117 protein-coding genes (1 of these 117 cut by a window edge) are annotated in these 112894 nt (G+C 61.4%); 56 read left to right on the top strand and 61 right to left on the bottom strand.

The features are described from left to right. Nucleotides 1-327: the 3' portion of a hypothetical protein gene (locus FEZ59_RS21280; RefSeq protein ID WP_172933156.1), read on the top strand. 87 nt of this gene lie to the left of the window's left edge; only the last 327 of its 414 coding nucleotides appear in the window; its start codon lies off the left edge, out of view; it ends in the stop codon at nucleotides 325-327. A 15-nt stretch (nucleotides 328-342) separates the two neighbouring features. On the opposite strand, the gene FEZ59_RS21275 is transcribed toward FEZ59_RS21280, so the two are convergent. From FEZ59_RS21275 to FEZ59_RS21265, 3 genes are all read right to left on the bottom strand, one after another. Next, nucleotides 343-1617: an RNA polymerase sigma factor gene (locus FEZ59_RS21275; RefSeq protein WP_172933155.1), complete on the bottom strand. Its 1275-nt coding sequence runs from the start codon at nucleotides 1615-1617 to the stop codon at nucleotides 343-345. A gap of 3 nt (nucleotides 1618-1620) precedes the next feature. Beyond that, nucleotides 1621-2049 carry a YciI family protein gene (locus tag FEZ59_RS21270; protein WP_007735729.1) on the bottom strand — a complete coding sequence of 143 codons (429 nt, stop codon included), beginning with the start codon at nucleotides 2047-2049 and terminating at the stop codon, nucleotides 1621-1623. A 159-nt stretch (nucleotides 2050-2208) separates the two neighbouring features. Further along, nucleotides 2209-2676 (bottom strand): hypothetical protein, encoded by a 468-nt coding sequence (locus FEZ59_RS21265; protein ID WP_242459892.1) that lies wholly within the window; start codon nucleotides 2674-2676, stop codon nucleotides 2209-2211. Between the two features lie 219 nt (nucleotides 2677-2895). Between FEZ59_RS21265 and FEZ59_RS21260 the strand changes: the two genes are divergently transcribed. Then, nucleotides 2896-3867 (top strand): alpha/beta hydrolase, encoded by a 972-nt coding sequence (locus FEZ59_RS21260; protein WP_172933153.1) that lies wholly within the window; start codon nucleotides 2896-2898, stop codon nucleotides 3865-3867. A gap of 9 nt (nucleotides 3868-3876) precedes the next feature. Continuing rightward, on the top strand, nucleotides 3877-4956 hold the full coding sequence (locus FEZ59_RS21255; RefSeq protein WP_242459891.1) for a helix-turn-helix domain-containing protein: 1080 nt from the start codon (nucleotides 3877-3879) through the stop codon (nucleotides 4954-4956). 22 nt (nucleotides 4957-4978) lie between these two features. Here the strand turns inward: FEZ59_RS21255 and FEZ59_RS21250 are convergent, their stop codons facing one another. Then, nucleotides 4979-5878: a LysR family transcriptional regulator gene (locus FEZ59_RS21250; RefSeq protein ID WP_153212904.1), complete on the bottom strand. Its 900-nt coding sequence runs from the start codon at nucleotides 5876-5878 to the stop codon at nucleotides 4979-4981. Nucleotides 5879-6018: 140 nt separating this feature from the next. On the opposite strand from FEZ59_RS21250, the gene FEZ59_RS21245 reads away from it, so the two are divergent. From FEZ59_RS21245 to FEZ59_RS21235, 3 genes are read left to right on the top strand one after another with little or no spacing between them, the layout of a single operon-like run. Continuing rightward, a complete protein-coding gene (locus FEZ59_RS21245; RefSeq protein ID WP_172933152.1) occupies nucleotides 6019-7434 on the top strand; it encodes an FAD-binding oxidoreductase in 1416 nt (471 codons plus the stop codon). Between the two features lie 13 nt (nucleotides 7435-7447). Beyond that, on the top strand, nucleotides 7448-8089 hold the full coding sequence (locus FEZ59_RS21240; RefSeq protein ID WP_172933151.1) for a histidine phosphatase family protein: 642 nt from the start codon (nucleotides 7448-7450) through the stop codon (nucleotides 8087-8089). Continuing rightward, nucleotides 8089-9258, top strand: coding sequence for a winged helix DNA-binding domain-containing protein (locus FEZ59_RS21235; protein WP_172933150.1), 1170 nt, complete (start codon nucleotides 8089-8091; stop codon nucleotides 9256-9258). Before FEZ59_RS21240 ends, FEZ59_RS21235 begins: the two co-directional genes overlap by 1 nt. 48 nt (nucleotides 9259-9306) lie before the next feature. Here FEZ59_RS21235 and FEZ59_RS21230 read toward each other — a convergent pair whose 3' ends face one another. Then, on the bottom strand, nucleotides 9307-10989 hold the full coding sequence (locus FEZ59_RS21230) for a hypothetical protein (protein WP_172933149.1): 1683 nt from the start codon (nucleotides 10987-10989) through the stop codon (nucleotides 9307-9309). Nucleotides 10990-11112: 123 nt separating this feature from the next. Then, on the bottom strand, nucleotides 11113-11772 hold the full coding sequence (locus FEZ59_RS21225; RefSeq protein WP_133727338.1) for a TetR/AcrR family transcriptional regulator: 660 nt from the start codon (nucleotides 11770-11772) through the stop codon (nucleotides 11113-11115). A 162-nt stretch (nucleotides 11773-11934) separates the two neighbouring features. Here FEZ59_RS21225 and FEZ59_RS21220 point away from each other — a divergent pair, with 162 nt between their 5' ends. Together FEZ59_RS21220 and FEZ59_RS21215 are read left to right on the top strand one after the other, a co-directional pair. Next, complete coding sequence (locus tag FEZ59_RS21220) at nucleotides 11935-13410, top strand: aldehyde dehydrogenase family protein (RefSeq protein WP_172933148.1); 1476 nt, start codon at nucleotides 11935-11937, stop codon at nucleotides 13408-13410. Beyond that, nucleotides 13407-14144: an SDR family NAD(P)-dependent oxidoreductase gene (locus FEZ59_RS21215; protein ID WP_172933147.1), complete on the top strand. Its 738-nt coding sequence runs from the start codon at nucleotides 13407-13409 to the stop codon at nucleotides 14142-14144. The genes FEZ59_RS21220 and FEZ59_RS21215 overlap by 4 nt, the downstream gene beginning before the upstream one ends. 82 nt (nucleotides 14145-14226) lie before the next feature. Here the strand turns inward: FEZ59_RS21215 and FEZ59_RS21210 are convergent, their stop codons facing one another. Then, nucleotides 14227-14868, bottom strand: coding sequence for a TetR/AcrR family transcriptional regulator (locus tag FEZ59_RS21210; RefSeq protein ID WP_021333298.1), 642 nt, complete (start codon nucleotides 14866-14868; stop codon nucleotides 14227-14229). Between the two features lie 294 nt (nucleotides 14869-15162). On the opposite strand from FEZ59_RS21210, the gene FEZ59_RS21205 reads away from it, so the two are divergent. Further along, entirely contained in the window at nucleotides 15163-16512 is a 1350-nt protein-coding gene (locus FEZ59_RS21205; RefSeq protein ID WP_172933146.1) for a lipase family protein, read from the top strand. Nucleotides 16513-16529: 17 nt separating this feature from the next. Here FEZ59_RS21205 and FEZ59_RS21200 read toward each other — a convergent pair whose 3' ends face one another. From FEZ59_RS21200 to fepB, 5 genes are read right to left on the bottom strand one after another with little or no spacing between them, the layout of a single operon-like run. Then, nucleotides 16530-17372, bottom strand: coding sequence for an SIP domain-containing protein (locus tag FEZ59_RS21200; protein WP_172933145.1), 843 nt, complete (start codon nucleotides 17370-17372; stop codon nucleotides 16530-16532). Between the two features lie 21 nt (nucleotides 17373-17393). After that, the gene (locus tag FEZ59_RS21195) at nucleotides 17394-18218 is read right to left on the bottom strand and encodes an ABC transporter ATP-binding protein (RefSeq protein ID WP_172933144.1); all 825 of its coding nucleotides are present in this window, start codon (nucleotides 18216-18218) and stop codon (nucleotides 17394-17396) included. A gap of 23 nt (nucleotides 18219-18241) precedes the next feature. Continuing rightward, nucleotides 18242-19291: an iron chelate uptake ABC transporter family permease subunit gene (locus tag FEZ59_RS21190; protein ID WP_202023068.1), complete on the bottom strand. Its 1050-nt coding sequence runs from the start codon at nucleotides 19289-19291 to the stop codon at nucleotides 18242-18244. Between the two features lie 2 nt (nucleotides 19292-19293). Next, nucleotides 19294-20340 carry an iron chelate uptake ABC transporter family permease subunit gene (locus FEZ59_RS21185; protein ID WP_346343241.1) on the bottom strand — a complete coding sequence of 349 codons (1047 nt, stop codon included), beginning with the start codon at nucleotides 20338-20340 and terminating at the stop codon, nucleotides 19294-19296. Between the two features lie 4 nt (nucleotides 20341-20344). Next, nucleotides 20345-21358, bottom strand: coding sequence for a Fe2+-enterobactin ABC transporter substrate-binding protein (gene fepB, locus FEZ59_RS21180; RefSeq protein WP_172933141.1), 1014 nt, complete (start codon nucleotides 21356-21358; stop codon nucleotides 20345-20347). Nucleotides 21359-21461: 103 nt separating this feature from the next. Here fepB and FEZ59_RS21175 point away from each other — a divergent pair, with 103 nt between their 5' ends. Further along, on the top strand, nucleotides 21462-23075 hold the full coding sequence (locus FEZ59_RS21175; RefSeq protein ID WP_172933140.1) for a helix-turn-helix domain-containing protein: 1614 nt from the start codon (nucleotides 21462-21464) through the stop codon (nucleotides 23073-23075). Here the strand turns inward: FEZ59_RS21175 and FEZ59_RS21170 are convergent. Beyond that, the gene (locus FEZ59_RS21170; protein WP_031331446.1) at nucleotides 23063-23440 is read right to left on the bottom strand and encodes a VOC family protein; all 378 of its coding nucleotides are present in this window, start codon (nucleotides 23438-23440) and stop codon (nucleotides 23063-23065) included. The genes FEZ59_RS21175 and FEZ59_RS21170 overlap by 13 nt on opposite strands. Nucleotides 23441-23537: 97 nt before the next feature. On the opposite strand from FEZ59_RS21170, the gene FEZ59_RS21165 reads away from it, so the two are divergent. Continuing rightward, a complete protein-coding gene (locus FEZ59_RS21165) occupies nucleotides 23538-24263 on the top strand; it encodes a TetR/AcrR family transcriptional regulator (RefSeq protein WP_141488161.1) in 726 nt (241 codons plus the stop codon). Between the two features lie 334 nt (nucleotides 24264-24597). Then, on the top strand, nucleotides 24598-24834 hold the full coding sequence (locus FEZ59_RS21160; RefSeq protein ID WP_172933139.1) for a hypothetical protein: 237 nt from the start codon (nucleotides 24598-24600) through the stop codon (nucleotides 24832-24834). Between the two features lie 7 nt (nucleotides 24835-24841). Here the strand turns inward: FEZ59_RS21160 and FEZ59_RS21155 are convergent, their stop codons facing one another. From FEZ59_RS21155 to FEZ59_RS21145, 3 genes are read right to left on the bottom strand one after another with little or no spacing between them, the layout of a single operon-like run. Further along, nucleotides 24842-26497: an AMP-binding protein gene (locus FEZ59_RS21155; protein ID WP_346343240.1), complete on the bottom strand. Its 1656-nt coding sequence runs from the start codon at nucleotides 26495-26497 to the stop codon at nucleotides 24842-24844. Beyond that, entirely contained in the window at nucleotides 26494-26958 is a 465-nt protein-coding gene (locus tag FEZ59_RS21150; RefSeq protein ID WP_019745949.1) for a MaoC/PaaZ C-terminal domain-containing protein, read from the bottom strand. The genes FEZ59_RS21155 and FEZ59_RS21150 overlap by 4 nt, the downstream gene beginning before the upstream one ends. 14 nt (nucleotides 26959-26972) lie before the next feature. After that, complete coding sequence (locus tag FEZ59_RS21145; RefSeq protein ID WP_172933138.1) at nucleotides 26973-28343, bottom strand: MFS transporter; 1371 nt, start codon at nucleotides 28341-28343, stop codon at nucleotides 26973-26975. Nucleotides 28344-28561: 218 nt separating this feature from the next. Here FEZ59_RS21145 and FEZ59_RS21140 point away from each other — a divergent pair, with 218 nt between their 5' ends. Together FEZ59_RS21140 and FEZ59_RS21135 are read left to right on the top strand one after the other, a co-directional pair. Continuing rightward, nucleotides 28562-29260: a TetR/AcrR family transcriptional regulator gene (locus tag FEZ59_RS21140; RefSeq protein WP_232816831.1), complete on the top strand. Its 699-nt coding sequence runs from the start codon at nucleotides 28562-28564 to the stop codon at nucleotides 29258-29260. Nucleotides 29261-29332: 72 nt separating this feature from the next. Further along, complete coding sequence (locus tag FEZ59_RS21135; protein ID WP_021346022.1) at nucleotides 29333-29545, top strand: hypothetical protein; 213 nt, start codon at nucleotides 29333-29335, stop codon at nucleotides 29543-29545. Between the two features lie 8 nt (nucleotides 29546-29553). On the opposite strand, the gene FEZ59_RS21130 is transcribed toward FEZ59_RS21135, so the two are convergent. Next, nucleotides 29554-30081 carry a CinA family protein gene (locus FEZ59_RS21130; protein ID WP_021346028.1) on the bottom strand — a complete coding sequence of 176 codons (528 nt, stop codon included), beginning with the start codon at nucleotides 30079-30081 and terminating at the stop codon, nucleotides 29554-29556. A gap of 77 nt (nucleotides 30082-30158) precedes the next feature. Beyond that, a complete protein-coding gene (locus tag FEZ59_RS21125; RefSeq protein WP_021346024.1) occupies nucleotides 30159-31307 on the bottom strand; it encodes a glutamate--cysteine ligase in 1149 nt (382 codons plus the stop codon). A gap of 160 nt (nucleotides 31308-31467) precedes the next feature. Here FEZ59_RS21125 and FEZ59_RS21120 point away from each other — a divergent pair, with 160 nt between their 5' ends. Then, nucleotides 31468-31773: a hypothetical protein gene (locus tag FEZ59_RS21120; protein ID WP_024487711.1), complete on the top strand. Its 306-nt coding sequence runs from the start codon at nucleotides 31468-31470 to the stop codon at nucleotides 31771-31773. 57 nt (nucleotides 31774-31830) lie between these two features. On the opposite strand, the gene FEZ59_RS21115 is transcribed toward FEZ59_RS21120, so the two are convergent. The 4 genes from FEZ59_RS21115 to FEZ59_RS21100 form a co-directional block, all read right to left on the bottom strand. After that, the gene (locus tag FEZ59_RS21115) at nucleotides 31831-32100 is read right to left on the bottom strand and encodes a Rho termination factor N-terminal domain-containing protein (protein WP_020909642.1); all 270 of its coding nucleotides are present in this window, start codon (nucleotides 32098-32100) and stop codon (nucleotides 31831-31833) included. 46 nt (nucleotides 32101-32146) lie between these two features. Continuing rightward, nucleotides 32147-34315 (bottom strand): catalase, encoded by a 2169-nt coding sequence (locus tag FEZ59_RS21110; protein ID WP_172933137.1) that lies wholly within the window; start codon nucleotides 34313-34315, stop codon nucleotides 32147-32149. Between the two features lie 143 nt (nucleotides 34316-34458). Further along, the gene (locus FEZ59_RS21105; RefSeq protein WP_003943084.1) at nucleotides 34459-34695 is read right to left on the bottom strand and encodes a CsbD family protein; all 237 of its coding nucleotides are present in this window, start codon (nucleotides 34693-34695) and stop codon (nucleotides 34459-34461) included. Between the two features lie 177 nt (nucleotides 34696-34872). After that, the gene (locus tag FEZ59_RS21100; protein ID WP_241896097.1) at nucleotides 34873-35337 is read right to left on the bottom strand and encodes a hypothetical protein; all 465 of its coding nucleotides are present in this window, start codon (nucleotides 35335-35337) and stop codon (nucleotides 34873-34875) included. Between the two features lie 272 nt (nucleotides 35338-35609). On the opposite strand from FEZ59_RS21100, the gene helR reads away from it, so the two are divergent. Beyond that, the gene (gene helR / locus FEZ59_RS21095; protein ID WP_172933136.1) at nucleotides 35610-37832 is read left to right on the top strand and encodes an RNA polymerase recycling motor ATPase HelR; all 2223 of its coding nucleotides are present in this window, start codon (nucleotides 35610-35612) and stop codon (nucleotides 37830-37832) included. On the opposite strand, the gene FEZ59_RS21090 is transcribed toward helR, so the two are convergent. After that, nucleotides 37794-38555, bottom strand: coding sequence for an IclR family transcriptional regulator (locus FEZ59_RS21090; protein WP_020909647.1), 762 nt, complete (start codon nucleotides 38553-38555; stop codon nucleotides 37794-37796). The genes helR and FEZ59_RS21090 overlap by 39 nt on opposite strands. A gap of 69 nt (nucleotides 38556-38624) precedes the next feature. Between FEZ59_RS21090 and FEZ59_RS21085 the strand changes: the two genes are divergently transcribed. The 4 genes from FEZ59_RS21085 (at nucleotide 38625) to FEZ59_RS21070 (ending at nucleotide 42110) form a co-directional block, all read left to right on the top strand. Continuing rightward, nucleotides 38625-39452 carry a fumarylacetoacetate hydrolase family protein gene (locus FEZ59_RS21085; protein ID WP_046380096.1) on the top strand — a complete coding sequence of 276 codons (828 nt, stop codon included), beginning with the start codon at nucleotides 38625-38627 and terminating at the stop codon, nucleotides 39450-39452. Then, nucleotides 39449-40393 carry an acetaldehyde dehydrogenase (acetylating) gene (locus FEZ59_RS21080; RefSeq protein ID WP_020909649.1) on the top strand — a complete coding sequence of 315 codons (945 nt, stop codon included), beginning with the start codon at nucleotides 39449-39451 and terminating at the stop codon, nucleotides 40391-40393. The genes FEZ59_RS21085 and FEZ59_RS21080 overlap by 4 nt, the downstream gene beginning before the upstream one ends. Next, entirely contained in the window at nucleotides 40390-41418 is a 1029-nt protein-coding gene (gene dmpG, locus FEZ59_RS21075) for a 4-hydroxy-2-oxovalerate aldolase (RefSeq protein WP_020971280.1), read from the top strand. The genes FEZ59_RS21080 and dmpG overlap by 4 nt, the downstream gene beginning before the upstream one ends. A 230-nt stretch (nucleotides 41419-41648) precedes the next feature. Next, on the top strand, nucleotides 41649-42110 hold the full coding sequence (locus tag FEZ59_RS21070) for a DUF6389 family protein (RefSeq protein ID WP_172933135.1): 462 nt from the start codon (nucleotides 41649-41651) through the stop codon (nucleotides 42108-42110). Between the two features lie 33 nt (nucleotides 42111-42143). Here FEZ59_RS21070 and FEZ59_RS21065 read toward each other — a convergent pair whose 3' ends face one another. Next, nucleotides 42144-42638: a DinB family protein gene (locus tag FEZ59_RS21065; RefSeq protein ID WP_047889414.1), complete on the bottom strand. Its 495-nt coding sequence runs from the start codon at nucleotides 42636-42638 to the stop codon at nucleotides 42144-42146. A gap of 132 nt (nucleotides 42639-42770) precedes the next feature. Continuing rightward, nucleotides 42771-43265, bottom strand: coding sequence for a hypothetical protein (locus tag FEZ59_RS21060; RefSeq protein ID WP_172933134.1), 495 nt, complete (start codon nucleotides 43263-43265; stop codon nucleotides 42771-42773). 356 nt (nucleotides 43266-43621) lie between these two features. Here FEZ59_RS21060 and FEZ59_RS21055 point away from each other — a divergent pair, with 356 nt between their 5' ends. Next, nucleotides 43622-43993, top strand: coding sequence for an SdpI family protein (locus FEZ59_RS21055; RefSeq protein ID WP_021333274.1), 372 nt, complete (start codon nucleotides 43622-43624; stop codon nucleotides 43991-43993). 19 nt (nucleotides 43994-44012) lie between these two features. Here FEZ59_RS21055 and FEZ59_RS21050 read toward each other — a convergent pair whose 3' ends face one another. From FEZ59_RS21050 to FEZ59_RS21035, 4 genes are all read right to left on the bottom strand, one after another. Continuing rightward, nucleotides 44013-45071 (bottom strand): MerR family transcriptional regulator, encoded by a 1059-nt coding sequence (locus FEZ59_RS21050; protein ID WP_172933133.1) that lies wholly within the window; start codon nucleotides 45069-45071, stop codon nucleotides 44013-44015. 13 nt (nucleotides 45072-45084) lie between these two features. Next, a complete protein-coding gene (locus FEZ59_RS21045; RefSeq protein WP_172933197.1) occupies nucleotides 45085-45750 on the bottom strand; it encodes a HEAT repeat domain-containing protein in 666 nt (221 codons plus the stop codon). A gap of 82 nt (nucleotides 45751-45832) precedes the next feature. Beyond that, nucleotides 45833-46303: a DUF2269 family protein gene (locus FEZ59_RS21040; protein WP_172933132.1), complete on the bottom strand. Its 471-nt coding sequence runs from the start codon at nucleotides 46301-46303 to the stop codon at nucleotides 45833-45835. 34 nt (nucleotides 46304-46337) lie between these two features. After that, entirely contained in the window at nucleotides 46338-47012 is a 675-nt protein-coding gene (locus FEZ59_RS21035) for a DJ-1/PfpI family protein (protein ID WP_172933131.1), read from the bottom strand. 205 nt (nucleotides 47013-47217) lie between these two features. Here FEZ59_RS21035 and FEZ59_RS21030 point away from each other — a divergent pair, with 205 nt between their 5' ends. After that, nucleotides 47218-48162 (top strand): helix-turn-helix domain-containing protein, encoded by a 945-nt coding sequence (locus FEZ59_RS21030; protein ID WP_019745972.1) that lies wholly within the window; start codon nucleotides 47218-47220, stop codon nucleotides 48160-48162. A gap of 5 nt (nucleotides 48163-48167) precedes the next feature. Here the strand turns inward: FEZ59_RS21030 and FEZ59_RS21025 are convergent, their stop codons facing one another. Then, a complete protein-coding gene (locus FEZ59_RS21025; protein ID WP_097386660.1) occupies nucleotides 48168-48839 on the bottom strand; it encodes a DNA alkylation repair protein in 672 nt (223 codons plus the stop codon). A 178-nt stretch (nucleotides 48840-49017) separates the two neighbouring features. Between FEZ59_RS21025 and FEZ59_RS21020 the strand changes: the two genes are divergently transcribed. Then, on the top strand, nucleotides 49018-50364 hold the full coding sequence (locus tag FEZ59_RS21020; protein ID WP_020971302.1) for an APC family permease: 1347 nt from the start codon (nucleotides 49018-49020) through the stop codon (nucleotides 50362-50364). A 25-nt stretch (nucleotides 50365-50389) separates the two neighbouring features. Then, nucleotides 50390-50767 carry a hypothetical protein gene (locus FEZ59_RS21015; RefSeq protein WP_020971303.1) on the top strand — a complete coding sequence of 126 codons (378 nt, stop codon included), beginning with the start codon at nucleotides 50390-50392 and terminating at the stop codon, nucleotides 50765-50767. 49 nt (nucleotides 50768-50816) lie between these two features. On the opposite strand, the gene FEZ59_RS21010 is transcribed toward FEZ59_RS21015, so the two are convergent. The 3 genes from FEZ59_RS21010 to FEZ59_RS21000 form a co-directional block, all read right to left on the bottom strand. Further along, nucleotides 50817-51521: an SDR family oxidoreductase gene (locus tag FEZ59_RS21010; RefSeq protein ID WP_097386658.1), complete on the bottom strand. Its 705-nt coding sequence runs from the start codon at nucleotides 51519-51521 to the stop codon at nucleotides 50817-50819. A gap of 52 nt (nucleotides 51522-51573) precedes the next feature. Then, nucleotides 51574-52455 (bottom strand): MBL fold metallo-hydrolase, encoded by an 882-nt coding sequence (locus FEZ59_RS21005; protein WP_020909662.1) that lies wholly within the window; start codon nucleotides 52453-52455, stop codon nucleotides 51574-51576. Nucleotides 52456-52583: 128 nt separating this feature from the next. Further along, a complete protein-coding gene (locus tag FEZ59_RS21000; RefSeq protein WP_232816829.1) occupies nucleotides 52584-53165 on the bottom strand; it encodes a TetR/AcrR family transcriptional regulator in 582 nt (193 codons plus the stop codon). 77 nt (nucleotides 53166-53242) lie between these two features. On the opposite strand from FEZ59_RS21000, the gene FEZ59_RS20995 reads away from it, so the two are divergent. Beyond that, complete coding sequence (locus FEZ59_RS20995; protein WP_046379593.1) at nucleotides 53243-53926, top strand: SDR family oxidoreductase; 684 nt, start codon at nucleotides 53243-53245, stop codon at nucleotides 53924-53926. A gap of 25 nt (nucleotides 53927-53951) precedes the next feature. Here the strand turns inward: FEZ59_RS20995 and FEZ59_RS20990 are convergent, their stop codons facing one another. Together FEZ59_RS20990 and FEZ59_RS20985 are read right to left on the bottom strand one after the other, a co-directional pair. Continuing rightward, a complete protein-coding gene (locus tag FEZ59_RS20990) occupies nucleotides 53952-54356 on the bottom strand; it encodes a DUF4259 domain-containing protein (RefSeq protein ID WP_046379594.1) in 405 nt (134 codons plus the stop codon). A gap of 109 nt (nucleotides 54357-54465) precedes the next feature. Next, a complete protein-coding gene (locus FEZ59_RS20985; protein WP_172933130.1) occupies nucleotides 54466-55551 on the bottom strand; it encodes a PQQ-dependent sugar dehydrogenase in 1086 nt (361 codons plus the stop codon). Between the two features lie 178 nt (nucleotides 55552-55729). Here FEZ59_RS20985 and FEZ59_RS20980 point away from each other — a divergent pair, with 178 nt between their 5' ends. Continuing rightward, nucleotides 55730-56938 (top strand): MFS transporter, encoded by a 1209-nt coding sequence (locus FEZ59_RS20980; RefSeq protein WP_172933129.1) that lies wholly within the window; start codon nucleotides 55730-55732, stop codon nucleotides 56936-56938. Nucleotides 56939-56965: 27 nt separating this feature from the next. On the opposite strand, the gene FEZ59_RS20975 is transcribed toward FEZ59_RS20980, so the two are convergent. Beyond that, the gene (locus tag FEZ59_RS20975; RefSeq protein ID WP_007735613.1) at nucleotides 56966-57862 is read right to left on the bottom strand and encodes a helix-turn-helix transcriptional regulator; all 897 of its coding nucleotides are present in this window, start codon (nucleotides 57860-57862) and stop codon (nucleotides 56966-56968) included. A gap of 134 nt (nucleotides 57863-57996) precedes the next feature. On the opposite strand from FEZ59_RS20975, the gene FEZ59_RS20970 reads away from it, so the two are divergent. The 3 genes from FEZ59_RS20970 to FEZ59_RS20960 all read left to right on the top strand — a co-directional run bounded on the left by FEZ59_RS20970 (nucleotide 57997) and on the right by FEZ59_RS20960 (nucleotide 61623). Beyond that, the gene (locus FEZ59_RS20970) at nucleotides 57997-59019 is read left to right on the top strand and encodes a zinc-dependent alcohol dehydrogenase family protein (protein WP_070795440.1); all 1023 of its coding nucleotides are present in this window, start codon (nucleotides 57997-57999) and stop codon (nucleotides 59017-59019) included. Between the two features lie 397 nt (nucleotides 59020-59416). Continuing rightward, nucleotides 59417-61252, top strand: a complete 1836-nt coding sequence (locus tag FEZ59_RS20965) for an acyl-CoA dehydrogenase (RefSeq protein WP_172933128.1) — start codon at nucleotides 59417-59419, stop codon at nucleotides 61250-61252. Nucleotides 61253-61314: 62 nt separating this feature from the next. Then, on the top strand, nucleotides 61315-61623 hold the full coding sequence (locus tag FEZ59_RS20960) for a hypothetical protein (RefSeq protein WP_242459890.1): 309 nt from the start codon (nucleotides 61315-61317) through the stop codon (nucleotides 61621-61623). An 18-nt stretch (nucleotides 61624-61641) separates the two neighbouring features. Here FEZ59_RS20960 and FEZ59_RS20955 read toward each other — a convergent pair whose 3' ends face one another. The 3 genes from FEZ59_RS20955 to FEZ59_RS20945 are packed head-to-tail and all read right to left on the bottom strand — an operon-like array spanning nucleotide 61642 to nucleotide 64619. Beyond that, nucleotides 61642-62346, bottom strand: a complete 705-nt coding sequence (locus tag FEZ59_RS20955; RefSeq protein WP_080910248.1) for a hypothetical protein — start codon at nucleotides 62344-62346, stop codon at nucleotides 61642-61644. Continuing rightward, the gene (locus tag FEZ59_RS20950; RefSeq protein ID WP_021333259.1) at nucleotides 62343-63371 is read right to left on the bottom strand and encodes a nitronate monooxygenase; all 1029 of its coding nucleotides are present in this window, start codon (nucleotides 63369-63371) and stop codon (nucleotides 62343-62345) included. Before FEZ59_RS20950 ends, FEZ59_RS20955 begins: the two co-directional genes overlap by 4 nt. Before the next feature lie 45 nt (nucleotides 63372-63416). Further along, nucleotides 63417-64619, bottom strand: coding sequence for a YbfB/YjiJ family MFS transporter (locus tag FEZ59_RS20945; protein ID WP_021333258.1), 1203 nt, complete (start codon nucleotides 64617-64619; stop codon nucleotides 63417-63419). Nucleotides 64620-64714: 95 nt separating this feature from the next. Between FEZ59_RS20945 and FEZ59_RS20940 the strand changes: the two genes are divergently transcribed. From FEZ59_RS20940 to FEZ59_RS20930, 3 genes are all read left to right on the top strand, one after another. Next, on the top strand, nucleotides 64715-65635 hold the full coding sequence (locus FEZ59_RS20940) for a LysR family transcriptional regulator (protein WP_021333257.1): 921 nt from the start codon (nucleotides 64715-64717) through the stop codon (nucleotides 65633-65635). Next, the gene (locus FEZ59_RS20935; protein ID WP_021333256.1) at nucleotides 65632-66318 is read left to right on the top strand and encodes a hypothetical protein; all 687 of its coding nucleotides are present in this window, start codon (nucleotides 65632-65634) and stop codon (nucleotides 66316-66318) included. Before FEZ59_RS20940 ends, FEZ59_RS20935 begins: the two co-directional genes overlap by 4 nt. Nucleotides 66319-66414: 96 nt before the next feature. Continuing rightward, a complete protein-coding gene (locus FEZ59_RS20930; RefSeq protein WP_007735601.1) occupies nucleotides 66415-66852 on the top strand; it encodes an SRPBCC family protein in 438 nt (145 codons plus the stop codon). 18 nt (nucleotides 66853-66870) lie between these two features. Here the strand turns inward: FEZ59_RS20930 and FEZ59_RS20925 are convergent, their stop codons facing one another. Together FEZ59_RS20925 and FEZ59_RS20920 are read right to left on the bottom strand one after the other, a co-directional pair. Next, the gene (locus FEZ59_RS20925; protein ID WP_031331426.1) at nucleotides 66871-67338 is read right to left on the bottom strand and encodes a hypothetical protein; all 468 of its coding nucleotides are present in this window, start codon (nucleotides 67336-67338) and stop codon (nucleotides 66871-66873) included. Between the two features lie 128 nt (nucleotides 67339-67466). Then, nucleotides 67467-68093, bottom strand: coding sequence for a class I SAM-dependent methyltransferase (locus tag FEZ59_RS20920; protein ID WP_172933127.1), 627 nt, complete (start codon nucleotides 68091-68093; stop codon nucleotides 67467-67469). Between the two features lie 108 nt (nucleotides 68094-68201). Here FEZ59_RS20920 and FEZ59_RS20915 point away from each other — a divergent pair, with 108 nt between their 5' ends. After that, nucleotides 68202-68447, top strand: a complete 246-nt coding sequence (locus FEZ59_RS20915) for a DUF3253 domain-containing protein (RefSeq protein WP_021346052.1) — start codon at nucleotides 68202-68204, stop codon at nucleotides 68445-68447. A 42-nt stretch (nucleotides 68448-68489) separates the two neighbouring features. Here FEZ59_RS20915 and FEZ59_RS20910 read toward each other — a convergent pair whose 3' ends face one another. From FEZ59_RS20910 to FEZ59_RS30450, 8 genes are all read right to left on the bottom strand, one after another. Next, on the bottom strand, nucleotides 68490-69401 hold the full coding sequence (locus tag FEZ59_RS20910; protein WP_229756699.1) for an NmrA family NAD(P)-binding protein: 912 nt from the start codon (nucleotides 69399-69401) through the stop codon (nucleotides 68490-68492). 10 nt (nucleotides 69402-69411) lie between these two features. After that, nucleotides 69412-69912, bottom strand: a complete 501-nt coding sequence (locus tag FEZ59_RS20905; RefSeq protein WP_084324714.1) for a hypothetical protein — start codon at nucleotides 69910-69912, stop codon at nucleotides 69412-69414. 121 nt (nucleotides 69913-70033) lie between these two features. Further along, the gene (locus FEZ59_RS20900) at nucleotides 70034-70552 is read right to left on the bottom strand and encodes a MarR family transcriptional regulator (RefSeq protein ID WP_003943230.1); all 519 of its coding nucleotides are present in this window, start codon (nucleotides 70550-70552) and stop codon (nucleotides 70034-70036) included. 206 nt (nucleotides 70553-70758) lie between these two features. Then, nucleotides 70759-72684: a hypothetical protein gene (locus FEZ59_RS20890; RefSeq protein WP_172933126.1), complete on the bottom strand. Its 1926-nt coding sequence runs from the start codon at nucleotides 72682-72684 to the stop codon at nucleotides 70759-70761. Beyond that, nucleotides 72681-73898 (bottom strand): VWA domain-containing protein, encoded by a 1218-nt coding sequence (locus FEZ59_RS20885; RefSeq protein WP_080910234.1) that lies wholly within the window; start codon nucleotides 73896-73898, stop codon nucleotides 72681-72683. Before FEZ59_RS20885 ends, FEZ59_RS20890 begins: the two co-directional genes overlap by 4 nt. Then, complete coding sequence (locus FEZ59_RS20880; RefSeq protein WP_172933125.1) at nucleotides 73895-76147, bottom strand: DUF5682 family protein; 2253 nt, start codon at nucleotides 76145-76147, stop codon at nucleotides 73895-73897. The genes FEZ59_RS20885 and FEZ59_RS20880 overlap by 4 nt, the downstream gene beginning before the upstream one ends. Next, nucleotides 76102-77190, bottom strand: a complete 1089-nt coding sequence (locus FEZ59_RS20875) for an AAA family ATPase (protein ID WP_003943024.1) — start codon at nucleotides 77188-77190, stop codon at nucleotides 76102-76104. Before FEZ59_RS20875 ends, FEZ59_RS20880 begins: the two co-directional genes overlap by 46 nt. Further along, nucleotides 77187-80525 (bottom strand): DUF4132 domain-containing protein, encoded by a 3339-nt coding sequence (locus tag FEZ59_RS30450; RefSeq protein ID WP_172933124.1) that lies wholly within the window; start codon nucleotides 80523-80525, stop codon nucleotides 77187-77189. The genes FEZ59_RS20875 and FEZ59_RS30450 overlap by 4 nt, the downstream gene beginning before the upstream one ends. Before the next feature lie 323 nt (nucleotides 80526-80848). Between FEZ59_RS30450 and FEZ59_RS20865 the strand changes: the two genes are divergently transcribed. Continuing rightward, entirely contained in the window at nucleotides 80849-81265 is a 417-nt protein-coding gene (locus tag FEZ59_RS20865) for a VOC family protein (RefSeq protein WP_020909695.1), read from the top strand. Between the two features lie 22 nt (nucleotides 81266-81287). On the opposite strand, the gene FEZ59_RS20860 is transcribed toward FEZ59_RS20865, so the two are convergent. Together FEZ59_RS20860 and FEZ59_RS20855 are read right to left on the bottom strand one after the other, a co-directional pair. Next, a complete protein-coding gene (locus FEZ59_RS20860) occupies nucleotides 81288-82730 on the bottom strand; it encodes an amidase (RefSeq protein WP_172933123.1) in 1443 nt (480 codons plus the stop codon). 39 nt (nucleotides 82731-82769) lie between these two features. Then, entirely contained in the window at nucleotides 82770-83996 is a 1227-nt protein-coding gene (locus FEZ59_RS20855) for an MFS transporter (RefSeq protein ID WP_172933122.1), read from the bottom strand. Between the two features lie 119 nt (nucleotides 83997-84115). Between FEZ59_RS20855 and FEZ59_RS20850 the strand changes: the two genes are divergently transcribed. Then, nucleotides 84116-85015, top strand: a complete 900-nt coding sequence (locus FEZ59_RS20850) for a LysR family transcriptional regulator (RefSeq protein ID WP_232252950.1) — start codon at nucleotides 84116-84118, stop codon at nucleotides 85013-85015. A gap of 68 nt (nucleotides 85016-85083) precedes the next feature. Then, a complete protein-coding gene (locus FEZ59_RS20845) occupies nucleotides 85084-85572 on the top strand; it encodes a hypothetical protein (protein WP_070796002.1) in 489 nt (162 codons plus the stop codon). 63 nt (nucleotides 85573-85635) lie between these two features. Here FEZ59_RS20845 and FEZ59_RS20840 read toward each other — a convergent pair whose 3' ends face one another. The 3 genes from FEZ59_RS20840 to FEZ59_RS20830 form a co-directional block, all read right to left on the bottom strand. Continuing rightward, nucleotides 85636-86496, bottom strand: coding sequence for an acetylxylan esterase (locus FEZ59_RS20840; RefSeq protein ID WP_070795430.1), 861 nt, complete (start codon nucleotides 86494-86496; stop codon nucleotides 85636-85638). A 184-nt stretch (nucleotides 86497-86680) separates the two neighbouring features. Continuing rightward, complete coding sequence (locus FEZ59_RS20835) at nucleotides 86681-87607, bottom strand: LysR family transcriptional regulator (protein ID WP_172933120.1); 927 nt, start codon at nucleotides 87605-87607, stop codon at nucleotides 86681-86683. Then, the gene (locus tag FEZ59_RS20830) at nucleotides 87604-88494 is read right to left on the bottom strand and encodes a LysR family transcriptional regulator (protein WP_020909702.1); all 891 of its coding nucleotides are present in this window, start codon (nucleotides 88492-88494) and stop codon (nucleotides 87604-87606) included. Before FEZ59_RS20830 ends, FEZ59_RS20835 begins: the two co-directional genes overlap by 4 nt. A 233-nt stretch (nucleotides 88495-88727) precedes the next feature. Here FEZ59_RS20830 and FEZ59_RS20825 point away from each other — a divergent pair, with 233 nt between their 5' ends. The 6 genes from FEZ59_RS20825 (at nucleotide 88728) to FEZ59_RS20800 (ending at nucleotide 94809) form a co-directional block, all read left to right on the top strand. Then, the gene (locus tag FEZ59_RS20825; protein WP_172933119.1) at nucleotides 88728-89600 is read left to right on the top strand and encodes an ABC transporter permease; all 873 of its coding nucleotides are present in this window, start codon (nucleotides 88728-88730) and stop codon (nucleotides 89598-89600) included. 11 nt (nucleotides 89601-89611) lie between these two features. After that, the gene (locus FEZ59_RS20820; protein ID WP_020971337.1) at nucleotides 89612-90385 is read left to right on the top strand and encodes an ABC transporter ATP-binding protein; all 774 of its coding nucleotides are present in this window, start codon (nucleotides 89612-89614) and stop codon (nucleotides 90383-90385) included. A gap of 120 nt (nucleotides 90386-90505) precedes the next feature. Then, nucleotides 90506-91462: an ABC transporter substrate-binding protein gene (locus tag FEZ59_RS20815; RefSeq protein ID WP_031331416.1), complete on the top strand. Its 957-nt coding sequence runs from the start codon at nucleotides 90506-90508 to the stop codon at nucleotides 91460-91462. A gap of 52 nt (nucleotides 91463-91514) precedes the next feature. Beyond that, nucleotides 91515-92612: a hypothetical protein gene (locus FEZ59_RS20810; protein WP_021333241.1), complete on the top strand. Its 1098-nt coding sequence runs from the start codon at nucleotides 91515-91517 to the stop codon at nucleotides 92610-92612. Beyond that, nucleotides 92609-93745 carry a CoA transferase gene (locus FEZ59_RS20805; protein ID WP_021333240.1) on the top strand — a complete coding sequence of 379 codons (1137 nt, stop codon included), beginning with the start codon at nucleotides 92609-92611 and terminating at the stop codon, nucleotides 93743-93745. The genes FEZ59_RS20810 and FEZ59_RS20805 overlap by 4 nt, the downstream gene beginning before the upstream one ends. 80 nt (nucleotides 93746-93825) lie before the next feature. Further along, nucleotides 93826-94809, top strand: coding sequence for a nitronate monooxygenase family protein (locus FEZ59_RS20800; protein ID WP_070384525.1), 984 nt, complete (start codon nucleotides 93826-93828; stop codon nucleotides 94807-94809). A 23-nt stretch (nucleotides 94810-94832) separates the two neighbouring features. Here the strand turns inward: FEZ59_RS20800 and FEZ59_RS20795 are convergent, their stop codons facing one another. Both FEZ59_RS20795 and FEZ59_RS20790 read right to left on the bottom strand, forming a co-directional pair. Beyond that, a complete protein-coding gene (locus FEZ59_RS20795; protein WP_172933118.1) occupies nucleotides 94833-95105 on the bottom strand; it encodes a hypothetical protein in 273 nt (90 codons plus the stop codon). Between the two features lie 120 nt (nucleotides 95106-95225). Next, a complete protein-coding gene (locus FEZ59_RS20790; protein WP_172933117.1) occupies nucleotides 95226-95861 on the bottom strand; it encodes an isochorismatase family protein in 636 nt (211 codons plus the stop codon). Between the two features lie 149 nt (nucleotides 95862-96010). Between FEZ59_RS20790 and FEZ59_RS20785 the strand changes: the two genes are divergently transcribed. Next, complete coding sequence (locus FEZ59_RS20785; RefSeq protein WP_172933116.1) at nucleotides 96011-97024, top strand: helix-turn-helix domain-containing protein; 1014 nt, start codon at nucleotides 96011-96013, stop codon at nucleotides 97022-97024. A 563-nt stretch (nucleotides 97025-97587) separates the two neighbouring features. On the opposite strand, the gene FEZ59_RS20780 is transcribed toward FEZ59_RS20785, so the two are convergent. After that, on the bottom strand, nucleotides 97588-98838 hold the full coding sequence (locus tag FEZ59_RS20780) for an MCE family protein (protein WP_046380107.1): 1251 nt from the start codon (nucleotides 98836-98838) through the stop codon (nucleotides 97588-97590). 81 nt (nucleotides 98839-98919) lie between these two features. Continuing rightward, a complete protein-coding gene (locus FEZ59_RS20775) occupies nucleotides 98920-99933 on the bottom strand; it encodes a diiron oxygenase (RefSeq protein WP_029256690.1) in 1014 nt (337 codons plus the stop codon). Nucleotides 99934-100102: 169 nt separating this feature from the next. On the opposite strand from FEZ59_RS20775, the gene FEZ59_RS20770 reads away from it, so the two are divergent. The 9 genes from FEZ59_RS20770 (at nucleotide 100103) to FEZ59_RS20730 (ending at nucleotide 105982) form a co-directional block, all read left to right on the top strand. Next, on the top strand, nucleotides 100103-100723 hold the full coding sequence (locus FEZ59_RS20770) for a TetR/AcrR family transcriptional regulator (RefSeq protein ID WP_060939402.1): 621 nt from the start codon (nucleotides 100103-100105) through the stop codon (nucleotides 100721-100723). A gap of 226 nt (nucleotides 100724-100949) precedes the next feature. Beyond that, entirely contained in the window at nucleotides 100950-101603 is a 654-nt protein-coding gene (locus FEZ59_RS20765) for a TetR/AcrR family transcriptional regulator (protein WP_046379631.1), read from the top strand. A 78-nt stretch (nucleotides 101604-101681) separates the two neighbouring features. Then, nucleotides 101682-102587 carry a metal-dependent hydrolase gene (locus FEZ59_RS20760; protein ID WP_153212859.1) on the top strand — a complete coding sequence of 302 codons (906 nt, stop codon included), beginning with the start codon at nucleotides 101682-101684 and terminating at the stop codon, nucleotides 102585-102587. Then, entirely contained in the window at nucleotides 102584-103720 is a 1137-nt protein-coding gene (locus FEZ59_RS20755; RefSeq protein ID WP_172933115.1) for a PDR/VanB family oxidoreductase, read from the top strand. The genes FEZ59_RS20760 and FEZ59_RS20755 overlap by 4 nt, the downstream gene beginning before the upstream one ends. Nucleotides 103721-103764: 44 nt before the next feature. Continuing rightward, nucleotides 103765-104163 (top strand): limonene-1,2-epoxide hydrolase family protein, encoded by a 399-nt coding sequence (locus FEZ59_RS20750; protein WP_242459889.1) that lies wholly within the window; start codon nucleotides 103765-103767, stop codon nucleotides 104161-104163. A gap of 194 nt (nucleotides 104164-104357) precedes the next feature. After that, nucleotides 104358-104537: a hypothetical protein gene (locus tag FEZ59_RS20745; RefSeq protein WP_029256695.1), complete on the top strand. Its 180-nt coding sequence runs from the start codon at nucleotides 104358-104360 to the stop codon at nucleotides 104535-104537. 54 nt (nucleotides 104538-104591) lie between these two features. After that, nucleotides 104592-105020: a hypothetical protein gene (locus FEZ59_RS20740; protein WP_139148462.1), complete on the top strand. Its 429-nt coding sequence runs from the start codon at nucleotides 104592-104594 to the stop codon at nucleotides 105018-105020. Nucleotides 105021-105075: 55 nt separating this feature from the next. Then, entirely contained in the window at nucleotides 105076-105588 is a 513-nt protein-coding gene (locus FEZ59_RS20735; protein WP_052741000.1) for a helix-turn-helix transcriptional regulator, read from the top strand. Between the two features lie 121 nt (nucleotides 105589-105709). Beyond that, nucleotides 105710-105982: a hypothetical protein gene (locus FEZ59_RS20730; protein WP_172933113.1), complete on the top strand. Its 273-nt coding sequence runs from the start codon at nucleotides 105710-105712 to the stop codon at nucleotides 105980-105982. Here the strand turns inward: FEZ59_RS20730 and FEZ59_RS20725 are convergent. Next, the gene (locus FEZ59_RS20725; RefSeq protein ID WP_202023083.1) at nucleotides 105970-106257 is read right to left on the bottom strand and encodes a hypothetical protein; all 288 of its coding nucleotides are present in this window, start codon (nucleotides 106255-106257) and stop codon (nucleotides 105970-105972) included. The genes FEZ59_RS20730 and FEZ59_RS20725 overlap by 13 nt on opposite strands. Nucleotides 106258-106693: 436 nt before the next feature. Here FEZ59_RS20725 and FEZ59_RS20720 point away from each other — a divergent pair, with 436 nt between their 5' ends. From FEZ59_RS20720 to FEZ59_RS20710, 3 genes are all read left to right on the top strand, one after another. Then, entirely contained in the window at nucleotides 106694-107659 is a 966-nt protein-coding gene (locus tag FEZ59_RS20720) for a ferritin-like domain-containing protein (protein ID WP_172933112.1), read from the top strand. Nucleotides 107660-108287: 628 nt separating this feature from the next. Continuing rightward, entirely contained in the window at nucleotides 108288-108749 is a 462-nt protein-coding gene (locus FEZ59_RS20715) for an Hsp20/alpha crystallin family protein (protein ID WP_029256700.1), read from the top strand. A gap of 180 nt (nucleotides 108750-108929) precedes the next feature. After that, nucleotides 108930-109280 carry a hypothetical protein gene (locus FEZ59_RS20710; protein WP_172933111.1) on the top strand — a complete coding sequence of 117 codons (351 nt, stop codon included), beginning with the start codon at nucleotides 108930-108932 and terminating at the stop codon, nucleotides 109278-109280. A 301-nt stretch (nucleotides 109281-109581) separates the two neighbouring features. On the opposite strand, the gene FEZ59_RS20705 is transcribed toward FEZ59_RS20710, so the two are convergent. Next, nucleotides 109582-110652, bottom strand: a complete 1071-nt coding sequence (locus tag FEZ59_RS20705; RefSeq protein WP_172933110.1) for a hypothetical protein — start codon at nucleotides 110650-110652, stop codon at nucleotides 109582-109584. A gap of 152 nt (nucleotides 110653-110804) precedes the next feature. Then, nucleotides 110805-112034 (bottom strand): hypothetical protein, encoded by a 1230-nt coding sequence (locus FEZ59_RS20700; protein WP_172933109.1) that lies wholly within the window; start codon nucleotides 112032-112034, stop codon nucleotides 110805-110807. Nucleotides 112035-112261: 227 nt separating this feature from the next. On the opposite strand from FEZ59_RS20700, the gene FEZ59_RS20695 reads away from it, so the two are divergent. Beyond that, the gene (locus FEZ59_RS20695) at nucleotides 112262-112693 is read left to right on the top strand and encodes a hypothetical protein (protein ID WP_172933108.1); all 432 of its coding nucleotides are present in this window, start codon (nucleotides 112262-112264) and stop codon (nucleotides 112691-112693) included. The last annotated feature ends 201 nt before the right edge of the window (nucleotides 112694-112894 follow it).

Genomic DNA, 112894 nt, shown 5'->3' with positions numbered 1-112894 from the left:
GCGCAGGCGGACAAGATTGTCGGAACGGATCCATTACCTGGTAGCCCCGAATGGGAGGCAGAACAGGACACCGACATCCCGGCGCAGCGTCAGATGGCTTGGCAGTTGGCAAGTTTCCGGATCCAGCTCGCCGTAGGCATCGATTCGACGGCAAGCGTCATGAGCCTGCGAAGATTCGGCGCAACATGGGCAACCATCGGCCGCGCTGCCGGAATGACCCGTCAGTCCGCGCATGAACGGTGGGGTCGACGTGTATCGGACATGCTCGATCCTTACGGGGTCGGGATGCCGCCCATGGTGCCGAATGATGATCCGACTCAGCCCTGACTACCAATCGTGTGACTACTGATCCGACAGCAGCGCATCTGCTTTCGCGACCAATACTGCACGCTCACGCTCGTTCCCGGCCAGCCTCGCTGCTTCGAGGAGTTCGGTTCTAGCCTCCTCGGATCGGCCGAGCTGACTGAGCAACTCCCCCCGAACACTGGGAAGCAGGTGGTAGCCGGTCAATTCACCTGAAGCGACAAGCTTGTCGACGAATTCGAGCGCAGGGCCAGGACCGTATGCCATGGATACCGACGCCGCATGATTGAGGTCGACCACGGGCGATGGCGCCAGTTGCGCCAGAGCCTCGTAGAGGATGACTATCTTCTTCCAATCGGTGTCGTCGAAAGTTGCTGCTCGCGCATGACATTCGGCTATCGCTGCCTGCAAACCGTACGGGCCACGTCCACGCCCGACGGCGTCAGCTCGTTCCAGCGCCGCAAGCCCGCGCGAGATCTGTAGGCGGTCCCACCTAGTCCGGTCCTGGTCCGCCAGCAGGATGGGCTCACCTGTCGAGGTTGTCCGAGCGCCGAATCTCGAGGCTGTCAGCTCCATCAACGCGACAAGGCCGTGTACCTCGGATTCCCCGGGGACTAATTCGGCGAGTATTCGCGCGAGCCGCAGAGCTTCAGCACTCAGGTCCGCCCGCATCCACTCGTCCCCCGAGCTGGCTGCATAACCTTCGTTGAACACCAGGTACAGGACTCCGAGGACGGCGCTCAACCTGCTCGAAAACTCTTCTCGTCCTGGAACTTCGAAAACCGCTTTCGAAGCGGTCAACGCCTTCTTCGCACGGACTATCCGCTGCTGAACTGTCGCGGTCGGCGTCAGGAACGCCTTCGCAATTTCTTCGGTGGTCAACCCGCCCACAACCCGAAGAGTCAAGGCCACCTGCGCTTTTCGATTCAACACCGGGTGACAGGCGATGAACATCAGCCGGAGGACGTCGTCGTCGATCCGATCCGGATCCCAGCTGACGTCGTCGAAATGCGAAGCGTCGTTCTCGAGTTCACGCGCAAAGTGGGCGTAGCGCTCGTCCAGCCTCTCACGTCGTCGCCACCCGTCGATTGCTCGACGCGTCGCAACGGAAGTCAGCCAGGCAGCGGGATTTCGGGGAACTCCGGTGGCAGGCCACTGCTCGACAGCTTCGAGCAGAGCCTGCGCTGCCAGGTCTTCGGCGAGATCAAGATCTCCGACGGTGCGAGTCAACGTGGCGACGATCTTCGCGGATTCGATTCGCCAGACCGCGTCGACAGCCTTTCTCGTTTCTTCTCGCACCGCCTCGTCGGTCATGGTTCAGCCTGCGACCGGACGATCGGTACCGAGCTCTTCGCGCCAGCCGGCTTCCTTCTGGATGTACTCGTTGTCCTGATCGAAGTCCGACATCTCGCTCACACGGCGCACCTCGAGCTTGCTTCCCGGCCCGAGCGGGCAGCGCTTCGCCCATTCCAAGGCTTCGTCTTTGGTCGACGTCTGAATGATCCAGAATCCCGAGAACAACTCCTTCGTCTCGCCGTACGGGCCGTCGGAGACCAGCGGCGGATCGGACTCGAAATCGACGATGAATCCCTCCTCCATCGCCAATCCCTCACCCGCCAGCAGCACACCGGCCTTGATCAAGGATTCGTTGTATTGCCCCATCGCGGCGATGATCTCGTCGAAGTCCATGTCCTTGGATGCTTCGATGGCTTCGTCGGTGGAACGCATGATCAGCATGTACTTCATGAGAATCTCCTTCGTTTGTGGACCGCTCATTCGGTCCCTCTGCCTACACGTCGAACGGCAAAGACGCCGATCGACAAACTTCCGAAACTAATTTTCGAAGGACAAATCCGCCGGTCGAATACGTTGCCCACGGTATCGGCAGAAGGGTCGTCTGGCAGCTCAGAAATCGAGAAATCCCGGCACGACTTCAACGGCGAGCCCGGCCGCGTCAGCGCTCCCGTAGAAATACACCGAGCCGTAGCCAAACAGGTATTCCTCGACGAACTCGGGTTGCGGCTCGGCAACCACCGGCCATCCCTCTTCATTGATCTGGAACAGGAAGCGATGCCCGTCCGCCTCGACGGCATCGGCGTAGGACGGTTCATTTTGTATGAGTACCGGTTGCGGCGCGATCAACACCAACGGCATCACTACGTCGTCTGCGGGAAGATTGATCAACGCCGCGCTCCCCAAGCCCTCGTGAGTGCCGGCCGATTCCGCACTTCGTGATGACGGCGGGTGCAGGACTGCCCTGATCCCGATGTCCGGGTATTCGAGGTCGTCGTCGCCGATGGAGAATCCCCGACGGATGAAGACGGAAAGCTCTCGCGCACCGAGCCACGGAGCCGTGTGCGCCCCGAGCGTCAAGAGATACTCATGCGTCTGCAAAATCGGCTGACCAGTGAAAACCTGCGGCGGGCGTCCACCAATCCTGGACCCAACTTCCGAATGGCTCGAACCCACCCCTAGATGTACTCTGTCCACCGGCGTCATCCTAGGGAGATCCGACGGGCGTCGGTAGAAGACTCTCCGATTTCCTACAAACCACTGGTGACGTAGGCCACATTCAGGCTAGATGATGAGTGCATGACAACATTCCCCACTCTCGACCCCGAACTCGCTGCAGCGCTCACCATGCTCCCGAAGGTGGACTTCGCTGACCTCCCCAACGCGCGGGCCACCTACGACGCTCTGATCGGCGCCATGTTGGCCGACCTGTCATTCGACGGAGTCTCGCTTCGTGAACTGTCCGCTCCTGGCCTGGACGGCGATCCGGGGGTCAAGATTCGTTTCTTCACCCCGGACAACACCGCCGGCCCTGTCCCCGTTCTGCTCTGGATCCATGGCGGCGGATTCGCAATCGGCACCGCAGAGTCCAGCGATCCATTTTGTGTCGAGGTAGCGCGCGAACTCGGATTCGCCGTTGCAAACGTGGAGTACCGCCTCGCCCCCGAAACCTCCTTTCCCGGCCCCGTCAACGACTGCTACGCCGCACTCCTCTACATCCATGCCCATGCCGAGGAACTGGGAATCGATCCCAGCCGCATCGCAGTGGGCGGGCAGAGTGCAGGCGGCGGATTGGCCGCGGGCACTGTCCTCAAAGCCCGCGACGAGGGCGTTGTGCCTGTGGCATTCCAATTCCTCGAAATTCCTGAACTCGACGACCGTCTGGCGACGGTCTCGATGACGAACTTCGTCGACACACCGTTGTGGCACCGCCCCAACGCCATCCTGTCGTGGAAGTACTACCTCGGCGAGTCGTATTCAGGTCCCGAAGATCCTGACGTCTCCATTTACGCTGCGCCGTCCCGGGCGACCGACCTCACCGGTCTGCCGCCGACCTACCTGTCCACCATGGAACTCGACCCGCTCCGCGACGAAGGAATCGAATACGCCCTTCGACTGCTGCAAGCGGGAGTCAGCGTCGAATTGCACTCCTTCCCCGGAACCTTTCACGGGTCGGCGCTAGTCGCGACCGCAGCGGTCAGCGAAAGAGGTGCCGCCGAAGCCCTCACTGCGCTCCGGAGAGGGTTGCGTTCGCTGTCGCCTGTCTCGTAGCGTTGCGAGATGCAAGGACTGATGTACCGGCTTGCCGAGCTCGATGCAGACTCGGCAGGCCTGGTACGTGTCATCGATTACTTCGACACGCTCGTGCGGCACGGCTCCGACACTGCATCTCTGCTTCGCGCGAGCGCGCAGTTGGCGGACTGCGTTGTAGGTATCGAGATCGTGGAACACGGTAGAAGCAAGAAGAATTTGCGCCGATGTGACCCACGCGGCCGATGGTCACCCGAACCCCAGTTCCCTCCGAGCATGGCCAGGGACATCGCTGTAGACGACGAGGTTCTCGGGAAGGTATGGATCGAGCGTCCTGGTGCGCACTTGCCGCTCGACGAAATGCTCGTCGACCGAATGGCCCTGACCGCAGCGATAATCCTGCAACCCCGACGCTTGCCTACCGAAGCCGAGCACACTCGAAATCTGTTGTTCCCGATGGATGAACTCGCGGTGCTCACCTCCTGCGCCGGTCTCGGTATCGAACCCCAAACCCCAGTCCGTGTCATGGCAACCAAGGCAGTCTCAGACACGGCCGACGGCACTGCACACCTTGTTATTTCGCAAGATTGCACACCTGGCAAAGCCGTTGGGATAGAAGCTGATGGCGAGTATCTGAATCTCGTGGCGGGTTCGTTCGCACCGACACCCGAGCTGTCCGAGTCAGCACTGTCGTCATCCATTCGCGCCGGAATATCTTTGGCTGCTTCCGCTTCCGAAGTGAATACAATACTCAGCACTGCACGATTCGCTCGCGCACAGGCGTCAGCAACAACACCGATCGTGAACGCTGACGATCTCGGTGCCCTCAACCTCCTGGCACCGGGATCACACATCGATCACTCGCGAATACCGGATCTGGTTCTTGCCGTAGAGATCGGCGATACCAAACAGGGATTAGAACTACTCGAAACCTTGAGGGCATACCTGCAATCCGGAACATTGAGGGCCGCAGCCGATTCCATGCATCTTCATCACAGCAGCGTCGCGCACCGATTGGCAAAGCTGTCCCAGCACGTCGGATTCCACGTCGACACCATCGAGAACCGGGTACGCGCAACGGCCATGATGCTGGTCCTCGATGGCGGATAGGGCCCACCGCGCATCACTTGTGCTACACAGTGGTTGACGATCTTTCGCGTTCGGCGAGCGCAACGAAGGGTGCAAGCGCGGGATTCGGGTTGTCCGGACGGTAGGTCACGGCAACTTCGAGAGTCGGCTGCACGCCGGCGATCTCACACAGGTGAATACCCGGGATTCGGAGCATCCGGGCCCGCCCCTGCGGGATCGGCGCAATTCCCACCCCGTCCGAGACGGCGTGCAAAACCTGCTCGTCGTCAGCCTCGAATCGAACGATATTCGGAGTGCTGTCGGGCCAAAGCTGTTCGAGCGTCCGCGAATACATCCCGGGTGCATTCGCCTCGGGCCAGAATACGACGGGGATGTCCACCAGATCTCCGAGTTCGAGTGTCGTTCGATCCCCGAACGGATGATCCACGGGAACGGCGACCAGGATAGGTTCGGTGTCGAGGACGATCAGGGGAAGTTCACGATCGTCGTCATCGAGCGGCGGTCGCACAACCGCGATGTCGACGGCTCCGGTTCGGACGAGGTCGACAGTCTGCGCCGAAGTGCCCCGGTGCACGACAACTTCGACGCCTGGATAGAGCTTGCGATAAGTGCTGACCAGATCTCCGACGGTGCCACCCGCCCACGAACGGGTGTACGCGATGCGCAGTTCCCCGTCCACACCGCGTGCAGCCAATCGAATTCGTTCGACCGCCCGGTCTGCGCACCCGAGCAAGAAGCGTGCCTCTCGTACCGCTACCCGCCCCGCGTCGGTGAAAGTGAACTGCGGACCTCGGCGATCCACCAGAGGAACGCCGAGTTCGCGCTCGAGAACCTTGATCTGCTGACTGAGTGCAGATTGCGCCACGTGGACGTTCGCGGCGGCGCGAGTGAAGCTGCCGTGATCCGACAGAGCAATCAGATAGCGGGCGCGCTGCAGGTTCATACGGCGATTATAAGAAGAACAGATGGTGGTGTCACTACTTAGTCTTGGACAGCGCATCACCTGAGGTCGGAGGATCGAGTGCAGATTGCTCTACCGCTCGTCTCCCGAAAACTGTCCCCCGAACGATCACAAGGTTGAACATGAGCTCCCGAACACTCGTCGAAGCACGCGAATCTGCAACGGACGCGAGGTTCTTCGACGCGCTCGCAGAGATCGTCGGCGAAGCGCATGTTCTCACCGATCCAGAGCTGATCGAGGGTTACACACGGGACTGGACGGGACGTTGGATCGGTGACGCAATAGCTGTGGTCCGTCCGGCCGACACCGCCGAAGTGTCCGCCGTCGTCACGACCTGCTTCGAGGCCGGGATTCCCATCACCCCACAAGGTGGAAATACCGGACTTGTCGGTGGCGGAATACCATCGGCTGGATCAGTGGTGCTGAGCACCAGGCGTTTGGATTCGATCGAGACCGTCGACCCCATCGGCCGGACAATCGCGGCCGGTGCGGGCGTGACCGTCGCTCGCGCCGACCTGGCGGCCTCCGCACATGGCCTCCGATTCGGAATCGATTTGGCATCAAAGGAATCCGCGACCCTCGGCGGCATCGTCGCAACCAACGCCGGTGGTACCCGCATGGTCCGATACGGAAATACACGGGCACAGATACTCGGGATCGAGGCAGTACTTGCCGATGGTTCCGTACTGAGTAGATGGACTCCACTCGTCAAAGACAATGTCGGATACGACATCCCAGGGCTTCTTGCGGGCAGTGAGGGAACGCTCGCGATTGTCACCAAGGTCCTGATGAAGTTGGTCACCCCGGCGACCGACACCCAGGTCGTGCTCGCGGGTGTGCGCGACGTCGATCAAGCGCTGCAGCTGTGTAATCGAGTGCGCCAGAGCGGGTTGACCGTCGAAGCCGCCGAAATCATGACCGATGACGGCATCTCCCTCGTCTGCGCACACACCGATGCCCGTCGCCCGTTCGGCACACCGTCACCGATGTACACCCTGATCGAGGTGTCATCGCCGCGCGAGACGGAAGAGTCACTCCTCGAAGTTCTCTCCGCCTCTGCCGATCTCATCGAGGACGCGACAGTCGAGCCTGGCCCCGCTCGAAAACTGTGGACTCTGCGAGAAAGCCATACCGAAAGCATCAGCGCTTCATCGACGACTCCGGTGGTCAAACTCGACATCTCCGTCCCCTTGTCCGTGATGGGCATGTTCATCGAGAGCCTCCGCGAAGTACTCACCGAACGATTCGTCCATGTGCGTCCAATGTTGTTCGGACACTTCGCCGACGGGAATATCCATGTGAATCTTCTTGACGCCGAACCGAGCATCGCCCACGAACTGACCGATACGGTCTTCGAACTCGTCTCCGCCCATCACGGAAGTATCAGCGCCGAGCACGGGATCGGTCGCGCGAAGTCACCGTGGATAGCGCTGGGGCGCACGGAAACCGACATCGCCGCCATGAAGCTGATCAAATCGTCCTGGGATCCGCGTGGAATCCTCAATCCTGGAATACTGTTGCCCGAAACGGTCGGGTAACGAAAGGGGTCTCGTGCAGGATCTTTACGTCGTCACTCATCCTCATGCCGAACACACAGCACAGGACATCGTCGGAGGTTGGCACAATTCGGTTCTCACGCCCGCCGGCAGGCGCGATGCAGAGTTGATCGCCGAAGAGTTGAAACGTCGACGCACAGGAACTTCGCGCCCGATCCGCATCACCTCTTCCGACCTCGAACGGTGCGCCGAGACATCCGCGATCATCGCCCGGACGCTCGATGTTCCGGCGACAACAGACTCTCGATTGCGCGAAATCAGCTTCGGAGAAGCCGAAGGGCGCCCGAACTCGTGGCTGACCCAGCGGCAGGTTCCGGCTCCTGACAACAACCGCCTCGATCACCGTGGCCCCGTTGCCGGTGCCGAAACCCGCCGCGACATCGCATCAAGGGTCGGCGAGTGCATTCGCGAACTGATGACCGAACTCGATCACGATCACATCGTCGTAACACACGGATTCGCACACACATTCGTCGTCTCCGCTTGGCTGCAGATCCCCGTCGAAGCCACAGGGTTTGCGACCTTCGCGACCACGCCCGGGGCCATCACACATCTCCAACACGACGACTACTGGCGCAATCGAACTCTCGCGCAACTAGCCGATACGACGCACTTGGCCTGTGGCACGATGGCCTGATGCGCCATGTTTCCGACGACGAACGCCGTGCACGCATAGGAGTACGTCATGCGCTGGCGCCTTCGTTCCGCGTCGATTCTCCGGAAGCTGCAACGCGGGCGATGACGGTACTGCACGCCACCGAATCAGCGACTGTCTATCTGTCTTGCTGGGCGAGGGTTCGGTCATTGGACGCCGCCGACGTCGACAACGCGTTGTACGACCAACGCAGTCTCGTGAAGCAATTGGCAATGCGCCGCACGCTCTTCACCTTTCCCCGAGACTTGCTGCCGGCCGCGTGGTCGAGTGCGTCCGCCCGCGTCGCGAACACCGAGCGCGCACGAATGGCCAAGGATGTCGTCAAGGCCGGAATCGCCGTCGACGGCAGCGACTGGCTCGATCGCGCGCGGGCGGAGGTTCTGACACTGCTCACTGATGCCCCTGAAGGCCTTTCTGCACTCGAGGTCCGTCAGGCAGTACCGATGATCGACGTCAAGGTCGAGGGTTCGGCAGGCGAAATCTGGTCGGCACCCAGGGTTCTCACGCACCTCGGGGCGACCGCAGACATCATGCGCGGCGCCAACACCGCCCGATTCCCCGTCTCACGCCCACTGTGGACTCTCACTCGACACTGGCTCGACGACGCCCCCATCGATCTCGAATCTGCAGACGGATACCGAGAAATAGTCCGACGCTGGCTCCACTCCTTCGGACCGGGGACGGAAGACGACATCGTCTGGTGGCTGGGCTCGACCAAGACGGTCGTCCGGGCAGCCCTCGCCGAACTCGAAGCCGTTGCAGTCTCACTCGACGGTGGCGACACCGGCTGGTTACTACCGGATGACGTCGCCACGGTGTGTGATCCAGGTCCTTGGGCGGCACTCCTACCGGTGCTCGACCCGACGATCATGGGGTGGAAGAACCGTGACTTCTATCTCGGCCCGCACCGCAACCAACTCTTCGACACCCGCGGTAATGCCGGCACCACAGCTTGGGTCGACGGTCGTGTCGTGGGCTGCTGGATCCAAGACGCCGCCGGAGTGGTCCACGTTCGAGTACTCGAATCCGTGTCCGCCGATGCGCAACGGTCGCTCGACGCCGAGGCAGTTCGTCTGACCGAGTGGCTGGGTGGCGTCAAGATCGGCACCGGTTATGTCTCACAGGCCATGAAAAATCTGCCGGTCGTCTAGGAAATCGGCTGAGCGACAACCACTATCGCTCAGCCGCTCCCATCGTTATCACTGCGGAATGGGTGCATCTTCCGGAGGCAGCAAGTGAGTGCATGTCTGCGCACCGGCCGCACGCGCTGCTCGCTCCGCCGGATAGCCACCCGCGAGTTCCTCACGGGGAGTGCTGTCGAGCGCGAGCAGGGTGTCACCCATGACCAGCGTCTGCTGATGCATACGTTCGAAGTCGATCGCGTCGGCGCCGAACGACGGAGCCCACAGCGACCAGGGACCGGAGATTCCTCCGATGGTCGGAATCAGGCGATTATGGAAGCTCGTGCCGAGGCCTCCGAAGCTGCAGAACACGGGAACTCGGGCAGGCTGCGGCCGGTCGAAGCCCCGCAGAACTGCCGTCCGGTCGAGCGGATGAGACTTGACCGCTGCCACCAATGCGGCGACCAGTGACGAACTTTCACTTCCGGCGAACCACGAGTACGGCTCACCGACCCCGGTGAATTCAAGCCTCTGGCCGGGTCCATCTGTGCGATCGACAGGCAGAATCTCCCGCGTACCCATGTGCTCGACAGAGAAGTCGAAGGCGACGGATCCGCTGTCGTATTCCTTGTCCAGCTCCGTCGCGTACCGATCTGTTCCCTCTCGAGACATATGCAGATGTGCACTGGCAAAGACGAACTCGTAGGTACGTGGACGGCATTCGAGTGGCAGACGCGAAAGATACTGTGCGAGTGCCAGAACCGCAGCACTGCCGTTCTCCTGCACCCAGGTTGCGCCGTCGGTGTGGGTGTTGATCACAATTCTTTCCTGGCTCTGCCCGGGAATCGTGGCGATCAGATTTCGAGTGGGAGCCGTGTCGACGTCCGCGAGAACAGAGATCTTCGCCTCGGTTCCGGATTCCGCCAACTGCTTGAGTCGGACAGCTTCGTCGACGCCTGCCCATACCGCGGGCACGGTGAAGTGTGTGCCGGTGTGAGGATCGAAGTAGCCTTGAATCTGTTCTGCAGGAACGTTCCACGCGAGAATGAGCCCGGCCGCACCCGCGAGTCCTGCTGCCAATGGATCCGTTTCGAGCGCCGCAGTGAACGGCCGTTCGTAGTTACCCGCCAGCGGGAAGTCGGGAGTCATGTAATGCGAGAAAGCAGCAAAAGTCGCATACGGCACTGCTGGGCTCTGGACATCGCGAATCACGATGCGACCCTTCGAGTTCTCCGGCGTGATCGCGGTTCCAGGTGGAAGATAGACCAGTGGAGCCGTCCGGCCTTCCTCGCCCGTGGGCAGTGAGTACGGGACCGCGCCTGCTGTCCGTAGTACTTCCGGTGCAGCATCCGGCTGTAATACAGCCAGCTTGCCGGCAGCCACCAGGTCGCGGCCAGGACCATCTGACGCCAACGGTGACGGCTGCCAGCGCTTGATCTGATAGTCGTCCGAATCAATCGCGACGCCAGGTAGTGCACGCATGCTGTCTTCGACCCAGTCGATCATGCTCTCGTGCTCAGCGCTTGCCGTCGATCGGAGGCCGAAGCCTGCAATCTTTGCATTGAGGTCACGCAGATCGTCAGCCGTGGCGAATGATGCCGGATCGATCGACTCGGGACATCCCGCAACAGGACCCGTCGAGCCGAGAGAGCCCACGGAACCGGTTGAACCAGTGAATGGTTCCGCGTTCGCTTGAGCGAGGCTCGAGATTGCGAGCAGTGCGGAAGCCGCGATTGCGGGTATCACGCGACGAAGGATCATGAAGGAATCTCTCTGTTCGAACTATAAAAGTTACAGACGTTTCTTTTATACAGGTTCGTATGACGCAAGTCACGCAGAACTTGTTCGGGACGTGCCCTTCAGGCACTTCTCGGCCAGCCAGGCTCAGTTCGACACGGCGGAAAGCATGGCCTCGATCCACACGCCAGCCTCGGCCGACAGGGCTACGATCGACCCCTTCTCCGGCTCGTCGAGCGCATCGGATGCAAGCTGCCGAATGGCATACACCGCTCCGACATAAGCGCTCAGCGGGACTCGCGGATTGCCCGGCGCTCGCTCACGCTCCGCTTTCAGCACTTCGGACATCCCGACCAGTGCAGCTCTTCGTTGCACGCGCGCGCGTCGCCCGAGAGCATCCATCTCTACTTGAAATGCCCGAGCCACAACGGGATCTGCGTTCAGCGCAGTCAGATAACCCTCGACGATATCAGCGATGGCGTGGCGGTCCCAAGCAAAGGAACCGACCGGAAAGATCCCGCGAATACGAGTGAGCAGAACTTCGATGAACCTGCCGTACGCAGCAAAGACGCACGCATCCTTGTCAGGAAAACATTCATAGAACGCGGCCGGCGAAATTCTTGCCCGCTTGGCGATCTGACGCACACCGACGCCCTGATAACCCGAGTCCGCCATCAGTTCCGTCGTGGCGATCATCAGCCGCTCGCGCTGCGCAGTCAGTACGTCATCCCTGCTCAGTTCATGCCGACCTCGCGGCAGATCCGGCGGCGTAGTGAAGAACACGCCCTCGGTGATCCTCGCCGTCACCACCCCCACCTCTCACCGCCGCATTCTCGAGTTGATCAAAGCGAGAGTAGCCAACGGAAACCAGCGGCGAACGAGAGGCCGGTCCGAGAACCGACCATCGACAAGTGTACGAAACGTACAGTACACTTCGTCAGTCAGTGATTGACCGATCTAGGAGGTTCCATGGAGGGTCAAGCAGTTCGTGAATACGGTGCGTTCATCAACGGAGCGTTCCGAGCCATGGGCACATCCACATTCGAGGCCCGTAACGCCGCTTCCGGCGCTCTACTCGCCACACTGTCTCGGTGCGGGCCCACAGAGATCGACGACGCGGTCGAAGCCGCCAGGCGGGCATTTCCTGCATGGGCGAACCTGACCGCTGAAGAACGATCCGCCAAAATCTTGCAGTTTGCCGCGCTCGTGGAGGATCGGGCCGAAGAGCTTGCCCAGCTCGAATGTATGGATACCGGGCGCCATATCAGGGAGATGCGCGAGGACTATCGAGCCGCCGTCTCACACCTGCGATACTTTGCGTCAATCTCGCTGGCCCACCATGGCTTCGGCCGCGAGTTGGCATCGGGATACCTGGTCGCGAAGCGAGTGCCATTGGGCGTATGTGGACAGATCATTCCCTGGAACGATCCCGTGGTAATGACGGCGTTCAAGATTGCACCTGCTCTCGCTGCGGGAAACACAGTGGTCCTCAAACCTGATGAAAATGCTTGCGTTTCCGTCATGGAGCTGGCCAGGATCGCCGCCGACGTGTTTCCCGCAGGCGTTTTCAATGTCGTCCCTGGCCTTGGCGAGGAAGCCGGCGCAGCCCTGATAGACCATCCGAAGGTCAGCAAACTCGCTTTCACCGGAAGCACCGAAGTCGGCCGACTCGTGGCACACGCCGCAGCCTCACGGCTGATCTCGACCACACTCGAACTCGGCGGCAAGAGTCCCAGCATCGTGTTTCCTGATATCGAGGACATCGATGCAGTGGTCGCCGATGCCACCGCAGGTGTCCTCATGTGCAACGGCCAATCCTGCTTGGCCGGAACACGTCTCTTCATCCACGAGGATATCTATGACACCTTCGTGGAAAAACTCGTCGCAGGATTCCGATCATTGCGAGTCGGGCCGCCACTGAACGAGGACACCGAACTGAGCGGATTGATCCACCAGGAACACGCCGAACGTGTGATCTCCATGATCAAATCCGGGATCGACGAAGGCGCACAACTACTTACAGGTGGAGATCTGGTAGAAGTGCCGGGATTCGAAGCCGGAAACTTCGTCGCGCCGACGATTCTCGAGGTCACCAACTCGATGCGAATCGCACAGGACGAAATATTCGGACCTGTCCTGTGCGTCCTCAGATGGAACAACTACGAGCACGTGATCGCAGAAGCCAATGACACTCCGTACGGTCTCGCTGCTGGGATCTATACCTCCAACCTGAAGAACGCGATGGAAACCGCGGATCGTCTTGATGCGGGCTGCGTCTGGATCAATCAGTACTTCAATCTGGGAGGCGGCATCCCCTTCGGGGGATTCAAGGAAAGCGGTCTGGGGCGAGAGTTCTGCCTCGAGACGCTCAACGAATACACCCAACTCAAATCCATCACTGTCGCCACGTCGACGCCCACGACAAACCAAGGAAGCACAAATTGAAAATCTCGGGAAATACCATCTTCATTGCCGGCGGAACTTCCGGTATCGGCCTCGCACTTGCAGTGGGATTGCAGAACGAGGGGAACAAGGTAATCGTCGGAGGGCGTCGATCCGCTCTGCTGCAAGAGATCTCGGACAAGTACCCGGGCATCAGCACGGTCGTTATCGACGTGGACGACCCGAAATCCATTCGAACGGCGCATGAATCCGTCACCGAGGCATTTCCCGATCTGAACGTCCTCGTGACGATGTCGGGAATCATGTACCCGGAAGACTTGAAGAACCCGGACTTCCTCGACGTCGCCGAGAGAACCGTCACGACAAACCTTCTCGGAACAATTCGCTTGGCCGGCCAGTTCATCCCGCATCTGATGACGAAGCCCAATGCCACCATCATCACCGTCTCATCCGCCGTCGGCTTCGTCCCGCTGCCCGTCACGCCCACGTACAACGCGACAAAGGCGGCGGTTCATCTCTTCACCGAGAGCATGCGCGTACAACTCGCCGATACCTCGATCCAGTGCATCGAACTCATCCCACCAGGAGTCCGCACCACGCTGATGGGTCAGGAGAACTCGGAATCAGCTCTGCCACTTGATGACTACATTGCCGAGACCATCGGCCTACTGAAGGCGCACGACGACGCCACGGAAATCGTGGTCGACGCCGCCAAGCCGCTTCGCAATGCCGAGATCAACGGTGAGTACCAGCTAGTACTGAAGATGCTCAGCTGACACCCGAGTGTTGAGGCACATCGCAGTGCGGGGAGGGCAATTCGCCCTCCCCTTCGCTGCGGATTCTCAACGGAGAACCCGTTTATGCACCACTGCGGAGTCCACGAACTGCGTGATCGATGATCGAGCGCACAGTGTTGTCATCGATACCCGCGTGCCCGACCAACATCCGGTAGATCAACGGCCCGAAGAACAGATCGATCGCTTCCTCGGTGTCGATGTCTTCGCGAAAGTAGCCGGAATCCACACACCGCCGAATCAGTGCGGCGAAACCCCGACGACGTTCGTCGAGGAAGAAAGTGCGGAAGTATGCCGCCGTCGTCGGATCGTTGGCACACGCGCCGACAAGTTCGGCAAAGATCGACCCGAGTGGACCTCGGTAGAACTTTCCGATGTCACCTAGATAGTCGTTCAAATCGGCTTGCGCACTATCGGTCTCGGGAAATGTCAGATGACGAGCCATGAGCACGCCGAATGCTTCAGCAGCGATAGCTTGCCGCGACGGCCAGTGCCGATACAGAGTCACCTTGCTGACACCGGATTGTTCGGAGATCGCATCGATGGTCGCGGCCTTCATTCCACCGGATTTCAGAAGAGCTTCTGCTGATCTAAGGGCCTTCTCGTGAGCCGCCTCACTACGTGCACCGCTCGGAGGAGTCAGCAATCCCGTCTCGGCATCACCCGAGCCCCGAAACACGCCGTCATCGGGAGCGCGCTTACCCATGTCCACTCCTTAGTCCTTCAAGACCTTGCAGCACAGAGCATTTCCCGGCATCGGAGGACCCGGCACAGCCCAAGGCAGCAACTTGTCGCGATAGCTACTAGTCGTATCGTACACATGACGCCCTGGACCGAATCAGCCTGGTTACAACAACGAGCTCAATCTGATTGCGTCCGCGCATGATTCAAAACAACCAGCGCAAGCCTCTCGTTTATTACTCAAAAGTAAGATAGCGTGTGGTCGTCATCACACCAGCCCGTCAAGTACCGAGAGACATACGAAACCGAAGGGTCGATCGTGGCATCGAGGATTCTCTTTCAGGGAGCGGTGGCGCTGACAGCCATTGCACTCACAGGCATCACAGCACCTACTGTCGCCGCGCAACCGTCGGCGGATTCCTTCTATCAGTACGACGGTTCGGCACCGCTGTCGTCGTATCAGCCTGGGGCCGTTCTCAAAACGAGAACCTTGCCCTATCACGTCGTCAACATTCCTACCCCGTTGCAAGCCGTGCAGGTGTTATACCGGTCGACCGACGCTCTCGGCCGGCCGTCTGCGAATGTCACATCGATTCTTCGACCACCCAATGCCCAGCCGGACAAAGTTGTCTCGTTCCAGTCGGCCTACGATTCGCTGAACCCGGAAGACGGTCCGTCACGAGCTGTCGCGGGGGACACCCCGATCGGCAGCCTGACCGCCAGCGGACGGAACGTCGCCTTCGGCGGGACTCTCGCTTCCGGCGAAGCTGCCATGTTCGGTCCCCTACTGGCACTGGGCTACACCGTCGTCATTCCCGACACCGAAGGGCCGAACGCAGACTTCGCGGCGGGACCCGAATACGGAATGATGACTCTCGACTCTCTTCGCGCCGCCCGTAACACTCCCGAGACAGGTATTGCCGACTCAGCCGAGATCGGCCTGATGGGATACTCGGGCGGAGCAATCGCCACCAACTGGGCGTCCATCCTCGCTCCGGACTACGCCCCGGACATCAACGAGGACCTGATCGGCGCCGCCCAGGGTGGACTGTTGGTCAACCCGGCGAACAACCTCCGGTACGCAAACGGAAGCATCGGCTGGGCAGGCGTTGTCGGGATGGCAGTTGTCGGACTTGCCCGTGCCTACGACATAGATTTCGATCCGTATCTCGGCGATCGCGGACGCGAACTCCTACCTCGCATCGAGGATGCCTCGATCGGGAACGTCATCCTGCAGTACCCGGGGGTGACCTGGCAGGACCTTGCCAAACCAGAGTATGCGAACCCCAACTCGGTGCCCGAGTACGTCGACGTCGCCAACAAAATCAACATGGGCAACGCGCCGATACCCACCATCCCTATGTTCATCGCTCAAGCCGCAAACGGAGCCCTCGAGGGCACCCAGCCAGGTGGACCCGGCGTCGGCCCTGGCGACGGAGTCATGGTTGCCGGGGACGTCCGCACACTCGCCACTCGTTATTGCGACGCAGGTTTGTCCATCCAGTACGACCAGTACGACACCATCAGTCACGTTCCCGGTGGCGCGCTTTGGCTCCCCGGCGCCATCACCTGGCTCAACGACCGCTTCAATGGGAATCCGGCGCCGAACAACTGCTCGAACATCGCACCGGGCAATTCACTGGCGCCGGAAGAACACGCGGCGGGTTGAAGGATCCAACCGCCGTTTCAGATCCCGATGGCGAGATCGTCGATATCCGCGAGTGTGCCGCCGCTTTCGAGAATGCTCGTGTAGTTCCGAAGTCGGTTCTGATCTATCTCGGTGGTGCTGACTCCGCGCTTCCAGTAGCCGAAGACAACCACGTCGTCCTTCTCCAGGCCGACAGTCTTACGGAAATGCGCTCGGATGGAGCGCATTTCGTCCCGTTCCCCGGCACCCCACACCGCATAGTCTCCTGGGTTCTCGAGCTCGAGGGCATATTCGGCGAGGCGATCTTCGACATGATGCAATTCGAGGCCGGGGATCACGGGCAGTTCCGCGAAAGCCTCGGCGTCACCGGTGGCGACCCAACCGACACCGGTCACACCCTCGGGCCACTGAAGCAGAATCGAATAGAGGGCAGGTATCGCAGTGTCGTCGGCAAACAGTGCGACGCGGCGACCAGCGATCTCGGGAACGAGGAAGTGCGGGCGAGGGCCGGTGAGCGAGAACGTGTCACCCACACGACGGTCGTCGGCCCACCGCATCATCGGGCTGGTGTGACCGTGCAGCACGACGTCGAAGGTCATCAAACCGCTCGACGCATCGAAGGTGCGCACCGTGTAGACACGAGAGACGTCGCCGTACTGCGGGCCCAACTGGATGCGGAATGCGACGTTGGGACGCAACCAATTCGGGTCGTCCGCCGATGACGTCAGCTGGGCGGTGATGCGCAAGATGCTCTCGGTCGGACGTTCGACGCTTTCGACGACGGCAACCACGTCGTTGAGACCGCGGTCGTGATCTTCGCCGCGTGGCGCCTTTGCCGACGCAGAGGTTTCAGTTTCTTCAGGTCGAGATGCGGTAGTCATTGATATCTCCTGATCGGTGGTTCAGTTGTGGACGGGTAGCTGGCTGGCAGGTCTTCGATCACGCGGAACAACAAGTGGCCGTCCGGTTTCGGGATCTTCGAGGACCAGAGCCTCGAGGTCGAACACTTCACGCAGTAACTCAGGGGTGAAGACGTCCGAGGCACTGCCCTGCATGACGATTTTTCCGGACCGCATGGCAACTACGTGCGTGGCATATCGGGCCGCGAGATTCAGGTCGTGCAGGACCGCAACCAATGTTCGGCCGGACTGGTGTAGTTGGGAACAGAGGTCGAGAACCTCGATCTGGTGGGCGATGTCGAGAAAGGTGGTCGGTTCGTCGAGCAACAACACCGGGGTGCGCTGCGCGAGTGTCATGGCGATCCATACCCGCTGCCGTTGTCCACCGCTCAGTTCGTCCACCAATTGATCTGCTGCATCGCGCATTCCGACCTCGGCAAGCGCTTCGGCGACAACACGCTCGTCTTCGGGTGACCATTGGCGCAGCATGCTCTGGTACGGATATCGGCCGCGAGCCACGAGGTCTGCCACGGTGATCGCTCCGGGTGAGAGCGGAGACTGCGGCAGCAGAGCGATGCGCCGAGCCACTTCCTTGGTGCGGTAGGACCGAATGTCGTTACCGTCGAGCAGAACCCGACCCGATCGCGGCGCGAGCATTCTGCCGAGCCCACGCAACAACGTCGACTTGCCGCACCCGTTCGGTCCGACGACCACGGTGAAACCGCCGTCGGGGATCTCGAGACTCAACTCGTCCACGATGGTTCGATCGGCGTACCGGAGCTCGATCTTCTCGGCGTGTAGCCGCGATACCGGAGTATCTGTAGTCATGAATCTCTTTCGTAGCAAGGTTTTCAGGCCTGACGGGCCAGCAGCCAGATCAGATAGGCACCGCCGAGTAGACTGGTGACAAGACCGACCGGAGTTCGGAGACCGACCTCGACCGCTTGGGCAATCAAGTCGGCGCCCGCCAACAGAACCGCGCCGAGCAGGAAGGAGGTCGCGACAAGAACACCGCTGCGCCGAGCCAACCGTCGTGCGATCTGGGGAGCTGCGAGCGCCACAAAGGCGATGGGACCGGTAGCTGCAGTGGCTGCTCCGGTGAGCGCGACCGCAAGCAGGATGCCGGCGAATCGGTATCGCTCCACGGAGATTCCGAGCGAAGATGCTGCGTCGTCGCCCATTTCCATCATGGTGACGCGCCTGGACACCATGACGAGAGCAGGAACGAGAACACCGACGGCGATCGCAACGCTGATCGCGTGTGGCCAACCGCGCCCGGTCAGCGAACCGGCCGTCCACTGCTGCACCACGGTGGCGTCGTCGATATCCGCGCGTACCACCAGGAACGACATCACGGCGCTCAGCATCGCCCCAACTCCGATGCCGACCAGGACGAGTCGAAGACCGCCGCTGACTCCGTCTTTGCGTGCCAGCGCGTACACGAGCAATGCGGTCAGCATGCCGCCGAGAACAGCAGCGCCCGCGGTCTGGAGTACCCCGCCGCCGAAGAACACGATCTGTACCACCGCCGCCGTCGCAGCGCCGGTGGTGAAACCGATGATGTCCGGCGAGCCGAGAACATTGCGCGAAAGCGTCTGGAAAACCGCGCCGGCCACACCGAGGCTTCCGCCCACCCCGATCGCGGTGATCAGCCGTGGAAGCCGGCGATTCTGGACGGACCGAACCGCCGCTGGGGTGCCTTCGCCGTTCAGAGCGCGCCACACGTCACCCAAGGACAGGTCCAAAGTTCCGTACATCAGCGTGGCAAACGAGAGCGCCGCCAATGCCGCGCTGATTGATATGGCAACGAACAGCACTCGTGGGACTATTCGCCACGACCACGACCCGATTCGAACCACCCAACCGCGAAAGAGCGGTGGGACCGGCTGCGCGGCAATCATGTTCACAGTGACGCCACCCGCCGTGAGCGAACGAGCGCGACAAACAACGGTCCGCCGAGCACAGCCACCGCGATCCCCGTCTGCAGATCTCCCGGCGAGGTGACAACGCGACCGAGAACGTCGGCCAAGAGAAGAAACGCCGGCGCGACGACGAGCACGCACGGCAGAAGAAGACGCAGGTCCGGTCCGACCACGCCGCGCACGATATGCGGCGCAGCCAGCCCCACGAATCCGAGTGGGCCTGCCGCCGCGGTGGCCGCCCCCGCGAGCAGGATGACTGCTACAGCGGATCCGGCCCGGGCGGGACCAGTGCGGGCGCCGAGCCCTTTGGCGACGTCCTCACCAAGAGCAATCGCATTGAGTGGACGAATCAGCAACAACGACAACACGATACCGATCGCGATGAAGGGAAGAACGGTGACGATCACGTCTCCGCCGCGCCCCTGCAACGAACCCACTGCCCAGAATCGGAACTGATTGAAGGCAGCCTCATTGCTGATGAGAACCATGCTGGTGAGCGCCGTGATCGCCGTTGCCACAGCGGCACCGGCGAGCGCCATGCGCGATGGGGTCGCGGCGCTGCGATGCGCAGACCCCAACATGTACACACCCACCGAGGCAACGGCCGCGCCGGCGAGCGCGAACCACAGATAACCGCCGACCGAAGTCACCCCCAGATAGGCAATCGCAATCACGACTGCCGCTGATGCTCCGGCGTTCACACCCAGTAGCCCCGGATCGGCCAGTGGGTTGCGGGTGATCGACTGCATCAGCGCGCCGGCCAGTCCGAGCGCAGCCCCGACCACCAGACCGAGAATTGTTCGGGGCAAGCGTGATCCGATCACAACGAGGTGTTCGTTGTTGCCGGCGTCGTAGGAAAAGATCGCGTCGAGCACGGTGGCGACGGGGATGTTGCGAGAGCCGAGTACCAGCCCACCAACGGACGCCAGCACGATCACGACCACGGAGGCCAGGACCAACAACCCCGCACGCGCGGCTGTCCCGGACCGCAGCGGTGCTTCGGTCCGGGACTGCGAAGAAGCGCTCACGCCGTCATCCACCGAACGTGGACACCAGCGACTCGACTGTCTGCTTGGCACTGAAGTAGTCGAGGCGGAAAGCCGCCGTTCCCATCGCGTAGACCCGATCACCCTTGACAGCAGGTTGATTGGCGAGAAGCGGATCGGCAGCAAGTTGCTTCTCAACATCCTTGGGTCCCATCGAGACGGCAAACAGCGTCTGTGAGCCGTCAAGGGCGGCAGACATGTTCTCGGAGCTGACGATCGCGACGCCGGAGGCGCCCCGCTTGTCCGGGGCGACAAACTGCTCAGCGGGCTCGGCATAGGTAAAGCCGAGCGAGGTCAGCAGATTGCCCTGTGGGCTGTCGGCTCGGAACGTCCAGACACCGTCGGCACCCATGTAGACCAGCGCCGTCACCGGCTGCTCGGGAAGTTTGATCTTCCCGGCCTGCGTCGTCACCCAGCTGTCGTACTCGTCGACGGTCTTGCCTGCCTCGCTCTCGAGTCCGGTGACAGTCCCGAGCTGATCAGCGAGTTCCTCCCAGGAGCTGGCGCCGTAGTCGAGAAGAACGGTGGGTGCGATGTCGCTCAGCTGCGCGTAGGCGTCGAGCGTCGAGTCACCTCCGTTGGCGGACCCGATGATCAGATCGGGTTCGAACGTCTCGATCGCGTCGAGGTTCAGCTCGAGATTTCGGTAGAGAACCTCGACTCCACGATCAGCGGCCACCTCCGACCACTGGGAGAAGAATCCCTGGTCATCGGTCATTCCCGACGGCGTTGTTGCCGCGCTGGCGACGACCGGCGCACCGATTGCTAGCAGCGTGCCGGTCAACGACGGCGAGGTGGACACGATTCGGGTCGGCTTCGAGGTGATCTCGGTACTGCGGTCGCCGTGATCGACGGTGCGCGGCCATCCCTCGGCAGAACCTGAGGTTTTCTGGGTGCCCTCGGTTCCGGTACCGCTATCTGACGAGCTGGAGCAGCCGGCAAGAGCGAGGGCGACGACCGCGGCGAGTATTGCCGCCGTCGGGCGAAGTGATCTGCGCATGAGTATGGCTTTCTGAAGGTACGAGAGTGCGCCGCTGCGAACGCAGACAGCAGAGGTAAAGTTAGCCATACTTAAGTAGCAAGGGTTGTCCAGGAGCGCCAACGTGTTACCACTATCAGAACCGGACGCGATCGGTTTGGGGCCGGTCCGCGCGAGCGCCACCGAGCCCAGCACCGCCCGCTCGCCGCTGTTGTTCTGGGTTCTTGCAGGCAGCGGACGCGTCAGAGTCGAATCGACGGTCCACGAGATACCAGCTGGCGAATCGCTGTGGATCCCGGCGGGTGCGCGATACGCAATGGAGACGGACTCGGATTCCGTCGCGTTTCCCATCCTGCTTCCGCCCTCGAACGGCGTCAGCGCCGGGCCGGCTACCGTGACGCGCCTGCGCGTTCCGCCCGGATGGGAAGACAGACTGATCCACGAGTTCGTTCACAACCTCGGCTATCTGCGCGGCGACGCTGCACACCCGTCGTCCTTGTTCGAGATGATCGCCAGGGCTGACGACGGGGCCACATCGCTGCCGCGATTGCCGCAGTCACGGGAAGCGTTCGAGATCGCGCACAGCCTTTTGCGAACACCTGGCACGGACGACACCGAGGGACAATTCGCGAAGCGTGCCGGGATCAGCATTCGAACGCTCCAGCGGTACTTCGTGGAAGAGACCGGCCTCACCTTCACGCGCTGGCGGCTTCGAGCTCGGATCGCCGCCTCGTTGGAGTACCTGAAGCAGGACCGCGAGATCGGTTGGATTGCAAACGAAGTCGGATTCGAAACAGGAAGCGGGTTCACTCGCGCGTTCCGGGCCCAGATGGGAGAGAGCCCGAGCGACTACCGTCGACGGGCCCTCTCCGGTCCAACCGATCGCAGCGTGGACACCGACAACGATCAAGCATTGGTCCGCATGCTCGCAGAGCCCAGGCAGCCCGGAGAAACTGCGCCGCCGATACCGGCCAACGCGACGTGGCCGCGCGTCAACGGCGCCCACGTCGCAGTGTGGGTTTACCGAGGCCAAGCCCGGGTGGACGTCGCGGACCGCAGCTGGGAACTGCGCACCGGCGAGGCCATGATTCTGCCTGCAGGCGTCCTCAATACCGTCACGGTTCCGACGGGTTCACTGCTGCTACCGCTCGGCTTCCGCTCCTCGAACGGGTCGACCGTATCTGCCGACGCCCTCGAGACCGTGCAGTTCTCCCCCGATGACGAATTGGCATTGCTGCACACTTTCGTCGCCGCCTACACACCCTTGCGCCCGCGTGGCCACGACAGCGCCGCAGCATTCGACATCATCGCCACCGGCCCTCTCGCACAATCGGTTTCGAACGGGTCTGCCGCCGATTCGATTGCCACACGACTGGCAGCGACAATCGCCGCCCGACCGGCCGACCCTCGCACTCTGGACGAGTGGGCGCAAGAGTTCGGTACCGACGCGGCCAGGCTGCGCCGGGAGTTCCGTATCGAGACCGGCACTACGTATCCGCAATGGCGATCGCTTTCACGGATGACCCAGGCACGCACCCAACTCCAACTCGGGGTTGCACCCGGAACGGTGTCGAGGAACCTGGGTTACGCGCACCTGCCCGCATTCAGCCGAGCGTTTCGCACTGCGCACGGGATCTCACCGCAGCGCTTCCAAGCTCAGTCCGTCGAACGCGCCCTCTGGTTACGTTCTGTGCCGCGCGCCGCCGAGCCGAGCACTCGGGTTCTTCACACCCACTGAACGAGCTGCCACACGATGCCGTTGGGATCGACGAACTGGCAGTAGCGCTCGCCCCACGGTTCGGTCTCCGGCTCTGTGACGACGGAGGCACCTTCGGCAGCGATGCGGGCGAACTCGGCGTCGATGTCATCGACCACGAATGCGATGAGCATGCCTTGCCCGGCCGAACCTGCGACGAAGTCCGGCTTGAACGTACCGAGACCGGTGCGCAGGAAGACCACGTTGACCCCGGCATCCGGATGATTCAGAGAAACGAATCCATCGTCGGACATGGCCTCGGTGAAGCCGAAATGGGTTTTCGCGAAGTGGGCCGACGCGTCCGTGTCGGCAACGTTCAAGGACAGAGCAGTGCTGGTGATTTTCATCGTGGCCTCCATGATCATAAACCTTGTGCAGTGCATACAGTATGCACCGTATAAGGTATACCACTGTTAAGGTATTCCCGATTTCTGGAGACGGCTGATGGCACGCGAACTGATCGACCTACTGTGGCGCGATCACCCCCTCGCACCGAAGGGTGGAGCCCGCGGCCCTCGCGCGAAGGTCACCACCTCACAGGCGGTCGACGTCGCTCTCGCCCTCGCGGACATGGAAGGGCTGGACGCGGTGACGGTGCGCCGATTGGCCGCCGAGCTCGGAATCTCGGGCATGGCGGTGTACACCCACGTCGGGTCCCGTGACGATCTCCTGGTGCTCATGGTCGACACCGTGCGCAGCAACAGTCCGCGCCTGTCGTACGGGAACATGACGTGGCGCAAGCGCGTGCGCCGGGTAGCCGAGGAGGAACTTGCCCTCTACTCGGAGCACTGGTGGCTCCTGGACATCACCGATCAGCGCTCCGCGTTGGGTCCGGGAACTATCGCGAAGTACGACCACGAACTACACGCGTTCGACGGCACCGGGCTGAGCGACATCGAGCGGGATTCCGCGCTGACGTTTGTCGCCGACTTCGCCCGGTCCTCGGCGCAAGCACGGCGCCCCGACCCCCGAGCGGCCGACATGGCCGAGGTGTGGTCGTCCTGGAACCAGCGTCTGGCTGCCTATCTCGGCGACAACTTCCCGCTGGCGCAGCGAGTCGGAGGAGCGGCCGGCGAAGCCAAGAACACCCCGTACAGCCCCGAGGCAGCGTGGAAATTCGGGCTGGACCGGGTCCTCGACGCCCTGGAAGGTCTTGTTCACATCGAATGACATTCCTGCAATTCTAAGCCGCGAGAGCTGTTGCACGCCTATGAGAATCAATCGACCCGAGAGGTAAGGGGTTCCAGTGAGCTTCTGATCGAGATTCCGCTGCGCGACGCAACCAGCTAGCCCCGACTTCAGCGGCATATATCCGCGGAGAAGGGGTAGACGAGTAGATACCGGCGGCACATCGACTCGACTCCAGGCGTGGTGGACAATGTTTCTCAGCGACCAGTCAATTCGTCATCACACCCGCCGTTTCGGTGCAGCTCTGTCGCCTTCTCACAAGTGGCCTCCCCCGACCGAAACACAGCGCGTCGCACGCTGGAGTGAGAGGTCGGAGATGCTCGGCGCGCTGTCGGTACTCCTGTTCTGGGCTTTCGGCTTCGGCATCCTTCTGGGTGTGGGCGCGATTACAACAGGAATCTTTGCGCTCCGACGTCACCCGAAGAAGTCTGGCGGGCATCTGCTCTCGAATGCCCGCCAGCTGCCGTGGGATGCAATAGTCGGCCTCTTCACCGGCGTCATCGGTCTTGCCCTGAGCGGTTGGTTCTTCGTCGTGGTCCTACCCAACATGTAGGCGTCTGCTAGCCAAGGCCGTTCGCGCCAGTGGCCAATGTTCGGAGTTCCCGCCGTAGGATCTTGCCCGTGGTGGTGAGCGGCAAGCTGTCGATGAAGGTGATCTGCCTGGGGTACTGGTAGAAAGCAAGGCGGCTTTTCACGTGGGTCTGCAACTCCTGGCGAAGCTCTTCCGAAGAGTTCGTTCCTTCGGACAGAACGACAAAAGCGTGAACGGCTTCCCCGCGCAACGGATCCGGAACACCGATGACGCCGGCCATGGCTACCTCGTCGTGCGAGAGCAGGCACTCTTCGATCTCGCCGGGGCCGATCCGGTACCCCGCGGACGAAATGACGTCATCGGCACGCCCCTGGTACCAGAAGTTCCCCGCTTCATCGGTCCGACCCAGATCACCGGTATGAATCCACCCGTCGTAGACCTTTTCATCAGTCTTCGACGGTTGGTTCCAATAGCCGAGGAACTGTCCGGGGTTGCCTGCCTTCACACAGATCTCGCCTACCTGCCCCACCGCTACCGGCTCGCCGAGCGGATCGAGGAGGGTGACGTCGAAGCCAGGAAAAGCGCGACCCATCGAGCCGCTCACGGGCGTCCACTTCGAACGCGAAGTGCCGATGGTCAGATTCATTTCCGTCTGCCCGTAGAACTCGTTGACAGCTACGCCGAGTGTGTTTGCAACCCACGCCTGCAATGCGTCACCGAGGGCTTCACCACCAGTTCCCAATGCTCGCAGCCGAATACCACGCGCAGCGGTGCCGTCGACGCCGATACTCCGCATCTGCTTGAGCGCAGTCGGAGGAATGAAGGCACCCGTTACTTTGTGACGGCTCAGAATCTCGACCGCACGCGCCGGTGTGAATTTGTCGGGCGTCGCAACAACGGGGCACCCCAACGCAAGGGCTGGAAACAGAACGTCGAACAGACCGCCGATCCAGGCCCAGTCTGCCGGCGTCCAGAAGACGTCTCCCCGCTGCGGCGCATTGTCGAATGCCGTCCGCATACCGGGCATGTGCGCCAAGAGAATTCGGTGCCCGTGGAGGGCGCCTTTCGGATTCCCCGTCGTTCCCGAGGTATAGATGATGATGGCGTGTGAATCGGGGCCCGTCGCCGCCAATTCCGCGCTTTCTGCGGCACTGTCGACGAGGCTGTGGAAATCGAGAAGTCGAACGGGGGTCGAATCGGAGGGCTGATCCGTCTTTCCGACAACGATGACGGCTTCGATGCCGGGTATCTCACCTATTCCGTCGGCAACTCGTTCGTAACAGTCCTTGTCGACCACAAGCACTTTCGCTCCCGAGTCACGCATTCGATGAACGACCGCATCCGACCCGAACTTGACCGAAAGCGGAACGGTGACCATTCCGGATCGGAAGGCGCCCAGATGTGTCGCGAGAACCTCGATCCCCTGTGGGACCATCACACCGACGCGATCCCCTGAGACAAGGCCGAGATCCGCAAGCACGGTTGCGAACTTTCGGCTTGTCGTGGCGACTTCACCGAAGGTGTACCGACTCCAGTGTCCACCGGTGTCTACGACGAGGGCTAGATCATCGGGATTCTGCACATCGACACAGGCGTGCGCGATGTTGAATTGCTCTGGCACAGTCCATTCGAAGTCTTCTGCTTCGAGATCCTGCCACCATGACATATGCGGCCGAGAACTCACCGAGCACCCACTTCGAGGTCGAGGGAATGGGTCTCGCCTACCAGGAAAGAGAATTCGCCGGAGAAAACAAGGTCTCCGTCTTGGTTGACGAGTGAGCCTTTCGACGACACGATCGCGGTCTCACCGTCCGAGCGAGGGCGCACCGACAGCACTTCCGACACCGCATGCACCGAGTCGCCGAGGTAGGTCGGCCGGTGGAACCTGACGTGATCAAGTCCGTAGAAGCACTGGAGGTAACGGGGATCCAACTCCACCAGGCCGAGCAAGGTGGACAGCATGAGTGCGCCGTGGGCGATCTGGCGACCGAAGCGCGTCTGCTGCGCGTAGTCGGGGTCGAGGTGAAGAGGATGGCGATCCCAGGTGAGGTCGGCGAAACTTCGCACATAGTCTTCGGTGACGACCCGCGGGTCCGTTACCGCAATGTCTCCGACAGAGATCTCTTCGAAACTCTTTGTGATCATTGAAGTTTCCTCTACTAGTTGACAACCGTTGAGCGTTGATCGACCGGCGGTAGATAGGCCCCGTTGTCATCGATGTACATGTCGCGGCTTCCTTCGTCGAGGTCGGTGTCACGGACGAAGTAGACGCTGATCAGCGAAATCACCGACAGGGCAGCGATATACACAGCCACCGCGAACGATCCACCTGTCGCGCGGACCAACATGGCCGCGACCATCGGCGCGATTGCTCCACCCAAGAGCACACCGATCTGGAAAGCGATCGAGGCCGCGCTGTAGCGCACCCGGGCGTCGAACAATTCGGCGATGAACGTCGCCTGCGGCCCGTACGAGATGCTGAGCATGAAGGCGCCGACCGCCAATGCGCCGGTGGTGATCCAGAAGTTGCCGGTATCTATCGCGGCGAATGCAACGAAGACCCACAGACCCATGCCGGTGATCCCGACCATCAGGATCCGGCGTCGGCCGAACTTTTCGGACAGTTGACCGAAGATCGGAATGAAGATGACGGCAACGAGCGCGGACACCATGACCGCGCCGAGCATGAGGTTCCCGGACAGCAGATCGAATTGATCGGCGTACGTCAGGCTGTAGGTGTTGAGGATGTAGAAGTAGGCGCCGGTGCTGATCATCGAACCTGCGGCAAGAATGATCTGGCGAGGATAGTTCTTGAACGCGTCGACCATCGGGATCTTGACCGCGGTGTTCTGCTGCTTCACGCGAGCGAATGCCGGAGTCTCTTCCAACGCCGTGCGAATGTACAGCCCCACTGCAACCAAAGCGATACTCAGCAGGAACGGAATTCGCCATCCCCACACCAGGAATTGGTCTCCGGTGAGCGCCTTGGTGCCGAACATGACGGCCGTCGCCAGCAGAAGGCCGGCGGGCACACCCACCTGCGGCATGCTGCCGTAGAAGCCGCGGCGATTCTTGGGTGCGTACTCCACAGCAGTCAAAACTGCACCGCCCCACTCGCCGCCGACGCCGAATCCTTGAATCAGCCTCAACACAACGAGAAGAATCGGGGCCCACACACCGATCTGGGAAGACGTCGGAAGGACGCCGACCAGGAATGTTGCAGCTCCCATCAAGAGAAGTGCAAGCACCAAGACCTTCTTGCGTCCGATGCGGTCACCGAAGTGGCCCATCACAACACCGCCGAGTGGCCGCGCCAGAAAGCCGACCGCAAAGGTAGCGAAGGAGAGAATCGTCGCCAGCGCGGGATCTGCGCCCGAAAAGAACAGCGGCGCAAAGACCAAAGCGGCGGAGGCGCCGTAGATCTGAAAGTCGTACCACTCGATCGTGGTGCCGACCAGAACTGATCCGGCTACACGCCGCAGGGCAAGCCTGTCGACAGTTGCGGGAGATGGAGGATTCGCGTCGTTCATGTCATTGCTCCTTGTATGGAGTGCCCTGTTAGCTCGCGCACCGAGGGGAGGCTCGACAAGAACACTATGCAGTGACCCAACGCACAGTCAAGCATTTTTCAATCGATCGATTGATGAATAGATATGTAATTTGCCAGTACACAGGCAGCTATCAATCAATTGATTGACGGTCAGTCGATTTCGGCGGCGATGCTAGCATGATTGGGCAACCAACCGAAATGAGGATCATGGACCTGGGGCGCGTTCAACGGGCGGCAGTCACGCTGTTCGCGACGAAAGGGTTCGCCGCTACCGGCATTCGTGAACTCGGAGCAGAAGCCGGCATCAACTCGGCAACGCTCTATCACTACGTCGGCAGCAAAGAGTCACTGTTGGCCTCGATCATTCGGTCGTGCCTCGACGAGCTGACACAGTCGGGAGAGCGGGCGATGCGCCGCAGCGCCGATCCCGTGGTCCAGCTCGCCGGCCTGGTGTCGTCGCACGTCGGCATTACCGCTGTCAACCAACTGACTGCCCGCGTCGCCGAGTACGAGATGCGCGGATTGACCGGAGACAACCGCATCGAGTTGCAGACGCTGCGCGACGAGTACGAGCTTCTTTTCGGACAGATCCTCGAACGCGGACAACGCGTGGGCGCCTTCGACATCGAAGATCTGGCATTGAGCCGACTCGCGATACTGGAGATGTGCACCGGGGTTGCGCACTGGTACCGGCCCGGTGGGCGTCTCGAGTTGGAAGATGTCCAGCGATTTTTCGTCAGCACCACATGCAAGCTTCTGTCGGTTCCGTCAGACGAACTGAACGGAGTGGACTTCATTCACGAAGTTCGAAAGCTGGACAGCGAACCCGAGACTCAGTCCTCCGAAATTTGGGGCACCCACGCACAGAGCGACTTCGTACGCCAGTCCGAACTGTAATCAGGCCAGGACTTCCTAGCCCTTTGTGTGAGGACGGTTGCCGGAGGCGGATCTACCCGCAATAGTCGATGTATGGATCGGTACAAGATCACGATGCCCGACGGCTCCTCGACCGAGGAACCTTTCGACTCCGACAAGCAAGCAATCGCGTGCGCCGTGGATGCCAATCGAGGCGTCAGCAAGCACCTTGTAGTCGAGAAATACACGGCCGACGGCCGTCTGATTCCTACTGCTCAGGCTCCTGCGAAACACAAGGGACATCACAAGAATCGTTCGAACAGTTGAATTCTCGACTACACCACGCCTATCGAACTTGGTGTGCGACGACCGGACGCGTGACGCAAAAGTAGACCGATCGCATGCTCGACGGTCGCCCCCAGGACAGCTTCGGGGTCACCTGAGAAAACCTGCTTCTCTGTTTCAGCGGTCCCATGATCGACGACTCCGAACCACACAGTTCCCGGTGGGACGTTCTCCTGGGTATCCGGACCGGCTTCGCCGGTGACCGCCAGTGCCAACGTCGCGCCGAACAGTGTGGCAGTGCTGTGTGCCATGACCCGAGCAGCGTCCTCGCAGACGACTGGGCCGTCAGGAACATGAAGAACGGAATGCTTGACCGCTCGGGTATATGCGACGATCCCGCCACAAAACCAGGAACCGGCGTTCGGCGCCTTTCCTAGATGTGCGGCGATGTTCCCGGCGGTCAACGATTCCGCCGTCGCCACCGACAGACCGTGTTCCTCTACTGCTGCAGCCAACTGCCTGCACATATCGTCGAGATCCTTGTCCGACGGAAGCTCGGGTCGTGGATCGCCATTCATATGTTGCTCCTCCTGCTGTCTGATCGGTGACCTCGATAAGAAATTGGAAGTCTTGGAATGCCAATTCCAACCGTGCCCTACAGCTCACTGCCACCTTGTGAACTGCACCCTTCGAAAGTGCGTCGGGCGCACTCGTCGATCACATCGGCCACCCGTGACCGGCGTGCGAGTTGCCGGCGCTGCACGATCGCCCCGTTTCCGTTGCTGAAGACCTTGTCCAAGGAAGCCGTGACCTGCTCGAACTCTCCGAATGCGGTCAGAGCAGGTTCGACATGATCCACCAATCGCCGAACCGCCTGGTGTGCAGTCAGCAAGCGCACGGATTCCACGTCCAGCGACCTGCCGTCGAGTCCGTCGCGTGCTGCACGCCAGCAAGCCGCGCGGAGTAGCTCCTGATCGACGGCAGGCGCAACCTCACCTTTGGTGATCGCAGCGGATGCGGTGCCGACGAGTGCCTGCACCAGTGTGGCCAGAGTCATCGTCTCCTCCACGGTGGCGGGCACGTCGCTGATCCGAATCTCCACGGTGGGAAGGTGATCCGACATGCGCACGTCCCAATAGACCATGTGCGGATCGAGAATGACCCCCGTCTCCAGCATCGCTGCAACGGCATCTTCGTAGTGCCCCACGGACTCGAAGAAGGGTGGCGGACCCGAACTGGGCCATCTGCCGAACAGAACGTAACGCCAACTCGCATAACCGGTATCGCGCCCCTCGCTGATCGGGGAGTTCGCCGTCAATGCCAACAAAGTTGGTAACCATGGACGCAGATGATTGATGATCTGGACCGATCGTTCTCGATCTTCGACACCCACGTGAATGTGGCAACCGCACATCACACCTTCGGTGATTGCACCGAATTGACCGGCCATCCGTTGGTACCGCGACTTCTGCGTGATCTCGTCGACCGGTGGATCGTAGAAAGGCGTTCCGACAGCGATGAGTTGACATCCCACGCGGGCAGCGGCATCGGCGGTGAGGGCACGAGACTCACAGAGTTGGTCACGAAGGTCACGAATGTGGCTGCCGATCGAAGTGGAAGTCTCCACCTGACAACGTGTGAGTTCGAGTTGCAACGAGATACCGAGTTCTCGCCCGGCAGCAGCAACCTCGGAGTTGCGCAGACTGGGACGCCCAGTCTGCGGATCGCAGAGCAAAAACTCCTCCTCGACACCGAGAGTCGGTGTACCTACCGAGAATAGGTCAGGAGTCGGCTTCCCATTCATAGGCCTTCCTCGCACCGGTTTTCCTCCACACCCGATACTTCGAGCGTACGGCTTTCTCCGCACTTCGGCACTACTCCATCTGTTTCATTCACCCATCGATCGGGTAGTTGCCCTGTGAACCGACGACGAGCGAAGAATCGCAAGTCTTCATGAGCGAAGGATGGAGTGCGCCGTGACCAACATGAGCGGGAGTTCACCGGTAGATGACGAACACACCAATCGATCGCACGTCGGGGAGGCAATCAGCGACGGGCGCAACTATCCCGGATACCTGCTGATCGGGCTGGGTCTGGCAACACTCGGATTGACTTTGGTGGCAGCAGGTTACGGATTTCGCGGATGGGCAGTCATCGCCGGCGCGGTGTGCGTCGTGTCCTTCGTCGTCGGAACAGGGGCCATCTTGATGGAACACCGTCGGGTCAAGCGACTGGAAGGTCAGGAACTCTTCGATCAAGAAGGGCACTGAACCGAACGCTCGAGTTGTATTCTGCACAAGCAGAATACAACTCGAGCAGAATCCGGCTCAGTGATCGCGGAGTTTCTCGATCAGCTCACCCTTGTTCAGTTTCGAGTACCCGTGCAGATCGAGTTCCTTGGCGCGTTTCTTCAGATCGTCGACCGTCCACTCCTCGTACGGCGAAGATTGTCCGCCGGACTTGGCGACAGTCGACCGCCCTCGATTGGCGGCCGCATTGGAGATTCGAGCCGCCTTCTCCTTGGAATCGCCCTTCTCACGTAGCTCTTCGTAGAGTTCTTGATCCTTGAGTTGAGGTTGTGAGTCCTTGCGAGCCACTGTTTCGTCCCTTCACTCGTCTTCACTCCGACGGTGTGGCCGGCACTCAGGATGTGGGCGGCACCTCGAAACGCCCCCACACGCGGTGTGTCTTCAGAAGCTGAGCGAGTGAGGCGAGGGCTCCTTCCGCGTCAGCATCGACGACGACTCCCAATGCAGACTCGTCGATACCGGCGGCAGCCAGCGCACTCATGCTCTCACCCCAACCACCAATTGCCTTGCTGTGACGATACATTTCGTTCAGCAGAGTCTCCACCCGTGGATCCAACTTGCCCTCGCCGATCCGAGAAACGTCGCCGCTCAGCAGGATTGCATCGAATTCGATCGAACGAGCTGTGAGGTACGTTCGCTGCACCGTCACCGCGTCGTCACCGTCCCCGATGGTTCCGCCGTGCGGGCCGAGGATCAGCGGCACCATGCCGGCGTCGAAGATCTTGTCTCGAATGGCAACCACGGTGTCGAGATCGGAGTTCTCGTCGACCAGTAGCGCGATGATCCTTCCGTCGACGGGCCATTCCGCGCCCACCTGGGACAGTGCAGGGCTGGGCTCCGGATCACTCAACGGCTCCGTCGGTTCGGGAACCGGAAGGCCAAGCCCCCCTGCGACGATCGACACGAGGCCCGCGTCGATGTTCGCCAAGATGCTCAGATTCCGGGTCTTGATGTTCTCCTCGTAGCACTTGCCCAATTCGAAGGTATACGCCTGCGCGACGTGCTCCTGTTCGACAGGGGAGAGACTGCGATAGAAGAGTCGAGCTTGCGAGAAGTGATCGTCGAACGATGCCGGCGCCTGCCTCACCTTTCGCCCTGAAACTTCCTCGGGCACCTCGATATAGGCCGCGCTGTGCGCCGAGGCCATGAACGGGCACCCACCGTCCAACGAATTGGGATGGTACGGCGCGACTCCGGTATGCACACCGTCCTGATGGAAGCCGTCGCGAAGCATGTCGTTGACAGGCGCGTGAGGACGGTTGATCGGAATCTGGTCGAAGTTGGGGCCACCGAGTCGCGTGATCTGGGTGTCGAGGTACGAGAACAAACGCGCCTGCAGGAGACGATCGTTGGTGATGTCGACGCCCGGAACCAAGTGGCCCGGATGGAATGCAACCTGCTCGGTCTCGGCGAAAAAGTTCGTCGGATTGGCGTCGAGTGTCATCGTTCCGATGACCTGAACCGGCGCGAGTTCTTCGGGCACGATCTTGGTGGGATCCAATAGATCTATGCCTTCGAACATTTCGTCTTCGGTATCAGGGAACACCTGCACGCCCAAATCCCAGGACGGATATGCGCCGGCCTCGATGGCGTCGGCAAGATCGCGTCGATGGAAATCCGGATCCACACCGCCGGCGATCTGCGCTTCCTCCCACACGAGTGAATGCACTCCGGCGGCCGGCTTCCAGTGGAATTTCACCAGATTCGTCTCGCCGTCGGCATTCACGAGCCTGAACGTGTGAATGCCGAAGCCCTCCATCATGCGATAGGAGCGCGGGATGCCTCGATCGGACATGTTCCACAATGTGTGCGCCGTGGCCTCGGTGTGCAGCGACACGAAATCCCAGAACGTGTCGTGCGCGCTCTGCGCCTGCGGAATCTCCCGGTCCGGATGGGGTTTCGCGGCATGAATGATGTCCGGGAACTTGATTCCGTCCTGAATGAAGAACACCGGGATGTTGTTGCCCACCAGATCGAAGACACCTTCGTCGGTGTAGAACTTGGTGGCGAAGCCGCGTGTGTCTCGGACGGTATCCGCCGAACCGCGTGAACCCAGAACTGTCGAGAAGCGTACGAATACCGGGGTTCTGGCACCTGAAGCGAACAACGAGGCTTTACAAATGTTTTCGGCTGCGCCATTCGCCAGGAACGTGCCGTGCGCGGCCGCCCCGCGGGCGTGGACGACACGCTCCGGAATTCGCTCGTGATCGAAGTGTGTGATCTTCTCGCGCAGATGGTGATCCTGCAGAAGAGTCGGGCCCCGCTCGCCTGCGGTCAGTGAGTGGTCGGTCTCGTAAAGCCGTGTACCGGTGGCGGTGGTGAGGTACTCCCCCCGCTGGCCACGACCATTTCCCTTCACCTTCTCTTCGGCACCCGCAACGGTACGCACCTCCGGCTGCCGCTGGTCGTCCTTGGGCGGCAACGGCTGTCGAGGCTTGACCGGTTCTTTCAGGTCCGGCGCTTTCGGGGCCGGTGCACCTGGGACGGACTGAGATGAAGGCATCGAACAGCTCCTCTTGATCGTCATGCTGGGCGCACGAATCTTGTTACGCCCTAAGTAAGTAGAGATTTCAAACTGAACGCGGAGCCACGACTCACCCTCGGGCTGGGATCAATCCCAGGCCGAGGGTGACGAGTGCGTCAGGGCTATTGCTCGGACTTCTGTCGCGCTTCGTCTGCGGCCGCTTCGGCGCGAGCCTTCTCGGCTTCCGCCTCTTTCTTCGCGACTTCTCGCTGGCTTTCGGCCTTGTCCTGCTGGGCGCGGCCCTCTCGGGTCAAACTGTCGTTTCCGGAAACCGCACCAACGGCTTCCTTGGCCTTACCCTTGACGTCCTCTACTACGCCTTTGATTCCCTCGCTGGGACCGCTCTTGTCATCTGGCACGTTGACCCTCCAATACGTTTCGGATTCTCGCTCAGGGCTCCCACACAGGCAGGACTCCCACACAGAAGGCCCTACCCCGTCGAAAATCGCATAAACATCCGTGCACCGACCAGGCGCAGACCATGACTCGTCGTAGCCGAACGACGAGGTCGTTCCTCGAGTAACGATCAACCGTTCTCAGAAACTGTTTACCGGGCACAGGAATTGGCGGGACTCGTTCCAGAAGGGGAAGAGGTCGGTGGTGGTTGCCGCAGGATGGTCGATCTCGGCGAGAGTGTAGAAATCGAGAATCGTCCGACCAGCTGCGGCGCTGACCTCGCATGCTTGCAAGCTCAGCTTTGCCTCCGCCACGAAGCCGATGCTGCGGGCGAAGGGACCGAGAGTTCCCGCATTGACGAAACTGTCGAGATCTTGTCCCCACTGGTTGTAGTCCGACTGCAAAGCGAAGCTGCACGTTTCGCCGAACAACTCGCTGCAGGTGGTCGGCTTTCCGCCGATCGTGTGCACCGTATCGGCAAGCTCGTGTGAGGTGCCTTCGCGCGGAGATCCGGAAAGGAAAAGCAAGATGGCAACGGCCAAGGCAACCACCAGAAGGATGCTTGCGGCCGTTGCCAGTATCGCCTTCACAATCCCTCGATCCACGTAAGTTCATGAGGGCAACCGATTTTGGAACACCGGCCACTAGATTCGTACCCGTGGCGTTCAGGGTCCAAACATCGACCAGGCTGGGAGCCGTACGTCAGTCTGGGGGGATCTGTTAAAGGAACTGTGAGGGAGGATCAACACTCCCTTCCACTATCAATATATATCCCACTGGGGGCCTTGCGGCAAGGCCCGGGTAGTGCCGCAGAATGGCTCTTCCGATCCCGCACGACCGACTACGGGATCGGAACAGCCAGCGGAAGTGAGGGCACGTGCCAACCCAGGGATACGAAGAAGAACTGCGTTCCGAGCGGAACTATGTGGAGGGGCTCTACGCACGCCTCGATGCGGAGCGCGCCCGAGTCAAAGGCAGGTACAACACCGCTCTGCGCGGAAATGGCGAAGCACTCATGGAACGCGACGCCGAGGTGCGCGCACTTGCCAAAGAGGTGAAAAGGCTGGACGTAGCCGACAACGGACTGTGCTTCGGCCGGTTGGACTCGCTTTCGGGCGAGACCTCCTACATCGGCCGGATCGGCCTTCTCGATGCGGACAACGACTACGAACCGGCGCTTCTCGATTGGCGGGCGCCGGCGTCTCGCGCGTTCTACGTTGCCACCGCTGCCAACCCGGAGAACATGCGTCGACGCCGTCAGTTCCGCACCCGGAGTCGACGCGTGGTCGATTTCACCGACGAGGTACTCGGGCACCCCGACGGCGTAGAACACGACACGCACAGCGATTCCGCCCTGCTCGCGGCAGTCAACGCACCCCGCGGTGAGGGAATGCGGGACATCGTGGCAACCATCCAGGCCGAACAGGACGACATCGTCCGACTCGAACACCCCGGGGTGCTGGTGATCGAAGGTGGCCCAGGTACCGGGAAAACCGTCGTCGCCTTGCACCGCGTCGCCTACCTGCTCTACACCCAGCGAGAGCGGATGGAACGTCACGGCGTTCTCGTGGTCGGGCCGAACCCGGCGTTCCTGAACCACATCGGCCGCGTACTGCCCTCGCTGGGAGAGTCCGACGTGGTGTTCATGACCACCGGTGATCTCGTTCCCGGTCTACGCGTCACCTCCGAGGACACTCCGGAGGCCGCTGGGCTCAAAGGTTCGCTGAAGATCCTGGACGTTCTCGGCGCAGCGATTGCCGATCACCAGCAATTGCCCGAGAACCCACTGTTGATCGAATTGGCGGACGTCACGGTGCGGATCGACACCGAAACCGCGGAGTGGGCCCGAGAAGAAGCCCGTTCGAGCGGACTCCCCCACAACGACGCACGCACTGTGTTCACCGAAATCCTCACCTGGGCGCTGACCGAACGGGCGATAGCGCGGATCGGCAAGGGGTGGTTGACACGCAGTGACCGTAAAGCCTGGGAGCAAGTGCGGACGGACCTGACCGCAGAGCTGGTGGAGAACAGCGCATTTACCGCGGCGCTCGACACGCTCTGGCCGATCCTGACTCCGAAAGAGCTATTGACACAGCTGTTTACTTCTCCCGCTCGACTACGCGCGGCAGGCGCGGACGAGAAGCTGCTTCGCCAGGACGGTGACGCCTGGACTGTCTCGGACGTTCCGTTACTCGACGAGTTGGTGGACATGCTCGGCCGGGACAAGCCCGTCGACCAGAGTGCCGAACGTGAACGCCGCGACGAGGCCGCGTATGCAGCGGGCGTGCTGGACATGATGATCAGCCGCGAGGATCTGATGGACGACGAGGATCACCTTCTCGCCCAGGACATGCTGTACGCCGAGGACCTGGCGGATCGTTTCGTCGAACGCGATACCCGGGAACTCGCCGAACGCGCTGCTGCAGACCGAGACTGGACGTACCGGCATATCGTGGTCGACGAGGCCCAAGAGCTGTCCGAGATGGACTGGCGAGTCCTGATGCGCCGTTGCCCGGACCGGTCTTTCACGGTGGTAGGTGATCTCGCGCAACGCCGTTCACCCGCAGGTGCCCGCTCGTGGGCGACGATGATGGAGCCGTACGTTCCCGGCCGCTGGATCTACCGATCCCTGTCGGTGAACTATCGCACCCCCGCCGAGATCATGAGCGTCGCCGCCGCCCTGCTCGCCGAGTTCGCGCCGGACGTGCAGCCACCCGAGTCCGTCCGCGCCTGCGGGATCGCGCCGTGGTCCAGACGAATCTCCGCCGACGAACTAGCCTCCGCCATCGACGAATTCAATCAGGACGAGGCCGGGCGCGAGGGTACGAGCATCGTCATCGGACCTGCGGACGTGCCGGGCGCTGTGCCTGTTTCGGAAACGAAGGGTCTGGAGTTCGATGCCGTGCTCGTCGTGGAACCGGAGCGAATCATCGCCGACGGCCCACGCGGCGCGTCGGAACTCTATGTCGCCCTCACCCGCGCAACCCAACGTCTCGGCGTCTTGCACGAGGGGCCGTTGCCGCAGGCCTTGACCGGGCTCGTCCGGGCCGGGACGGCCGGATCACCGCAGTCGTTCGCGGCGAGCGATGGTGCTGTGTAGGCCTTCGGCAGCGGCGCGAACGTAAGGCACTTGGCTCTCGGGAACGAAGCGACTGGTGGGACCGGTGACACTGATGGCGGCGACGGGTTTGTCGTTGGTCCCGAATACCGGCGCCGCAACGCACGCGAGACCCGGCGCTGATTCCTCGCGCTCGAACGCAATACCGGTCTCGACCACTCGGTTCAGTTGGGTATTGAGAATGCCGGGCGCAACGATCGTGTGCGGGGTGCGTCTGGTCATCGGTTCCGACAGCACCTCGCGACGAAATTCGTTGTCGGAGAATGCCAGGAGCGCCTTGCCGATTGCGGTGCAATACAGCGGTATCCGGCCACCGGTCCGGGACGGCGAGTTGGCTTGCCGGTGTCCGCCGATTTTCGCGACGTATACGACGTCGTGGCCGTCGCGGACCCCCAGGTGGACTGTCTCGTGGGTCCGCTCGTACAAGTCTTGGAGGAACGGCATCGCCATTTCCAGGAGGCTGCGTTCGAGGGAGGCGAGCATGCCGAGTTCGAAGAGGCCGCCGCTGAGCCGGTAGCCACCGTCGATACGGTCCAGTAGCCGGTTCGCGACCAGTTCGTTGGCCAGGCGGTGCACCGTTGCCTTGTGCAGTCCGGTCCGTTGGACCAGGGTGGCGAGAGGCAACACGTGGTCGTCAGCCCGGAAGGCACGCAGGATCGTCACCGCCTTGCCGAGCACGGTGTCGAGGTTTGCGCCGCCAGTCACCTGCCCAGCGTATCGCTGAGTGAGACAGTTCCCTGGCGCAATCTCGGCGCCACGGCGAAAGTAATGGCCATGAGCCAGCCCACGAATACCAGTACAGCGAGCGAGACGGACATCTCAGCTGCTGCTGACCGCCTCGCAGCCGCCATCGCGAGCGGTACTCCCTGCGCACCGGTGCGCGATCTGATCGGCGCCGACGACCTCGTCGCTGCCTACGCTGTCCAGCGCCGCGTCGATGAAATCCGTCGGCAGGCGGGTGCCGTCGTCGTAGGCCGCAAGATCGGCCTGACCTCGGTGGCAGTCCAGCAACAGCTGGGCGTCGACCAGCCCGACCTCGGCGTTCTGTACGCCGACATGGAGTTCCCCGCCGGCGGCACCATCCCCATGAGTCGTTTGATCCAGCCCAAGGTCGAAGCGGAAGTTGCCTTCGTGCTCGGTGCCGACCTCGTGGACGGACCGCTGGACAGTGCGCAGGTGCGCGGCGCGATCGACTACGCCGTCGCAGCGATCGAGATCTGCGACAGCCGCATCGAGTCGTGGGACATCAAATTCGGTGACACCGTCGCCGACAATGCGTCCTCGGGCGTGTACGTCCTGGGAACCGAACGCCGCACCCTCGACGAGGTGGAACCCGCCGGCGTCGTCATGTCGATGTCCGTCGACGGCACCGAGGTGTCCACCGGCGTCGGAACCGCTTGCCTGGGCGATCCGATCGAAGCAGTCGTCTGGCTCGCCCGCACGGCGCGCGAGTTGGGGCAGCCGCTGACTGCAGGCCAGGTGATCCTGTCCGGCGCACTCGGCCCCATGGCACCGGTCACCGCAGGCAACGAAGTCACCGTGACCGTCTCCGGGTTCGGTTCCGTCACCACCAGTTTTTCCAGCGAAGAGGACAACGCATGAGCAAGGTCAAGGTCGCGATCATCGGATCGGGCAACATCGGCACGGATCTGATGATCAAGGTGCTGCGCAACTCCGACTACCTGGAGATGGGCGCGATGGTCGGCATCGACCCAGCGTCGGACGGCCTCGCCCGCGCAGCGCGTCTGAACGTGCCGATCACGGCTGAAGGTGTCGAGGGTTTGATCGGTCTGCCGAACTTCGACGAGATCGAGATCGTCTTCGACGCCACCTCGGCAAAGGCTCACGTCGCCAACAACGCGCGGCTGGCTCCCCTCGGCAAGCGCATGATCGACCTGACGCCTGCCGCCATCGGCCCGTACGTCGTGCCGGCCGTCAACGCCGACGAGCACCTGGACGCACCCAACGTCAACATGGTGACGTGTGGTGGCCAGGCCACGATCCCGATGGTTGCGGCTGTTTCTCGGGTCGTCCCGGTGGCGTATGCGGAGATCGTCGCGTCCATCGCCTCCAAGTCCGCCGGTCCCGGAACGCGCGCCAACATCGACGAGTTCACCGAGACCACATCCGAGGCGATCGTGGCAGTCGGCGGCGCCCGCCGCGGCAAGGCCATCATCATCCTCAACCCCGCCGAGCCGCCGCTCATCATGCGCGACACGGTGTTCTGCCTCGTCGACGCCCCGGACCCGGCTGTTCACGAGGAGATCCGTCAGTCCATCGAGAAGATGGTCGGCGACGTCTCCGCCTACGTTCCGGGCTACCGCCTCAAGCAGGAAGTCCAGATCACCGAGATCCCGGCCGACCAGCCCGTCGAGACGTTGCTCGTCGACGGCAATCGCCCCACCCATCAGGTGTCGGTGTTCCTCGAGGTCGAGGGTGCTGCACACTACCTGCCTGCGTACGCCGGCAATCTCGACATCATGACGTCCGCCGGAATGCAGATCGCGGAGCGCATCGCCCAGCAGAAGGAAGCAACCAAGTGAGCAACCGCAAGATCTTCGTCCAGGACGTCACCCTTCGCGACGGCATGCACGCTGTCCGCCACCGCATTTCACCCACCGACGTCAAGCGGATCGTCACAGCTCTCGATGCTGCCGGCGTCGACGCGATCGAAGTTGCACACGGTGACGGCCTCGCCGGCGGCTCGCTCAACTACGGCCCCGGCTCGAACACCGACTGGGAATGGATCGAAGCAGCGGCCGAGGTACTCGAGCACGCTCGTCTCACCACGCTGCTGCTTCCGGGTGTCGGCACGATCAGTGAACTCAAGCATGCTTACGACCTCGGTGTTCGCTCGGTTCGCGTTGCCACGCACTGCACCGAGGCCGACGTCTCCGCGCAGCACATCGAAACCGCCCGCGAGATCGGCATGGACGTCTCGGGCTTCCTGATGATGAGCCACATGGCGCCGGCCGAAGAACTGGCGAAGCAGGCCAAGCTGATGGAGTCGTACGGCGCGCACTGCGTCTACGTCACCGACTCGGGTGGACGTCTGGTGATGAACGACGTCGCGGATCGTGTTCGCGCATACCGCGACATCCTCGACGACGGCACCGAAATCGGTATCCACGCGCATGAGAACCTGTCGCTCTCGGTTGCCAATTCCGTTGTCGCAGTGCAGAACGGCGTCACCCGCGTCGATGCTTCGCTTGCCGGTCACGGTGCCGGCGCCGGTAACTGCCCCCTCGAAGCCTTCATCGCCGTCGCGAACATCGAGGAGTGGGAGCACGGCTGCGACCTGTTCGCCTTACAGGATGCCGCCGACGACATCGTCCGTCCGCTGCAGGATCGGCCGGTCCGCGTCGATCGAGAGACCCTCACGCTCGGCTATGCCGGCGTGTACTCGAGCTTCCTGCGCCACGCCGAGGCCGCTTCGGAGCGCTACGGAATCGACGTTCGCACACTGCTTCTCGAAGCCGGACGCCGCCGTCTGGTGGGTGGCCAGGAGGACATGATCGTCGACATCGCACTCACCCTTGCAGCGCAGGCAACAAAGGAAGCTGTCTGACGCGCTGCCGAGTTCGCTGATACCCGAGTCCCGCTCCCGTCTCCGGACGGGGGCGGGACTTGCCATTTCAGCCGAGAGAGCCCACCGACACGGCACTCGAAAAGCTGGCAAAGTTCGTCGCACGACATCTCTGACGCTCAGGGTAGAAACTTATCCGCTACAGACGAATTCAGGAAACCAGCTTCATCGATGCAAGACCTGCAGGGTGATACCTTCGATATGCTGAGCTCGTGGAACCTACCGAATACCGTGACGAATTGAGATCTGTCCTCGATACCGCGTCGGGGGTAGTGAGCGATCGACTGGCTGCGATCCACAACGCGGCAACCCCGCGCACCGAAGGGATCGTCATCGACGTCTCGCTCGACCAAGACGGCGAGGGAACATTCGGCGTCTGGGCACGATACGAGGGTCCCGACGCATTCAGTCTGAATCAGCAGATCGGTTACGAGAGAGAGCTATTCGGCGTGATCTGGGGCGAGGAGGGCTGGGAACCGCCGGTTCCGCATCGACCGCGAAAGTGGTCACGTGTGGAACTCGAGAAAGTGATCGTCGGTGTCGTGGCCAAATGGATCGACGGGCTCATTCCCTCGACCGCCACCGAACTACCCTGGGAAGTAACGACTCCCGACGGAACTGTCGACGCTGTAATCGTGGGCCCAGAGATCAGCCGTGGACATTCGCCTCGGTGAAAGCGCGGAAGCATCGGCGAACACGTTGCAGCGTCAGCGTCCGGTCGAACCGTCGATCAATTCGCGGAGGATGTCAGCGTGCCCGGCATGGCGTCCGGTCTCTTCGATCATGTGCACGAGCGCCCAGCGGACACTGGGAGCGGGTCGTTTCGCCCCCGGTCGCGGGATGGGCGCGGCAAGATCTGTGCATCCGTCGAGAACTGCGTTGGCGCGCTCGACCGTCTCGCGATAGCGACTGACGACACCGTCCACGCTGTCTTCCGATGACGGTTGAAACGTCGCTTTCCAATCCGTCACGTTTTCTGCAAGGAACATCGATCGTTCGACAAAGGTCAGATGATTGGCCAGCCCGAGCAAGGTTGTTCCCGACGGAACAATTGTGTTGCGCACCTGAGGTTCCGGAGCACCTTCGACCTTGGCGGCAATCGAATCACGGAGGTAGTCGAGAAACGCTCGTAGTGTGGCTGCCTCGCTATTCCCTGTCCGGGGTGGTGGGGCATCTCGGCGGCTGCGACGCGACGTTGCCATGGTGATTCTCCTTCCTCGGCGAAGAACGATGAAGAGGCTTCATTCCTGGATGGGCAGAACCGATCCTTCCGAACTCACTCCGATCCCGCATCAAATTTTGCCGCTACAGCAAAGACAACTTGGTTGCCGGTGTCAGCGTGCCGAGTTCAGGTCGCGCACAAGTTGGGGTCTCCGCCACTTGCCGACCTCGGAAGGCCACCGCCGCAGCGGATAGGCGAGACGAGCCACGAAGTAATTGACGTACTCGACGACGCCGAAAGCCCACACCGCCACGACGCCCACCGCCGCGCCGGAGTGATCTGGTAACCAGATGACAACGCCGAGAAGAGCTATCGCCAACAAGAGAACATCGAGGACCCGAAACACGCGGTAAAGCGCTGCGAGGCGGGCCGGCATCGGCTCCAACTCGACCCAGCCCAGCGCAAGCAGCCAATAGACACCTGCTTGCACGAGGATCACAAGAAGTGGGGCCAGCGCCGACCACAACGCCGCGGAGTCTTGCGAACCTTCGAGCCGGGGCATCACGACACCGACCGCCACAGCGGCAAATACAGCCGCTGCAGCCAGTTCGCCGAGGCCGAGGCTCAGGTACCTGCGTCTCAAACTCTGTTGCCGTTGATCCACCACGTAAGAACCCTATCCGTTGATCACCATCGCTTGCCACGTGGCGGTCGGACCGATTCTGCAGCGCGAGTGAGGAATACACTTCATCTCGACTTCGATCTCGAGCACCATAAGGCAGGTGGATCATCCTGGGACGTTCTCGCGGATCCGGTGGGAAACCTTTTCTGCGTGGGTGATCCGCACTAGGCCGGTCTGAAAGTCAGTCCGAGATCGAGTCTCACAGTCCATCCGACAAAGCGTGAAAATGCGTCACCCGAATAGCTGCACATGCATTCGTTGGCTTACAGTCGGGGTGTCCCGGCGGCACCCCAGACTGGAATGTCCGCTGCGTCAACATCTGCCGATTGGGGGCTGGACGGATGGAATCGGCTGACTTACTGGGTCTGACGGTCTCACTGACGTCGTCGACGCTTATCCTCGCGTTCGTTGCTGGGCTCATGCCGCGACTCGTCGGTGATGAACCGAATCCCGTTGTCGGCATACGGACGAAGGCGACGATCGCGAGTCGAGAGGCGTGGCAGTTGGCACATCAGAGTGCGCAGCCGCTTCTGCGCCGGACGATGTGGACTGCCGTAGCGGGACTGTGCATGCAGGTCGCCATCGGCGTCGTGACAGGTTTCGGATCTGTGGTGTCGGCTGTCACCTCAACAGTCGTGTTTCTTGCGGTGCTCCTTCTCCTGCTCTTTGCAGGAGTGAAGGGCAACGCCGCGGCGAAGTCGTTGCAGCGTTGACCGCCTGACCCCGCCGCTGTCAGACGCGCCTTGGATCTCGGCTTTCAGTCCCGATGCGCGGTCGTTCGCGCCGACGTGGTCCTCGATCGCGCATCTCGAGAATCGCTGCTGCCGTGGACGCGACCGTCTTGTCGTCGTCGTGGGTGATCCGGGCGAGCGCTTCGCGTGCTGCAGCGCCGGGAATCTCGGCGAGTGCCTGCGTAATTCGCAACCTCGTCGGGGCGTCGTCAGTGCCGTCCAGTCTTGCCTGCACGGCATCGACGACCTCACCGCTTGTCGGTGAGTGCTCCGCGAGAAGACCGAGCACCTCGCCTGCCTCGACGTCGCGGCGCCCGTCGGCGACCATCTCGAGGAGAGCGGGCATCGAGACAGCCTCTCCGCGAGATCCGAGGGCGAGAGCGGCGTCGGCGCGGACTATCGCGTCCGAATCATCGAGAGCTCGCTTCAGAGACCGAGTTGCTTCCTCGGTGTTGATCCCGGATATGGCCGACGTCGCGCGGCGTCGAACCTCGACGTCCTCCGATTCGAGCCCCTTCGTCAGACCTGCAAGGCCCGCACCTTCGGTCCTCGCCAACGCCCACTGCAATGCTCCCGCCACGTTGGCATCCCTCTCCGACAGGATGGCCTCGACGAGTGCGTCGACCGGCAATGCCGCATTCGCGTCCTGCGAGAGGATCGCTTGCTGACGGTGGGCGGCGAACTCGGATTCGAGTGCACGCAACAGCGAGACCAGGCGCAGGACGTCGTCCCACTCCGAAGGGGCGGTGGCGTCGACCCTTTCGAGTTTGGTCAGCAATTCCTCCTCCGCCGCGATCCGTTGCCGAGTGTGTTGCATGAGTTCACCCACCAAATCGGCCGGTGCGAAGTCTGATTCGTCGAGTGCACGCTTGGCCTCGTTCAACGAGAGCCCCAATGTCCTCAGGCTCTCGACGTGGAAGAGGCGACGGATGTCGTCAGCGGAGTACTCGCGGTAGCCACCGGACGTGCGGCCCGTCGGCTTCACCAGCCCCAAAGTGTCGTAGTGACGCAGCATCCGTGTGCTGACACCACAACGCCGCGAGACCTCGCCGATCAACATCCGTCTCCCCTTCCTACGCGTCCGGTCCGATTGCGGCGACGCGCTTCGCCAACTCGTGTGAGAGAGCGAATCCACCGTCGGGATCGTGCCAGAGTTGCTTTGTAGCATCAGCATGCGCTCGGACACGCGGATTCGGGCTCGTACCGGCCGCGTCGAGCACCGGGAGCACAGCCTCGCCGAGCCCGGTCAGGGCGCGGCTCAGACTGAGCTGCATCTGCAGTTCACCCCGACCGAGTTCTGTGGCCAGATCGGCCGCGAGTGCGCCCTCGTCTCCCGCCGGCACGAGAGCCACAGCCGCGCGCCACGCACTGCGCGCAACCTCGTCGTCCTGGTCGTGGACGAGCGCGGAGACCTCGGGCCACGCGATCGGATCGCCGATCTTGGACAAAGTGTGGAGCGCCTGACTGCGGGCTTGCGAGCCGTCAGACCCGAGCTCACGGATCAGCCTCGGCACCGTGATTTCAGCCGGCAAGCGGCACAACGCCCAGGTCAGCATGTCGCGGACGAAGAAGTCCGGCTCGACGGCGCACCGATCGATCATGGCATCCGTCAACTGAGGATCCGGGCGTGTGCCGACCGCAAGCGCGGCGCGCAGTCGAACCGAGGGATCTGCTGCGGCCAAGGCGTCGACGAGGTGAGCATGCTGCCCACCGTGGTTGGTTGTGTTCACGACAACCACCTCCTTCACCGACCAGTGGAACCCTTGTCACTGTGTCAAGGTCAAGCGTCACTACCTCCGACACGTGAAATGTCGCCTCGGATCACACGCCGGTTGTCGATCCTGGCCGAAAGATCATCAGCACGACGACAACGACCCAGAGCAGATTGAAGACTCCCGTCGCGGTGCCCAGTCGACGGGTGAGCCGCGTTGCGACGTCCACAACGGACCCGGTTCCTTCGATCGCCGCCATTGTCAGCCGTTGGGCGGGAAGCACGACCGCGGTGAGTATCACGGCGGCAACGACGGTGAGTGCGATCGAGGTGAGGATCCACAGGTCACCGAGCACTCCGAGATTGACGGCGGTGGCGACACCGAGCATCGGAACGACAACGCCGATCGTGGCATACACCCGAACGATGCGATGCAGCATGCCCGTCGTCGCAACACTGGCGCTGTCCGGATCGGCGAGCGCGGCGCGGCTCGCCACCGGGAACATACTCGCTGCCACAGCGACAGGGCCGATGGCAAGAATGGCCGCAATCACATGGAGGGACAGCAGGATTCCGGTCATGGGATTTCTCGCGTTTCGGTACTCACAAGCGTATTCACGCGGCGTCCGGGGCGAAGGTGATTACAGGCTCGGCGCCCTTCGCCGACCACACCGTTCCTCGACGCTCGTAGTCGAAGAGCGCTTCGACCTCGAGACTTATCCGAGGCCCGAGGCATCGTTCCAGCAGATACAGGCCCAGGTCGAGACCGGATGTCACACCGCCGGCGGTGATCAGGTCACCGTCGTCGACGATTCGCGCCTGGATCGGAATTACACCGCCGCCCGCCAATGCGTCCACGGCAAGATGGTGCGTCACGGCGCGACGCCCTTCGAGAAGCCCCGCCATCGCCAGCGCCAATGATCCTCCACAGACGGTCGCAACGAGAACACCAGGATCGTCGAGTGCACGGCGCATCATGACAGGCAGTTCGGTTTCCGTTGTGGCCGCGAGCCTTTCCGGCAAGCTGGAACCCGGCTGGTCCGCATTGGGTTCGAAGAGACCCGATGCTCCGGGAACGATGATCAGATCCGCGTGTTCGACATCGAGGGTTGCAGTGGCGGTCATAGCGAGTTCACCACTGCCGCTCATGACGGTCCGAGGCCCCTCCGCGCTGACGAGTTCGACGCTCAACGCCCCACCGCTGGCGAGACCCCCGGCGTAAAGCACCTCGTACGGACCCACGACATCCATGGGATCGAATCCGTCGAACAACACGATCTGCGCGTGCACTGCAACCTCCGATTTTGTGCGACGCGCTCCTGTGCACGTCGCTGTTCCCACGACAGTAGGAGGAAGTTGACCTCTATGGCGACGGCTGAAAGCCAACCTTCGACGGCTTTCAGCCAACCTCACACATTCTGTGAAATACCAGTTGAGAGGATATTTCAAGACACGAGATCACCGAATCTCGCGCCACATACGCTACGTTTCAGACATGCATGACGTTGCAGTTCTCGCGTTGCCCGGGGTGGTGCCGATGGACCTGGCGGCACCCCTCGAAGTCTTCGGACGATGCAGGCTCCCCTCGGGTGCACCGGCGTACCGGACCTCCGTGTGCGCGCTCACCGAGGAGGTGGAGACCGGAACGTTCACGATGCGAGTACCGCACGGACTGTCACGTCTCGCCCAGGCAAGCACGATCATCATCCCGGGCACCGCCGATCTCGACGTGCCGATCGACCCCGAGATCATCGACGCCCTCAGAACTGCCGCGGATCGCGGCACGCGCATCGCCTCACTGTGCGTCGGTGCATTCACACTCGCCGACACAGGCTTGCTCGACGGACTTCGCGCGACGACGCACTGGGCGGCTGCGTCGGAGTTGGCGCGTCGGCACCCGGCCATCGACGTCGATGCCGCCGTTCTCTACGTAGACAACGGGCACGTCCTGACTTCCGCCGGCGCCGCGGCCGCACTCGACCTGTGTCTGTACATGGTCCGTCAGGACTACGGGTCTGCGGTCGCCGCCGACACGGCGCGGCTGAGCGTGATGCCGCTCGAACGTGCCGGAGGGCAAGCACAATTCATCGTCCACGAACCTCCCGTACCCAGCGGGACAACCCTTCGGCCGCTACTGAACTGGATGGAAGAGAACCTCGGGGAGCAACTCGACATCACGACAATCGCAGCCAAGGCAACGATGAGCACCCGCACGCTCAACCGCCGCTTCCAGGAACAAATCGGTACGACGCCGTTGCAGTGGCTCCATCATGCGCGGCTCCGTCAAGCACAATTTCTGCTCGAGACCACCGACCACTCCATCGAACGTGTTGCGGGACAAGTCGGATTCAATGCCGTCACCACGTTCCGCGAACGCTTCCGAGACTTGGTCGGCACCAGTCCACAGCGATACCGGACGCAGTTTCGAACGTCGCGCTAGCTGACCTACTTCTCGCTCTGTCGACGCACCATCTCCGAGATCCAGATCGGCGCAAACGGCGAGGTGCAGTTCGGGGGAGTCGGGTAGTCCTCGAGCACCCGCAGACGTTCACCGATGTCGATTGCACGGGCCCGGTACTCGGCATGTTCGATCCCGATCTGGGCCAAGCAGTGGTTCATCGCCCATTGCAGGCGATCAGGGGCATCCTTCATCTCCGCCTCGATGACGTCGAGCAATCCTGAAAGATCAAGGCCCTCCGGCTTCTTCGCTACGCGCTCAGTAGTCAGAGCCCAACCGGCGCTCGCAACCACGGGATCGGAGTCGGCGGTCCAGGCCACCCGCAAATCCTCCGCGTGCGGGTTCTTCTTCACCACGTAGTTGACGAGCCAGTCATGCACCTTGGGAGTACGAGCCTCACGCAACATGACGTCCAACTCGTCACGCTCGAACGCCTTCGGACGACAGATCAAGAGGGCAAGCAGCCTCGCTGCGGTATCGCCCGTCGCCCAAAGTTGTTGTGCAAGTTCCTGCTGAGTCTTCAGTCGCTTCGCGACTGCCCGCAGTTTTGTCAGGTTCACACCGTGATCGTCACCGTGCTTCTCGTTCACTGCGCGCACCTTCGGATCCTCGAGCGCACGCAACTCGTCCATCACCGCGGCAACCGTCGTTTCGTCCACGTCGTCCTCCAGCCACTACTTCTGTTGTTCACCCAATGCAAGTCACCTACAAGGAAAGCACGGGACGGCACGCGCCGACGCATCCACGTCCGACCCGTGTTTGAAACTTCGACCAATGGGTACATGTCTGCTCCTGAGGTGGCGGCACGTCACCATGAAGACAGGACGAACCTTGCAAATGCGACGCGCCGCGGGTGCCGAGAACGTGGACGAAACCGCAGGCGGAGATGAAGGCGGCAGTAAGAACGTTCTCACTCGGGCTATAACCGGCCCACTCCTTTTCGTGTTCATCCTCGGAGACGTCCTGGGCGCCGGTATCTACGCATTGGTGGGCGTCATCGCCGGTGAAGTTGGTGGAGCCGTCTGGGTACCACTGCTCGTAGCGCTCGTCATGGCATTGCTGACAGCAACGTCGTATGCCGAACTGGTCACCAAATATCCGCGGGCGGGCGGTGCAGCAGTATTCGCCCAACGGGCGTATCGGAAGCCGCTGATCTCATTCCTCGTCGGCTTCTCGATGCTGGCGGCCGGTGTCACGAGTGCAGCAGGACTCGCGCTCGCATTCTCCGGCGACTATCTCAAAGCCTTCATTGACGTCCCGACCGTTCCGGCCGCGCTCGTCTTCCTCCTCCTGGTGGGGCTTCTCAATGCCAGAGGCATCAAGGAGTCGATGCGCGCAAATGTCGTCATGACAGTCGTGGAGGTCACCGGCCTCGTCATGGTTGTCGTCCTCGCCTGCGTAGTTCTCGGGCACGGCGACGGAACCTTGAGCCGTGTCGTGGAGTTCGACGACAGTCGATCGCCTGCACTCGCCGTGTTGGCAGCGGCGCTCCTCGCGTACTACTCGTTCGTCGGCTTCGAAACCTCGGCGAACGTCGCCGAAGAAGTGAAGAACGTGAGCAAGGTCTACCCACGCGCACTGTTCGGAGCCCTGTTGACGGCGGGCGCCGCCTATGTCCTTGTCGGCCTGGCTGTTTCGGTGGTGCTGCCCGCCGACGAGCTCGCCGCGTCCTCCGGCCCCTTACTGGCAGTGGTGTCAGCCGCCGACGTCGGTGTTCCGCCTCGCCTGTTCAGCCTGATCGCTCTGGTAGCCGTCGCCAACGGCGCACTGCTGACAATGATCATGGCAAGCAGGCTGACGTACGGAATGGCGTCGGAAGGGTTGCTTCCCAGCGCATTCGCGCGCGTGCTGCCGCGGCGCCGGACCCCCTGGGTGGCAATCATCGCAACGACAGCCGTTGCCATGGCTCTCTGCGTCACCGGATCGTTGTCAGCCCTGGCAGAGACGGTGGTACTCCTGCTGCTTTTCGTATTCATCAGCACCAACATCGCGGTCCTGGTTCTGCGTCGTGACGCAGTGCAACACAGTCATTTCCGGACACCGATCATCTTTCCGATCCTCGCCCTCGGTACGTGCGTTGCGTTGCTCACCCAGCAGAGCGCCGCAACGTGGTTGCGCGCATCATTACTCTTGGCGGTCGGAGTAGTGCTGTACGCCCTCTCCCGCCGTCGATCCACGAAGTAAGGTGCGATGTTCGAAAGGGGGTGTGATGACCGACAGTTCTGACACACCAGATGTAATTCAGCGCCGAGAGCGAAAGATCAACAGGCGAACCCTGACGTACGGCCTGTCCGTCGTTCTGGCTACCGCGGCACTGGTTGTCGCGATCGTCTGGTTGGGCTCCCGGCGGGGCGAATGCTTCGGTACCGACACCTTGCTGTGCTCACAGAAAGATCGCCGACTGGCCGTCTTCGTCCCGAGCCTCATGCTGCTACTCGGCTCCGTAGGCGCGTTCTTGCGAGCCTCCCTGCGATTGCACCGTCTGCGGCGCCTCTACATCCGGCCGTACATGGCGTGGCTCCTGACGGGGCTCACCCTGGTGTACCTGGCGGGAGCCTTCATCTTCATCGAGGGCAATATTCTCTGAATACATCTGTTCGGCAATCGGATTCACAGACCGAAGCGGTAGCTGTCGTTCAGAATCGTGTGTCGTCGATGGCAGTAAGGACCACTTCTCGAACCGATGACGAAGACGACAGATTCGAGATGGAGCGCACGGTATCCACGACGTCGTGCACGGGAACCAGAGACCCATCTCCGCGGGCGGCAGCGATGTCTCGGGACACATCGAGTCCATCTTCCGTGTTGAGATATCCGAGGTGAAGGACCGTCACTGCGAGTCGGTCCTTCCGGTAGCCCTCTCTCAAGGCGTCGGCAATGCCGTTGATCGCGGACTTCGATGCGCCGAACGCAACTTCCGGCCTACCGCTTCGCGGGAGCCCCGAGGTAGAACCAGTCAAGAAAATCCGAGGCCGAGGACGCCCGATCATCCGTGGGATCAGGCGCTTCGACAAAAGGATCGTGCCGGTGATGTTGGCGTTGATCATTTCCAGCATTTCGACGTCGGATTGATCTGTGAACGCATAATCGGAAGTGAAGGCGTCCCCTTCCCAGATTCCGACGTTGCAAATCAGGGTGTCTACACCTCCGACAAGCTCCTGGTCGATCGAGTTCGCTGCCGCAACAGGGTCGGTCAGATCTGCTTCGATCCACTCGGAGACGTCGAACCCGTCAGGGCGCCGACGAGAAATACCGACAACGTCGTGACCATCGCTCCTCAAGCCCTCGATCAATGCACGACCAAGTCCCCGGCTCGCGCCGACAACAACTACCCTCGCCACAATTGCACCCTTCTGCCCGCTCTGTTCACATCCAATGGATGACACGACACATTCATGCACGCCGAAATACGTTGCCCTCGAGCGTGACAACGGCACCGGCCGCAACGAGCCGCTGAAGGTGCAGCTGCGCAGTTCGTCGTTCGACTGCATCGACGTACGGCGCGTTGACGTGCGGACGGTAGACGAGGCGATGCGCGACGATGTCTTCCAACTGCCTTGGTTCACCGAGAAATTGGACGAGTCTTTCTTCGCGGCTGAGCAGTTTGTCGCGGTAGGCGGTCAGCCGGCGACGGAACTCGTCGCTGCCTTCGACGACGCCCTTTTGATGGAAGGTGCCGTACCACCGAGCGTCGATGCCCGCGGCGCGGTCGATGGAGGCGAGGAAGTCGTCGACGCTACTGCCCAGGTCGCCGTACATCGGGCCGAAGGAGGTGAGATCGATGTCGGCGACATAGAAGAAGCCGTCGGGCTCGATGAGGAGGCCACAATGTCCGGGAGTGTGACCAGGTAGGTGAATGACCGTCGCCGTGCGGTCTCCGAGGTCGAAGACGTGGCCGTCGGCGATCCCGGAAACGTCATCGTGCGTCGGGGGAATGCCGTACTGCGCTGCTATTGAATGTTCGACCTCAGCTCGCTCCTCGGGGCGGAGGCCGTAATTTGTGAGCATCGTGTCAAGGGAGGCGACCGACGGTGCGTCGAGGTTGTGCGCGTACGTCGGTGCTTGAAAATGCCGGAGACCGGCAACGTGGTCCTCGTGGCCGTGACTGATGAAGACGAGGTCTGCGCCCACGGGATCTCGGTCGAGGGAGAGGGACGGGTCGATCACCAGCGTGCGTTCGGATCCGTGCACGACCACGGTGTTTCCGAAGGGGACGGTCCCACCGTTCTCTGGTACCAGCACCGAGACTTTGCCAAATTCTGTGGGTGTGAACATCTCTCGCTTCTCCCTGCGGCCATCGGGTAGTGACGTTGCAGATCTCGAAGCAATCGAAGGTATCGCTGACAGAGACCTCAGTCAGTATGCATGGCCGGGTCAGCGGGCCGTACGCGGATCATCCTGGACTACCCGGTGAGCTCTTCACGAGCAGCGACAAGGACTTCCTCGGAGAGGGACGATCCCTTGGTGGCTCGCGAGAGGACCAGAGCGCCGATCATGGTCGAGAGACGCACCAGCCCGTCATGCTCCTCATCCGCGAGCGCCTTGGCAAAATCACCGACCCCCTCGACATACACCCGACGGGCCTCACTGTCTGCCGGCTCGCGTGCCATGTCGGCGGCGAGTGCAGCAGCGGGACATCCGTCTGCCGGATTGTCGCGATGCTCCACGGAGAGGTAGTTGTCGATCAGGGCTTGTCGAGCCTGGTCACGCTGGCCAGCGTGCCTTTCGAGACCTGCTGCGTGCAGCTGCGCCAGTTCAGCGAAGGCATGGGTGGTCGCTTCGTCGATGAGCGCGTCCTTGGACGCGAACTGCTTGTAGAAACCACCGTGGGTCAGCCCCGACGCCTTCATCAAGTCGGCGACGCTGAGGTGAGTGCCCTTCTCTCGGAACAGACGAGCTGCGGTTTCCACTACGCGCCGACGGTTCTCTTCCGCTTGTTGCTGCGATACGCGGCCCATCACAACGCCTTCCAGTTTGGATTTCACTTGACATCTATCCTAGCCCACACTTAGATTTGATTCATAATCTAAATGTCACCGACAGTCACAACCCTGGGAGAATCATGGACCTGAACAAGACGGTTGCGGTCGTCACCGGAGCCAATCGCGGACTCGGCCGCCATCTGGCGGCAGGGCTCGTCGAGCGCGGCGCGAAGGTGTACGCGGCTGCCCGCAATCCGGAAACTGTCGATCTGCCCGGCGTCATCCCCCTGAGGTTGGACGTGACGGACGCCGAATCGATCACCGCCGCAGCGCAAATCGCATCGGATGTGACCTTGGTGATCAACAACGCCGGAATCTCTACCTCGGCACCCTTGATCGGAGGCGACATCGATGACGTTCGCCGCGAGATGGACGTCAATTTCTACGGCCCGCTTGCCGTGACCCGGGCGTTTACTCCGGTCGTCGAAAACAACGGAGGCGGAACAGTACTCAACGTTCTTTCGGTGCTGTCCTGGTTCCATCCGGCTGCGCTCGGGTCTTACGCGTCATCGAAGGCAGCGGCGTGGGCGATGACCGACGCCGTTCGAGAAGAACTGGCGCCGCGGGGAATCGCCGTCTCGGCACTGCACGTTGCATACATGGATACCGACATGGCTGCGGGTGTACCGGCCGAACAGAAGATCGCTCCGGCCGATGTCGCCGCGCAGGCCCTGGACGGCATCGAACGTGGGCTGGCTGAGATCCTCGCCGACGACACCACCCGGTATGTCAAGGGGAGTCTGTCGTCTTCGAACTCCGAGTAACCAAGGGACTGTTGACGAGTGACACTCATCCCACCGTTTTGAGACTCGCCAATCTGCCCAGGATCGGTGCCCGCCAAGCCGCGAGGTCTTCCGGACCGTTTTCTTCCCACAACTCGTACAACTCCGACGTGTCGCTGTCTGCGACGGCACGCGCGAGTGCGGTGAGGACCCATGCCTTCTGCTCCGGACTCAAGGTTCCGGCGTACCCGGCGGCATCAATCTCGGCCAGCTGCACAGGCGCCGGAGCAACCCCGTGCGCAACCGCAAGGATCTCGGCGACGGCAATAGCTGTTTGAGCATCATCGGCATCGAGGTAGCCGTCGTCGGGGTGGCGTGCGTAATCGTCGATATCGTAGTCACCCGCCTGTACCGCGCTGAGCAGGTCGCCCGCTACGTCGTTGTCGAAAGGTCCTGAACCCCAAGTCCCCATGCTGTCTCTCCGATCCGTACCCGCGTCATCTGTCGTAACGATATTAGTGAATCACCGGCTTCGGCGAGGATCCTCGGGCTGGAAGTACTGCGTTCGCCGGAAATCGACATCAGCGCAACGGCACCCGAATGATGCGGTCATCACCGGGGTTGGGGTCGCCGCGTCCGTCGGTGTTGTTCGTCAGCATCCAGAGCGACCCGTCCGGTGCGACTACAACATCACGGAGGCGCCCGTATTCGTCGACGAATTGCTCGTCGGCGGTCGCGGGATCGGTCAAGGGCACCGTGCGGAGTCGCTCACCACGAAGATTGGCGATGTAGATCGTGCCGTCGTGGATGGCGATTCCGCTGGGGCTGGCATCGTCAGGTGACCATTGTTGGAGCGGGTCGATGAATCCGTCTTCACCCGCAATCCCTTCGACCTCGGGCCACCCGTAGTTTCCGCCTGCTTCGATCTTGTTGAGCTCGTCCCAGGTGTCCTGCCCGAACTCGCTGGCGTACATCGTGCCGTCCTCGGTCCAGGCAATGCCCTGGGAGTTGCGGTGGCCGTAGCTGTAGACAAACGAGTTCGGAAATGGATTATCCAGCGGCACATCGCCATCCGGAGTCATTCGAAGGATTTTCCCGGACATCGAGTCGAGGTCCTGAGCTCTGTCTCGACTACCGGCATCACCGACGGTCACGTACAGCATCCCGTCCGGGCCGAACGCGATGCGACCACCGTTGTGGTAGTTGGCCGAAGCGAGCCCGTCGAGAATCGTCTCGGCCGGCCCGAGCGCGAATTCCCCCGGAGCACCGATGATGTCGAAGCGTTCGATCCGGTTCTCCCCGTTCGCGGTGAAGTACGCGTACAGGCGGTTTTCACGCACTGCGATCCCTAGTAAACCGCCCTCACCTCTTGGGCTGACGCCGTCGACGACTCCCACCTCGCGGCTGTTTCCGCCGGCGTCGAGTTCGAGGATTCGCGCGCTGTCGCGCTCACTGACAAGTGGTGTGTCGCCGTGGAATGCGATCGACCAGGGCGCGTCCAAGCCGTCGGCGACGGTCTCGGGTTCACCGAAGGCCGCGGCGGGCGCCGATCGTGTTGTCGTGCTTGCCTGCGGACGGGGCCCTTCAGGATCCTCGCTACCGCAGGCCGTCAGGAAGGCCGAGACGAGCACGGCGGCGCCCAGTCCTCGGATCTGTCGTCGTGTCATGGGCGCGTCTCCCGGGTTCAGGCAGTCTTTGCGCCGACGGTAGCGCGCAATCGGCCACACCGGGAGTCCCTTCGAGTACCCCCAACGAACGGGACTCCCTCGCAGGCGACAGGCGTGATGCCCTGGACGGGTGCGCCACGACATGCGCGTCGTCAACAGAAAGAGAACTGACCACCTCATGATTTCCGCCCCGACCGTCGAAGAAACCGGCCGCCTGCCGCTCGTGATCTACGTGCTGGCCGTCGGAGTTTTCTTGATGGGTACAACCGAATTCGTCGTCGCCGGCATTCTTCCCGAAATCGCGGGTGACCTCGGTACGTCGATCGCGAACGTCGGCCTGATGATCACCGTCTTCGCGTTCGGAATGATCGTCGGCACGCCGGCGATGGCGATCTTGACACTCAGGGTTCCCCGACGCGTGACCTTGAGCTCGGCGCTGGTTGTTTTCGCGATCGGACACGTCATCGTCGCGCTCTCGTCCAACTTCGGACTCATTCTCGGCGCCCGCTTCCTCACAGCCGTGGCGACGGGCGCATTTTGGGCGGTCGCCGCCGTGGTCGGAGCAAAAGCGGCAGGCCCGGCGTCTTCCTCGCGCGCGCTCGGCATCGTCTTGGGTGGAGGCATGCTCGCGAACGTCATCGGTGTTCCGCTCGGCGCTCTGGCCGGTCAGAGCATCGGGTGGCGTGGTCCTTTCTGGGCCCTCGCCGCCCTCGCACTCGTCGCCGCGGCCGTCGTCCACCGATTGGTACCCGCCGACACCGACTCCGGTGCGGTGCCGTCCTGGCGAGCGGAGATCGCCAGCCTACGGGACGGACGCATCTGGCTCGTTCTGTCCGGTTGCGCCGTCGTGTGCGGGTCGTCGCTGGCGGCGTACAGCTTCATCTCTCCGCTGTTGACCGAGAACACCGGACTTGCTGCGTCGGCAGTGCCGCTGGTGCTTGTCGGCTACGGACTCGGTGCGTTCGTCGGCTCCAATCTCGGCGGTCGACTCGGTGCGAAGCATCAGTACGGGGTCTTGTTCGTCTCGGCAGCGATGACGTTTCTCGTACTCGGAGCGCTCTGCCTCTTCTCGCACAACGTGATCGTGACGGTGATTCTCGTAGTCATGCTGGGACTATTCGGCATGTCGACCAATCCCATCCTGATCGGGATGGCTGTGCGTTATGCCGATCAGGCGCCGACGATGGCTTCTGCTCTCAGCACCTCGTCGTTCAATCTGGGCACGGCGGTCGGCTCCTGGATCGCCGGGTTCGCGTTCGCCTCGAGTCTCGGTGCCACTGGGCCGGTGTTGGTAGGCACCGGCGTTGCCGCTCTCTACTTTCTGCCGCTGATGATCCTGTTGCGCAAGGAACGCACGAAGCGCACCACCGTCGAAGTCGTCAACTGACGACCCGATCAACCGTCGCGCAGTTCGTCAGCCGTCCGTCAGCGACCGCTCCGACACGTGAGGAGCAGAGTCCGCATTCTCACTGGCTGCCAACGAGGCGAGTAGCTGCATCCGTTCCGCGGAGGGCGATCCCGGCTCTGCGGTGTAGATCGTGAGCGTCAACCCCGGCTCGGCGGCCATCTCCAAACCTTCGAAGGCAAGCGTCAGCTCCCCAACGGCGGAGTGGTGAAAAGTCTTGAATCCGGTGCCGTGATGGCGGACGTCGTGCGCGCCCCACCGACGCCGGAATTCCTCACTCCGAGTGCTGAGTTCACCGATCAGATCGTGCAATTCCTTGTTGTGCGGATCTCGCCCAGCCTCGGTTCGCAGAATCGAGACGGTCACCTCGGCAAACGCGTTCCAGTCCGGATAAAACTCGAAAGCCCTTTCGTCGAGGAACGTGAAGCGCGCGATGTTCGGGGGCTGCCCCGGCATGTCGTAAAGGTCCTTGTAGAACGCACGCGCGAGTGGGTTGACCGCAAGAAGATCCATGCGACCGTTCCGCACGAAAGCGGGTCCTGCGGTGACTGCGTCGAGCGCCCACTGCAGGCTCTGATGGGGCTTCCAGCCCTTCGCATTTCGCCGACGCGGGGGCCTGGCTACCGGGCTTGCCGCGTGCGCGAGATCAAAAAGGTGGGCGCGCTCGGCGTCGTCGAGTCGTAGGGCCTTCGCGATACTGTCGAGCACTCCGGGCGATGCGCCGCTGATCGCTCCGCGCTCGAGCCTCGTGTAGTACTCGACGCTCACGCCAGCGAGGGTTGCCACTTCACTTCGACGCAGACCTTCCACGCGGCGGTTCGATCCGGCCGGCAGTCCAACTTGTTCGGGCGTGACTCGGGCGCGCCGCGAGGTCAGGAATTCGCGTACTTGCGCTCGATCGTCCATGCCATCGAGCGTAAGTCAGTGACCGGTAGCGAGGGAGTCCCTCGCAGTACCACTATCGCGCGGGACTCCCGCCCGCCGCCGAATCGTGATCAGGTTGAAGTGACACGAAGAAACCGATGGTGAGGAGCCACGTCATGCGCGCTGTCGTCATGCATGCCCCCGGCGATGTCCGGGTCGAAGAGATCGAAGCGCCGGTGATCGTCGAACCGACCGACGCGATCATTCGCGTTACAGCCACCTGCGTCTGCGGTTCCGACCTCTGGCCTTATCGCGGCATCGAAAAGCTGAATGGCCCGACGCCGATGGGACACGAATACGTGGGCGTCGTCGAACAGGTCGGCCCCGAGGTCAAAGACATCGAAGTTGGGGACTTCGTCGTGGGCTCGTTCGTCGCGTCGGACAACACCTGCGAAATCTGCGAGGCGGGCTTTCAGTCTCGCTGTATCCACCAGGTCATGATGGGCTCGGTCGGCACCCAGTCCGAATACGCTCGCATCCCGCTCGCGGACGGCACCCTCGTCCCTGTCCGCGGAGAGCCGACCGAGCGGCAGGCTCGCAGCCTCCTTGCAGCCTCCGACGTACTCGGCACCGGTTGGTTCGCCGCCGTAGCTGCGGAAGCCGGACCAGGCAAAACGGTCGCCGTCGTCGGCGACGGTGCAGTCGGACTCCTGGCGATCCTCGCTGCCAGACAACTCGGCGCCGAGCGGATCATCGCCATGTCACGCCACGCCGACCGGCAGGCACTCGCCACGCAATTCGGCGCCACCGACATCGTCGAAGAGCGGGGCGACGCGGGCATCGCGAAGATCAAGGAACTCACCGGCGGCTACGGCGCCCACTCGACCGTCGAAGCCGTAGGCACCCAAGAATCGATGATGCAGGCTATCGGAGCTACCCGCCCCGGCGGACATGTCGGCTACGTCGGGGTATCCCACGGCGTCGAACTCGACGGCATGAACCTGTTCTTCGCGACGGTGAGCCTGCTCGGCGGTCCCGCGCCGGTCAGGCGATTCCTACCCGAACTGATCGAGCTCATCATGACCGACCAGATCGACCCAGGCATCGTCTTCGACCTCACTCTCCCGTTGGAGGACGCCGCCGCCGGCTACCAGGCGATGGACGAGCGGCGCGCCACCAAAGTGCTACTCACCCTCTGACCGATACCAAAGGCTCACGAGACAGAACTGGGTTCTCCACGCCGATCGAGGAACGTCTCGGCTACCAACGAGAGGCGCTCTTGGTTTACCGAGCAGCATGTTCACTGATCACAGCGAATGCGTTTGATGCCGAAGGTGAGGATGGGCACTTCGATTGGTGCGCAGCTGCTTTGACCCAAGAGGATGCTACGCGACTGATATGCACCCCCACCAGCGGAAACCGATTGTACGAGTGAATGTTTCAATGAGAGCGGCTCGGCGCTACTTTGTAGCAACGAAACTCGTCTCTACCTACGGTTGCGTACTGAATTCCTTGTGGGGCAGGCTTTCTTGTGTACTGCTGACGAGCCGTATCTGCTGACGAATCGTATTGCTGACGAACCAAGGTCGGAGAACAATGGGTCACTACAAAAGCAACGTGCGTGATATCGAGTTCAATCTGTTCGAGGTGCTCGGGATCGGCGAACTGTTGGATGCCGGCGCATACGGGGACCTCGACACCGACACTGTGCGCAACATTCTTGCGGAAGTAGCGAGACTGGCAGAAGGCCCGGTCGCCGCGTCCTTCGCCGACGCGGATCGGAACCCTGCCGAATTCGACGCACCCAATCACGCAGTTGTGGTCCCGGAACCTCTACGCAAGACGGTCGAGGCGGTGAACGAGGCCGGTTGGTCGCGACTCGGCCTACCAGAAGGCATGGGTGGTGTTCCTGCTCCGGCGCCGTTGGTCTGGGCGATCGGCGAAATGTTGGTCGCGGCAAACGGATCCGCAAGCTTTTTCAACATGGGTCCACTCATGGCGAGCGTGCTCTACACCATCGGAAACGAACAGCAAAAACACTGGGCCAAAGAAGGATTCGAACGCGGATGGGCCGGAACGATGGTGCTCACCGAACCAGACGCCGGATCCGATGTAGGCGCAGGCCGAACAAAGGCAATCGCGCAGGACGACGGCACCTGGCACATCGAGGGCGTCAAGCGGTTCATCTCCGGCGGCGACGTCGGAGACACGGCCGAGAACCTCTTCCACTTGGTGCTTGCCCGGCCCGAGGGAGCCGGTCCAGGAACCAAAGGTTTGAGCCTGTTCTACGTTCCGAAATCCCATTTCAACTCGGACACACTTGAACTGGGAGAGCGCAACGGTGTCTACGTCACCGGCGTCGAGCACAAGATGGGCCTCAAGTCTTCCCCAACTTGCGAGCTCACCTTCGGAGCGACGGACGTTCCTGCCGTCGGCTGGCTCGTGGGTGATGTCCACAACGGTATCGCCCAGATGTTCCAGGTCATCGAGAATGCTCGAATGATGGTGGGCACCAAGGCTACCGGAACACTGTCCACCGGCTATCTCAACGCCCTCGAGTACGCAAAAGAACGAATTCAAGGCGCAGACCTCACCGAGCTGACAAACAAGACCGCGCCCCGCGTGGCCATTACGCACCACCCCGACGTCCGACGCAGCCTGGCGATGCAGAAGGCCTACGCCGAAGGCCTCCGAGCGGTCTACCTCTACACCGCTGCACACCAGAATGCTGATGTCGCCGAGTTGGTTTCGGGTGCGGATGCCGAATTGGCGGCGCGGGTCAACGATCTGCTGCTGCCGATCGTCAAGGGCGTCGGCTCCGAGAAGGCCTACGAACTGCTCACCGAGAGCCTGCAGACCCTGGGCGGCTCCGGTTATCTTCAGGACTACCCCATCGAGCAGTACATCCGCGATGCCAAGATCGACACCCTGTACGAGGGCACCACGGCGATCCAGGCGCAGGACTTCTTCTTTCGAAAGATCGCACGCGACCGCGGCGTTGCACTCGCTCACGTAGCCGGTCGCATACGAGAGTTCATCGACAGTGAGGCCGGGAACGGTCGACTCAAGGCCGAGCGAGTCCTACTCGAGACCGCCTTGACCGACGTGCAGGAGATGGCCGGGACGCTCACCGGCTATCTGATGGCTTCCCAGGACCAACCCTCCGAGTTGTACAAGATAGGCCTCGGCTCGGTGCGCTTTCTGTACGCGGTAGGCGACCTGCTCATCGGATGGCGCCTGTTGGTGCAAGCGGAAGTCGCGTTGGCAGCCTTGGATCGTGACGCGTCGGCAAAGGACCGGTCGTTCTATCGGGGCAAGGTAGTGATCGCGTCGTACTTCGCCAAAAACATCCTGCCTATCCTGGCGTCGACGAAAGAAATCCTGGGTTCCCTGGACAACGAGATCATGGAACTCGAGGAAGACGCATTCTGACAACGTGCCATAGTGAAAGCATCCCTGATACGTACATGCAGTACTGCGTGTGGACGGTGTCGATGCTCGATGACGGCCACTGCCACCTCGCGCTCGACGCTGGACCACGGCCGAAGCACAAGAGTGCAGGAACCAGTCCCCTGATCGGCGTCAGGGTCGTCGGGCCGCACATCGAACAGCCTGTACAGGAGTTGACGGCCCTGATCGCCGGCGAAGTCCAGGACGAGCTGGCCGGCGGATTTCCCTTTGTGCACTGGCCCACCGAGAAGGACCGACTCTTGATGCCGACATTGCGTGGCGGACGCGCGGTATGGGTGGTTCGCAGCGCTGATCGCATTGTCTCCGAGATGGGCGAGCTCTGCCCGAGATGAAAATGCTTGCTGCGTGATTCAAACGTGGTCGTGAACCGGCGACGGAATCTTGTTGGAACGATACGAGTCTCCGCTCCGGTTCGGCCGCCAGAGACGCCAGTGTTTCGCGGACAACCGGAACGGGAGATGGTCTTGTAGGTGACGAGCACCGGACGACAACCGTTCGTCTGCAGGCAGGTTGAGCCACAGGGACAGTGAGGATGCCGCGTTGCCGAGGGTTGCGCGTATGCCTGACTCGCCGAGAATCCGGCCGTATCCATCTACGGCAAAACGGCCGAACGTGTCGGGGGTGATGTCGGGGTACGGCGCGCGGGTGTTGGGGTCGATCAGGCGTACGGGCGCGCTGCAGGTCAGCGCCGCCACAGAACGTCCGTGGGTTGTGACCGCATCGCAACCAACGAGGGCATCGAGCGCTTCGTTGACAGAACCAGGTGGGACGTTCCATTCGGTATGGGTTTGCGCTTTGTAGCGGGGCCCACCGAAGAGTTCGGTAGCGAACGATGACAACTGCGCGGTCGGCTCGGATGGCCCACTCTGGTAGATCTCGAACGTCCACGACGGCAAAGACACTGGTTCGGTGCAGGATTCCAGGAATGTCTGCAGCCGCTGAAATGCAACATCGGGACGCTTGACTCGAAGCGAGTGTGCACCACCGGCGGACCCGGGCAACCCGTCGTATGTCACTACTTCCGGCAATCCGGCTTCCGGTGTCCGCGCCGTCACAGGTTAGCCAATCGCGAAAGCACTACCCCGGCTGGTTCCTCCGTCGCGTGGCGATAGCCGGTGCCGGCCCACAGGTGCATTCGCTCGGGATCTGCCTGCGCAACAGCGGCTTTGCGCATCGGGTTGGTCAGGTGATGGATGGCCGGATACCCGATGGGCGCTTGTGCGTCGTAGTGATCGATGAACTCGTTCCGAAGTGCCCGTGCAGGACGTCCCGTGAAAGCTCTTGTGACGACCGTGTTCCCGCGTGACGTGTCGGCCAGAGCTGCCTTGTGCGGAGCCGAGGCACCACTCTCCTCGGTGCGCAGCAGTACGGTACCGACCACTGCCGCGTCCGCTCCGGCACGTAAGGCTGCAGCGACGTCGGCGGAGGTCGCCAGTCCACCGGCCGCCAATAGCGGAACAGAGGTGCGGTGACGGATCTGAGCGATCAGTTCGGTGATCGGTGTTTCTGCCGGAACCTGCAGGGGAGTGAGCGTTCCGGAGTGGCCGCCGGCAGCCGACGATTGCACGACAAGCAGATCGGCACCGGCGTCGACGGCAAGGAGCGCCTCTGCCTCCGAAGTCACAGTGAGGACGACAAGTGAACCGGCAGCGCGCAGCGCCTTGATGACGCCGGGTGCGGGAAAGCCGAAAGTGAAGCTGACCACCGGAACCGGGCTGGCCAGGAGCAGATCGATCTTGTCCTCGAAGTAGTCGTCGTCTTCGACCGGCTCACCGTCAGCCAGTGTGATGCCGTAGCGATCCGCCTCGACCTGGATCGCCCTGGTATAGGCACGGTACGCATCGACGTCGACAGGCACCGGGTTGGGCGCAAAGACGTTGACACCGAACGACACTCCCTCGGCGCGCACGGTGTCGATCTGGTCGGACAGAGCCTGAGGCGTCTTGTACCCGGCGGCGAGGAATCCGAGACCGCCTGCGCGAGAGGCAGCAGCAACAAGTGCCGGTGTGGAAGCGCCGCCGGCCATGGGCGCTGCGATGACAGGGACCTTCAGGTCGAGATCGGTTGTGAGTGCGCTCATTCGAACATCTCCAGTCCTACGTCGGGTAGTGCTCCGGCGGTTTCGTCATCTGACATCAAAAACTACCTCCTCAGTCGAGGTGGCCGTCCGAGGGTCCGCATCGAGATCGGAAGGGAATCGGAACCGCAAGGCCGCGGCGGCCACTGCCGCGCCCAGAACGACGGCCGCACCCAACAGCAGAGCGTCGCGATACCCGTCTCGCAGCAACGGAGTGACAACGAGTGGGCCGAGAATCTGACCGACGCTGTATCCAGCGGTCAGCAACGCCACGGCGCGTGGGAACTGCAGGTGCGCGCCGATTGCCAACACAATTGACCCGATACCAAGGAAGGTGACACCGAACAGGAAAGCTGAAATCAGTGCGGGGCCGACGCCTCCGATCACAGCAGGAAGCGCTATGCCCACCGCCTGAATCAACAGGGCAACGAGAAGCAGAGTCGGCCTCGACCAACGCAGGCTGAGCCAAGCCCACAGGGCGCACGAGGGAAATGCGGCCAGACCGACCACTATCCAAGCGCCGCTGCCGACCCATTCTGGAGCGGCGAGATCGATTGCGGCAACAAGGAACGTGCCCGCGATGATGTAGCCGATGCCTTCCAGGAAATAACTGATGAACAAGGCAGTGAACCAGCGTTGGGAACTGGGAGTTCCCGGCGCGTCCGGTGTGATGATCGGACGCGGTTCCGGCGTCAATCCCCAGGCTGCGACCGCACACACCACTGCAAGGGCCGCAGATGCCAGCCAGGCTGTACTCCAGGTACCGATGAAGCGGACGACCAACACGAGGACCCCGGACAGGGCGATACCCAACCCAACTCCACCGAATCCCCATCCGGCCAAGAATTGGGACTGCCCCCGAAGGTGCGCGTGCAAAGCGCTGACGGCGATCATGAAGACGAGGGCACTGGCAATGCCTGCGACGAGCCGCAGGGCGAACCAGATGGATCCGTCGTGGGTAGTGGGCATGAGCGCCAAAGTCGCGATGAGGACCACCAACGACGTACGCATCACCGCTGCCGAGCGCACCACGCCGGGAATGAGGATTCCCGCGAGCGCACCGATCAGGTACCCGACGTAGTTGGCCGTCGCCAGGGTGGCGCCGAGCGAGGCGGACAGACCGGCCTGCGTGTGCATCAACGGCAGGATCGGTGTGTAGACGAATCGACCGATTCCCATGCTCGCCGCCAGCGCAGCGGCAGCTTGGACAGCGTGCGCTCGCGGGGAGACGCCGTTGTGGATTGTGGTCATGGTCTTATCGTGTGCCCCGGCCGCGCCGGACCGCCACGACCGCTTTGCTCCTGACTGATAGGCACAACCTCCCACCGCACGTAGCATGAAGGATCGTGGAGCTGCGTCAGCTGAGATATTTCGAGGTCGTCGCCGAGGAACTGCACTTCGGCCGAGCCGCGGCGCGGCTACTGATAGCCGGGCCGTCATTGTCGCAGCAGATCATGGCACTCGAGCGCGACCTCGGCGTCAAGCTGTTCGTCCGCGACCGCCGTTCCGTCGCTCTGACGCCAGCCGGCGCCGCCTTGCTCCCTGATGTCCGTGCGCTACTCGAGAGTGCCGAGAATCTGCGACGCCGCGCGGAGCGTCTGTCCGGAGCGGAGCCCGTCCGGATCGGCTACGTCAATTGGCTCCCCACGGATCTGATCGCGCGCACTTCAGGGGTCGCGCAACTGCACGTCGACGCCTGGGTGGTGCCTTCGCACGCGCAGGCCGCGCGGGTAGCGGACGGCAGCCTCGACCTGGCGATCGCCTGGGTGCGGAAAACCGATGTCGCCCAACATGCTCTGAGCGCAAGACTGCTCGGTGCGGATCGGCTGTACGCGGTCTCCACCGGAGAGGACACCACACCGGTGCGGGCACGCGACGTCGTCGTACTCGTCGACGACGACACCACCTCCTGGTATTCGTGGAACGTCTACGCCGAAGAATTCGCTCGCGATACCGGCGCACAGATCCTGCGCATCAACGACGGTGGTATCACCGGTCCGGCATTCTTCGATCACGTCCGTGCCGTCGGCCGTCCGGTCGTCAACTCGCCCAAAGGGCAGACCATCACGCTGCCAAGCGATCTCACTGCACGTCCGGTGATCGACCCCGCGGCAATCTGGACGTGGTCTCTCCTGTGCCGCGAGAACGAAACGCGCCCTGCAGTTCTCGCGGCCGTCGACGCTCTCACCCGCGGCGTCACTGATCTCGAAATCCACGAAGACGGGTTATGGCTACCCATGGACGATCCTTACCGGAGGACTCGATGACACGACGCGCTATTCGAGTTTTCTGGGGACGACGGCCGGAATCGGTGCAGGCCGTGGCCTCCCGGTGGCGTCGGACGTTGGAGCAAGTCGAATTCCTGTTGCCCGAGGTGGTCGGCGGGTCGTGGCAACAGATCCATTCCGCTGGACCTGCTACTGCCGTGACCGTCGACCAGTTGGCGCAGGTCCTCGAGAACGCGCAGGCCGCCGAAGACTGGTCGGATCGTCTGGGAATCGGATTGAGGCTCGCATCCAGTGGAGGGCCCGAATGGGGGCTCGAACTCTCCGGGTTGGCGGGCGGCGAACCTGAAATCGTCCTTCAGTCGATGATTCTTGCCGTCAGCGCGCCGGACACCGCCGAAGTTCCTGAGACAGAACTACTTCGGATGCTCGCCGCGGAGTGGGAACCGGACTTCGGAGACGTCACCGACGACAACATCCTCGACGCTCTCGAAGACGAGTCCGACTATCGCGTCGGTGATCCCGTGATCGGACGAGTCGGCTACCTCTCGTCCGCTCGCGCTGACGCGATCCCGGGTGACCTCGCAGCAGGCGTTGCCGCGTTACCGGGCGGCGTGTTGCTACAGATCGGGGCCGTCGATGGGGTCGTTCGGGCGTACGAGCGCCTGCGCGAGACCGGCGCACTCGATCCGCTTCCGCGTCCACTGGACCGCGCAGTCCTCTGAAGACGGTTACCGTTTGTCGAGTTTGGGTAGCCCGGGCGTCGGAACGAACTCTCACCGCGGCACTACCGCCGAAAAATGAACCGAAAGGCCCACCGCATGGTTGACGTCACCCGCAAATTCACCGCCGAGGTACCGATCGAAAAGGCTGCGGCGTTTCTCCGCGACTTCGCCAATGCGCCGACGTGGGATCCGGGCACCGAGAGCTGCACACAGATCTCCGACGGTCCTGTCGGCGTCGGAACCCAGTGGCACAACGTGTCCAAGCTATTCGGCGTCACCACGGAACTGACGTACACGCTGGTGACCGACGAGCTGAATCACGTTGTTCTCGAAGGAAAGAACAAGACTGCCACCAGTACCGACGACATCACCTTGACTTCGGTGGGTCCGAACTCGACCGAGATCGAATATCACGCGAACGTCGAGTTCAACGGTGCCGCCAAGATTGCGTCGCCTCTCCTGAAGGCGGGATTCGAAGCCAAAGTGGCACCAGAGACGGTGAAGAAGATGACGGAAGCCCTCGAAGCGCTCTGACAGTCCGTCAGGTTCTTGTCACTGTGGGTTGCCGCCGCTCGCGCCACCGTTGCGAGCTTCGATGGCATCGATGGACTTCGTGAACGACTTTCCCAGCACTTGGGTGCCGACGAGTCCGAGTACCGACGCCAGGAGCTTTCCCTTGAGGTTCTTGCCGTCCCGGACCACGACGGCATCGACATCGGTCAGGCCCGTCGGCTGCCGGGTCAGCGTGTAGGTATGGCTCGACGCCCCGCCCCACAGGTTGGAGTCGGTGGTTGTCATCACGACGCGGTGCGGGTCGGTCCAGTCGTAGTGCAGACGCTCCCAGATACCACTGGAGCCCTCGGTGACATCAGCATCGTGGGGTCCTTGTTGGTGCACTTTCAGGTAGCTGTCCGCACTGCGGCCGAAGATTTCCTCACGGCCCGGGCCGAAGTCGGTCAGGCCGGCAAGGACCTGTTCGGGCGTCGCAGTGGTCGTCTTGTGAAGATGGATCGTGGTCATGGCGCCTTCTTTCAACTGTGGATGATCCGGTGCTGAAAAAGCCGGGGAGTGACTCATCCAGCACACCACTCACACGAAATGAATGAAAGAGAATTGCTCGCCCTGTCTCGATCCGCTGTCTCGATCCGCTATTCGACGCCGCGCCGGCTGGCAGTGATTGCGCCGTGCGGCCTGTAACCGCTCCCCGTCCGGGTATGGGTCTCGATCACGTCGAAACCCGCTGTGACCAGCACCTCGGCAAGTTCGGTCACCGGCCATCGATAACCAGTCGTCGCGGCATGATCAAAAGGCTCTACGGTTGCGCCTTCGAAGAAGCCCACCAGCAACCCACCACCTGGGCGGATCACGCGCGCGAATTCAGCGAGCGGTGCCTCGATATCTTGCGGGTGATGGTGAATGAGCGAGTACCAGGACAGCACGCCGCCCAGTGAATTCGTTTTCGCGTCCAATGCCTCGAAGCCCCCGACCTCGAAGGAAAGATCCGGGTATCGGGTGCGGGCTCGTTCGACGAACTCGGGCACGAGATCGATCCCGCTCACAGCCAGCCCGCTCTGGGCCAGGAAGTCTGTCCACTGCCCCGGCCCGCACCCGGCGTCGAGTACGGGGCCGGTCAAAGTGGCGGCCCAGCTGGTCACCAGGTCCCGATCAGATACGTGCGTCGAATCCATCGAGCCGAAGAGGTCCGTGTACTCCTGGGATCTGGCCGAATACGACTTTCGGACTACGTCGCGGCGCGTTGCACTCGAATTCTCCACGCCGTCAATAATTATCGATGTGCACCATTCCTTCGCCACAACTCGCCGAACCGAAGGTTCATACTCTGTTGAAGGCCTACGGTCACGACCGGAAACTGAGGTCATACGGTGGAAGAGAAAGAACTGGCGGCGAAGATCCGCGAACTACTCAGTGCCCGATCGGCCGAGTCGAGCATCTGCCCCTCCGACGTGGCCCGCGCAGCGGCACCCGACAATTGGCGTCCGCTGATGGAACCCGTCCGAGAGGCTGCCCGCCACATGGTGGCCCACGGCGAAGTACAGATCACCCAGGGCGGCGAAGTCGTCGACCCGGAATCCGTACGAGGTCCGATCAGGATTCGGTGGGCTCGTTGATCAACCGCGTGACTTCTGGCGGCGCTGCTCTCGCAGCGTGAATCAGCGGAAACGGTCCAGATGCTCACGCAGGAACGCATCCAGGCTTCGTGGCTCACGCCCCAGGACACGTGCCACCGTGTCGGTGGGTGACTCCGGGCGCGAGACGGCAAGTTGCTGGATCTCCAGAATGTGCTCGGCCAGCCACGGAGGCATGTGGGCATGATCGACGAGGTTTTGCCGCAGTTCGTGCGGTGGCAGGTCGATATATTGGACGGGGCGATCGAGCATGCGGGTCAGAGAATCGGCGATGCCGCCGTAGCCGACTGCCTCGCTACCCGTCAGGACGTAGGTACCGCCGGCGAGGTCGGCGCGTGTGAGCACGGCCGCGGCGACGTCACCGATATCTCGGCAGTCGATCCAGTTGCACGGCGCGTCCCGCATCGCGCCCAGAATCACCCCTTGCGCAGCCACCGCCGGAGCCAGGAGCAACAGATTCTGCATGAACGCATAGGGGCGGAGCAGAGTGTGGCGGATCCCGGATGCGCGCAGGTGTTCGCCGACGGCATGGTGGCCGCGGGAGAGAGCGATGGGGGAGTCGGCCGCGGCGGCGGGGTCGGAGATCTTGACGATGTGTTCGACGCCGCTCTCGGCGGCTATGTCGATCACACGCGTTTCGAGCTCGACCTGTTCGAGTCCGTTGGCCATGGCGAGGAAAAGTTGTTCAGCCCCTTCGAAAGCCGTGCGTAGCGAAGTTGAGTCTGCGGCATCGGCCCGCACTACTTCGACCAAACCGTCGGCCAAATCGCCGAGGTGGGCGCGCAGCCTGTCCGGGTCGCGGGACAGCGCTCGGCTCGGCACACCCGAGGATGCGAGACTGCGTAGCAACGCGCCGCCTGTGGTTCCGGACGCTCCCATGATGACGATCATCGTGTTCCTTTCGGTCTTCCCCGCGAAGCCGGGGATCTTTGACATGTGTTGTCTGTCAGGGATTCTGACGGCGCCATCGCCAGCTGACGATGACGGCAGCGACAGCGGCAGATATCGGTAGATCGAGTTGCAGGCGAGCAAGCCGAGCAGTGTCGACCACGCTCGTGTGAGCTGGTAGCCAACGGGAGGCGAACCACCCGACGAGGCCTGCAATTGCAGCGGCTCCGACGGCAAGAATTGCCGCCACCATGACGCGAGGCAGAGCCGTGGTCCACGGTCGTGACCTCCCGCGACGCTGCAGCCAGGAGCCGATCAGCAACGCCACCACTGCCGACGTGCCCGAAATGGACGTAAATGCCGCCATCGTGAGGCCCGATTGGCCGGATGCGACTCCGCCCGCACCCGCCATCAGCGCAGGGGCAAGGTAGGCGACCAGCACCTCTCTCCACAGGGTGAATGATCGTGCGGCGCGACGATCGGCAACCGGGTCGAGTCGATTGGAATCGGTTATCTCCCTTTTGTTTTCGCGACGGATCGGCGGGGTGTGTCCGGACATGAAGGAGACCAACTTTCCGTTTATAATTAGGTGGCTAACTATTTGGGCATGGAAGGAGAAGCCTCTGTCGAGAATTGACGACGATTCGAATCGCTACGCGACGGCTTGGAATCCCAGCCGACTACTCCGCAGTCAGCGCACCGATACCGCGAACGACCCGCGAGAGCAGGTCCAGAAAAACCGCACGCTCGTCGACAGTGAGCTCGTCGACCATTTCCTCGAGACGAGCAAAGTGTTCGGGCGCCATGTCACGTAAACGCTGAGCGCCGCGAGCAGTCAGGACGACCACCGCACCACGCCCGTCCTCGGCGGACGGACGCCGAGCGACCAAACCCTCCTGCTCGAGGCCGTCGACCAGCCCGGTCACCGTGGCTCGCGAGACGCCGAGATCAGCGGCCAGTCGCGAGGGAGATTTCTCCCCGTCGTGGTCTTCCAGATCCGCAAGCAATCGGTAACGGCCGGTCGACAGTCCATACCTCGCGAAGTGAACCTCGGTTGCTCGACCGAGCCGCGCGCCCGCCGAGATCAGCCGCACCGCAACCAGCACCGCCTGCGGATCGGACCCGAGGCCGTAATGCTCCAACTGCCGCCGCGCCTGATCCAACGTGGGTGAGTCGTGATCGGTTCCGTCCACTGCCATGCAACTAATATGGCACCTAACTACATTCTGGTCAACCCTTCACCAGAGCGAGCGTCAACGCTGCCGAAGCCGTGCGCGAGTTGCAACAGGTCCAGATCGGCATGACTGCGAGCCAGAACCTGTATACCCATTGGCAGCCCCTCAGAATTGAAGCCTGCAGGCAGGCTGATGGCCGGCAGGGTCGCAGCGAGGCAAAGCCGAGTGTCTCAACGTGATTCGATGGCCGTGACGATCCGGATCACAGCATGAACCCACGCATCTGCCGACGTCTCCAGCTCACCGAACGAAATCGCACCGGCTACGCACTCCACGGCTCGCGCCGTTGAAGCCATACCGACCATGACTACCCCCGCTGCACAACGACAAAGCGCAGAAATAGTAGGCTCAGCCGCATTTCTCAGCCCGCGGTGAGCGATGTCCGCGAGTACGGATAGAGCTCCCTCCAGCGCACTGTCGATGGCGTCCACACCGCCCGTCGCAACTGCGCGAGTCATCGTCGCACTGCCGAGGCCTTCTTCGAGATCGGGAACGATGACGCCGAGGTCGCATGCAACAGCGAATGGTGTCATCCACAACGCACCGGCTCGGACAGTCAGCCGACCGCTCACGGCCCTCGGCCGGGCCGACATTGCCCGGACCATCGCGTCGATTGCACCGGGCGCATGCGCTCGATGTACGACGCTCACCTGCGCCAGGTTGCCACGCCCATCTCCGACCCGCATTGTCCACATCTGTTCTGCAGGAGCGTAATCGGTGCTGATTACAGAATCTATTCGCATCACACCGACGCCATCGGTAGTCAGCCGGGCTCGGGCAAACGACGGCGGGCGCTCGATGAACCGGCGATGCATCTCGGCGTAATCGTCCACCACGTCAATCGATTTTTCCCACGCGTCGACGCCGAGAGGGAGAATGGAAGTACGCCCGATCCCTTTACGCCCGAGGCGGATTCTGTGGTTGGCACGGCGAACCGCTGATTCTGTGAGCACTGTCGATGAAGCCAAAGCGGCGACCGTCGAACCGGCAATTCGGCGAGTCGAGATCGCATACCCGGAGAGTGCCTCGTCGGATTCACTCGACCAATCGTGACTCATGAGAAAAACTGCATCCGAATCTGGTTCGGCGAAGTAGATATCGGCGGTAGTCGAATCGCCAGTCGCCGTCACCCTCGCGCCGAGGCTGATCAGACGTGAACGACGCAGCGGAGTTTCACCGGGAGTCTCGGTCCCTAGTGCTGTCCCGGCAAGCGATGAATCGACCGATTCACCGAGTTCGACCCTCGCATGAATCTCGGCGATGATCATCGCCACTCGTGTGCGACTGTGCCCGGCATGCCGCATCGAATAGGCCTCGATCTGGTCAGTCAGTTCTATGCACGCATCGGCCAACCAGATTGCGGAACCTGCCTCAATGGCGCGCGTGTCTCTGACGGCAGTGGCGTGTTGCACCGCCGTTGTGGTGGACAGACCGTCCACGAGGATCGTCCGCGCCAAGGCCCTTGCCAGAGCACTTCGATCAGCATCTCGCACGACTGAACTCCGACCCACGTGCACATGGTCGGTTCCGGATTCGTCCGCCGCCCGAACCGCCCACACGGCAAGTGCTATCGCTTCTGCCGTCGTGTGCGCAGATGCCGAAGAATGGGCGTGACTCAGTTCGTGTGGGACCAAGAACCGGACCGTGCAATGCGGGAGTTCGACTCGCACAACAGGATCTGCACCTCGAGCTCGATGCACTGTTGCCTGGTAGCCCTCCCGCCTGGTCCGATTCGCCCGTGCCAGTACCGCCGCTCCGAGAAATGCCTCCAGCGCCTCGTCATCGAATTCCCCTGGTGTCCAGTCTATGTGATCGAAGCTCGACTCGTGATTCGCCCGATAAACGAGAACAAGACCGACACGGTGCCGGCACACCGAGCTTGCGCCACACGTGCACGACGCTTCCGAGAATGGAACGCCGGCAGGAAGACTGGTTTCGACACCGTCGCCGTACCGGACGAGGATCCGTTCGCTCGTCACCAAGAGTTCAGGCGTTTCCTCGGCGAACATACGCGCGGCTCGCTTGACGAGCCCGCGATTAGCGACCAGCGCAAGCGCATCGTCGGTGAGCGCAGCCAGATCAGGCCGGGACGTCATCGAATACAACCGGCCACGAATTCGGCCAGCCCTCCGGGAGTCATCGCACCGACGTGCACACCCAATCGCGTCAAGCGACGGGCAATTTCACGGTCGTAATCAGGGTCACCAGCATCGTCGAGCGCAGCAAGCGCCAGGACACGCACACCATTGTCAGTGAGACCGGCAACGCTCCGGACGAACCGATCCGGTGCACTTTCGTACAGATCGGAGATGATGACAACAATCGTTCGTTGCGGCGTATCCACCAGTTGCGCGGCATAATCGACGGCCTTTGCACCGTCATTCCCGCCTCCCAATTGGACGCCCATCAAGAGCTCGACCGGGTCGAGAACCTCGGACGTGAGATCGACGACATTGGTGTCGTATGCAATGAGGTGAGTCCTCAATCCGGGGACATTCCAGAAACATGCAGCGGTGATCGCCGAGTGGATGACAGAGTCGATCATCGATCCGGACTGGTCGACCAACAGAATCAACGTCCACGTATCCGTGTGCCGACGAGTTCGCGAAGTGAACAAAGGCTTTTCGATAGCAATCTTGCGTGTTTGCGGTGACCAATGCTGCAGATTAGCGCGAACCGTTGCCTCGAAGTCGAAATTGCGCGAATTACGAAACGCTGTTCTGTGTCGGCTACGTTTGCCGTGGAAGGTCCTGCGGACGTCCACCGAGAGCCTCTCGATCAACTCGCGTACGACATTGTCGACAGCCTTTTTTGCCATCGCCAGAACTCGGGGATCCATCAGGTGTTTGGTACGCAGCACTGCTCGAAGCAGAGTCACGCTGGGCTCGATACGCTGCAACGCTTCCAAATCTGTCACCACTTCGGTGATTTCGTATTTCTCCACGGCGTCGCGTTCGAGTCGATGAACTGTCTCGCGAGGAAAAAGACGATGGATGTCGTCGAGCCAGTCCACGGCCGTCACCGTCGTTTCGCCGAGCCCATTGGGGCGGTACCGCCCATCCTTGCGACTCGGCGGAACCGCACCCGGGGAACCGGGCGTATCTCCGCCACCCGGGTTGTCTCCAGTCGTTACGGAGTCGGTCCCCTGCAGTCGGGAAGTTCCAGCGCGAACGCCCTGCGCGCTGCGAGCCGGGTCACGGCCGTACAGCCACTCCAACGCGTCGTCGCGTTCAGCCGCATCGCCCGTTGGATCACCGAGTACTCCGGCCGACGCATCACCCAGAATCAGCCGCCATCGTTCGATGTTCATCGCATACCGATCTGGGCAAGCGCGTCGTCCACCCGGGCGTCGAGCTGCCTTCCGACATCCAGGGAGTTCACGACTGCAGCCTCTGGTGTCGACGTTGTCAGGCGGCGCGCGATGATGTCGCGTTCACGGGGAGGGAAGAATTCGAAGGACTGCCGTAGCGCGGGAAGTGCTGTCAGGAACTCGTGTTCGGACAGTCTGCTCACGATTTCATCGACGGCGGTCAACACTGTGTCGCTGGATTCCGCGTCCAGAAAACGCTCACGTGCTACTCCGAACAGTCCGCACAACCAATCACCGAGGTGTTCTGCAGGAATCGATCGAACGGCGTCGACTGCTGCATCGGGGGGAATTCGATCCCAGGACGTTCCCAGGGCCGATCCCCTGATGTCGACCGCGGCACCATTGTCACGAGCCAGAGCGGTCAGTTCGTCGGCCGGATCAGTCGAGAGGATCTCCGTCGCATACTCCATCGCATCGGATAACGCTGCGAGAGCCGATATCCGGAGGAGATCAGCGCCACCGGTCGTGGCCCGAACTCGGTGCGCCAGCGCAACGACCTGCGACGACGCCGAATCAATTATCGCCCCGAGCAGGGTGGACCCTCGGCTCCCGAAGAGTGAATCGTGCCGCCACAGGTCCAGAGCGGCTCGAAGCAGCAGGCCTGTGCCCCCGAGATCTCCTACGCCCTTCAATAATTCGGATGCGATCGACTCGGTTCGGTCAGCCACCGAGTCGAGTCCACAAAGAACTGCATCGAACAGAATGTGTGCAAGACGCTCGACATCAGCCGCAGCCGAAGTCAGCGAAGATTCCAGGGTGGCCCCAGCTGCCTCTACCAGAGTATGGCCTTTGGCTGCAGCCTCGACCAGCACCGGGAGGCGGTCTGCGGAGTCGACAATCGTCCACCGTTCTGTCGACACCACTGCAGAACCACTGCCTGGACCTGCAGTTCGCTCGAATCCTGGCACTCCCAGCACACGCAACTGATGTAGTGCACGACTACGCTGACGACTACGCTCGTCGGCCAAGTCGAGTACAACAGGGCCGGGCAAGAGGTCGAACTCCTCGAGGAGCATATCGACGTGACAAACCAATCCCGGTACCGGTGAATCAGGGTGTAGCGTGCCCCGCCGATCACCTCGCATCGTGCGCATACAGGCCGAGATGACGGGGTCGGGTTCCGGCCCCAGAGGTTCCCCTGCGAGTGTCCAAGGCAGCGGCGACGCCAACGCCTCACCCACCAAGGTACTTGCTGCAGCATCTAATACATCTCGTCGCGTCGGCAGCGTGTGACCACGGATAGCGGCGAGTCCGAGGATCTGCGTACGGAATCCGATGAAATCCGTTGTCGAGACGCGTTGATTCCGGGATCGCAAATCACGGACGATCGCCGCGGCTGCAACCTCCCCGGCCGATGCCGTTTTCTGCCAGAGCTTCTCGTACCACCATGGTGATTCCAGGTCGAGACGACTGTAGGAATAGGGGACCAGGTAACTGCCGATGTCGACATCAGGGCCCGCGGTCGGAACGGCGGGCCAGGATCCGTCGGTCGGTCTACCGCGAGCCAGTTCGGACATGATCGCCGGCCGATGACGCCCGCCGCAGACGACAACGACAGCACCGCTTCCGGGGCGCTCGCGAGCGGCCCGTATCCACGATGCCATGTACTGTTCGCGCTCGGATACTGTGGCGTCACCTACCCGGATCGCATCGAAGTAGTCGTCGAGGACGGCAGTCAATTCCTCGACAGTGAGCGTATCGGCGCGCGACTCGACGACGTGATCCCACATCGCGTCGACCGTGTCCAGTCCCAGTCGGGCCGCCAATACTGTTGCAGCCACACTGTACTCGTCCGGCGGCCCGTCGAAAGCGGGGTGCCAGGCGGGAAGATCGATCAACCGAACCTCCGCCGACACCTTGGAGGCCGACCGAAGGGCGATCCATTCTGGAGACCAATCGGTGAAGGCAGCCCATGTCACACGTGTGTGCGCTCCTCGTCGCACGTGGGAGTACAGCGCGATCGGTAACTTGTGATCGAGTCTCAGTTCATCGATTCGATCGGTGAAGTCTGCGGGTCCCTCGATCAAGACATGCGTCGGCTGCAAGCGTTCAATGGTCTCCGCCACGATCCGAGCACACGCAGGGCTGTGGTGCCGAATCCCGATCACCACGACGTCGCGACCAGCGTCCACCACAGCGACGCTCACGGTCCGGTCAGACGTGCGTGCGCCCGGCGTAGCTCTTGCCATGCCGCACTCGTCCGCTGCGACCCTACTTTCTCGACGTAGCGGCGCAACCGGGCAGCATCCTCACTGTTGTCTTTCGTCGCCGTGCCGGCCAGGGACTCGGCGAGGTCGGTGACGGTACCGGCGTCTCCTCGCAAGAACCACCCACGAATACCGGTGGCATGCGCAAGGGACACCGCTTCAGCCGTGCTCATCACCGATGACAGTCGCTCGACCGGCGATCCGTTCGCGGTGAATCCTGTACGTAGGTCACGAAACAGCGTGACCAACAACTCGGACACTGCCGGATCTTGTTCTGCGGCTACACCGGAAGCACGCAGCAAGGCCGCCGATTCTGTTCGCACGAGTTCGACTTCGGTGTCGAAATCGGCGATCGGGTGCACGGTCTCGAAGTTGAAGCGCCGTTTGAGTGCGGCGCTCATCTCGTTGACGCCACGGTCGCGGGTGTTTGCGGTGGCGATCACATTGAAACCCTCACGGGCATAGACCATTGCGTCGTCTCCGGAAAGTTCCGGGACTGCCAGCACCCGTTCGGACAGCAACGACAACAGAGTGTCCTGCACTTCGAGCGGACACCGCGTGACCTCCTCGAACCGCACGACGCGTCCCTCGGCCATTCCACGCATCATCGGCGCTGGAACCATCGATCGAGTCGAGGGGCCTTCCGCGACGAGCAGTGCATAGTTCCACGAATACCGGATCTGATCCTCGGTCGTGGCGGCACCGCCCTGGATCGTGAGGGTCGAATCCCCGCTCACGGCAGCGGCGATGAGCTCTGACAGTAGCGATTTGGCAGTACCAGGTTCTCCGACCAGCATCAATCCACGTGTCGTCGCCAAGGTGACGAGTGAGCGTTCGACGAGCGATGCGTTGCCTACGTATTTCGGCGCTATTCCCAGCTCGACGTCGCCCATGACGAACGTCCGCGCCGACGTGAGGGTTAGACGCCACCCCGGTGGTCGCGGCCCAGTGTCTTCTTCGGCCAAACGCGCAAGTTCCTCGGCAAACCGCTCCTCAGCCGGTGGGCGCTGGACTCGTGAAGTCACGAGGCGAACCCTGCCAAGTCTGCGATGAGTTCGGAGACCGTCGCACGATCGACATCGTTCAAAGTCCCCCCACGGAGTTCCACCGAAACGAGCTTCTGATCGGGGTACCCGTTGTAAGGGTCTCCCGTCCCCATCCCGGGCTCCAACCCCAGCAGAACAGACACGTCATCGCTGAGCTGGTACAGCAGGCCTTGTCCCCAGGAAGCTGGGTTCTCCCACACCGGTTCCCATCCTCTGTACGTCAACCGCAGTGCCTGACTGGGGCTGGCGGTTACTCCGGTGAATCGACTCAGACCACTCCCGTCGACGTCATCGGGTAGCGGATCGTGGACAGCACGACCCAACTGTGGGAAAGGCTGCAAGATTTCGTAGTCGGCGAACACGTCGGACCACGCGCCCACCGTATCGGGTATGTGCGCGGGGTGTACTAGCCCGATACGGCCCTCCGGTAGCTCGACGGTCTGGTCGTCGATGTCGGCCAAGGTACTGTCCTCCGCGACCCGGAACACGACTGTAGGCAGACCGCTGTCATCGAACGATGCCCACAGCAGTCGCCGTGCAAGGTGAATCAGCAGCGGATGGCCGAGCACGAAGTCGTCGAATTCTGTCCTAGTCCAGCGGCGCCCGGTAACCATCGAACGGTTCAGGCGTTTGATCTGCTCGGCAGCAACAGCTTTCGTTTCTCGCTTAAGCTCGGTGAATCGCTTCTTCGCACTCTCGGCGAGAACAACGTCGTCATTTCTGGTGGGTTTGGGCAGTCCTGACGTCTTCTTACCTCCTCCGTCGAGCACATAAGGCACGAGAGCCTCCGTGAAACCGACGGTGAACATCCGCGTCCCGTAGTCGAAGTTCATAGTGCCGTCCGGCGTCAGATCGAGATCAGGAACGATCCGGTCGGCCAGCTGTTCTCGATCGAGCCCGAGACTGTCGGCCAACTCTGCGACGCGTTGTGCCGCTCCGTTCTTCAACGACTTGAACTTCATTTTTCGGGAGATGTGATCGAGTTCTGTCAACGCGCGGGCTGACCCATGTGCAGCCAGTGCATCGAGACCGAGTTGTGCTCGTGCTGCACCATTCTCACCTGGCCACCGTCTGACGAGGGGTGCCAATCTTGCCACGGTCGAATCGTCGCCGAGCCAACCCAGCGCAAGAATCACCCAGTTGTCCTTCGACGGAGCGCTGGCACCCCACCATCGTTCGAATAGTTCCCACGCGGCCTCGGCGAGCGACGATCGGTCACAGTACGCAGTTACTACATCGAGTCCGGCGTAAGGAGCGTCCGCGGTTCCGATTGCGCACATCGTCAGGATCGTCGACACCGCCGACGTCGGCAGTGCGGCTGATCGATTCTCGTTCAGAATCAGCGGAAGTGAAGAGACATCCACCCAAACCGGAGTTTTCGGTATCCGCTTGGGCAACATCTCGAGCGGGTCGAGATCGACAATGCCGGCGACTACCTGCCCGGCTTCGGGGCCGTACCGGTTCGCTCCGTCGACCACTGTCTCGCGTGAGGTTGTTCTGGCGAGCGCACGCAGGGCGGCGGCAGCATGATCACGTTGAGCACCTGCCGGACCCACTGCGTCTGGAACGAGTAGTGCCACTGCATCTTCAGCGTGTCGGACCAGCCACGCCATCGCAGGTTTGCGGAGATTCTTCCTGGTGGCGAACATCGTCGCATGCACGCGCGCGACATCGATATCGACATATGGCATCAAGTATGGCGCCGCGGCACCTGGATGAGCGCGCGTGAAGCGAAGCATCAGCGGCAGCGCATCGAGTTCGTAGCGAGCGACAACCCGAAGTGGATCCTTGAGCGAGGTTCCGGGCCAGTCCGTCAGGAACGGGCGCGCGATTTCGTCTGGGGCCAGTAGAAAAATCACCCAGGTGTTCCAGTCATGGGTGGAACGCGGTGATACATCCTGCACATACTGTTTGTAATTTTCCCACGTGGTGTAGGAGTAGTCGCTCGGAGTGTTCTTGATTTGTTCGAGTTCACCTGGAAGCCAGACTATTCGGCTGATTTCAGGAGCAACGAGATCACCGATCACCGCGACCTCGAGCGCTTTCTTTCTGTTCGACCATGGCGGCGCGACGAGAATGGGCGGAAGATCCGTGGCCTCGGGCGTCGGCGTCGACAATTCGGCGATCCTTCGCCTTGCAGGCTCGGGAAGTGTAGGCGACAGCTCGGCGGCGATGTCGGGATTCGCCCGCACGTGACGGTCCAACAGGTTGATATCCCTCTCTGCCAATATCTTCAATGCTCGACGTGGGTAATGTTGCATTGCGTGTAGGACCGCGGGCAACGCACTCTTCACGTGGCGACGTTCGACCAGAGCAGTGAAGGCTTCGTCGGTGGGTATCGCCGAGAGCGCCCAGAGGATTCGGAGCAGTGTCGCCTCGTCCCTCATGTGTCCGTACTGGTTTGGTTTGTCGAACGCATCGACCAACAGTCCGGTAAGACCTGCACCTATGCCGTCAACTACTGCCGCAACCATCGCGTCGTCCTCGAGCCAACTGCGCATTGCGTGTGAGTCGGCGACCCGTTCGAGCTGCTGTACCGTGTTCGACGAAACCGTCAGCTGAGTGTTCCAGTGATACCACCGAGCGCGCATTCCCATGATGAGTTCTTCCGACCATCCTTCCTCGGTCGGAAAGATGTACGACGCCGTCAAACGGCGGGTGCTGTTGGTGCGCATCGACGACGCCACCTCTCGGGCTGCGGCGTAGTCCTCGTCAGAGGCTGTCGCCAACAGACCGCGCATACGGTCGAGCATGTGCTCTCGGACCACTTGCGCATCAGGTTCGTCCGTCCGCCCGAGCTGCTCGCGCAGTACATACTCAGGCATCTTGTATCCCGCAGCTGGCGACTCACCGCCGATGTTCGCCACTACAATTACCGCGTCGGGTCCCAGCTCTGACACAGGCACCGAAACATGAACGAACCGCAGGTCGGCCCATTCCAAGAGTGCTTCGACCGCGAAGACCAACCCGTGCCGTGCCACCAACCCGTCCACGAGAAGTGTCGATTGTTGCCGGTCATTATCTGCGTAGCGGCCGAGTATGCAGTACAAAGCAGCTGCACCGACAGCGGAGATCTCACCGGCTTGATACTTCCGGGCGGCGAGGGTGAGCTCGTCAGGATCAGGATCATTGACCAAATACGCTGAACTGAATTCGCCAAACTGGTCGTCGCTGTCGAATTGTCGATCGAGTTCGGCACCGGCTGCGGGATCGACAGGTGCCACGTCGGCGGCAAAACCGCCGCGCCGAGGGTACTTCATCGGCAACCACGACGCGGGCGGCACGGCAGTAGATTCGGTCGTGGTGTGGTTCACGCGTCTCCTCGAGATCCCGGCCCGGTCGGCGGGCGTAGCCAGAATGATAGCGATCCGAACGATCGGCTTGTTCGACATTCCCGAACGCGGCCCCCGACAGCGGTTGCGGTGACGTCCTCCTGCACATTGGCACAGGGCCGAATACGGGATCGACGCTACAAGCGACTGGTCGAGTATCTGCTGCTGCTGACAATCGAGCCGCCGACGGACCGGTGGACTGCCCACGTCGCACGCGGAAATAGCGGCGAGTATCTTGGTTCCGAAGAATGCCGCAAGCTTCCTACCTCCCGACACTCGATTGTCTTGGGCGTTAACATCGACAGATGCTCACTCGAGTCGATCTGACGATGGATTGCACAGACCCCGACCGCTTGGCTACGTTTTGGAAGATAGCCGCTGGATACGTCGATGAGCCACCACCGCAGCCTTTTTCGACCCGGGAGGAGTGGCTGGCCACTTTCGACGACGAAGGCGACGGGATGGGCGGCGCTTGGTTGCACCACCCGCTCGGAGTGGCTCCCCGACTCTGTCTACTACAGGTTCCTGAATCCAAGGTCGCCAAGAACCGATTGCATCTCGATCTCCGGGTATCCGGAGACGGGACCCCAGTTGAGAAGTGGGCGACAATCCTTCGCGAGGTCGAACGACTACTACGCGCGGGCGCCTCAGAATTGGAAAGATTCGAAGGTCACCATGTGAGCATGGCCGACCCAGAGGGCAACGAATTCTGCGTGGCGTGATTCACCCGCCTGCCCGAGATTCTCACGAGAAGGCCTGGCAGTCCGGGTGATTGCCGGGATAGGGCAGAACCTCCTCGAGGGCGAGCCCTATGGCAAAGGCCGTGTGGTCGTCGTACGGCCGCGTAACTATCTGTGTACCGGTAGGGATTCCGTTCCGAGCGAAACCGGTGGGGATTGTCAGCACCGGGCAGTTGCTCAGGATGTTGAAGGTGATGGCCGGTACGGCCTCGAGATAGAATCCCAATTCTGTTCCAGCCACATTGATTCCGTGCCCGACGTAGTCGACGCCGGCAAGAAAGCCATCGGTCACCACTGCCGGAGTGATCAACGCGTCATAGGTGTCGAACAGGGATCCGATCGAGGAATACAGTTCGGCTTCGATCGCGAGTCCGTCGAGGAAAGTCGCGTCACCACGGGTGCGGCGTGCCCATCGCGCGAATTCCTTCGCGTACTCCGTGACCTTGTCGGGGTGCGCGGACGCTTCGGCGGAGATCGATGCACCGAACACGTGATCGTAGTGAATGGCGGCCGCACGCATGATTGCAGCGCGTGACAGGTCGACTTCGATGATCTCCGTGCGTGCGCCCAGCGCAGTGAGGGTGTCCACCAACTTGGCGGTGTTGGCGGCAACGTCCGGATCAACCGGCCAGTCACCCAACGCCGGGATCACGGCGATACGCATTCCTGTCAACGAATGCGTTGCGAGGCCGGGCAGCGGCGATGCCGGCACATGCGAGGCAATGTCAGTGGAAGTCGGTCCCGCGATGACCGACTGCAGTGTGAGGCAGTCACTTACGGTGCGAGCCATCGGACCGCAGTGGCAGTAGCGATCGAGATTGAAGGGCGGATCGACGGGGACACGGCCGTGCGGTGGCTTGAACCCGACAATTCCGTTGAGAGACGACGGAGTTCGGATCGATCCTGCAACATCGGAACCGGTAGCCAAGTGCGTCATACCGGTGGCAAGTGCGACTGCCGATCCGCCGGAAGACCCGCCGGAGGAGTATTTCGTGTTCCACGGATTGCGAGTGACGCCCCACAACTCGGACTGTGTGAACGCGGCCGAGGAGAATTCCGGGGCCGTCGATCGCGCGTGGACGATGGCACCGGCGTCGACGATCCGCTGCACGAAAGTCGAAGTGTGGGTGGCGATCAAGTCCTCATAGACCTTGGACCCTTGAGTCCACGGTTGGCCTTGTACCGGTTCATCCTCTTTCACCACAACGGGAACACCGGCGAGCGGAAGGCTGACATCCGAGCCGCGGGCGTAGTGGCGTTCCGCTGACTTCGCTTGTGCCCGTGCAGTATCGAAGAAAGTGTGTCCCACTGCATTCAAGGTCGGGTTGAGCGCCTCGATACGTTCGATGGTGGACTCGAGCACTTCCACCGGAGACAGCGATTTGTCCCGGTAGCGTTCGAGCATCTCGGTCACATCCATGAATGTCGAAACGGGTGTCTGGCGCATATCTGTTGTCCTGCCTCTATGAAGGTTTTGTGTAGGCGGCTAGGTTGTCAGTTCGTGCTTTGCCACGACGGGGTTGCGGAATGTGGCGAGCAGCATTGCGAGAGTGGCGATTCCCGCGGCCATCCAGAAGACCGTTTCGGAACCGGAGTGGTCATGAATGCGTCCACCCGCGAACGCGCCGAGGGCGATGCTTGCGTTGAAGACTGCAACCCACAGAGCCGCAGCGGCCTCTCGGTGAACGGGGGCTGCTTGTGCGATCCATGTTTGAGTACTCACCGATACACCACCGTAGAAGAGGCCCCAAGCCGCCATGAGCAGAGCAGCTGTGATCAAGGTGGTAGCCGAGATCGGGAACAGGGCAAGGGTGATCGCTACTCCCGCGCTGAGGATGACGACCACAGTCTTCGGAGACTTGGTGGCAGATGGCCCGGCTATGAAGTTGCCGACAACGCCCAGAACCCCGTAGATCAAGAGCATCGTGCCGATCTGCGCAGGGTGCAATCCTGCGAAGAACTCCAGCCCCGGACGCACATAGGTGTACGCCGCGAAATGAGCGGTGACGATGAGCGCGGTAATCGCGATTCCGACCCGGACTCCCGGGTTCCGAAAAGCCACCACGAGACTGCCGAGCGACAAAGCTTGATCAGCTGGCATCACGGGTAGGACAGCGAACATGGCGAGCGCGATCAGCGTCGCGGCGCAGCTGAGAGTCCAGAATGCCACGCTCCACCCGGCCGCTGCTCCGATATACGTCCCCGCAGGGACACCGAGAACTGAGGCAACCGCGATTCCGCTGAAGATGATCGTGGTCGCCAACCCGACGGATCTGGAACCCACCAATTTGGGTGCCAGGCTAGCGGCGAGTGCCCAGACTCCGCCCATGCTCACACCGAGTAGGACGCGAGCAACAGCGAGGACAGCGAAGCTTGGTGCGAGAGCCGTGAGGGCGTTCGCCGCGGCGACTACAAGCATCAGAACGATAAGCGTCGACCGACGATCGAAGCGCCGGGTCACGATGGGCACAAACGGGGCAGTGGCCGCTGCCACCAATCCGGTAATGGCCAGTGAGAGCCCGATGGTCCCTTCGCTTTCCACCAGGTCAGCACCGATCGGGGTGAGTAGCCCGACCGGCATCATCTCTGCCGCGACAACGATGAAGGTGGACGCTGCGATCAGGGCGACCGCAGCCCAGTGGTTCTCGATGGTGTGTGCGTGGGTTGAGGACGTGGGCGCGGGGCTGTTTTGCCCGGGCGCGGAATGTGGCATGTAACCAGAGAAGCTCCCGCACGCCCAAGGATCAACGGCGAATCGCTCATCCAACCATTAGCTCAATTCATCGATGAGCCATGATGGAGTGGTCGAATGAGTCGAGGGTCGGAGTGAAAATGTCGGAGCCTCCGATGCGTGAGATCGAGTGTTTCCTCGTTCTCGCTGAAGAACTGCACTTCGGTCGCACCGGCGAACGACTGTTCATCTCCCAGGGCCGAGTCAGTCAGCTGATCAGCGGGTTGGAGCGTCGTATCGGCACCAGCCTGGTGGCGCGCACCAGTCGCCGCGTACGCCTGACTGAATTCGGTGCCGAATTTCTTGCGTCGTTGGCTCCCGCGCATCGTGCGCTTGTCGGAGTAATCGAGGACGCTCAGTCACGAGCACGCAACATGCCGACGCCGCTTCGGGTGGGTTTCCAAGGAGCAATTTACGATTCGATCGCGGCTGCTGTCTCTCGTTTCGAGATACAACATCCGCAAACTTGCGTGACCATCAAAGAATTACCCCTGGGTGATCCGTTCAGTGATGTACTCGCCGGGCGAATCGATGCGGCAGTGGCACTTCTCCCCGTAGATGAGCCCGAGCTGACAACCGGGCTCGTCTTTTCTCGACAGCCCCAGACCCTGGCCGTCTCAGTCCATCACCCGTTCAGTGAACTGGGCGTGATCGACGCCGAGCAGTTGGCGCAGATCTGTCTGGTACCCATCACCGGCCCAGCCCCCGACTATTGGCAGCGTGTGAATTCCCCGAGCACGACGCCGGGCGGAGCCACGATTCCCACGCAGGGCGGGGCGAGCACCGTTCAGGAAGGCCTGTCGCAGGTCGCATTCAGTCAGGTCGGCCTCATCCTGTGCGCAGCAACCGCTACATACAGCCAGCGCTCGGACATCACATTCGTACCGATCAACGGATTACCCGAATCTGCTTTGGGCCTCGTGTGGCGTACCGATCTCGAAAGCCCACGACTCCGCGCTTTCGCGAAAGCGATCGAGGAAGCACACACCTGTTCCGCCTGACGGCGATCAGCCAAGTCGCGGAAGGACTCCGGGACGTGGGGATGCATCGCGTGTGGGATGATCGCGCCATGTCTGCGATCACCGACTACTTCACCGCGCGCACGGATGAGCACGCCACCTCCGCCCTCGAGGGACTCGTCGACTTGGAACCAGCGGTGATCGAGGCGAACGATGCCTCTCGCCCGCGGATTCAGTTGGCTGCGGATGGGACTTCAGTTCTGCAGGCGAAAGGCGTCGATCCGGTTGTCGCGCTCGGCCGACTGGAAGCAGCCCTCACCGCTCGCCCCTACAACGAGGTCGCCAAAGGTCCACGCTGCGGGAAACTCGTCGCAATGAGCGACGACGGCGACACCCTCGTGCTCACGGTTACCGACGAATTACGTGATGCACTAGCGGAATTGAACGCTGAAGGCGTCGCCGCCGCTGCGGCGGCCTGGGCAATCGACGAGACGAGTGAACCGTCGGAGGACTCAGTGCCGTTCCTGACCGCCTTCGCCGAACTAGCGACCAGAGCTGTGGCTCAGGGCGAACGGATGTACGGCTACGTCGTCATCTGAGCTTTGCGACTCCGCCGACCTGATTGGAAGGCTGTTCGTCTTCGACAACTCCAGATCTGACCGTCACCCCGGGATCTGCATGGCCAGATCGTTGCGGTCGAAGTCGGAGAACTGCTGGGTGTCAGTGCAGTATCCACAGCTCGCTCCGAAGAACTCGGTGCGGGCGTTCGGATCGTCGAGTAGCCAGTACCGCAGCCACGCCGTGCTCGGCCCGCGCATATCGCCGCCGTTGATCGCCGTACCGAAGTGCGTGGCACCGCGCAGTTCCAGATACTCGGCAGGCACGTGGTCTGCGTCCTCGTACATCGCCCGCACGATCGCCGGCCAAACGATTGCGTCGGCCTGGCCGGCCAGATAGAGAACCGGCTCGTCGATGAGGTCGACATCATTGAGCGGGCCAGGCTGGATCGCGACGGCAGTGTCGACGCGGTCGTCGATCGCCGCATTGATCGCCGCAGACCCGCCCTGCGAGTGCCCCACCGCACCAATGTGTTCCAGGTCGACTTTGCCGAAGAAGACGCTCGACGGGCTGGCCGCCTTGTCCGCGATGAGGTCGATTCCCGACCGCATGGTGATGGCGAAGTTGCTTGCCGGTGTATTGGCGGCGACCACGATGAATCCGTGGCTGGCGTAGTGGCGCAACAAGGAGGTGTACGCACCTGGGAGCACACCGGTCCCGTTCCCCCAGATCACAACAGGGTGCTTCTCGCCGCGCGCGCCGAGCTGGCGCGGGTAGTACAGAGTGTGTACCAACCCGATCGAGACATTCGGCGTGTACGGCCCTGCACTCGCCCAGTCGTGCCCGACGCTCGGGATGCCGGGCGCATCGGCAGCCGCTGTTCCGGTTGCGCCCGTGAGTCCTAGCGTCGCGCACAACGCAACCGCCGCTGCAGCATTCACGAAATATTTCAGAGATTTTCGCATGAAGGAAAACCTTTCGAAGTTGATCCGGAGTGACGCGTATTACATATTTACGGCAAGGTGAACCGTCGGCTTTGTTCGAGGAAACGGACTATCCCAGAAGTGTTGTGTCTGTAGACAAAATAATCGTTCTCGGTGTATGAGCAGCCGCCGCGAATACGCAAAGTCCCAGAGAGATCGACTCCGCCTACAGCTTCCGCGCCGATTGCTCGGCACACAGCCGTAGGAAATGTTCGACGACCTGCGTGTTCTGGCCGTCCTTTGCCACGGCTGCGATCTTCCGTGGCGGCAGTTCGAGTATCTCGCCCACAGTGCAGCCGCGTTCGGATGCTCGCTCGGCACTGGAGAGTTCGAGGATGACAGCACCGATCCCTTCGTATGCGAAATCCGCGAAGGCATCGCGATGCTGTGACCTCATCACGAAGGCATGGTCGATTCGCGGTTCGATCGAACGCAGATGGCGATAGACATCGGAAGTTTCGAACCGCGGTGCGACGACCAAGCCGATACGCATGAGGTCCTCGCCGATGAATACCCCGTCGACCGGTGGCGGGGTGCCGGGCGGGCAGACAAGGCGCAACTTGTGGTCCGGAAGGCGCACCATTCGAGTCCCGGGAACGCCGGTGGGCGGCGACTCCATTATTGCCACGTCAGCGGTGCCGGCCATGACCGGGTGAATCGCATCGGCCACAGATGACCCCGGCGGAACCGAGATGGTGATTCTCAGGTTCGGCACCTCCGAGCGCAGCGCTCCGAGCAGCACCGCTGTGGGATCGTCCGCAAGGCTCGCTGTCGTGGCAACACTGAGGTGGGGGACCGCTGACAGTAAGAACTCGCGCTCGACCACTAATCGGTCGAGCGCGGCCAGCGCTTCGCGTGCTGGATCGATGAGATTCCGTCCGCGCGCAGTCAGCGTCGCGCCGGCCCGGCCCCGATTGAAAAGCCGTCCTCCGATGCGTCTTTCGAGTCGCGCAATTGATTGAGAGACGCTCGATGTTCCTGTGAACTGGTTTGCCGCTGCTGCCGTGATACTGCCGTGTTCGACGACCGCGAGGAAGTCTTGTAGCTGCCGCGGATCGATTCGCGGGGGCGCGGACTCTCCGAAGTTGCTCATCCGGCGTTCCCCATTCCACCTTCGTCACGTAATCGGCTGGTCGTCTCGATAAACGCTTGTGCCGCAGGCGATGGCGTCGAACCGTGGAACATCCAGATATCACGAGTGAGCGGGGGCCGAGTACGACACAGCACCACACCTTCGCCGACTGTATCGGCGACAGATTCGGGAAGGAAGGCGACGCCGACTCCCGCGCGTACAAGTGGGATCATCGAGGCCACAGAGATAGTCTCCGCAACCACCGCCCCGTCCACAGTGCCTTCGCCCAGGCGTTCCGCCAACAGTCGCCGAGTGACATCGTCACGCGGGCTGGTGATCAATCCGATTCGCAACAGATCCGTCAACGCCGCTACCCCCTCGCCTTCACTTCGTGCGGCGGGCACCAGCGCAACGATTCGTTGCCGGCCGAGAAGGATACGTTCAACACCCTCGTCGAACACCTCGTCCACCCCGAGGCCGATATCAGCCTGACCCGAGGCGACCACCGTTCCGATTCCGTCGGTGTCGTTGCTGAGCATCGTCACCGCAACATTGGGAAACTTGCTTTTGAACGCACCGAGGGCCGTGGCCGCCGGATCACGCGCCAATGTTCGCGGACATACGACCGTCAGCCGACCCCGCTGCACGACGTTCAATGGATGCAAAGCGTGATCCAAATCCCGGTATGCCCGAAGTACTTGGGCCGCCGGACCTGTCAGATCGCGTCCAGCGTCGGTCAGGGTGACTCCCCGCGAGCCACGGCGGACGAGCGTCAGGCCGCACTCTTTCTCCATTCTGGCGAGAGCCTCCGAGATTGTCGGCTGGCTGACCCCCAGTCCGCGAGCAGCAGCGGAAATGCTGCCCCGATCAGCAAGGGCGAGAAAGTATTCCAGATGACGCCGGTCCATTGGGATTCCCTTCTCATGGAAGTCCGCGTGCGCGCCCGATTCTGCGCCCGTCAGCCATAGGTAAACCCTATGGCATACCTCTCGAATGTGGCGTAGACGGGAAGAAGAATCCCGTGATCTGCTTCACATATGAACGCAGTGAGCAACAACCCGGGGAGCTTCGACCAGACGCACCCGTCTGCTTTTGTCGAGCACCTATCGCCGCCTGTGAGCACTACGAAGAAGGCGCCGAAATGACCGAAACCATCACCGCTATTTCGCCATCCGGCGCTACGTCACCCCGTTCCGCGAGTCGGGCACGCTCTGAGCCGAAGCCCGCTCGACAGCGTCGATCCGGCACGCGACGCACCATCGGGGTACGACTGGCCCAGGCCGCACTGCTTTTGGTCCTACTCGGAGCGTGGCAGCTCGTCGCATCGCAAGGTTGGATCGAACCAGTTCTGGCCAAAACGCCAGGAGAAGCCTGGAACTACTTCACCGCAGCAGTGCAGTCGGGGGAGATTTCGACGAACTTGCGTGCCACGATGGCTGCCGTCGTGATCGCTTGGATCCTCGCTAGCGCGGTCGGGGTGGCGGTAGGGCTCTCTCTCGGACTACTTCCGACCCTCGAACGCATCATGAGTCCGTTTCTGGATGCGGCGAATGCCATGCCACGTCTTGCGCTGGCACCTCTGCTTATCGTCATCTTCGGGATCACGATGACGGCAAAGGTCGCTCTCGCGTTCACACTCGTCTTCTTCATCGTCTGCTCGAGTGCACGAGCCGGTGTGAAGTCAGTGGACGACGAATGGCTCCGACTTTCCACTGTCCTGAATGCCAGTAAGACACAGGTGTTCTGGCACATTCTCCTCCCCGTCGCGACACCTGGCATTTTTGCCGGTCTTCGGTTGGGGCTGATCTATTCACTGCTTGGCGTCGTGGGTTCTGAACTGATCTCGTCACGGGACGGGCTGGGCCAGCTTGTGTCGATCTACTCGGCCCAGTTCCGGATGGAAGCGGTCTACGCGATCCTCATACTTCTCGCAATCGTCGCAGTCGTCCTCAACCAGGCCATGAACTTCGCCGAGCGCTACCTCCTTCGGTGGCAGCCCCCGGCTCGACGATGACAGGAATCATCATGGATACCAACGTGATTACACCCGCAGTCCAACTCGACGGACTGACGATATCCTTCCCCTCGCCCGACGGGTCGGCGAAAACTGTGGTCGATAATCTCGACCTCACAATCCCTCGCGGACAGTTCGTGAGCCTGGTCGGCAGGAGTGGTTGCGGCAAGACCACCCTGCTCAACGCGCTCGCTGGATTGGTGGACGCAACAGAAGGGAAGACCGAGGTCCTCGGCACAACGCCATTCGACGCTCGTTCTCGGATGGGCTTCATGATGGCCCGAGATGCGCTGTTCCCGTGGCGAACAGCGCAGAAGAATGTGGAGTACGGTCTCGAATTGAGGGGAGTACCCAAGGCGGAGAGACGAACTCAATCCGCGCGCTGGCTTGCGGCCGTTCAAATGTCCGAGGCGTCACGGCTGTGGACTTGGCAACTCTCCCAAGGGATGCGCCAGCGTGTCGCGTTGGCCCGAACGTGGGCTCTGGATCCGGACATCTTGTTGATGGACGAACCGTTTGCCGCCCTCGATGCGCAGACCCGAGTCGAAGTACAGCGAGAATTCCTCGAGCTTTGGCAATCCCAGGTAGGCCGGACGGTCATCTTCGTAACCCACGACCTCGGCGAAGCCATCTGTCTCTCCGACCGCGTTCTGCTGCTCGGGGCCGGCCGGGTGATCGACGACGTCTCCATTGACATCGAACGCCCCCGCGAACTCGAAACCCTCACCGCCGAACCTCGATACATCGAAATCTTCAACCGGCTGCGTGGTCAGCTCGACCACTGATGTGCCCAGCCAACTCAGCTTGATTACTGATGTGCCCAGCCAACTCAGCTTGATTTCTGATGCGCCCAGCCAACTCAGCTTGATTTCTGATGCGCCCAGCCATCAAGGAACAGGAATCCCATGAAACTTCGACCTTTTGTCGGCACAGTCATTGCAGCGTCCCTACTGCTTTCCGCGTGTGGAGGGGGAGGGCGTCCGAACGACGGTAGCGTCGCCATCGGGGTCTACCCTGCGAGTGCTTTGTCCCTACCTGTCTACGTCGCCGTCCAACAAGGAATGTTCGACAAGGAAGGCCTCCACGTCGAGCTCATCGACGGAAAGAACGGGCCCGAACTCATCAGCGGTCTCATCGGCGGTACAACCGATCTCGCGGTCGGAGCACCCGGAACCGTCGTTCCGGCCATAGAGCAAGGGCAGAGTCTGCGGCCACTGTCCCCGTACGGGTCGATCGATCTTGCCATCGCCGTGACGAAAGACAGCGGCATCACCACCATCGAGGATTTGCCCGGCAAGCGGATCGCCATACCGTCACGTGGCGGCGCGGCCGAGCAATTCGTCAATCAGCTTCTCGCAGAACGAAACATCGACGCATCCACGGTGCAATTCATCGCAGCGGCACCCACCGCGAGTCAGATACCACTCGCGCGAAAGGGCGACATCGATGCCGCCGTTCTCACCGCTGCCAGCCAAGCCGTATTCGATGCTCAAGGAATACCGATGACGGCGATTACAGAAGTAGACCCGGTGGGCTCTGAGGGCGTGAGTTCATACGGCCTGGGCACGGTGCTCGTCACGACAGCCACATTCGCTGAATCCGATGCTGCTGCCCCCGTTTGTGCGGCGCTCGAGGCCGCAGCAGGGTGGATAGCCGATCCCGCGAACGAGCAAGCAGGAGCTCAACTTCTCACCGAGCGAATGAATGTTCCTGCTGACAAAGCCAACCAGGTGTGGGCTTCGCAGAAGACCCTCTGGCCGGTCGAGATTTCAGCCGACCGATGGACCCAGAACGTCGCATGGGTGAACAACCAGACCTCGGGCAAGTCCGACGCAGACGTCCCTTTCGACCCCCTCTGCTGACCAACGCCCCCCATACACAATCCAGTTCGTCTACTACGAAAGAGAAGAAACGATGACACAACTCGCTGACCAGTCAACACAATCCGAGTCCCAGCACGATCGCCGGCAGCTCACCGAGGCTTGGTCTGCAGTCACCGACAGTCTTGCGACATTCGGTTCGACAGCTGCCGCCACAGGATCGCCGCTGGACAGCGCCGAAGGCGTACGGCACGCACTTCGCCTGTTCGGATACCTCGCCGAGATGAATATCGAACGCCAAGACGTGCTCCGACCTGAACTCTTCACTCTGATGTCACCGATGCGAAAGTTCTGGGGAGACGGCATCGACGTCGACTACTGGACTGCGATGATCGACCCCAACGAGACATACCGTATTCACGGTAACCGTGGCACAGTGCCGTACGTCGCCGTCCTCGCCAATCGCGTCGGTGCGTCTGGGACCGACCGGGTCGCCGACAACATCGTCATCGACGACAAGGTGTGTGACGCGGACGGCAACTTCGAGATCTTCGTCGCACAAGAGCTGGAGGGGCGCAGCGGCATTCGGCTGGATGAGCGCTGCTTCGACGTTGTAGTGCGTGTGTATCACAAGACGCGTAACGCGGAGATCGATCCCGTTCTCCACATCGAGCGCCTCGGTCCGCCGCCTGGTGCACGCCCCGAACTCGACACGGCGTGGCTGGCCCAGCGCCTCACGAAACTTGCTCGTGGCATGGACGTGAGCCTTCGACGCAGTCTTCAGCTCATCGAAACACTCAGTCAGTCTCCCAACGAGATTCGCGTGACCTCGGAGCAACGAGGGTGGGGAGACTTCTACGGCACCAGCTCCAACCAATACATTGCCGGCTGGTGGTCACTGAAAGACGCTACTGCCGTAGACATTACGTTCACCATCCCCGACTGCACCTACTTCGGAGTGATGCTGTACAACCACTGGTTCGAGTCCTTCGAGTACCGCGACCACACCGTCAACCTCAACGACGCACACTTCGAGCGCAATGACGATGGAACCGTGACAATCCGCATCGGGGGAGCAGAAGGTGACAGAAATCGATTGAACCCCTGCAACCACACCGAAGGCATCCTGTTGGCGCGCTGCCTGGAACCTGCTGAGGATGTCACTTCGCCTCATGTGGAGATCATTCGATGACCCACGAAGTAGACCTGCCGTTGGCAGGTGTCCGAGTAGTGGAGATCGGTCAACTGATCGCAATACCCAGCGCCGGGCAGCAGTTGTCCGATCTCGGCGCCGAGGTCATCAAGCTCGAGCCCCCTGGCGGTGAACCGGCCCGACAAATCGACGCCGATTACGCACGCGGCATCTTCTACGGGTACAACCGTGGAAAGCGTTCAATCTGCCTCGACCTCAAAGACTCCGCCGATCTGCAGCGAGCTCGGGATTTGATCGCGTCGAGCGACATCTTGCTGCACAATCTGCGCCCGGGAACGCTTGATCGACTGGGATTCTCCTCTGCCGAACTCCAACGTCTGCGACCGGAAATCATCAGCGTATCGGTGAGCGGGTACGGGGCGGAGGGCCCGTCCGCCACCCGCGCCGGGCTCGACATCGCTGCGCAAGCAGAGAGCGGACTGATGTCGGTGACGGGTGAGGCGGAGGGCCCGCCACAGCGTGTGGGCGCACCGGTCATAGATCATGCAACGAGCTACGTCGTCGCCCAAGCGGTACTGGCAGCGCTACTGCGGCGCGATCGCACCGGCAAGGGCTCCTCTGTCCGAGTTTCCCTGCTCGACGTCGCAATCCACTTGCAGACCGCCAACTGGATCGAGTGGCAAGTATCAGGAAAGTCTATGAGCCGCAAAGGGAACGGACAACCAAGCGTCGCACCTGCCGCAGACGTCTTTCGTGCCGTCGATGGCGAGCTGGTGATCAGCGGCTACCAACCACGAGCCTGGATCGAACTGTGCAAGGCGATCGACTTACCAGAGTTGGCCGACGACCCGCGGTTCTCTACCAACACACTGCGCGTGGAAAACCGTGCAGTCCTCGTCGCCACGATCGAGAAGCAGCTGTGCCACCGCAGCGCCGCTGAGGCGGTAGAGCATCTCACCGCAGCCGGAGTGGTTGCAGCGCTTGTGCGTGACTACGACCAGGTAATCTGCGCCGACGATGTGATTGCGAACCGTACCTTCATCCCCGGCACCAACGAACGTGGCGAGCAATATTTGACGCCTGCCATGCCCTATCGCGCCGAACCTCCGATGGCACGAACTGATCCCTCGCAGGTCCCGGCCTTGAACGAGTGGGCGTCGTCGATGGGCTGAATGCGTCACTCTGGCCGAAAACCACTTGGCAACAACGTAACTGACAAACCGATATCCATGCATCATCGAGGAGATGTCCAGTGCTGACAACCGCATTTACCGAGACGTTCGGAGTTCGTCACCCCATCGTCCAGGGCGGCATGCAGTGGGTGGGGAGAGCAGAACTCGTAGCGGCAGTTGCAAACGCCGGCGCGCTCGGCATGCTCACTGCTCTGACACAGCCGACGCCTGACGATCTTGCCCGAGAAATTTCCCGCACGCGCGAGCTCACCGACCAACCGTTCGGAGTCAATCTCACAATCCTCCCGACGATCACACCTCCGCCTTACGATGAGTATCGCAACGTGATCATCGACTGCGGAGTGAAAGTCGTCGAGACAGCCGGATCTTCTCCCGCACCCCATCTGCCGCACTTTCACGCCGCCGGCATCAAGGTCCTCCACAAGTGCACCAGCGTCCGCCACGCGGTCAAAGCCCAGGCCCTCGGCGTCGACGGCATCAGCATCGACGGGTTCGAATGCGCCGGGCATCCAGGGGAAGACGACGTACCTGGTCTCGTTCTCATCGCTGCAGCAGCAGAGCGGATCAGCATTCCCATGATCGCGTCCGGTGGATTTGCCGATGCGCGGGGATTAGTGGCCGCCCTGGCGCTTGGCGCCGACGGCATCAACATGGGCACTCGGTTCATGTGTACCGAGGAGTCCCCGATTCACCGCAACATCAAAGAGGCGATAGTTGCTGCCTCCGAGGTGGACACCGAGCTGATTTTCAGGTCACTGCGCAATACCGCTCGCGTAGCACGCAACAGCATCAGCCAAGAAGTTGTCGAAATTCTCTCCAGTGGTGGCAAATTCGAAGACGTTCGACATCTTGTTGCCGGTGCGCGAGGCAGAGCGGTGTTCGACAGCGGCGACCCTGAGGCTGGCATCTGGACGGCGGGGACTGTGCAAGGATTGATTCACGACATCCCCACAGTGGGTGAATTGGTGGAACGTATTGTCGCAGAGTCCGAAGCACTGATTGCCGGACGGCTTGCCGGCCTCCTGGATCCTGTCAGCGCCTGACTACGTCCCGAACCCGCTGAGCGCTACGTCGGCCAGTTCTTCGCGCATGATCGCTGCCGTTGCGCTCGCCGACCCGCCCGCCGCCGTACCTCGTCGTCGATGCGTCGTGCGGTGACGGTGAGCTCTTCCGGATCGCCTCGCGGCTTGTCATCGCGCTCGATCGTTTCGGGTGCATCCGGACGATCATTGACGTTAGGACGAGGAAAGCGCAGGGCGGAGCCGACGAGACGAATGTTTCGAGCTTCTGCCCATCCGGCGCCCCGAAGAAGTAGCTCACGGCCCGCCGTCGCCGACATCCGCGTTCAAAGGACCTATCGTCCTTCAAGTTTCGCGGCATCCAAGGTGTCGATGAGAGTTCGGTCTGCACCGGCAGGGATTAAGGCGTCCCGAATCTATTGCGGGCCTGCAGCATTGCATCAACTGAGGGCCGCCTCGCGTCCTTGGATGGCTGAGACGACAAGATTGCTCTTGGGCAAACTCGTTCCGGAATCTACGGCGTCGACCCATGCGCTTGTTGTTGCGACGGCAGCGAAGTTCGAATGCAAAAGAATCATGAGGGTCTCGTGCAGGGACTGCGCCGATACCTGACCTGCTTCGTTGGCCAGATGGATCGCACCGCTGGCATCTGACAAAATCTCGGCGGCGAACCCGAGAGCTTCCGCTTCCACGGCGGTGCCGAGGTCGCAATTGTTGGTCATGTACCCGACGATCGTGATGGTGTCGATGTCTTTCGCGTGCAGCCAATCGGCTGTATCGGTGCCGGCGAAGACGCTCGCGTACTGCTTGTGGATGCGCTTGGTTTCCGGATCGAGGTGATCCTCGAGCGCTGGGTGAAGTGACCATCCGGGCGTACCTTCGACAAAGACCGGGGCGCCCTCGGGCATCCGATGTTGCACGACGACGACGGGAAGGTCATTCGCGCGAGCGACCTTGACGGCGCTGAGGATGTTGGCCAATGACTCCTCACGCGGCGGGTACTGGATCTGCAGTGGACCGTCGAAGTATTCCTGCTGTACGTCGACGACGATAAGGGCACGGCGAGGTGTAGGCACTTTCATCACTCCTGGAAGGTCGGTCGGGTTCGGTTTCGTATCGGCGATCCTGACGGTCGTCTTCCATTGTTCGGTAGGTGTCTATGCATCCGTGAGTGGCACGGGTGCATACTTTCGATGACTTTGCGCCATGATGTGGAAGAGACCAAATGCGAATCGCCGTCTATGCGTTCGACAGCATCACGATGTTTCATCTCGCAGCGCCGTTGATGGTGTTCGGTGAGGTGGGCAGGCTCGGGCTCGCACCTGACTGGGAAACCAGGTTGTGGTCCGATCGCGCGGGCGCGGTTCGGACCGTCGAGGGATACTCGGTCGGCGATGTGGCGGGACCGCGGACACTCGATTGGGCCGACATCGTGATCATCCCTTCCTGGCCGCTACCACTTTCACCGATCAGCGAGTCATTGCGAGCCAAGCTGTGCCGGGCGCACGCTCGCGGCACCCCGATCGTGGGGTTGTGTCTCGGCGCTTTTGCCGTCGCCGACGCCGGACTCCTCCATGGTCGCTCGGCCGTCACGCACTGGGAGATGATGCCCGCGCTCGCTAAAAACCATCCAAGTATCCGCTTGGACGAGTCGGTGCTCTATATCGACCACGGCGACGTGATGACGTCCGCGGGGACGGTGTCGTCGGTCGATGCTTGTCTGCACCTTGTGCGCAAGCACCTCAGATCCGCAGTTGCCACCCGCGTGGCGAGAAACCTGGTCGTCGCGCCGCATCGAGAGGGTGGTCAGGCCCAGTACATCGAGAGACCGCTTGCGGAACCTGCGGGCGACACAGCTGTTGCAGACGTGCTGGAATGGGCGCTCGGACGCCTGGACGAGCCGCTGTCTGTCGACCGCCTCGCAGGTCAGGCGCGGATGAGTCGACGAAACTTCATACGGCAGTTCCGTCTTGTCACGGGAACCACTCCGGCACGCTGGATTCTCCAGCAACGACTGAGCGAGGCGCGAGTTCTCCTGGAGACGACCGGTTGGAGCATTGACGCAATTGCGCTGGCGTGTGGGTTCGGAAGCACGGTGACCTTTCGACAGAACTTCACATCCGCGTTTGCGACCGCACCTTCCGCCTACCGGAAGCAGTTCGCTGACCACTCCCACAACGATCGCGTCGGAGAAACCGCGACGTCCGTTGGTTCAGGAGGGCGAATACGGAGGGGATGATGCGCCGCGCGCCCTAGATACGACCGATTCGCTTGCCCTCACTATGTGAAGCAGCAGGCCAGCTCTCTGCCCTTAGCGAGCGGCCCGCTCCAGCCACATACGTCGGGAGTACGTGTACTTGAACCGCTCTTGGACTAATACGAAGCCGGACGCCCGCCCAAAAATGCCTCGACGCTCTGTTCGAATTCCATCGCACGTATCGCGTCGCTTCAATGTCACCAACGGGTGAGTTGACGCACGCACAGCTCTTTCCACTCGTACTGACGATCTGGCGCGCGCTGCTAGACGATGCGGTGAACCCGGACGGGATCATGCACCTATCGGATAATCTCAAGCTTGGAGCACTGGCGAAGCATGTTGAGAGCGTGGGCGTCGCCCTAGTTTCGGTAGGAGTTTCTCGCATTCGCTTTGGCGATCCCGTGTTGACCGTTTGGCGTATCCCAGGATTGCCGTTTCGGGTTGTCCGGCATCGAGTGCGAGGCAGTCCACCGAGAGTTGAGGCCCTGGATGAGCGTCTGGCCGGCCCACTTCACCCTTGTCGCCTCCCGAAGCTGGTGATCATCTCACTTCGGTGTCGCACCGAATGATGGTGCCAGTTGTGTGGCAATAGGGTTCAGGTTGAGCTTGTCCGGGTCCACCTTGGGCTTGTCGTCCCAAGGCTGGGGGGTATTCGGGTCCGCGAATACGACGCGGTTGGCGCTCCGAACCCCCGTTTCACTGCCTTGCGGCGCCAGGCAGCTGGCCGCGACGTTGACCGGGAAGTCCTGCTGAGTGTCGTCGAAGTTCGGGTCTTTGCGCTTCATCTCGTCGAGGATCGCCATAGTCCCTTCGTATCCGACCGTGCAGGGGAACGGCGCATTGGTCTCGAGGACAAGTCCCTGACGTTGAGACGGTCCGTCTGCCTCAATGGCGGACGGTATTCCGGCGGCGAGGCCGGGCATGAAGATCAGAAGGGGTTGCAGTGCAATGGTTCGTGGCGCCAATGTTCGTGCTGTGGAAGCAAGGTTGCTCAGGTCTGTCGTCAGACTCGGACCCCCGTCACGGACGAGAGCCCCGACCTGTTCGCTGGCCGGTATGCCGTTGTCGATCACGCGTCGGATGTCGGGGTCGCTGGTGCGCAATTGCGCAGCCAGTGCGTCGAGGTCGGTGCTGAACTGCTTGATCGCCGACGATTGATCGGATTGCGTCGTGAGTACCGTCTGGCTGTCACGGATCAGTCCGAGGGTCTGGGGAAGGGTGTCGAGGCCCGACTGGGAAATCCCCGACAGCGAGTCGGCAAGTACCTGCAGATCTTCGCCCTTGCCGTTGAATGCCGCGCCGAGTTCCTTCGCGACGGTGTGGAGTGCGTCGACCGGAACGGAGTGCACCAGACCGTTGGCGCTGGTCAAGACGTTCTCGATGGGGATCGGCGTGGTGGTCTCGCCCACGGCGATCACCGAGCCGTCTTCGAGGAACGGGCCCTGGTCGGTATCGGGCTGAAGGTCGACGTACTGCTCACCGATGGCTGAGCGATTGGCCACCACGGCTCGCGCGGATGCCGGAATCTGTGGAGCACTGCTGTCGATCAACAGGTCGACTTCGATTCCGTCGGACGTGAGCGACATGTCGCCGACGCGTCCGACGGGTACACCGCGATAGGTCACTTCGGCGTTGGTGAAGATGCCACCGGACGTCGCCAGTTCGGTTTTGACCGTGTATTGGCCGAATCCCAGAAGATTGTCCAGCCGTACGTATTTCGCTCCGACATAGATCAAACCGAGGAGTGCAACCACGACGAGTGCGACCAGCTGCCACTTGGCGAGCTTCGACATCACCATCGCGTGCCTCGGGTCGATTCGGCTGAGCGCCCCACCGGCGCCGGAGTGTTCGACTTGCGGTCCCTGTTCAATGCGGAATTACGCATGAGCATTATCGAAATCAGCTGCAGACGCCCGATCGGGTTCGCTCCTGAAGCGTGAAGATTTCCCGTCGATCTTGAGAGCCTTCCACAGGACTCTCGAGACCCGGTTCATCAATCCGAGTTCGTCCGCGAGTAATCGGACATCGCCGAAGTACCCGCTCAACGCCTTACGTGATGCAGGGGACTCCCAGAACAGCTCCTTCTTCACCGACTTCGGGATCTCGAAGGTTTCGAAGAACGACTTCGGTGGAACGGCGATCACGTCGCACAGGACCCGCATGATGACCGGAAAAGCCAGGGAGAGAAGGAACTTACCCACCGGGCCGTTCTGATGCACATGCTGCCGTAGGAACTCGTTCGCAAACGAGATGTGTCGCGCCTCTTCGGCGACGTGAATGCGCATCACTCCGCGAATAATGGGGTGATAGTTGCTTTCACTGCGAAGATAGCTCTTTTGGATGTGATCAATGGGCTCTTCCCCCGCCAGCACCCCCATGAAGAAAATCGACGGAAACGGCCAAGCCGCAAGCCCGAGGAACGGCATGACGCGTCGCAGAACCGGGCCGAATCCCGGTACGTCGACGCCCGACCGATTCACCAGTTCCTGGAACATGAGTGTGTGGTTGCACTCTTCGATGACCTCGTGAGTGGCATACCGGAATTCCGCCGACCGGTTAGGCAGCATGGAAACGTACTGCATGAAACCACGAATGAGCACCTGCTCGAACTGCAGACCCACCTTGGCGATGTTCGCTTGCCGATACTGCCCTATGGCAATCTGCTGCTCCCGGGTGCGCGCGAGATACCAAGAATGTGTTCCCAGCAGTTCTACCTCGGGAAGAATCCATCGTGGGTCGTTGTCCACGACCTGAAATTCCGGTGCCTCCCAATCGATGTCGGTATACGGACTGAAGCTCCGGTGCACAGAAGCATCCGAGAGTCGATTGAGCATGTCCTCGTACGTTTCGTCGTCAGGCGCGTCGGAAAATCTCGGTTCGGTGGTCGTCATGGCAGGTGTGTCCCTTCCAGGGCAAACAGGAGGCCTATAACTCAGTAGATATGACTTCAAGTAACAGATAAGTAGGGTAGTAGAACAAACGGTCTATGGCAATGGTGAGCACTTCCACCGGCGAACACAGAGGACGCGCGGCTGATAGATTCGATGCCTAGACAGATCGATGATGAAGGGGAGCACATTGGTTACCGCTCCGCGAGAACGCCTCATTCGCACCACAGTCGAACTCATCCAAAGCAGGGGAGTCTCTGGCGTGGCCGTGACCGAGCTACTCGACCGCAGCGGAACCGCACGTCAATCGATCTACACGCACTTTCCACAAGGCAAGAATCAGTTGATCGAAGCCTCTGCCAGAGCCGCCGGATCGTGGATCAGCGCGATGATCGAGCAACTCTGTTCCGCCCCTCCCCTGGAGGCATTGCAGGCATTCATCGATTACTGGAAGTCGATGATCGTATCCAGCGACTACACCGCCGGATGCCCGATCGCCGCTGCCACGTTCGGCGGCAATGAAATACCCGGCGCAGTTGACGCGGCAAAAATAGCATTTGAAGAGTGGGAATCGATGCTAGCCAACAATTTTCGAGCTGCAAACCTGGATGATGCCCTCGCGCAATCCCTCTCGACAATGACGATCGCAGCAATCGAAGGCGCCGTCATCATGTCCGTCGCAACACGCTCCACCAGGCCTCTCGACCGCGTCGGCAAGCACCTCACCGAGCTCCTCGAGGCGCATCTCAGCGAAAATCACGAGAGAGAACCTGTTCTCCGACAACAAAACTGACTACCTCGCCGACCACCGATCAGCAGCAGAGCATCTCTCCGAACCATGCAGTTCATACAAAATCGAATGGCTGCTGATAACGGCGCGTGCCACTACGAGAATGATCACTCCCGGCGGCGCTCGACCGCCTCCTTGGACCGTCGACGTTGCCTGAACCGGTTCTCCGTCAGGCCACGTCGACGGCTCAACGAGAGAACCGATGGCGCCAGGCAGGTTATGATGCAGTATGCGCAGGCTGGCCGGATCGTTCGATCGTGACCTCCCCGGATTGCCGCGTGGCCGCGGCCGCCTCGCTGCGGGCGAGGTCCAAGACGCGCAACGTGATCGCATTCTGCGTGCGGTGATCTCGTCGACTGCGGAGAAGGGGATCGCCTCGACCACGATCGCCGACGTCGTCGGGCGTGCCAGGGTATCTCGCCAAGCTTTCTACAAGCAGTTCGAGAGCAAAGAAGCGTGCTTGATCGCAGCGATCGACGCAGGCATCGAGGTGATCGTCTCCAACATCACCTCGACACAAAGCTCGAACACCAATTTGTCTCTACACGAACAGCTTTCGGCTGTAATCGAGAAGTATCTCGAGACGTGTTCGTCCGAACCGGAGTTCGTGCGAGCTTGGGTGGTGGACCTACCTGTGGCCGGCCCGGCAGGGGTGGCGAAGCGCAACGAGTACGTGGAACTGCTCGCCGATGCATTGCTCGTCGGCTACTCGTCCAAGTCTTCAGAAGCCCCGGGGCGTGAAGTGTTTCTCGCGGCGATCGGCGGTTGCAACGAGTTGTTCTACCGCCAGGTGGTTGACGGGTCGAATTCGTACATGAATCTTCATGCGCCGATCATGTCCTTCCTTGAACGGGTACTGGATCTCTCGTCCGACCCTTCGTAGTCCGGTGTTGACAAGCCACGGGTAGATCGCCATGCTCATTCATAAGTACTGCTGCGTACTTATGAGTGAGGAGTGGTCATGCGAATTACGAGTGGACTGACACAGCGTCCGATCGCACCGCCCGGCCGGGTAGCGATCCGTCCGCGGCGAGTCGATTTCGACTGGGAGAAAGCGCCTTTGGTGTGGTTGCCGAACGAGCCGATCGCCTCATACCTCCTCGGCTCGATGAACCTCGTCATCCCGGAGGGCGAACGGATGATGATCCAGGCCTTCGAGCAGGCTCTCCCGGACGTGCACGACGAGAAGCTTCGCGAGGACATGCTCGGTTTCATGGGCCAAGAATTGCTGCACGCAGAGGCGCATGACGAGGTCATGAATCAGGTGTTCACACGGCACGGGATCGACCCGGCCCCGTTCAACCGCCAGATGCAGTATTTCTTCCGTAGAACTTTGGGCATCGGTGACGACTCCGATCCGCGGGCCATCCGGCAGCGTCTGATCGAGCGTCTCGGGATTTGCGCGTCTTCGGAGCATATGTTCGCGTTCGTGGGCGACTGGGCGTTGAACGCGGACTTGGAGAAATTCGGCGCGGATCCGCAGATGCTTGACCTCTATCGGTGGCATGGGGCCGAAGAGGTCGAGCATCGTGCCGTGGCACACGAGGTCGCCACGTACTTCGGAGTCGGCTACTTTCGCCGCTGTATCTCCATGATCATCACGTGGCCAATCTTTTTGGGGTGGTTGCTCCGTGCTGCGATGTATCTGAGCCGCAACGACCCCAACACGCCGAACATCGGTTATCCGCGATTGCTACTGGAATTCGTCCGCGCCGGACGCCGCGGACTGGTGCCTGGTGTATCGAAATGGTTCTGGAGCGGTGTGTCGACGTTCGTGCCGGGATTTCACCCCGACAGTGTGGGGTCCACCGCCCAGGCCCTCGCCTACGTCGCGCAATCGCCAGCGGCCAAGCGGGTCAACACATGACACGCAACGCGCCCGAACTCACGCAGCGGTGGCCGGCCCCCCGCGAGATCCCGGTCGACCTACGCCGCGGCAAGCGCCGCGACTCGATTCTGCGCATTCTGGATGTCCTGGTCTCCACGCAGGTAAAGGTGGCTGTCTTGATTCATCGCGACGAGCCATCGGAAAACCGGATCGACGAGTACAAGACAACGCTCACGGTGTCGGAGCGCACGACGGTGGCCACCGACAACGACGTGGTCAGTCTCGAACTGCGAGCACCTGACGGCAGCGACCTCGAACGGTGGTATCCCGGGGCACACCTCGACCTGCACCTGCCCTCGGGACGGATACGTCAGTACTCGCTGTGCGGCGATCCCGCCGACCGACGCTGCTACCGGATCGCGGTACGCCGGATTTCTGATGGTGGCGGCGGATCGAACGAGGTGCACGACGAGTTGCCAGTCGGTACCGTCGTCGGCGTTCGCGGTCCACGCAACGCGTTCGGGTTCGTCGAACCCGGGCGAATCGAGCGCGCGAAGCGCGTTCACTTCGTGGCGGGTGGCATCGGCATCACACCGATACTCCCGATGGTCTGCGAGGCGGAGCGTATGGGCCTGGATTGGTCGCTGGTGTACGTCGGTCGCGAGCGCCGCACACTACCGTTCCGCGAGGAATTGTCGCCGTTTGGTGATCGGGTCACCATCCGCACCGACGACGAATACGGCCTACCCGCAGCGAACGATCTTCTCCCGCCGAATGTCCGCAGCGGCGACGCGATCTACTGTTGCGGTCCGGTCCCGATGATGGACCTGATCACAGCAGGTGTGCGCAACGAGCCCGGTGTGGAAGTGCACGCCGAACGCTTTTCCGCCGCACCGGTCGTCGATGGACGTCCCTTCCGCATCCAACTGGCTCGCACCGGTCAGGTCATCGATGTCGCCGCCGACCAGACCGCACTGGACGCGGTGCTGCGTGTGAACCCGAAAGCCCCCTATTCATGTCGTCAGGGCTTCTGCGGCACCTGCATGGTCCACGTCAGCGACGGCGACGTCGATCATCGTGACAATTCGTTGAGCGCAGCCGAGCGCGCCGCCGGCAACATGCTCCTGTGCGTTTCGCGCAGCAACAGTCCCTGCCTGACGGTCACCACATGAATCCACCGATGAGAAAACACAATTCCCGACGACCGGAGTACCTGTTGAACGACGATCAACTGACATCGCGGGTGGTGGACCTGCTGATCGCACTGGAGGAAATGGACGCCGATGCCGTGCGAGCACTCGTCGATCCCGACATCGAATGGCGCAACACCGGCCTGCCCAGCGTGCGTGGAAGCAAACGCGTCGAACGGGCGCTCACGATCGTCTCTCGCCTGATCACCAGGTACGAGGTCGTGGAAGTGCTCACGATGACCACCGACCACAACACCGTGTCCTCCCGGCGAAGAGAGATCATCCGCATCGGATGGTTTGCCATGCACCTCGACGTAGACGGCCACTACACATTCTCAAACGGCCGGCTGCGCCTTTGGGACGACCGCTTCTCCTACCGCGAACTGCTCCGCGGATTGCGATTCGGCCCACCCGCCCGAATCTGAGGTAGCGACGTTTTGTGTCTCATTTTTGCCGGGGCAGTCCTCACCGGATGCTGAAATCTCCCCCCTGCGGCCTCTCGACTACATCCTCTGCTCAGGAGTTCGGCTGCTGGTGCGGGCAACTCTCACCGAGTTCACGGTCGCGTATGTGACCGGCTCGTTGTGCCGTTGGACCGCAACGGGATTGGATACCGCTGATGGATGCACGACAATTGTTCGCCCTCGGCGCGCTCGGTACCGGGATGTTGTCGCTGGCCTTGCAACTGACCGCGCTGTGTCTCGGCGCCGAGGACGCGGAGCGGTACGTCTTTGTTCGCGCCGCCAATGCCACCGCGGTCCTCAGCCTTGCTCTGCTGTCCGCCGCGTTTGTCTTCTGACCGACGGCTGGATGACTTTCCGGGCGCAACATGTTCACGAACGAAGGAGTTTCGGTGAATCCACCCATAAACCACTACCGCCGGCGATCGGTGAAATCGATCCTCTTCGGCGGAGTCGTTGCAGCACTGCTGCTCTCGGGATGCACGATCAGTTCAGCAGGCCCCACTACCGAAGGCAGGCAGTCGTCGAAGATGCCCACCGACTCCGAGCAGATCACCACGGTGATCCGATCTCACCTCGATGCACTCCGTACCGGCTCGACCGAGAGCGCTGCTGCCACCGTCTGCGCCGAGAAGCAGGTATCAACCACGACCACTGGAAAGGTGTTGCCGGCAATCACACTCGATGCAGTCGAGTACGTCACCCTCCAAGGATCGACAGCCACAGCGACCGTACGCGGACATCTGGATGACGCTCCGGAGACCTCGATCGGCAAGGTCGTGTCGTTGACCTCCACCAGTGGCCACTGGCTCATCTGCTAAGCCTGCACCGCTTCGGCAAGCACAGGATAGGAACGAGAGAATTGAGGTAGCGGTGATGGTAGGCCGTGCGACGGACGAGAACGTCTTTCAACTCCGGTTGAACGAGCTTTTCTCCGGCTCCGATCGGCGCCTGACGAACACCGCTGTGGCTAACGGCCTTCTCGCACGGGGCTACCGAATCTCGACACCGTATCTCTCACAGCTTCGACACGGCGTCCGCTCGAGCCCATCGGATGAGGTGGTGTCAGCGCTGGCCGACTACTTCGATGTCCCTCCCGGCTATTTCTTCACCATCCCCTGGTCCGGCGATCGCGCGCGCATTCACGACGAGGACGCGGAGATAGTCGCTCATCTCGCCGACCCGGAACTGAGACAGTTGCTCCGGGCCGCGAACGGACTCTCGGCGACCTCACTTGAACTGTTGTCGAATCTGGCTGCCGCACTACGTATCTCCGAAAGCCGTCGGAAGACGCCCACACGGACTCAACGTCCTACACCCGATCGACCGAAAACCGGCACCACGACCGCGGCGAATCAATCCCACCGATGTGATCTGACCCCCAAGTAAACCCATAGGGTTGCCGACTATTTGCCAAATGGCGTTCACTGGCACGCCCCCTCCACCTATTTTGGTTTCGAGACACCGGATTCGGCCCCTGACTAGATCCGAACGAAGAAAGGCCCTTTCGATGACACGTGCACTCAAGATCGTTGCCGCTCTGGCCATCCCAGCGGCTGCTGGAGCTGTGGCGGTTGCCGGCGCAGGATCTGCCTCGGCGACGACTCCGGTATCGGGAGACGGTTACGTCGGAGTCATTCTCGATCACCACGAGACGGTCGTCGCGAGCCAGATCAAGGCGGGCAATCTGATCAACGCCGCATTCGGCGACGCCTGGACTGTCGGGTTTCCGCACGATTCCATCTGGCACACCGGAGCATGGACCCCGGGTCAGTCCTCATGATGCTTGTCGTCAGCACGAGTCTGGAATTCCGAGAACTGTTCGTCGAGGTTTTCGACCTTCTCGTCCGACATCTCCGTGACGTGGTCGGCGAAAGCTGTCCCGGCGACTGTGCCGCCGGTCCCGGGCACCGTGACCGTCTCTCTCGATCCAGGCTCGTATCTTTTGTCCATCTCGTCCGCGAACTCTTTCGCCCCGTCAGCGGTGTCGGGACTTGTTTCGGATCCAGTCGTACCCTCTTGGCCGGCATCAACGTGCCCGGAACTTTCCACGTTCACTGGTATCCCACTCTCTGCATCGACACCGACCGGTCGTCGCTTCAGGCAACCTGCCGACACTCGAACGGGTTGCTCGGCAGCCTGTTTCGTCGACATATCAGTTGCGGGGTCACGACGCATTGGAGGTACCCCGTCCGCCGCACGGCGAATCCGGAATGTTGGTCCGCGGTATCCAACGACCTACACGCGCGGTGGTACAGGGACTGCGAGATCCTCGCGGACGAATCAGGCCGCCCCACCATGAAATCGGCCCCCGCCACCCTTGGCCCAATTACTCGTCGATGCGGTTCGACATCCGCAGCGAAGTTGCGGTGGTTACTAGGAGGTAGGTCGGGGTAGCCCGCGTATCGGCGGTGGCTCCGCGGTCCGCGGAGCACTCGTCGAGCACAAGCTGAACATCATGTAAAGCACGCACCGACGAAGGGACGACCCCGATATGAGCAACTCCGAAACCACGTCCGCCTTGATCAACCAGCTGCGCATCATCCTCGGTCTGACACATGCCGAGATCCAGGTCGCCGAAACACGCGTCGCTCAAGCCAGAACCGAAGCGGTTCGACGCGAACTCACGGAAAACGCAGAGAACGGTCGAGAAAGGGCCAGTTCCATCGAGTCCACGATTCGCGATCTGGGTGGCGTTCCGGAATCGGTCGGTCCGTTCCTCGGACGAGCGACAGCAGGCGTGAAAGCGATGGTCGAACAGGCCCAGCCCTTCGACGAAGCTGTACTGGGAGACCTTGCGCTCGAACATCAACTCCTCGACCGCTCCCGCTACCTCAAGGCCCTGGCCACTGCCGGCGGCGATCAGACCGTCGCGGCGTTGGCCGACCGCCTCATCACTGCACACTCCGCGACTGTGGACTGGCTGACCACCGCCCTTGCCGAGGAGGCACTCGGGGGGCCGGCAGCTTTGCGTCGCACTCCGTTCCAAGCGGCCACCGGAGCAGCCATTCGACTGGTCAACGTTCCGGTCTCCTGGTCCACCCGCAGTCTCGACCGTGCCATCGACGCTGTTCGCACGTCGCCGCCGGTATTGGGTGAGCTGATCAGCTGGGGCGCATATGCCGGTGACGTGACTGTGAAAACACTGTCGGCCAGTAGGGATGCGGCCATCGCCACGGCTGAGAAAGTCACTCGCCGAGAAGGTGCTGACGGTGCCGCGGATGTCTTCCGTTCGGTACGCAAGTCGAGTGGGTTACTCGACCCCGCTGAACTTCCCATCGAAGACTTCGACGAACTCAACGTCACCCAGGCCGTCTCCGCGGTGAAGGAACTGGCCGACGCCGCACAGGTACGAGACATCGTTGCGTACGAGGAAGCGCACAAGAACCGACACGGCGTCGTATCCGCTGCACAGGCAAGACTTGCGGCGATCGCCCAGGAAGTCGTCGGAATTAACTGACCTTCGTATCCGCCTGAGGAGGGCGAGAGAAAACAGCCTCTGCATTGCTTCGTGTCCCGAAGAACCGAGCAAGGCCAGACCGCCCCGAACACAACTACAAAGCACTCCCGAAATCGGCGATACTCGTTCATCACGACAGGTTCCGGGCATACGGGGCGGGGGCTGACCACGCATCAAAGTCAGCCCCCACCGCCGTTTCTGCAGTTTAGGGCTGTCAGCGCAAACTCACCATGGAAGAACGCGCCTGTCTGCTCGAAATCTACGAGACGCGGCAGTTTCTGAATCGAAACACATTGCAAGAATACGGGTTTGAAGCAATCGCCGTTGTACGCGAACATCGATCTTGCTGGGCGCAGCGGCAGTCGTAATCCCGCACGAACTCGACCGGCATCTGACAGCATCTCGACACCGGCAATTCCCGTTCCGCCCCCACCCCATGGGGTTGGCAACCGCCGTTGTTCCTGCTCCGATGCTGCCTTGTTCGCGGCCGAGACCCTCCTCGAAAAAATCTGGCACTCTCAGTTGCAGAGTGCTAATTCGTGTGGTTATCATGTTCTCGCACAGTAAGTTCGGTCGACCGCCACAGTGGCGGGGACCTTTCGTTTCACGACATGGGAGGTGTGTTGCTGTGCTTCGTTTCGATCCTTTCACCGACATCGATGCGATCACCAAGTCCGTCCTCGCCGCGGGAACCGGCAACGGACGCAGTCCACGGTTCATGCCGATGGACCTCTACAAGGTCGAGGACCAGTACGTCCTGCACGCCGATCTTCCCGGCGTCGATCCCGGCTCGGTGGACGTTCACATCGACGGCTCGACTCTGACGTTGACCGCGCATCGCACGGCCCTCTCCGAAGAGGGTGTGAGCTGGCTGGCGAGTGAGCGTTTCGCTGGAACCTACAGACGACAGCTGTCGATCAGCGACGACATCGACGCCGAACAGATCGTCGCCTCGTACGACAACGGCGTGTTGACGGTAACGTTGCCGATCGCGGAGAAGGCGAAACCGCGGCGGATCGAGGTCTCCTCCGGACCGCCCTCACGTACCGAAACCATCGAAGCGACAAAGCAGGTGCAGGTCGAAGCCTGATCCTGCTAGCCCGGACGAGCGTTCCCACGGTGGGGTGCGTTCCGAAGACACGCGATGCGTGCTCGGGACTCACCCCACCGCCCGTTCGATCCCCACCGCCGTTCGATCCCCTCTGCACCCGTATGGCCGATCGGCCCATCCACCACACGAAAGAATCAGCACGAGAACACTTTAGCCGTCATGACTGCATCAACCTTCCCCCCGCACGAGCAATCCGACAACACAGGCAACACCGAATCCCGCCCGCACACCTCGCCCGATTGGTGGGATCACCACCGCCCGATCAACAGCGATGAATACAGCGACATGGCGTTGATGCTCGGTGCACTCTCGATACTGACATTCTGGATGTTCGGCCTCGGCATCCTCCTCGGTGCCGCCGCCATCGGAACCGCACTGGCAGCGCGCCGACCCGACACCCCCGGACACGATCCGGGGGACAACACCGCCGGCGTGGTCGGGATCCTCACCGGCATTGCCGGAATCGCCTTCGGCATCGTCTTCCTCACTGCAGCACTACCCCACCTGTAGACAAACCGAATTTTGCACTAGTGGAATCGAATTGGTGCTTGTAGCAGGATCTCACAAGATCTGAAATCCGTCCCACCTTCAGGCGATGGCGGCAGCAGCTGCCGCCATCGCCTGAAAATGAGACAGACACCTGCGGAAACTGCCCCAATGAGACGGGAATGATCCCGCAACTTGAGACAAGTCCGGTAAGGCAAGCCTAAACTATAGAATCTGGCTCGATCTCAAGATCGTGCGCAGCACTCGACGTACCGTCACGTCACACCTGAAGCCACTCGAGATCGATCGAGAGAAGACGGGCGAATCATGACGGTCTCGTTCGGTGGTAGACGCGACCGAGGTTTGTCTGCTTCAGGATGGGGCCGAATGCCATGCTTAAAGCACTGCAGTTAAGTGCAGTGTCCGGGCGAAAGGTGTCGGATTGCGCTCGATCACCTCGAAGCTCCGAGACGACACTGAAGCTTTGCAGATCTCCCTTCTCAGGGTAGATGTGAGGCGAGGTGATCGTCGCTGGATCACCCGCTCCGTCATAGAGCACGACCAAGTGACTCAACGCATCACGTTCGAATGTGTCACCGATTTTCGCGGTGGTCCAGTTCTTGTCCGCAGAATTGTAACGCGGCAGAAAATATGAGATGAGCGCTCTTTCTACGAGATCGACCAACTCGACATTGCCTGGTCCGATGTGTCCATCTTTTTCAAAGCGGCCCAAAACTGCCAAATTTGGTTGCGCACCAGAAGGTTCGGGGTGCGACGAGTCCACAGGTGTGAATACTGTGCGAGAAACAAGAATCGGAACGACAATCACGTTCCAATCATCAACCTCGGCGTATTCACTTTGAATTCGTTGAAAAGCCTTATGCCCATTTCTTATACGGTCGATCACTGAATGTTTCGATCGGCCGATGTAGAGAAGTTCATGACGGAGCAGAGTTGCGGAGTCGACCGGCGGCAATGTCGGTGCACAGCTTGCCGCCAACCCGGCCGCAGGCAGCGTGACTTCCGTACCGTCGTCGAACCTCACGATCGCGTTTCGTTGCAATTGCTCGGTGCCGACGATGAAGCCCTCTCTAGTTACTGGCGGAGAGCGATATTCGTCAGTCAATTCGACGCGCGCAGTCCGCGGAGGGGTGCGAACGGATGGGAAAAGACTTCCGCAGTCGAGGACACCTCCCGACAGGCTTGTGTAACTGACGGCGCCAGAATGCCCGATTTCAACATGGATTCGAGGCCGTGCAAGAACCATGTAAAGGCGGCTCTGGTCCAGGCTGCCGAAGTACTGCCTTGATTTAATAATCTCAGGTAACGACGCATGCAGTTGGGGCTCCAGGTAGACAACAAGGGCGCTTCCTGGATATGTCGTCGCTTCTTGCATTTTGATATCTCCTGGTCGGTTCGGAAGCAGCCCTGTCGTGACGCGGCCTGCATGCGGCTGTAGATGCGAAGCTGACGGCGAATGTATGCGAGCGACTGTTCTCTGTCAGGTTCTCGCCGAGTCACTGTTCGGCAGCGATTAGCGATCGGCGCCTACCGGCTCTCTCCGCGCAGCCATCGTAGGAATCGTTGCCTCAAGTTGCTTCGCGATTGCACATGGGACCGTGAATGTTGTTGACCTAATTTGGGAGGCGTCGCTATGGCTGCGACTGAATGCAGTTCCCTGCTCAACGGTGACGGCGCAGAGACAGGCGTTTCAACCGGATAGACTGGCAAGATACACATTTCGGGTTGCGCCGGGTGCGATCCAACTTCCGGGACTCCAACAGCAATCTTGCCCGATGTTACCTCGGGCGGGGTTTCCGCCTTGAGCTGAATTTCGGACGCCGCTAAGGCGCGAAGACGCTGCTGTTGCAACTCACGGCCGCACTCCTCAGCCCATTCGCGACGCCAGCGTTCGTACCGTTCTAGGTCATCGGTGCGGATCCAGCCACCATGATGGTGAACCTCTCCCCTCGCCTTCCAACGCCGTTCACCTGACCAAACTTCCCGCAGAAATTGCTGAAGCGGCATCGGCGAGGTTTCGAAGAACACGACTCGCTTGTCAGGTATCCCGCGATTCTTCCACGGTTTCAACCCGGGATCTGGGCATGGGCGCAGAACGGTTCCTGTCGCGCGAATCCGGTAGCCGTGGCCATCATAGGCGTCCGGAGAATCAAGCCACGGTTCTCCTGGAGTCAAGTCGTAACGGGTAACATGATCCCGCGTTGGCCGGTCGATTCGTACGTGAACAGCTGGAGTATCGAAGAGGTACTTCTTGTTCTTATTGTTGAGTGCCATCCTCAGCAACCACAACACATCTGGGTGTTTCATGGTGCGTTCATCGAGATCGTCTGGGCTGCATTGAATCTCCACACGCCTGCGTTCGGTAGCTGACGCAACCCAAATGTCGGCGATCACTCCACCCGCGGCAGCTTTCTCCTCCTCAACCACATAACCCGCCTGCTCGGCCAACCAACGCACATGATGTTTGACCCATTCATGTTCAGCGCTGGGGCCAGTTCTCGTTCTGGGCGACGGGACCGTGACAGGAGACGCAACTTCAGCGTGGTCACATCCTTCGTTGCCGTTGTGCGCGAAGAATCTGGTGTCGGTACCTCTCGATTTATTGCTCCGTTGGACGGCCTTCAGCCGACAACGACAACCGTTGGAGTAATCCGAGCAGTAAATCACCCGTCCGGTCTTATACACCAACGCCCACTGCAGATCGTTACTAGCTTCGATGATTTGAGCCGTCTCTTCAAGCCATGCCGTTACCTTCATCGTCCCCCCTCCACACCATATCTATCAGCAGTCACCGACACATGCGACCGCAAGCTGACTGCCAAACCACGAGAGGTGCTCGGGTGTAGATAGCGGTGATGAGCGGTTACTTGAGCTAAAGTCCGTGCTGGACCGGATGAACTCGAAGCCGCTGGTTGCCGACTGATCGGCAATGGCGCCTGCGAGGTGATTCGTTACTCACTGCTACCCAGCCACTGTGGTCCGTTGTGAACTTCGTCGAGCCAAGAGAGATCTGCAGCGATACTTCCGACCAAAAGTCCGGGCAAGAAAAGGAGATGTCGTTGCGACTGGTCATCGGCGCTTCGGCAGGCGCGGTGTTCACGGCGATTTTGATACATCTGATTCTCCAAGGAACGCCTAGAACAATGGAGCAGGATTACATGGGGTCTAAGAAGAAGGCTGAATCCAAAGCTCGAGTTTCGTTGGCCCGCAGGTTAAGAACTGTCGAATTTGACAGCGTATGGGAGTTAGTGTTCGCGGCTGGCGCCTCACCGGCAGAACGTAGCCGATGGGTGGCCGTTGGCAGTCTGGCGAGCGCCGCGCTTGCCTCGGAAATTGAGGGCAAACGGAGAGCTTCCTCGGAGGAACTGAATACCCTACTTCGAGCCTGCGAAAACGAAGACAGCCGCATCGGTTAGATGCAGGACTTTCTCCCAACCGATCCCCGCGAGCACGTCGTAGTTCGTTTGGGAGAAAGCTTAGTTCGCCTGTTCCCTGGCTCTGTTGAACGACCCGTCGCAGACATCGATCGCGCGCTAATGGTCGCTTCCGCATGTGATGACCTCATCCGCGACAAATTTGGATTCGGAATCGTCGACTGAGGTTCCCCCCGAAAAGTG

The sequence above is a fragment of the Rhodococcus sp. MS13 genome (genome assembly GCF_013277835.1).
GTDB classification, from domain to species: Bacteria; Actinomycetota; Actinomycetes; order Mycobacteriales; family Mycobacteriaceae; genus Rhodococcus_F; species Rhodococcus_F erythropolis.
The sequence above is the reverse complement of the archived record's forward strand: the minus strand, read 5'-3'. Positions and strand labels throughout refer to the sequence as shown.

What these genes read in the sequence shown, in the direction of transcription:
- FEZ59_RS21275 (WP_172933155.1), bottom strand. Translation starts at nt 1,617, where the DNA reads ATGACCGACGAGGCGGTGCGAGAAGAAACGAGAAAGGCTGTCGACGCG.
- FEZ59_RS21270 (WP_007735729.1), bottom strand. Translation starts at nt 2,049, where the DNA reads ATGAAGTACATGCTGATCATGCGTTCCACCGACGAAGCCATCGAAGCA.
- FEZ59_RS21260 (WP_172933153.1), top strand. Translation starts at nt 2,896, where the DNA reads ATGACAACATTCCCCACTCTCGACCCCGAACTCGCTGCAGCGCTCACC.
- FEZ59_RS21255 (WP_242459891.1), top strand. Translation starts at nt 3,877, where the DNA reads ATGCAAGGACTGATGTACCGGCTTGCCGAGCTCGATGCAGACTCGGCA.
- FEZ59_RS21250 (WP_153212904.1), bottom strand. Translation starts at nt 5,878, where the DNA reads ATGAACCTGCAGCGCGCCCGCTATCTGATTGCTCTGTCGGATCACGGC.
- FEZ59_RS21245 (WP_172933152.1), top strand. Translation starts at nt 6,019, where the DNA reads ATGAGCTCCCGAACACTCGTCGAAGCACGCGAATCTGCAACGGACGCG.
- FEZ59_RS21235 (WP_172933150.1), top strand. Translation starts at nt 8,089, where the DNA reads ATGCGCCATGTTTCCGACGACGAACGCCGTGCACGCATAGGAGTACGT.
- FEZ59_RS21230 (WP_172933149.1), bottom strand. Translation starts at nt 10,989, where the DNA reads ATGATCCTTCGTCGCGTGATACCCGCAATCGCGGCTTCCGCACTGCTC.
- FEZ59_RS21220 (WP_172933148.1), top strand. Translation starts at nt 11,935, where the DNA reads ATGGAGGGTCAAGCAGTTCGTGAATACGGTGCGTTCATCAACGGAGCG.
- FEZ59_RS21210 (WP_021333298.1), bottom strand. Translation starts at nt 14,868, where the DNA reads ATGGGTAAGCGCGCTCCCGATGACGGCGTGTTTCGGGGCTCGGGTGAT.
- FEZ59_RS21200 (WP_172933145.1), bottom strand. Translation starts at nt 17,372, where the DNA reads ATGACTACCGCATCTCGACCTGAAGAAACTGAAACCTCTGCGTCGGCA.
- FEZ59_RS21195 (WP_172933144.1), bottom strand. Translation starts at nt 18,218, where the DNA reads ATGACTACAGATACTCCGGTATCGCGGCTACACGCCGAGAAGATCGAG.
- FEZ59_RS21190 (WP_202023068.1), bottom strand. Translation starts at nt 19,291, where the DNA reads ATGATTGCCGCGCAGCCGGTCCCACCGCTCTTTCGCGGTTGGGTGGTT.
- fepB (WP_172933141.1), bottom strand. Translation starts at nt 21,358, where the DNA reads ATGCGCAGATCACTTCGCCCGACGGCGGCAATACTCGCCGCGGTCGTC.
- FEZ59_RS21170 (WP_031331446.1), bottom strand. Translation starts at nt 23,440, where the DNA reads ATGAAAATCACCAGCACTGCTCTGTCCTTGAACGTTGCCGACACGGAC.
- FEZ59_RS21165 (WP_141488161.1), top strand. Translation starts at nt 23,538, where the DNA reads ATGGCACGCGAACTGATCGACCTACTGTGGCGCGATCACCCCCTCGCA.
- FEZ59_RS21160 (WP_172933139.1), top strand. Translation starts at nt 24,598, where the DNA reads ATGCTCGGCGCGCTGTCGGTACTCCTGTTCTGGGCTTTCGGCTTCGGC.
- FEZ59_RS21150 (WP_019745949.1), bottom strand. Translation starts at nt 26,958, where the DNA reads ATGATCACAAAGAGTTTCGAAGAGATCTCTGTCGGAGACATTGCGGTA.
- FEZ59_RS21145 (WP_172933138.1), bottom strand. Translation starts at nt 28,343, where the DNA reads ATGAACGACGCGAATCCTCCATCTCCCGCAACTGTCGACAGGCTTGCC.
- FEZ59_RS21140 (WP_232816831.1), top strand. Translation starts at nt 28,562, where the DNA reads ATGAGGATCATGGACCTGGGGCGCGTTCAACGGGCGGCAGTCACGCTG.
- FEZ59_RS21135 (WP_021346022.1), top strand. Translation starts at nt 29,333, where the DNA reads ATGGATCGGTACAAGATCACGATGCCCGACGGCTCCTCGACCGAGGAA.
- FEZ59_RS21130 (WP_021346028.1), bottom strand. Translation starts at nt 30,081, where the DNA reads ATGAATGGCGATCCACGACCCGAGCTTCCGTCGGACAAGGATCTCGAC.
- FEZ59_RS21125 (WP_021346024.1), bottom strand. Translation starts at nt 31,307, where the DNA reads ATGAATGGGAAGCCGACTCCTGACCTATTCTCGGTAGGTACACCGACT.
- FEZ59_RS21120 (WP_024487711.1), top strand. Translation starts at nt 31,468, where the DNA reads ATGGAGTGCGCCGTGACCAACATGAGCGGGAGTTCACCGGTAGATGAC.
- FEZ59_RS21110 (WP_172933137.1), bottom strand. Translation starts at nt 34,315, where the DNA reads ATGCCTTCATCTCAGTCCGTCCCAGGTGCACCGGCCCCGAAAGCGCCG.
- FEZ59_RS21085 (WP_046380096.1), top strand. Translation starts at nt 38,625, where the DNA reads ATGAGCCAGCCCACGAATACCAGTACAGCGAGCGAGACGGACATCTCA.
- FEZ59_RS21080 (WP_020909649.1), top strand. Translation starts at nt 39,449, where the DNA reads ATGAGCAAGGTCAAGGTCGCGATCATCGGATCGGGCAACATCGGCACG.
- FEZ59_RS21065 (WP_047889414.1), bottom strand. Translation starts at nt 42,638, where the DNA reads ATGGCAACGTCGCGTCGCAGCCGCCGAGATGCCCCACCACCCCGGACA.
- FEZ59_RS21055 (WP_021333274.1), top strand. Translation starts at nt 43,622, where the DNA reads ATGGAATCGGCTGACTTACTGGGTCTGACGGTCTCACTGACGTCGTCG.
- FEZ59_RS21050 (WP_172933133.1), bottom strand. Translation starts at nt 45,071, where the DNA reads ATGTTGATCGGCGAGGTCTCGCGGCGTTGTGGTGTCAGCACACGGATG.
- FEZ59_RS21040 (WP_172933132.1), bottom strand. Translation starts at nt 46,303, where the DNA reads ATGACCGGAATCCTGCTGTCCCTCCATGTGATTGCGGCCATTCTTGCC.
- FEZ59_RS21030 (WP_019745972.1), top strand. Translation starts at nt 47,218, where the DNA reads ATGCATGACGTTGCAGTTCTCGCGTTGCCCGGGGTGGTGCCGATGGAC.
- FEZ59_RS21020 (WP_020971302.1), top strand. Translation starts at nt 49,018, where the DNA reads ATGCGACGCGCCGCGGGTGCCGAGAACGTGGACGAAACCGCAGGCGGA.
- FEZ59_RS21015 (WP_020971303.1), top strand. Translation starts at nt 50,390, where the DNA reads ATGACCGACAGTTCTGACACACCAGATGTAATTCAGCGCCGAGAGCGA.
- FEZ59_RS21005 (WP_020909662.1), bottom strand. Translation starts at nt 52,455, where the DNA reads ATGTTCACACCCACAGAATTTGGCAAAGTCTCGGTGCTGGTACCAGAG.
- FEZ59_RS20995 (WP_046379593.1), top strand. Translation starts at nt 53,243, where the DNA reads ATGGACCTGAACAAGACGGTTGCGGTCGTCACCGGAGCCAATCGCGGA.
- FEZ59_RS20990 (WP_046379594.1), bottom strand. Translation starts at nt 54,356, where the DNA reads ATGGGGACTTGGGGTTCAGGACCTTTCGACAACGACGTAGCGGGCGAC.
- FEZ59_RS20985 (WP_172933130.1), bottom strand. Translation starts at nt 55,551, where the DNA reads ATGACACGACGACAGATCCGAGGACTGGGCGCCGCCGTGCTCGTCTCG.
- FEZ59_RS20980 (WP_172933129.1), top strand. Translation starts at nt 55,730, where the DNA reads ATGATTTCCGCCCCGACCGTCGAAGAAACCGGCCGCCTGCCGCTCGTG.
- FEZ59_RS20975 (WP_007735613.1), bottom strand. Translation starts at nt 57,862, where the DNA reads ATGGACGATCGAGCGCAAGTACGCGAATTCCTGACCTCGCGGCGCGCC.
- FEZ59_RS20970 (WP_070795440.1), top strand. Translation starts at nt 57,997, where the DNA reads ATGCGCGCTGTCGTCATGCATGCCCCCGGCGATGTCCGGGTCGAAGAG.
- FEZ59_RS20965 (WP_172933128.1), top strand. Translation starts at nt 59,417, where the DNA reads ATGGGTCACTACAAAAGCAACGTGCGTGATATCGAGTTCAATCTGTTC.
- FEZ59_RS20960 (WP_242459890.1), top strand. Translation starts at nt 61,315, where the DNA reads ATGCTCGATGACGGCCACTGCCACCTCGCGCTCGACGCTGGACCACGG.
- FEZ59_RS20950 (WP_021333259.1), bottom strand. Translation starts at nt 63,371, where the DNA reads ATGAGCGCACTCACAACCGATCTCGACCTGAAGGTCCCTGTCATCGCA.
- FEZ59_RS20945 (WP_021333258.1), bottom strand. Translation starts at nt 64,619, where the DNA reads ATGACCACAATCCACAACGGCGTCTCCCCGCGAGCGCACGCTGTCCAA.
- FEZ59_RS20935 (WP_021333256.1), top strand. Translation starts at nt 65,632, where the DNA reads ATGACACGACGCGCTATTCGAGTTTTCTGGGGACGACGGCCGGAATCG.
- FEZ59_RS20930 (WP_007735601.1), top strand. Translation starts at nt 66,415, where the DNA reads ATGGTTGACGTCACCCGCAAATTCACCGCCGAGGTACCGATCGAAAAG.
- FEZ59_RS20925 (WP_031331426.1), bottom strand. Translation starts at nt 67,338, where the DNA reads ATGACCACGATCCATCTTCACAAGACGACCACTGCGACGCCCGAACAG.
- FEZ59_RS20910 (WP_229756699.1), bottom strand. Translation starts at nt 69,401, where the DNA reads ATGTCAAAGATCCCCGGCTTCGCGGGGAAGACCGAAAGGAACACGATG.
- FEZ59_RS20905 (WP_084324714.1), bottom strand. Translation starts at nt 69,912, where the DNA reads ATGTCCGGACACACCCCGCCGATCCGTCGCGAAAACAAAAGGGAGATA.
- FEZ59_RS20900 (WP_003943230.1), bottom strand. Translation starts at nt 70,552, where the DNA reads ATGGCAGTGGACGGAACCGATCACGACTCACCCACGTTGGATCAGGCG.
- FEZ59_RS20890 (WP_172933126.1), bottom strand. Translation starts at nt 72,684, where the DNA reads ATGACGTCCCGGCCTGATCTGGCTGCGCTCACCGACGATGCGCTTGCG.
- FEZ59_RS20885 (WP_080910234.1), bottom strand. Translation starts at nt 73,898, where the DNA reads ATGAACATCGAACGATGGCGGCTGATTCTGGGTGATGCGTCGGCCGGA.
- FEZ59_RS20880 (WP_172933125.1), bottom strand. Translation starts at nt 76,147, where the DNA reads ATGGCAAGAGCTACGCCGGGCGCACGCACGTCTGACCGGACCGTGAGC.
- FEZ59_RS20865 (WP_020909695.1), top strand. Translation starts at nt 80,849, where the DNA reads ATGCTCACTCGAGTCGATCTGACGATGGATTGCACAGACCCCGACCGC.
- FEZ59_RS20860 (WP_172933123.1), bottom strand. Translation starts at nt 82,730, where the DNA reads ATGCGCCAGACACCCGTTTCGACATTCATGGATGTGACCGAGATGCTC.
- FEZ59_RS20855 (WP_172933122.1), bottom strand. Translation starts at nt 83,996, where the DNA reads ATGCCACATTCCGCGCCCGGGCAAAACAGCCCCGCGCCCACGTCCTCA.
- FEZ59_RS20850 (WP_232252950.1), top strand. Translation starts at nt 84,116, where the DNA reads ATGTCGGAGCCTCCGATGCGTGAGATCGAGTGTTTCCTCGTTCTCGCT.
- FEZ59_RS20845 (WP_070796002.1), top strand. Translation starts at nt 85,084, where the DNA reads ATGTCTGCGATCACCGACTACTTCACCGCGCGCACGGATGAGCACGCC.
- FEZ59_RS20840 (WP_070795430.1), bottom strand. Translation starts at nt 86,496, where the DNA reads ATGCGAAAATCTCTGAAATATTTCGTGAATGCTGCAGCGGCGGTTGCG.
- FEZ59_RS20835 (WP_172933120.1), bottom strand. Translation starts at nt 87,607, where the DNA reads ATGAGCAACTTCGGAGAGTCCGCGCCCCCGCGAATCGATCCGCGGCAG.
- FEZ59_RS20830 (WP_020909702.1), bottom strand. Translation starts at nt 88,494, where the DNA reads ATGGACCGGCGTCATCTGGAATACTTTCTCGCCCTTGCTGATCGGGGC.
- FEZ59_RS20825 (WP_172933119.1), top strand. Translation starts at nt 88,728, where the DNA reads ATGACCGAAACCATCACCGCTATTTCGCCATCCGGCGCTACGTCACCC.
- FEZ59_RS20820 (WP_020971337.1), top strand. Translation starts at nt 89,612, where the DNA reads ATGGATACCAACGTGATTACACCCGCAGTCCAACTCGACGGACTGACG.
- FEZ59_RS20815 (WP_031331416.1), top strand. Translation starts at nt 90,506, where the DNA reads ATGAAACTTCGACCTTTTGTCGGCACAGTCATTGCAGCGTCCCTACTG.
- FEZ59_RS20810 (WP_021333241.1), top strand. Translation starts at nt 91,515, where the DNA reads ATGACACAACTCGCTGACCAGTCAACACAATCCGAGTCCCAGCACGAT.
- FEZ59_RS20805 (WP_021333240.1), top strand. Translation starts at nt 92,609, where the DNA reads ATGACCCACGAAGTAGACCTGCCGTTGGCAGGTGTCCGAGTAGTGGAG.
- FEZ59_RS20795 (WP_172933118.1), bottom strand. Translation starts at nt 95,105, where the DNA reads ATGTCGGCGACGGCGGGCCGTGAGCTACTTCTTCGGGGCGCCGGATGG.
- FEZ59_RS20785 (WP_172933116.1), top strand. Translation starts at nt 96,011, where the DNA reads ATGCGAATCGCCGTCTATGCGTTCGACAGCATCACGATGTTTCATCTC.
- FEZ59_RS20775 (WP_029256690.1), bottom strand. Translation starts at nt 99,933, where the DNA reads ATGACGACCACCGAACCGAGATTTTCCGACGCGCCTGACGACGAAACG.
- FEZ59_RS20770 (WP_060939402.1), top strand. Translation starts at nt 100,103, where the DNA reads ATGATGAAGGGGAGCACATTGGTTACCGCTCCGCGAGAACGCCTCATT.
- FEZ59_RS20765 (WP_046379631.1), top strand. Translation starts at nt 100,950, where the DNA reads ATGCGCAGGCTGGCCGGATCGTTCGATCGTGACCTCCCCGGATTGCCG.
- FEZ59_RS20760 (WP_153212859.1), top strand. Translation starts at nt 101,682, where the DNA reads ATGCGAATTACGAGTGGACTGACACAGCGTCCGATCGCACCGCCCGGC.
- FEZ59_RS20755 (WP_172933115.1), top strand. Translation starts at nt 102,584, where the DNA reads ATGACACGCAACGCGCCCGAACTCACGCAGCGGTGGCCGGCCCCCCGC.
- FEZ59_RS20745 (WP_029256695.1), top strand. Translation starts at nt 104,358, where the DNA reads ATGGATGCACGACAATTGTTCGCCCTCGGCGCGCTCGGTACCGGGATG.
- FEZ59_RS20735 (WP_052741000.1), top strand. Translation starts at nt 105,076, where the DNA reads ATGGTAGGCCGTGCGACGGACGAGAACGTCTTTCAACTCCGGTTGAAC.
- FEZ59_RS20730 (WP_172933113.1), top strand. Translation starts at nt 105,710, where the DNA reads ATGACACGTGCACTCAAGATCGTTGCCGCTCTGGCCATCCCAGCGGCT.
- FEZ59_RS20720 (WP_172933112.1), top strand. Translation starts at nt 106,694, where the DNA reads ATGAGCAACTCCGAAACCACGTCCGCCTTGATCAACCAGCTGCGCATC.
- FEZ59_RS20710 (WP_172933111.1), top strand. Translation starts at nt 108,930, where the DNA reads ATGACTGCATCAACCTTCCCCCCGCACGAGCAATCCGACAACACAGGC.
- FEZ59_RS20705 (WP_172933110.1), bottom strand. Translation starts at nt 110,652, where the DNA reads ATGCAAGAAGCGACGACATATCCAGGAAGCGCCCTTGTTGTCTACCTG.
- FEZ59_RS20700 (WP_172933109.1), bottom strand. Translation starts at nt 112,034, where the DNA reads ATGAAGGTAACGGCATGGCTTGAAGAGACGGCTCAAATCATCGAAGCT.